This is a genomic window from Gilliamella sp. ESL0405 (assembly GCF_019469205.1).
Classification (GTDB): Bacteria; Pseudomonadota; Gammaproteobacteria; order Enterobacterales; family Orbaceae; genus Gilliamella.
Genome location: NZ_CP048265.1, coordinates 1 through 115,343, shown reverse-complemented (window position 1 = coordinate 115,343; position 115,343 = coordinate 1). Strand labels below are relative to the sequence as shown.

The following is a 115,343-nucleotide window of genomic DNA, read 5'->3' as shown; positions in this document are numbered from 1 at the left end:
GTTTAAATCGTTTAAATGACGCTCTACAGTCTTAAGGGGACTGATAATGCAGCTAAATTCAACTGAAATAAGTGAACTAATTAAAGAGCGGATAGCTCAGTTCAATATTGTGAGTGATGCTCACAATGAAGGAACCATTATCTCTGTTAGTGATGGTATTCTTCGAATCCACGGATTAACTGATGTCATGCAAGGCGAAATGATTGCATTACCAGGCAACCGTTATGCAATGGCATTAAACCTTGAACGAGATTCAGTCGGTGCGGTCGTTATGGGCCCATACGAAGACTTGTCAGAAGGGATGAAAGTCCAATGTACTGGTCGTATTTTACAGGTACCAGTCGGTGACGGTTTATTAGGTCGAGTGATTAATACTCTTGGTGAACCAATTGACGGAAAAGGCTCAATTCAACATGACGGATTTTCACCGGTTGAAGTGGTTGCGCCGGGTGTTATCGACCGTCAATCTGTTGACCAAGCGCTACAAACAGGTTATAAAGCCGTTGACTCAATGATTCCAATTGGTCGTGGTCAGCGTGAACTTATCATCGGTGACCGTCAAACCGGTAAAACCGCATTAGCAATCGACGCCATTATCAATCAACGTGATTCTGGTGTTAAATGTATCTATGTCGCAATCGGTCAAAAACAATCTACTATTGCTAACGTAGTGCGTAAACTTGAAGAGCACGGTGCACTTAAAAACACCATTGTAGTTGTGGCCTCAGCTTCTGAGTCAGCAGCATTACAATACTTAGCGCCTTACGCGGGTTGTGCCATGGGCGAATACTTCCGTGACCGTGGTCAAGATGCGCTAATTGTTTATGATGATTTATCTAAACAAGCGGTTGCTTATCGTCAAATTTCATTACTACTCCGTCGTCCACCTGGGCGTGAAGCTTATCCTGGTGACGTATTCTATCTTCACTCACGTCTACTTGAACGTGCAGCTCGTGTTAACGAAGCTTATGTTGAAGAATTCACTAAAGGTGAAGTAAAAGGTAAAACCGGTTCATTAACTGCGTTACCAATTATCGAAACTCAAGCCGGTGACGTATCAGCGTTCGTACCAACCAACGTAATTTCGATTACTGATGGTCAGATCTTCCTTGAAACCAGCCTATTTAACTCAGGTATCCGTCCTGCGGTTAACCCAGGTATTTCGGTTTCACGTGTTGGTGGCGCAGCGCAAACGAAGATAATGAAAAAATTATCAGGCGGTATTCGTACAGCACTTGCACAATATCGTGAATTAGCGGCATTCTCGCAATTTGCATCAGACTTAGATGAAGCAACAAGAAACCAATTAAGTCATGGTGAAAAAGTAACTGAACTATTGAAACAAAAGCAATACGCTCCAATGACTGTTGCAGAACAATCAATTGTACTTTACGCCGCTGAACGTGGTTATCTTGAAGATGTTGAACTTGCAAAAGTATTATCATTTGAAACAGCACTTCTTGCTTATGCCCACAGTCAATATGCTGATTTTGTCAAACTAATTGACGAAACGGGTAATTACAATGATGAGATTGAAAGTAAGTTAAAAGCAATGCTTGAAAGCTTTAAATCAACTCAAACTTGGTAAGGGCGAGGTAACAAATGGCTAATGCAAAAGAGATTAGAACCAAAATTGCCAGTATCCAAAGTACGCAAAAGATCACTAAAGCAATGGAAATGGTTGCCAATTCAAAAATGCGTAAAACGCAAGATAGAATGGCAGCTAGTCGTCCATACGCTGAAATGATCCGTGAAGTAATTGGACATTTAGCGTTAGCTCAGATAGGCGCCAAACATCCTTATTTAGAAGAAAGAGATGTAAAACGGGTTGGCTATCTTATCATTTCAACCGATCGTGGTTTGTGTGGTGGTTTAAATATCAATCTATTTAAAACTGTCATTGCTGACATGTCAGCATGGCAGAAAAAAGGCGTTGAAGCAGATCTTGCTTTGATTGGTTCACGAGGGGTTTCGTTCTTTTCATCCGTGAAAGCAAACATCTTAACCCAAGTAACCAATCTAGGTGATGAACCAACTTTATCTGATTTAATCGGTCCGGTAAAAACAATGCTTGAGGCATATGATAACGGCAAAATTGATAAATTATATATTGTTACTAACAAATTTATTAATACCATGTCGCAAAAGCCAACAATACAGCAGTTGTTACCATTACCTGCATCAGAAGATAAAGAACTTAAAACTTCATCATGGGATTATATTTATGAGCCAGATGCAAAATCATTATTAGATGTGATTTTACGTCGTTATATTGAATCACAAGTATATCAAGCAGTGGTTGACAATTTAGCGAGTGAACAAGCAGCAAGAATGGTGGCCATGAAAGCAGCAACAGATAACGGTGCAAACTTAATTAATGAACTACAAATAGTGTATAACAAAGCACGTCAAGGTGCGATCACTAATGAATTAATTGATATTGTATCCGGTGCAGCCGCTGTTTCAGGTTAGTGCTAAATATTGGCTTACAGTTAAGAAAAAGACGTAGAGGATTAAAAATGGCTACTGGAAAGATTGTCCAGATCATCGGTGCGGTGGTTGATGTCGAATTCCCAGAAGATGCAGTACCAAAGGTATATGATGCATTAGAAGTGGAAACTGGCACCGAAAAATTAGTTCTGGAAGTTCAGCAACAATTAGGTGGTGGCGTTGTTTGTTGTATCGCAATGGGCTCATCTGATGGTTTAAGACGTGGACTTAACGTCGTAAACACTGGCCACGGCATTGAAGTACCGGTAGGTACTAAAACGCTAGGTCGTATTATGAATGTACTTGGTGATCCTGTTGATAAAGCAGGCCCAATTGGTGAAGAAGAGCGTTGGGCGATCCACCGTGCTGCACCAACTTATGAAGAACTTGCCAACTCAACTGAATTACTTGAAACCGGTATTAAAGTTATCGACTTAATTTGTCCATTTGCTAAAGGTGGTAAAGTCGGTCTATTCGGTGGTGCAGGTGTTGGTAAAACCGTTAACATGATGGAGTTAATCCGTAACATCGCTATCGAGCACTCTGGTTATTCAGTATTTACCGGTGTAGGTGAGCGTACTCGTGAAGGTAATGACTTCTATCACGAAATGAAAGAATCAAACGTACTTGATAAAGTATCATTAGTTTACGGTCAGATGAATGAGCCACCAGGAAACCGTTTACGTGTTGCGTTAACTGGTTTAACCATGGCTGAAAAATTCCGTGATGAAGGTAAAGACGTATTATTATTCATCGATAATATTTATCGTTATACCCTAGCCGGTACTGAAGTGTCTGCGCTATTAGGTCGTATGCCATCTGCGGTAGGTTACCAACCAACCTTAGCTGAAGAAATGGGCTTACTACAAGAACGTATCACTTCAACCAAAACCGGTTCAATCACTTCAATTCAAGCGGTATATGTACCTGCCGATGACTTAACTGACCCATCGCCAGCAACAACCTTTGCTCACTTAGATGCAACAATCGTATTAAGTCGTCAAATCGCATCATTAGGTATTTACCCGGCGGTTGACCCTCTTGACTCAACAAGTCGTCAATTAGATCCACTTGTTGTTGGTCAAGAACATTATGATTGTGCTCGTGGCGTTCAGTCAATTCTTCAACGTTATCAAGAATTAAAAGATATTATCGCTATTCTTGGTATGGATGAACTATCAGAAGATGATAAATTGACCGTTGCCCGTGCTCGTAAGATTCAACGCTTCTTATCACAACCATTCTTCGTGGCAGAAGTCTTTACCGGTTCGCCAGGTAAATATGTGCCATTAAAAGACACAATTAGTGCATTTACTGGCATCATGAACGGTGATTATGACCATATACCTGAACAGGCATTTTATATGGTTGGTTCAATTGATGAAGCGATTGAGAAGGCGAAATCTCTGTAAGAGATTCATTGAACGGAGAGAGTATTATGGCACTAACTTCCTATCAATTAGAAGTTGTTAGTGCTGAATCTCACCTATTTTCAGGTGATGTTCAGCGAATCAGAGTCACAGGGCGAGAAGGTGAACTAGGAATCTATCCGGGTCATACTCCCCTACTTACCACCATTAAACCGGGTATGGTAGGCATTGTGAAAGCAGATGGTGAAGAAGAATTTATCTATTTATCTGGTGGCATCTTAGAAGTTCAACCGAATATAGTGACAATTCTCGCTGATACTGCTATTCGAGGCGAAGACTTAGACGAAGCCAGAGCACAAGAAGCAGTTAGACAAGCCCAAGAGCACATTAATCACCCAAGTGATGACATGTCATTTGCCCAAGCATCTGCCGAACTATCAAAAGCATTGGCGAAAATGCGAGTTATTGAATTAACCCGCCGTATTGGTCAATAACTTAGTTACCAAAATAAAAAAGGTTACCAAAGCAAATTTAGTAACCTTTTTATTTTGTTATAGCGTTACGTTCATCAATCTGTAAAGCATAAATCGCTACATCTAAAAACTCACATAGCAAAAAAATGATAATACAGGCTATTTTAATAACATTGCCTGACTCATTTGCCAAAATTGATTTTTAATTCCGATAAATAATCGAAGTTAACCGCATAAACAGTTTCATAGTAAAAATCGCATTCAAACGCACTGCAGATACATAATCGAATATTTATAATAATAGGATACTGGATTTATTATTCGCTATCAGCGATAATTTTAGTAACTTTCTCGACATAAAAGCAACTATGTTCACCATTTACCATTCAAATCAAGTCGATCTACTCAAATCACTCGTAAGTGAATTGATGCAAAGGCAACCACTACAAGACGTATTTACGCCGGATGTTGTTATGGTACAAAGTCAAGGAATGGCGCAATGGTTACAAATTGAACTTGCCGATGCACTTGGCATCGTTGCCAATGTGGCGTTTCCTTTCCCAACTGATTTTATTTGGCAAGTTTATCAAACATTGTTACCCGATGCGCCATTGGAAAATAGCTTCAATCCGGAAGCGATGACTTGGCGTTTATATTATTTAATACCAAAGCTGATTGAGAGATCAGAATTTAGTGCACTAAAAAATTATCTCAATATTGATCAATCCGAAAAAAAGCTTTATCAGCTTGCAACTCGAGTTGCTCGTTTATTTGACCAGTACTTAGTATATCGCCCCGACTGGCTGGCAAAATGGGAATTGAACCAAACAGTAAATGAATTAAATCATCATCCCGATGAAATATGGCAAGCGCAATTGTGGCGAGAGTTGATTGCAATTAGTCAGCCTTATCATCGGGCAAATATTTATCAACAGATGCTTGAAATCTTATTAGATGATAGCTTTGACCGTTCAAAATTAGCTCCGCTACCTAAACGCATTTTTATCTTTGGTATCACCTCATTACCGCCAATATATCTCTCTTTACTTTCGGCACTTGGACAACATATTGATGTACATCTAATGTTCAACAACCCTTGCAAATGGTATTGGGGCGATATTGTCGAAAAACAGTTATCAGAGACCTTAACCACCCCAGATAAAATCCCCAATGCATTACTCACCTCATGGGGAAAATTGGGGCGTGATAACCTTTATTTATTACAGGAATTTGAGAATAAACAAGATATCGATGTCTATGTTGATCATGATCGCAACAGCCTGTTACATGCTATTCAACAAGATATTTTAGAACTTTATCAAAGTGAGCAAATTAATCGGGAAATTAATAAGTCAGATAAATCGATAACATTTCATGCTTGTCACAGCCAACAACGTGAAGTTGAAGTACTTTATGACTATCTACTTTCAGCATTCGACGCCGATCCAACACTTGAGTTACGTGACTGTATTGTTATGGTTTCAGATATTGATAAATATGTCCCTTATATTCAAGCTGTTTTTGCTAATGCCGATAAGCAACGTTATTTACCTTTTACGATTTCAGATCAAAAAGCCCGGAATATTGATCCCATTGTTCAAGGTTTCTTTGCTATTTTAAATTTCCCACAAAGCCGATTTACCGCTGAAGAGCTATTTAATTTACTGGAAATACCCGCCATTGCCGAAAAATTTGCTATAAATGAATCACAACTGACGCTGTTGCGCACTTGGATCATCGAATCAGGAATTCGCTTCGGGCTTGCAAATGCACATAGCTGGTTATTCGGTCTGGAACGATTGTTACTTGGTTATACTATGAGTAGTGAACAAGGCGGCTGGCAACAAATTTTACCCTATGACGGCGCAACCGGTTTAGATGCAGAATTGATTGGTCAATTAGCTGAATTTATTAGCGTAGTACAAAAATGGTTAGTCATCCTCAATGAAAACAAACCATTAATTGAGTGGCAAAGCTGCTGCGTTGAGCTTATTAATGACTTTTTTATTAGTAATGGCCAACGAGAAACAATTTTATTAATGATTCAAGATGAGTGGCAAAAACTGATAACCAGCGGTTTACAGGCTAATTTTACCGATAATATCTCCATTACGATTTTGCACGACGCCATGCAATCTCGCTTAGAACAAAATCACTTAGCTCATCGCTTTTTAGTGGGTAAAATTAATTTTTGCACCATGATGCCAATGCGATCTATTCCATTTAAAGTAGTTTGTTTATTAGGCATGAATGATGGTGATTATCCAAGAACCTCGCTTCCACTCGATTTTGATTTAATTGCACAGCACCCAAGACGAGGCGATCGAAGTCGACGAACTGATGATCGTTATCTATTTTTAGAAGCAATATTATCGGCACAAAATCAGTTATATATTAGCTATATCGGGCGAGATATGAAAGATGACACAGAGCGTTATCCTTCGGTATTAGTCGATGAACTTTGGGACTATATAAACCAGTATTATGCTGATAATTCTGAGGATAAATTAGATTCAATATCCAAAACAGCTAATATTTTACGTGTTATGCACACGCGCACCCCATTTAATCCGCAAAATTTTCAGAGCGATTTTAAAAGCTATGCAGATGAATGGTTACCGGCTGCATCAAATAAAGGTCAAAGTCAGTCATTTATTAGCGATATACCGAAAATCACTGTCGATAATATTCATGTTGATGAACTTAAACGATTTTATCAACATTCAATCCGCTTTTTTCTACAAAAGCGATTTAATTTTTATGTTAACTATTTAGATGATACGTTACCGGATGCTGAAAATTTCAATCTCGACAATTTTCAACGTTATCAATTAAATGCCCAAATTTTAAATCAATTAATTGATCCAGAGCGTAGCGCTACTGATAACGTTTATTCACGCTTAGCCTTAACCGGTGAACTACCCGACGGTGCATTTGGTGAAATAATCTATCATGAACAGTATGAAGCTTTGCAACCGTTAGCAAATAAAATTATGCAAGAGCAGCTTAGCACATCAACCTTAGAAGTCAATTTAGTCATTGCGATTAACCAACAACACTATCCATTACAAGGCTGGTTAACCCATATCCAATCTGACGGTATTTTTACTTGGCGCCCGTCTAAACTTTCCATCCGTGAAGGGATTGCCTTATGGATAGATCACCTACTGTATTGTATTTTAAATCCCGATAACGTCGATAGCCAAAGCCGTGCTTATGGACGTGAAGATACCGAGTGGCGGTTTTTGCATATAAATGCCAATAAAGCTTTAGCATTTTTAACCGATCTTGTCGAAGGCTATTTACAGGGAATCAATCAGCCTTTATTACTCCCATTGAAAAGTGCATGGAGCTGGTTGGTTACAGCTTATAACCCCAAAACTGGCGAAATAGAACTGAGCGAAAAAGCTAACAATCAATTACTTAGCACCTGGCAAGGCGGTTTATACCATTTTGCAGAGTGTGACCAGTACTATGCTCGTATCTATCCGGAATTAACCGATGATTTAATTGAACAAATTACCCTTTTAGCTCAGCGATTTTTATTGCCAATATTACAACATCAAGTAATTGAATAATAGGAGGCTAAATGTTTATTGACACACATTGCCATTTCGATTTTCCTCTTTTTACTGATGATATAACTGATTCAATCCGACAATTGCGTCAAGCCCAAATTGTCGGTTTAATCATACCCGGGGTATCGGTTAATCATTTTAATACCATATTGCAACTGGCGAACGATTACGATGAAGTTTATGCCGCTTTGGGCTTACACCCTATCTACCAACATACACAAGCCGACCTTGAGCAGCTTGGCCATATTGTTAAGCAAAAACCTAAAAAGCTGGTCGCAATTGGTGAAATTGGTTTAGATAAATATGATCAAACTATTGATTGGCAACAGCAATTATCTTTTTTTAGGGCACAGCTAGCGCTTGCCAAACAGTGTGATCTACCGGTATTAGTGCACTCTCGTAAAACCCATGACATTATCTATCATGAACTTCATCAAGCTGATTTACCGTGTCGGGGCGTTATTCATGGTTTTTCCGGTAGTTATCAACAAGCCATGCAATTGATCAAAATTGGTTATTATATTGGCGTGGGTGGGGTAATAAGTTATGCCCGAGCGAATAAAACCCGCAACACTATTGCCCAATTACCTCTTGAGAGTTTAGTATTGGAAACTGACGCTCCCGATATGCCATTGAGTGGTCGACAAGGGCAAGCAAACCGTCCGGAGTATATTGTTGAAACGTTTAATATTCTTTGCCAACTTCGAAATGAGCCGGCTGAGCAAATACGCAATACGATATTAACAAATACCTTGACGCTATTTAGTAGAATCAATAAAATGAAAAGACCACATAACGATTAAAATAACTCTATAATTTTTATAAAGTTATATCAATGAATCACAAGGCAGATTCTTATGGCTAAACGTTATAATCAACTGTTTGTTCAATCCCTAATATCACTTACACGCCTATTCCCTTTATGGGCAATAGTTTGTGCATTTATCGCCTATTTTTTCCCTGATACTTTTATGCCTGTGAGGCCCCATACTTCACAACTTTTAATGTTTGTGATGTTCACAATGGGCGTTACGTTAAGTATTGATGATTTTAAACGGGTGGTAACCAAACCCAAAGCGGTGGTGATATGTACGCTCTTGCACTATATCGTCATGCCATTAACTGCCTTGATTTTATCTAAACTCTTTACCATGCGACCTGAGTTATTAGTCGGTATGGTGCTGGTTGGTAGCGTGGCAAGCGGAACGGCATCAAATGTAATGATCTATCTGGCTAAAGGCGATGTGGCGTTATCTATTACCATTTCTTCTGTTTCAACACTTGTCGGCGTTGTAGTTACCCCTATTTTGACACTTTTACTCGTCGGGACAACCGTTGAAGTGCCGGTTTGGGGTATGTTGGTGCATATTGTCCAAATCGTTCTTATTCCTATAATGCTAGGCTTACTTGTTCACCATTTCCTTAATCCTGTCGTAAAAAAATGTGAGCGATTTTTACCTTTAATGTCGATGATCTGCATATTACTTATTATTTGTATTGTAGTTGCAGGTAGTCATGCGCAAATTGGTCAAGTTGGCTGTACCGTTATGTTTGCCGTTATTATTCATAATGGTTTAGGTCTCATTGGCGGATACTGGGGCGGACGTTTATTTGGCTTTGATGAATCAACCTGCCGAACGATGTCGCTGGAAGTCGGCATGCAAAATTCAGCCTTAGCAGCAACACTTGGCACAACCTATTTTTCAGCACTATCCGCACTACCTGCTGCAATATTTTCAGTTTGGCACAATATTTCCGGATCCCTACTTGCTGGCTATTGGCAAGGCAAACCTGTTAAAAATAAGAAAAAAGCCAACAATTAATTTATATTGTTGTAAAATGATTTTTAACTGCTCTCCAAAGTTTACCTAAACAAAACTGGAGAGCTCATTTTCGGGGATTGCTTCCAATCCCTACACCCGGCATATCAAATCAAATTTAGGCTAAACAAAAATGAATAGCGAATTACAGTTACCACCGTTTGTGTATCGAATTTTACCTTGGATTGCAGCTTTTGCTTTTTTTATGCAGTCGCTCGATACCTCCATTTTAAACACAGCATTGCCGACTATGGCAACAGATTTAAATCAATCGCCATTGAATATGCAATCCGCTGTGATTTGTTATGCATTAACCCTTGCCTTATTTATTCCGGTCAGTGGGTTTTTATCCGATAAATTTGGTACAAGAAATATTTTTGTCATGGCAGTAACGCTCTTTACCTTTGGCTCATTGCTATGCGCATTATCCAACTCATTAATTTTTCTGGATATATCTCGAGTTATTCAAGGTATTGGCGGTTCGATGATGGTGCCGGTATCTCGTTTAGTATTAATCAAAGCATTCAAGCGTAGCGAATTTTTAGCGGCGTTAAATACCGCAACGATTCCCGGTCTAGTCGGGCCGGTTGTTGGTCCTGTTTTAGGTGGCTATTTAGTCGATATGGTTAGTTGGCATTGGGTCTTTTTTATTAACATTCCCATTGGTGTTTTAGGTGTAATAATAAGCTGGAAATACATGCCTAATATAAAAGGTGAGCGCATGCCTTTTGACTTGCTTGGCTTTATCTTTATTGTTATCACTTTTATCAGCGCAACGTTAGGGGTCGAGTTATTAAATGAAGGTCAACCTGCTTACATTTCGTTAATTCTTGCCGTTGTCAGTATAATATTTTTAATCATTTATCGTTATTATGCGAAAAACAAACAAGCGCCATTATTTCCATTAACACTTTTTAACATCCGTACCTTCAAAATAGGCATTATAGGCAACCTAATTTGTCGATTAGGCATTTCCGGCGTGCCATTCCTTATCCCACTGCTATTACAAGTCGGCTTTGGTTATTCCGCTATATTTGCCGGTATCATGTTGGTGCCTATGGCGGTTGCCTCAATCTGCACCAGAATATTTATCCCACATGTTTTAGGTCGATTAGGCTATCGTTTTGTACTAATTACAAATACTATTTTAGCCGGCCTGTTAATAATTTTAATGTCAGAACTCAACGCTTCAACACCATTAATATTTATTGGCCTACTGCTTTTTTGTATTGGTGGTGTTAATTCCATGCAATATACCGCAATGAACAGCATCACATTAGCGGATTTACAAGGAGAATCAACCAGTAGCGGTAATAGCCTTATGGCCGTTAATCAACAATTAGCAATCAGTTTTGGCACCGGTTTAGGTGCTGTCTTGGTAAGATTGATAAGCCGTTCAACCAGCACAATTCACGCTTTTCAATTAACATTTGTTATACTAGGTGTCGTGACTGTATTATCCAGTATAATATTTGCTCAACTCACAAAACAAGACGGAAAAAACTTAACCGCTCATCATCAAGAAACAAGGAGATAAATGTATGTTTCAGTACCAAATTATTCCGGTGACGGCTTTTCAAGAAAATTGCAGCATTATTTGGTGTGATCAAACAATGGAAGCGGCCTTTGTTGATCCTGGTGGTGAGCCGGAATTACTCAAAAAAGCGGTTGAAAAGTTAGGCGTAAATATTAAACAAATTTTATTAACCCATGGCCACTTAGATCATGTCGGAGCGGCTGTTGAATTAGCTAATCATTATGATGTCAACATTATTGGCTCTCAACAAGAAGATGAATTTTTGTTTACGTCTTTACCTGAGCAATGCATACAATTTGGTTTCCCCTTCATTAACCCTTTTTTACCCGATCGTTGGCTAAAAGAAGGTGACAAAATTCAAGTTGGCAACATCTCGCTTGATGTACTTTTCTGCCCCGGTCATACGCCCGGCCATATCGTGTTTATCAATCATCCGGATAAAATAGCCTTTGTGGGTGATGTGTTATTTAATGGCAGTATAGGGCGAACAGATTTTCCTAGGGGCAATCACGCAGATTTAATTTCATCAATTACTCACAAATTACTGCCACTTGGCGATGATTTTATTTTCGTACCCGGACATGGCCCGATGTCTAGCTTTGGACATGAACGACTCAATAATCCATTCTTAGTTTAATCTCAAATGGCGCTATGCTATCACTGATTATTAGGGTGATAGCTAACATTATTTCCAGTTCAGTTGTAAACTATTTTTATAGAAAATTGTTTACAATAATCAATAATGCTTTATTATGACCAGATTAATCATGTATCAAAGGTAAAAAATAATGAAGCAACAAATGACAACTTATTACCCTACTTTTATCACAACGCTGGTTAACTTATCTACCTGGCAACGTAAGCTACTTACCACCACCAGTGCGGCACTACTGTTAGGGCTGGCAGCCAATATTAGCATTCCTACTTACCCGGTTCCGTTTACTTTACAATCGTTAGCAGTACTGCTTATTGGCGCTTTTTTAGGCCGTAAATTAGGTGCATTAGCCATACTGCAATATCTACTTTTAGGTGCGATAGGATTACCATTATTCGCCAATGGTAGCGGTGGTATTATGGCTCTGGCATCACCTTCGGCAGGTTATTTATATGGCTATGTGTTTAGCGCTTATCTAGCCGGATATGCAGCAGAAAAAGGCTATGACCGCCACTTTATTCTGGGCTTAATTGCCTTTGCATGCGCACATCAATTGCTTTTCGTATTTGGGGTGGTGTATTTAATGGGCTATTTACATATTAGCTTTGTAGAAGCATTTAAAGTGGGATATCTACCATTTGTAGGGGTTGATGCATTAAAATTTATTATTGCGACCTTTACAATGTTTTCACTTTGGCGTTATCGTGCTAAAAAACAATAATATTAAGTGCGGTGATATTCTCTTCCAGTATTTAAGGGAAGAGAATACATTTAATGGTGCGGTTAGCTATAGTGGTTCAGCGCCCAATGACAATGAATTGATGAATAAAATAAATCATGTAGGATTATATATTGGTCAAAATATTGTCATTGAAGCCATACCTAAAAAAGGCGTAATTAAAAATACACTTAACCGATTTTTGACTGCTGGTAGATACAATATAATTGGTACCATTAATAACCAATTAGTGATAAAAAACGCATTAATGCGTATCAAAGCTTGTATAGGCTTCCCTTATAACGATAGTTTTGATGCTAATGCCAAAGGTTTTTACTGTAGTGAACTAATAACTTATGCCTTTAGGCATCAAACGGGCGAAGATTATTTTCAATTATATCCAATGAATTTTAAAGATTTAACCACAGATCAGTTTATACCTTATTGGATCGATTATTACCGAAATCTTAAGCAAACCATTCCGCAAGGTGAGCTTGGTTCTCATCCACAACAGTTATTAAGACAAAAGGAATTATTCAAGACAATCCTAACACTTGAATGCTAATAAATGGAGGTAATAAAAAACTGAATAACAATTTAAAATAATTTAACTATTGACATAGCGCCATAAAATCTATAATATGCGCGCTACATTTCGGTTCCTCCATAGTTCAGTCGGTAGAACGGCGGACTGTTAATCCGTATGTCACTGGTTCAAGTCCAGTTGGAGGAGCCAACTTTCCACTTTATCTCATATCGATATATCTCTATTTAATTATAAGTCAATATATTATGTTTTTTCGGGTTCAAATGCGGGTAAGCAAAAATGCTCATTTTGTTCATCACTAATCTATCTTGTCACCTCTAAAGCGTCAGAGCCTTCGGGTGTATGTAAATGGAATAAATAACTTTCATTAGTTCTTTTGGAGAAGTTACGAAACCTAATTAAAAGTATTAAAAATTTATTCATTATTTCCAATCTACATTGTTATTTTTTATCATGCTTTTATATTAAGATTAATCTATTGATTGGACTAATATCCAAGCATTGAATTATTATTTAGGTATAGTTGAAAGTTCTTTTAACTCGACTTCGTACAAATCATCAAAGTTGTATATTTTTTTAGATATTATTTTATTTCTTTCATATTGCGTAATGATTTTGTAGTCTTTACCGAACTCGTCGGGGTGGTAATATGTAGTTTCTATCAATTCGCCTTTTTCATTATATTTTTTCCATAACCCAACTTGGATTCCTGTACCATTATAACTTCCTTGACATCCTGATAATTTTAATTTTCCATTTGGAAAATACTCTATTATAGGTTTTTGACATGAAGCACTATCAGTTGATAAAGTTTTATTAAAATCATGTTCATTTTCGTCTGCAAAACTTTTATTGCATGAACATGAAATGAATACTATTGCAAATAGTAAATTTAAATTCTTTTTAAAATTGCTCATAATTAAAATTTTTTTAGGTTTTTTTCATCCAAATGATTGTATTTACTATTTAATGGATCGATTCAAAATTGCCATTTTTATTTATTTTAAATTTTAATAAATGTGATTCTATTTTAGGTACTGTGGCGTGTTTGATAATATTTCCTCTATCATCAATTAAAACCTCATTTTTAGAAAATTCTTGAATGAATATATTTCCATCTTTATCAATGGCAAAATCATTCCAGTAGGTGACTTCAAATGTGAATCTATTGTCTATTAATAAAGCATCAATCCTATTTCCTGCATGATCATAACTGTTTATTTAAAAAAAATAAACAGGGATATTCTGACTCAACCCATCCTTCGTATATAATCCCTGTAACTCTATGTAAACCAATTGAAACGTCTAACACAGGGTAATAATATTTTGATATTGAATAATAATCATGAAAATTTTTAGGCTTAATATTTTTTTCTAATTGGGTAAATTCTTTTTTTCCAAAAATTGAGCATTTATTTTATAAGTACCCGTATTTTCATCATAAGAATAAAATTTCTTTAACCCATCAGATGTAAAAGGCAAAGTATGTTGAATGGCGGTATTTTTCGTACTGCCATTTGAACTACCGATGATAATTAGCATAAAAAACAGAAAAAGAAGGATATGTTTCTTCATTTTTAATCTCTTTTATAAACTTCAATCATTTTATTATCCATAAAGTCTGGTGATTGAAAATAATATTTTTTATCCTTAATAAACAGGGTAAAGATAAAATCGCCTTGTGTTTGTTCTTTTGCTAATCCTTGATAGGCGCAAATATTGTCATCGTCTTTTAGGAATAATGGTAAATCATAATCAAGCGTATTGAGTTTAATCTTAGTATCACTAATAGTAACAGTTAAATTAGTGGAAAAATAATGACCATTAAAATCTTTTAAGGTAGTTGGTTGATATTGCGAAATAGTGTTAATTGCTGTTTGATAATGTTGTTTGTAGCGTTCTTCTAACTCAGGATGTTGTTCAACTAATGCTTCGGTGACAAAGTCCCCTAGAAAGTATCGAGAATTTTTAGGATCTCGATAAGAATATAGTTGTGATTGTTCAGTGTGCTTATCGGTAAGTAAAAACCATGACTGCGAACCTAACAGGATATCATAAAGTTTATTATTTTTCGTTAATTCAGCTTTAATATAGATACCATCAGGGGTAAAACCATAGAAATGTTCAAAATTAACATCATCAGGTAAGTACTCTTCGTGCTTATTTTGAGTAATTTCGAGAATATTGTCTGCACTTAAATTCCAATCTAAACACATTTGATAATAAATTAGATTTCGAAATTTTAAATCATGACATGACTTAGAAATATTGGTAATCTCATCTTGCGCTTTACAAGAGAAAATTATTAATAAGCTTGTTATCAGTATTAAAAATTTATTCATTATTTTACGCTTAAACTGTTAAATTTTTTTATATAATTAATGCCAATAATTCATCATTTTTTTATTTACATCTTTTCCTTCATTTGGATCTTTTGCACATAAATCTTCGTGACATTTTACATCATCTATTGTTAAATTATAGTGTTGTAAAAGAAATTTAACTAAACAAGATAATGACTTAGCTTGCTCTTCTGTTACCTCCTGCCAATAGCCGTGAGGTAATATTGTTTACTTACCACCATTCATATTTATGAGGGTGATAAGCATAATAATCATTTGTTTACTACACAATCTTTAATTCAATTCATCAATTTCTTTATCCACAAATTTACGTTCGACAAGCTCACCGTCTTTATAGGTTTCTGTGTACAAAAGTTTGCCTTTTTTAGCAGAAGATAGATCCTTAGAACCATCTAATTTCTTTTGATAGTCTAATTGATAACATTTCCGGACACCATCAAGTAAACCATTTTTATATTCCGATTCGAGATAAATATAACCGATATCTAGAGGCGCATATTTACTGCCTGTTATCTCTATCCATACCCCCTCGCGAGTATGGTTTTGAACTAAACCTTCCTCTGTAACATTAAGATCTGTATTTTGAAAAGAACCATTAGTATCATAATAACGGATGAATTTGCCTTGGGGGGTGAGTTGATATGTTCTTTTTTCTTTAGCAGCACTGTCTGTCTCATTACTGCCAAATCTCCTAATAATTATTTTCCCATTATCATAATAGAAAAATCGATAGCCTCTACTCAGATCATTTCCATATTCGTAAGTGGCTACTAATCTATCCACAATTTGATGAGAGCTGATAGATATAATGGATTGAAAAACAAGATGATTTCCATACTCGCAATGGTTGCATTCTAACTCAAGGTTCTCGGTGGTGAGTAGAAACAGATCAAACTGAGGAAAGCCGGCTATTTTTTCCACATGAACTGTAATCTTCTGGTTTAAAATATCGTTGATATTAAATGGGATATCATAGGAATCCTGAACAATCTGCTTTAAATTTTCTTGGGTTAAAGTAATCTTATAGGATTGTTCTGATTGGGACTGCTTATCTAAATTTCCGGCCAATTCATCAAAAGCTTTTTCACTCCCCGAACGTTCATTTTCTGTGTCTGCATGTTGCCAATGTGTGGCAAAAGGATATAAAACATGTTTATCACCAATTGGCGGGCTGGCAAGCGGAGCTTGCATAATTTGGGTAATAAAATGGTCTTTTTTATTTTTATTAATCGGTTGGCTATTCGCCATTTGCTTACAACCTATCATTAATAGGATGGTGAAACATACTATTATCAATCTCATTGCCAATATTCCTTGTTTATTTTTTACAGTGTTTCCCCCGTACTTTAAAAACGCTTGTATAGAATAACGAGTGCAGTATATGAGTGCGGTTTTCAGAATTTATGGAGAGTATATACCTGATTTCAGATAATAGTGAATTTATTTCTTCTTTATTTTAGGTGGATTTTTAATTGATAAGTTACTTTGAATAATAACAATTTTTGCCAATATATTTTTTTATTATCACGCATATTATGCACGGCAATCCATAGTAAAAAAATCCTGAATAATTATATATCATTTAGTCGCAATAAATTGGTATATCATTATTCAGGATTTTTATGTTGATTTTCTATAAAACTATTTAAAACTAATTCTTTTTTAAAACTATTATTTTCTATTGCGTAATACGCCATATTTGAAGTAATCTTCCATTCCTATATTATCCTCAGTATTGTAATCAGCAGGTATAGGGCAGTCCAATATTTTGGTTTCAATTGGTAAAGGTTTTAATTTTACTTCCTTAGTGACTTCATAAATTTTTTCAATCTCAAAAAAAACATTTTCTTCATCAAATGTACCCAAGCAAATTCCATTTTTATTATTTTCTAATCGAACATCAATAGAATATACATATTTATTAGCAACGAGGAGCACATCTCTTAAAATGTCATTTTTATCATATAAGAGAATATAAAAATTTTTATGATTATCTTTAATTTCAATGGGTCGAACATAATAAAACTCTGCATCAAGACCAAAAGTATCTGGAAGCATATAGTCTTCATTATTAAGATTAAAAAGCTTGTCTAACTCTTTTGATTTAAAATAATCATTATTTCGATCATATTGTGCTTCATAGACAAATTTTGTATCTATATATTGATTTTCGTAGGCATTACAACCGAATGGTAAAAAAATTGCTAAAAATAAACTAATCAAATAGTTTTTAATTTTTATGGTAGTGCGGTTTATTTTCATTTTCATCATCTTTATCTTTGGTATTATAGGAATTTAGTCTAATTTTTGCCGATATATTTTTTTATTACCACGCATTTTATGCACTGCAATCCATAGTATAAAAATCTAGAATGGATAAATACCATTTATTATCTAATTGGGTTAGATAAAATATAAAAATATTTTTTTCATGATTCGGTATTATACCTGGAAAGTTTTCTATATAAACAACTTTAACTGTTTTAGGGGCTATTATATCGGCAATGGCTTGATATTCCTCCCAAACAGGATTTTTTTCAAATTGATAGTGTTTTAGTTCCCAATGATAATAATCAAGCGCTATTTTTAAAGCCTCAATATTTTTTTCTTTTGAATTGGCATACAGACCTAGTTTAGTGACTTTTTCACTACATGGATCAAATGTAGGATATTGTTCATATTGTATTTTAGGATTGCCAGATATTGAAAAACCTAGCAATTCATCGTCTACCCAAGACGGTATTGTATTTTCAATTATTTTATTATTCGATTTAAATTGTTCAATTCTTCTCATTGTTGGGCTGGTACTTCCATTATATACAATGAAAAGACCTATATCTTTATTAATATATTGGTTAATTTCTTTAAAATTCTTTTTATTAAAAAGGTCAATAAGTTGATAAACCGTAGCATCAAAATGTGGGATTGTTTGAGTCACTGCTGATTGATTTTCTATTTTTTGACTACATGCTATGTTAGCCAAAGACAATAGAATCAGTAATAATATTCTCATTTTAAAATTGTTTCCTTTTACTATTAAGTCGACTGACAGGAAAAGCAAAAAAATTCAAACCCCAAAAAGTAATATGTGGTAAAAATTGCTTCATAGGGTTTTCTCTTTTGTATTTTTACGTTTTAAAAAAAACAGTATAAGTAAAACTGAAATATAAAGAATTAAAGGAATCTTATAAATCATATCAATGATATTTTGTCCTATCATTTCATTTTCATCAGAAAACAAAACATAATAACTATTGTAACTTAAATCATTAATATAACTATAGTTTTCAGAAAGAGGATTTAATTTTAGCGCCAAAAAGACAGTAGGATCATCCTTGCAAATAAGAATTTGGGTAAAACATTTAATTAATAGTAATAGTATTATTAACATCTTTAATAATTTCATTTTGTCATCCATTTATAATCTTATTTGATAGATTGAATTGTGAATTTAATCCAAGAATACCCTTCATAAATATTACTTTTTTCATATTCTTTTCTTCCAATAATATAATGATATTCAATATCTACCCAATTATTTTTTACAATATGTCATTTTTCTACATCATTGCGCTAAAACCATAAAATCTCTCGCTGGAGCCAATTTTAGGAATTCTGAAACCTGTTAAAGCAGATTTTTATACCAAATATCTCCCCAGCTCCCGCATAATACGCCAAATCTTCACTATTGTATTTCTTAATAAAAGATTCATAATAAACATCGCGCTTAATTGTCCATATTCAATATAGAGTAGGACACAGATCGATAAGATTAAAGGAGATTTACCAATGCATGTGCACTTTATCATCCACGAAGATTTCGAAGCACCTGGCGCATATGAGCAATGGGCAAAAATGCATCAACACACCATTAGTTATTCTCGTGTTTATCTTGGTCAGCCGCTTCCCGATAAGATAGATAAGATTGATATGTTGATTATCATGGGCGGACCACAATCGCCAGCAACGACAAAAAAAGAGTGCCCGCATTTTGACTCATTAGCCGAGCAGGCCGTCATATCTACGGCAATTAAATTACAAAAAATAGTCATCGGTGTCTGTCTTGGCTCGCAACTAATTGGTGAAGCCTTAGGTGCATATTTCGAGCATAGTCCGGAAAAAGAGATTGGCAAATTCCCAATTACGTTGACCGAAGCAGGCAAAAGAAATCCGCTTTTTTCTCATTTCGGTGATAGTTTGGCGGTCGGCCACTGGCACAATGATATGCCGGGTTTAACTCAAGATGCCAAAATCATTGCTTATAGTGAAGGCTGTCCACGACAAATTATTGCTTATGGCAAATTGGTGTATGGTTTTCAATGTCATATGGAGTTAACCCATGAAGTGGTTGAAAAGTTGATTGCCCACTCGCAAAATGATCTTAATCAAGCCGCTAAATATCGTTTTGTTGATACCGAAGATAAATTACGCAGTCATGATTACAGTAAGATGAATTATAAACTCTTTGTTTTCTTAGATAAACTTACCCAACTTTACCTATCATCAACCTCAAATTAAGAGGTTGATTGTTCATTGTAATAATTGTAGTTAGGCGAAATGATCAAGTAGATAAGCCAGAAAAACGGCGTAATTTGAGGCTAAAATTAGGTAAAAGTATTTTACCTTAAAACGTAAATTTCATTGGTGGAAAAATCGCAAGTCATTTAGTGTCGCCGATCTTAATAATCGTTCATATTGCTACTTGCATAAAAAACATCATCCGGTTTTATTCAGACAGCTAAAAGATATAGATATGTATTTGCAATATAACAAAATGACCAATCTCCGTTTAACATTGAAAAACTTAATAGCTTATTATCAGGAAGTAAAATTAGTCAGCGAAAATGATGCTATTATGATGTCTATCCCACGCCTAACCAATCATGACACTCATTAATATTAAACGCTAAATTGGTATAAATTGATTAATTATTAAATAGTCATTAACTATCTAAACAATAGATTGTGAGTAAAACAATTTAACCGTATACTCAATTAATTAAAGCAATAACTAAAATCTAATTTTGAAAGGAGTATCCTCATGGCCTATACATTACCACCACTTCCTTATGCTTATGACGCATTAGAACCGTATATCGATTCAGAAACGATGCATCTTCACCATGACAAACATCATCAAACTTATGTCAACAATGCTAACGCACTTTTAGAATCTTTACCGGCCGAACTCAAAGATTTATGCCCTGAAACTTTACTTCAAAATTTAGACAAAGTACCAGCAGACAAACTGACTGGAATTAAAAACAACGTGGGTGGTCATGTTAATCACACCCTATTTTGGGAACTACTCAAAGTTGGTACTGAACTTAAAGGCGAACTAAAAGCAGCGATTGAGAAAGATTTTGGTTCAGTTGATGCATTTAAAGAGAAATTTTCAAACGCCGCTGCCACTCGTTTTGGTTCTGGTTGGGCTTGGTTAGTATTGCAAAATGGCAAACTAGAAGTTGTCTCTACTGCAAATCAAGATTCACCGGTAATGGGCGAAAAATTTTCAGGTGTTTCAGGTACGCCAATTTTAACTTTAGATGTGTGGGAACACGCTTACTATTTGAAATACCAAAATCGTCGTGTTGATTATATCGGTGCATTTTGGAATGTCATTAACTGGGACAAAGTTGCTGAGTTATACGCTCAAGCTAAAAAATAGACTTTTTAAACTTCATACCCTCCTGTTTGATCAATGACGCTTTAAGCGTCATTTTTTTCTTAATTAAGCTCATTGCATTGACCCGATAACAAATTGGCAATTGCTAAAATATACTTAAATCCGCTACAATGGGCGATTATTTAAATATCAGAAAACCGAACAAATTAACACATGTTTGAAATTAATCCGATAAAATCCAAAATAGCCGAACTTACCGAGCGCACAAACGTGATTCGGGGGTATCTTTGACTATGATCTCAAGAAAGAGCGGCTTGAAGAAGTCAACGCCGAATTAGAACAGTCCGAAGTTTGGGCAGATCCCGAAAAAGCACAAGCGTTAGGTAAAGAACGAGTCACACTTGAAGAAATCATAAATACTATCAACTCATTAACCCAAGGTCTTGACGATGTCGAAGGTTTACTTGAACTTGCTATTGAAGCCGAAGACCAAGAAACTTTCGATGAGGCTAATACTGAGCTTGAACAGTTAGAAAAGAAACTGGCCGGACTTGAGTTTCGCCGTATGTTCTCCGGTGATTATGACAGTGCCGATTGTTATTTAGATATACAGTCGGGGTCTGGTGGTACTGAAGCGCAAGATTGGGCTGAAATGTTACTGAGAATGTACTTACGTTGGGCTGAATCGAAAGGATTTACAACTGAGGTTATGGAAGTTTCTGACGGTGATGTTGCCGGCATTAAATCTGCGACAATCAAAGTATCGGGTGACTATGCTTATGGTTGGTTACGTACCGAAACCGGCGTACATCGTTTAGTTCGTAAAAGCCCATTTGATTCAGGTAATCGCCGTCATACATCATTTGCATCGGTTTTTGTCTATCCGGAAATTGATGATAATATTGATATCGATATTAACCCCGCTGATCTTCGTATTGATGTTTACCGAGCATCCGGCGCCGGCGGACAACATGTCAATAAAACGGAATCAGCTGTTCGAATCACGCATGTGCCGACGGGAATTGTGACGCAGTGTCAAAATAACCGTTCTCAGCATAGTAATAAAGATCAGGCCATGAAACAGTTAAAAGCAAAACTGTACGAACTTGAGATGCAAAAGAAAAACGCTGAAAAACAGCAGATGGAAGAAAACAAATCTGATATCGGTTGGGGCAGTCAAATTCGTTCTTATGTGCTTGATGACTCAAGAATTAAAGATTTGCGTACCGGCGTTGAAACGCGTAACACTCAGGCCGTTTTAGACGGTGATTTAGATCAATTTATTGAAGAAAGCTTAAAAGCAGGTTTATAAACCGCTTGGTTATAAATAAAAGGTAAAATTATGTCAACACAGCAAGAGCAACAAAACCATATTGAAGAGTTAAATAACGAACTAGCTATCCGTCGTGAAAAGCTAGCAAATATTCGCCAGCAAGGTATTGCTTTCCCAAATGATTTTCGTCGTGATGCTATTTCAAGTGATCTTCATAAATTGTATGACGATAAAACCAACGAAGAATTAATTGAAAATAAAATTACCGTTACCGTTGCCGGCCGTATGATGATGCGCCGTATTATGGGTAAAGCTTCTTTTGTTTCTTTACAAGATGTTGCGGGACAAATCCAACTTTATGTGACCCGAGATGATTTACCTGAAAACTATTATAACGAGCAGTTCAAAAAATGGGATTTAGGCGATATTGTTGGTGCTAAAGGTTATCTATTTAAAACCAAAACAGGGGAGCTTTCGATTCACTGTGAAGAGATTCGTTTATTAACCAAAGCGCTACGACCATTACCGGATAAATTTCATGGCCTTGCGGATCAAGAGATGCGTTATCGTCAACGTTATTTGGATCTTATCACTAATGAAGAATCAAGAAATACCTTTATCGCTCGCTCAAAAGTGGTAACTGAAATCCGTAACTTCATGTTAGAAAACCACTTTATGGAAGTTGAAACCCCAATGATGCAAGTGATTCCTGGTGGGGCATCAGCTAAACCTTTTATTACGCATCATAACGCCCTCGATTTAGATATGTACTTACGAATCGCACCAGAACTCTACTTAAAACGTTTGGTCGTCGGTGGCTTTGAGCGTGTGTTTGAAATTAACCGTAACTTCCGTAACGAAGGGGTTTCGCCAAGACATAATCCGGAATTTACCATGATGGAAATGTATATGGCGTATGCCGATTATAAAGATCTGATTGTATTAACCGAAGCACTATTCCGTCGCTTAGCTATCGCGGTAACCGGTGATGCAGTTGTACAATACGGTGAACACACTTTTGATTTTGGTAAACCATTTATCAAAATGACCATGCGTGAAGCGATTTGTCATTATCGACCAGAAACCAATAATGCGGATTTAGATGATTTTGATAAAGCCTGTGCGATTGCAAAAGCCGTGGGAATCAAAGTGGAAAAAGGCTGGGGGCTTGGTCGAGTTGTGACTGAAATTTTTGAAGAAGTTGCCGAAGCTAATCTGATTCAACCAACATTTATCACCGAATACCCGGCAGAAGTCTCACCACTAGCTCGTCGAAACGATGAAAACCCATTTGTGACAGACCGATTCGAGTTCTTTATTGGTGGTCGTGAAATTGGTAATGGCTTCTCAGAACTTAACGATGCCGAAGACCAAGCACAACGTTTTGCTGATCAAGTATCGCAAAAAGATGCCGGTGACGATGAAGCTATGTTCTATGATGAAGATTATATCACTGCATTAGAACATGGTTTACCGCCGACAGCAGGGCTAGGAATTGGGATTGATAGAACCGTAATGCTATTTACCAATAGCCATACAATTCGAGACGTCATTTTATTCCCAACAATGCGTCCAATTAAATAGTTGCGACTGACTTAAAACTCACTTATAAAAACATAAGTGAGTTTTTTATTGCCAAAAACCTCGCTGCTTAACTTTTTATGTAAAACGCTAAAAAAATAACCCACCCTAGTAAGGTGGGTTTTTCATGCGGGGCTAGGTCACAAAAATGCTTCTTTATTGCAAGGCTACGTTGACTCATCGAGTCAACTAGCCTTTAACAACTTAACGCTATTTCTGCTACTCTCTATTCTCCAATCCTAAGAAATTAGAATTAAGGCCAGACGCAAAGCCCTTTGCTTTTGTTGTAGTCTTCTTTCTCTTCATCGTAGACGCCCCAATCTATAGTACCCTCGTCCCCGAACACAATAAAGTGGTAGGTAATACCAATTGAGTCACCAGTCCAGTACCAGTGGGGAGTAAAATCAGTCTCAGGATAGCTGCGCATAGTACCCCACTCAGTAAAGAAACCTGCACCAATGTGACGCTGGTAAACGTTACTCGGTGAAGGAGGGGTTGCACCGACTGAGCCTTCGCAGCTAACAGCTGCATTGTGACGCTGGCAAGATGCATTGGTTAGATCTTTTACCTTAGGAATCCGATAACCTATATTATTACACCACGCAACTGTATTCGGATGAACATAAAAACCATTACCACGACCGACGAACCACTGCTTTAAGACAAACCCATACTTGACCACAGCATTACCATCACTATCACGGCCAACTAACTCGAATGTCTGAGGTAAAGTAGGTTTAGCAACAGGACCGGGATTATTTAAACCCCACTGAGATTGGGATGCAACTGGGCCTGTTAATGTAACACGAACCCCTGTACTTGTAGAATTGGTCATAGTAGCTGTGATACCACCATGTGAAACTGGAGACCACGATAATACCTGATTATTACCACTAATAGCTAAATCAAAGTACAAATTGTTACCACCAACGGTAGGAAAGTTTAAATCATAAGATGACTGAGGAAGAAAGCCATTATTCGGATCCCACATCGTAGCTGGGCCAGCATAAGCACTTACACCATATTTCAAGCTAGGCTTGGCAAAACAAACCGCAGGCCCCGTCTTAGGATTAACATAATAAGTAACATCATTTGCACTGAAAGTACTACCTTGTGGAATGCCATAACGTGTAGCTAATGTGCTATCAGTGTTAGTTAATTTAACTTGATAAGGTGCCTTACAAATTTCCGGTACTGTATTACGTGATACCGCTTGGTCATATTTATCCACAATAGACAAACTTAAACTACCGGTAGCAGTTATATCACCATCACCATCATCATCCCCCCAATAATAATAAGGCGAACCAATCAATGCACTCAATTCAACTTCATTGGTATCAGTTGGCATTAACATGTTTATATCAGCAAAACTCTGACCTATCACAGGCAACTCGATTGGAGTTGTGGATGAAGTATTGGTTGAAGGCGTGTACTGCACGCCGTTGGATAACGTAATTCCGAGTAGACCATCGGTATCAACTGCGCGAGTGTGACCTCCGTCAAAAGTTAAATACGGCGCGCTACCCTCAATAGGGTTCGACGTTTTAGAGGTTAATGCATGGGCGGAAAAAGAAGTCGAAAACAAAATCGCCACACCTAAAAAAATCTGCTGAGATAATCTTGAACCGTAAGAGAATCGACGAAGAGATCTTAAATTTTGTTTTATTAATGAACTGGAGTGAAAAACGATATGTTGAGAGTTTGAATTATGTGAATTTGAATTAAAGGCTATTTTTTGAAAATTACGAAACATGTTCGACTATCCTGTCAATTATAATTATGATTTATTACTTGATTTTAGTTATCCAACTAAAATGCTATAAAAGTATAGTGACTGGAAAAATACGATGCAATCCCTTTTTCCATAGAAAACAGTTAACTTTAGTAAAGAAAATCGCAGAAAAATCAAACAATGATCGAATAAACACTGCTTTAATTAAAATCCTCTTTAAAAACTTTAAAAAAACATATTTTTTGATTAAAAAAATCCAATCTTAGTTTATAAAATTAACGGTTTTAGTCATTGTATGAAATTTGAGTAGGATGTTGAGCTTCAAAAACCCGGCTTATCAACTTTTTTGCTGTAAAACCTGTCCATCACTTAAGGTCGGATTATTAATGCGGGGCAACATTGCAAGACGGGATTTTAAACTTTAAAAATCCCGTGCCACAATGTTTTGAAAAAAGAAGTGACATTTTTTAGCTATTCATCAATTTAATGATTAGCCACGATTTATTAGTCGGTTGACTTATGAGGTAAGATTAAATTTAGTACAATGGCTAAAATTCCACATAAGCTAATACCTTGTAGCGCATAAGATCCAAAATCAAAGATCATTCCACCAATACCAAACACAAGGACTAATGAAACAATGCACATATTGCGTGATATCGAAAGATCGACCTTATGTTTAATCAATATATTTATGCCTACTGATGCAATCGAACCGAATAAAAGTACCATAATCCCCCCCATTACAACAGTTGGAATTGTACTTAAAAAAGCGCCGATCTTACCAACAAATGACATGAAAATCGCCCAAATTGCCGCCCAAGTCATTACTCGTGTTTTAAAATTACGGGTTAACGTGACAGCGCCAATAACTTCGGCATAAGTGATACAAGGCGGACCACCGAAGAAGCCGGCACTTGAGGTTGCTAATCCATCACCAAGCAACGTTCTTTGCAATCCCGGTTCTCGGGTATAATCTTTTCCGGTTACGGCACTAATGGCCATAATATCACCCACATGCTCAATCGTTGGTGCAATAACAATTGGGATCATATATAAGATAGCTTGCCAGTGAAATTCCGGAAAGGTGAAATCCGGCACTTTAAACCATGGGGCATCAATAATGGGTTGAAAATTGACAATCCCCATTACACACGACAAAGCATACCCCACAACAATACCGGCAATAATCGGCACTAATCTAAAAAAGCCTTTGGCCCAAATTGCCACAATTAAGGTGGTTAATAGTGACGCCATTGAAATCAAAATTAACTGATAGCTTTCCGCTGGTATTCCGCTGTCGGTACCCATTGCCATTTTTACTGCAACTGGTGCAAGCGATAGACCGATAACCATAATAATTGGTCCGGTAACCACTGGCGGTAAAATACGATCAATAACGTGCTTACCGTTAATTTTCACCAGAAAGGCAAAAAACATAAACACAAAACCGGCAGCAACCAGTCCACCCAATGTTGCAGGTATACCCCACTGTGCTACGCCAAAAGAAATCGGTGCGATAAAAGCAAATGATGAAGCTAAAAATACCGGTACTTTTCCTTTGGTGGTGAGTTGAAATAATAACGTCCCCACTCCAGCTGTGAATAAAGCAACATTGGTATTTAATCCGGTTAAAAGTGGTACAAGTACTAATGCACCAAATGCAACAAATAGCATTTGGGCCCCGGTAAAAATATCTTGCCACGAGTGTTTAAGTTGTGATGCATCATTATCGATATTGTCTGTTGTAATTTTAGACACATTGTCCTCTCTTATTCAACTTAATGTTAATCATCTCTATTTATAATCAAATAGTAGGCATAAAAAAACCGGTTAAAACCGGTCTAAAATTTGAGATTTTATTTGGTGCCGAATATTTTATCGCCGGCATCACCAAGTCCGGGTAAAATGTAGCCCTTCTCATTCAATCGTTCATCAATTGAAGCAGTATAAAGCTCAACATCCGGATGCGCTTGCTCAAGCACTTTAATACCTTCCGGTGCAGCAACTAAAACTAAAACTTTAATATTTTTACAGCCCGCTTTTTTGAGCAAATCAATGGTCGCAACCATAGATCCACCTGTTGCCAACATTGGATCGACAACTAAAGCCATTCGCTCTTCAATATCTGATGTTAATTTTTGAAAATAGGGTACAGGTTCAAGGGTTTCTTCGTTACGGTAAAAACCAACAACGCTAATCCGGGCACTTGGTATATGCTCAAGAACGCCATCCATCATACCTAAACCTGCTCGTAAGATAGGTACTACCGTAATTTTTTTACCTTTGATTTGTTCAACTTGAACAGGACCACACCAACCTTCGATAGTAACAGTTTCGGTCGGTAAATCAGCGGTTGCTTCATAAGTTAATAAGCTGCCAACTTCACTGGCAAGATCGCGAAAGTCTTTAGTACTAATATCGTGTTCGCGCATTAAGCCAATTTTATGGCGTACAAGAGGGTGTTTTACTTCAACAATTTTCATGGGAGCCTCAGTGTTATCTTTTATAATCTGTTAGTCGTTATAAATAACCACTGAGCGATAATTCTAACATAGTTATCACTTTATGAAAACCCGAATTGAATATGCCTATTTAAAACATAACGCTCTGTTAGATAAGCAAAAACAGATAAAAAAACCGATAGTTTTATTTTTGTTTTCGCTTTTTTTTCATTAGGATCATTAAGCAAAGGCAACATATGAAGCGCAGTTTATATAAACTGATATTTCTTAAGCAACAGCTCATTTATTGATAAGTAAAAACTGACTAAATTGCTATTATCAACCAGATTAATAGGCTTGATTTAGAACATTAACTCGTGCAATTTACGATAATCAAATACTTTCACCGTCTAAATATTGAACAGGGAAATCAACAACTTTTTCACAAATGGTTTCACCATTTATCGACTTTAATAACATTTGTGCCGATTTTTGTCCCATTTCAATTCTTGGTGTTGAAACTGATGCCAATTTTGGGGTAACCACTTGACCAACGTCATGCCCATGAAAACCTGCCACCGCAATCTGGTTTGGCACATCAATATTAAGGCGTTGACACTCAAACAGTACACCTAGCGCCAAATCATCGTTGGTACTAAATACGCCGTCGATTTGAGGATATTGTTGCAAAGCTTGATGAAGCAGTTGTTTACCTAAAGAGTAAGAAGAAGATTGTTTCGTGGCAAAAGTTTTCGCAACCAATCCGGCATCGTTCATCGCCTGTTCATAACCTTGCTGACGGATAAGACTGCGATCATCCTGACGAGCACTAAAATAAGCAATATGCTTATGACCTTTGTTAATCATACGCTCAATCATATTTTTGGCGACTTGAAAATTATCAATACCAACCGCCATATCAATACAAGGGGAAACACTATCCATAATTTCAACCACAGGAACGCCCGATATTTCAATCATTTTAAGGGTTGCGGGGGTATGTGTTCGTTCAGTTAAGATTAACCCGTCAACATTGTAAGCCAGTAATGAACGTAAGCGCATTTCTTCTTTTTCCGGGCTATACCCGGTATGGGCAATCATGGTTTGATAACCATACTTATCGGTCTCGATCTCAATGCCTTTTAACACATCCGCAAAAACTTGATTGGTTAATGACGGTAATAACACACCAATAGCATAACTTTTAGCATTCGATAACATATCCGGCGCTTTATTGGGAATATAGCCAAGTTGGTCTATCGCTGCTGAAATTTGAGATTGAAGTGGTTTAGAAACAAGATTGGGATCACGCAAGTAACGGCTTACCGTCATTTTACTTATCCCAATTAAATTAGCTATTTCCTGCAAGCCAGTTCGACGTTTTTTATTACTACCCATTATTTTGTTCCGGTAACCTTGGTTGCCAATCTATCGGCGTTTTTCCTTGTTGGATAATCAAACTATTGGCTTTCGAAAAATGCTGACACCCAAAAAAGCCACGATGTGCGGATAATGGTGAAGGGTGAACAGCTGTTAAAACATGATGCTTTTGACGATTGATAAATTGACCTTTCTTTTGCGCAGGCGATCCCCATAACAAAAATACTACCCCGTCGAGGTATTCATCAACCGCCGCAATAACATGATCAGTAAATGTTTCCCAGCCTATTTTGGCATGGGAATGCGCTTGCCCGGCTTGAACAGTTAATACATTATTTAATAGCAACACCCCTTGGGTTGCCCAATAGCCTAAATAGCCATGCGACGGAATTTGAAACCCTGCTATATCAATTGAAAGTTCTTTATAGATGTTTAATAGCGATGGAGGCGGTTTAATTCCGGGTAACACAGAAAATGATAAACCGTGTGCTTGATTTGGGCCGTGATAAGGATCTTGTCCTAAAATCACCACTTTGATATCACTAAATGGCGTAAAACGAAAAGCATTAAAAACATCATGCTGAGGGGGATAGATAACTTTTCCCTCAGCTCGCTGTGATGCCACAAATTGCATTATTTGTTTAAAATAAGGCTTCTCTTTTTCCGATCCAATGACATCATTCCATGTTAATTGATTAGTCATACAGTACCTTTACTATGATTTGATATGGCTGGCAATGTTGCTTGCTCATCCCCCTAATTATACCTAAAAATAATAATAAGCCTAATGCTAATCAATATTGTTAAAACTAAATAAAAACCCTTAAATATTCAGTCAAACATAAAATTGCCATTGATTGCCCATATGGCATTGAAGTTAGTGGAATATTTTTATAATAATCCAAATTATGACCCATGGCGGTACCAAACGAAACATTTAATAATGTACCTTCATCATTGATATTTGCCATGACACCTTTAATGGCTTTTTCTGCCATGAGCTTATAGTCATCAGCGATATAGCGTTTCCTGATCGATTTTAATATTCCATAAGCAAAACCAGCTGTCGCCGATGTTTCTAAATAGGAATTAGGATCATCAATAATTGTATGCCATAAGCCACTTTCATCTTGGTATTTAGCGAGTGCTTCTACTTGAGCATTTAACACCTCAATTAATAATCTTCGAACAGGATCATCAATAGTCAGATCGAGTAGCTCAATAAATTCCGGAATAACAATAGTTAGCCAACTGTTACCCCTTGCCCACCTTGCTTTTGCAAAGTTATGGTTACCTTCAAAACTCCAACCATGAAACCAAAGCCCTGTTTGACGATCCATTAAATATTGAACATGGATTAATATTTGATAGATTGCTTCTTGAATATATTCAGGTTTATTAAGCAGTTTGCCAATTTTGGCAATTGGCAACACGCTCATCATCAAAGTGTCATCCCAAAGTTGTTGATGATTTTCACTGTTATAAACAATATGTTGCAAGCCACCAAACTTAGTCCGAGGCATTTGATACATAACCCAATCTGCCCAACACTCTAAATAAGGTAAAAATACCGGATTTTGCGTCTCTTGATAACGATAAGCTAAGGTTAAAAATGGACACACGGTATTGACGTTCTTCGTTGGAGTCCCTTCGGATAAACGCTGTTTAAACCAGTCATCAATAATAGCAAGTGTCGATTTATCGCCGGTTTGTTGGTAAAATTGGTACATACCATAAAGACCAATGCCATGCGTCCACTCCCAGCCATTCCACCCTTTAGTGTCAATCACTCGACCGTCATCTAAGCGAAGAAGAAATTCACCTGTCTCATCTTTAATATTAATCAGATTATTCACAATCTTTTTAATCAACTTTTCTAAATCAGCTCGAGCAATTAAATGTTCGGGCTTACACAGTAATTTGCTATGTTTTACAGGAAATATCTGCATGTTTTGTTTACCTCTAATCAAACTCATATAAAAACCAATAACGCTATTTACGTTTATAACCAATATTATTATTGCCCCAAAGCTTAGTGACAGGCATACCCGTTAACATTTCAACTACCGGCTTACCTTCATCACTGACTCTTTTTTCACTCTCAGAGCCAATACCTTTGATATTGTTAATTTCATCAATTAATATTTTGTGAGTTTTTAGATTCAATTTAAATTTCAAAGAAATTAAAAAGCCAAGTGTTAAAACCAAGATAGTCCCGGCTACTAATAACAATAAAATGGTTTGCGATACCGCTGGCGGCTGTTGGTTTTGCCCACTGACGAAACCAGACCACTGTAAACAGACACCAATTAACATCACTGCGCCAGCCTGCGAGGCTTTACGGGTAAATGTCATTACACCAGCAAAGATACCTTCTCGACGCTTACCGGTGATGATTTCATCGACATCAGAAATATAGGTATAGATATTCCAAGGAACATAATTAATCCCGCCACGCCCTAATCCTGCAATAGCTGAAACGGTAATTAACAGTGTATGAATATGACTTAAGTTGTAATACCAAATAATCCCATAAGCTAAGCAACTCATACCAAAAATAGCCACGACACCACGATAAGCTGGCGCAGGGCCATATTTAATACACAACGGCATCATACACAGCACGGCAATAAACTGCGTAATGGACATTGTCCCAATTAGCGTAGAGGCAACGGTCGGCTCTTGTAATAGCACAAAAATGACATAATAAGTAAACACAGCATTAAAGACGTCTTGAGCAATATAGCCACCCAAATACATCCCGAGATGCTGCCTAAATATTTTTATTTTGAAAGTGGATAGCAGTTCAATAACTAAATGGGAAATACTTTCTTTAAAAGACAAGGAGGCGGCCTCTTGTTCGGCTTGCAACGCTTCTTTGGATTTAAGCGCTGTTGGTCTTTCCCAGGTAAACAAGTACACCATGCAAAGCGCAAATGAGCATAGAATAGAAAACACTAAGCTGGCATAAAAGAAGGATATTGCATTATCTTTACCAAAGTAATTGAGTAAAACTCCCGGCAAGAAACCGGCTAAAATGGCAGATAACTGCGCCATTGAAATTCTTGCCCCTGAAAACTTAGTTTTTTGTTTAAAATCATCGGTCATCTCTGGCACAAGGGTTTCATAAGGCACCAGCACCATGGTATAAACCATATCAAAAAAGAGATAAGTGAATAAATAATAGAGATAATTCATACCCGGCGCCCACATTACGCTATAACTAAAAATAAGTGGAATACCGAGTAAAATAAAGAATTTACGCCGTCCAAAACGTTGTCCTAAACGTGTGCGCCCAAAGTTATCGGTTAAATACCCCATTAATGGGCTAATAACCGCATCAAGTACTCTTGCTGCTGCAAAAATAAATGTCGCTTCAATCGGCGTTAACCCACAAAAATTGGTATAAAAATATAACAACCATACCGCCGTTAATGCCGTAGTACCCGCTCCTAAAAAATCACCGGCGCCATAAGCCAGATAATTTTTTAAACCAATCACTCTATTTTTCATCTTACCACCACTTTTTATCTAACTGCTGCTCAAGATCAACATCTCTTTTAGATGCTCAAGTTAGTCTAGGGTGGGTGTTGCTTTGACACTTTAACGTCACTGCCAACTTTTTTTAAAAATGGCAAAAATTTAAAAGTCGACGTGATGTTGTTCACAAATATTCTTTTTTTATCAAATAAATTTCATTCGGCAAAAAAATTTATGAAACAATAATTTAAATTTTATTTCAGTAAAGCAAATTTACTCCAGCTATTCATCAGCAGTAAAAGTGTGAAGTAAAAATAGTTTGCCTCTATATCAGGCGATTTATATCAAATAGAATGGTATGTTGATTGAGTGATTGTCATTAATAACAATCTATTGAGTAGCAAAGACTAGCTGCCAACTTCAAGTTTACCTGCATTTTAGGCTGATTATTAAGGCTGGATAAAAAGCGATCTATTTCTAAACCGAACATGTTTATCTAACATATTGATACCCAAATCATTTATAAAATATTACAATCCGTTTTATTGATTACCTGACTAAAAAGTGATCTAAGGTATTGCTTATCAGATTGATAGCTTTTTTTGACTTTAATCAATTTTTTAAAGTGCTATATTACAATCAATTATTCAGGACAATAACGTCCGTTAGGAGGATTTAAAATGATTACAGGTATCCAAATCACTAAAGCAGACAATGCAGCACTATTAAACTCTTTCTGGTTATTAGATGATTCAACTAAAGAAGCACGTTGTGTTGCTGCTAAATCTGTTTACAAAGAAGATCAAGTCATTCCAACAGCTGAACTTGGTCAATTCGAATATCGTGAAATTCCATTAGATGTCGCACCAACAATTAAAGTTGAAGGTGGCCAACACTTAAATGTTAACGTACTTCGTCGTGAAACATTAGAAGATGCTGTGCAACATCCGGAAAAATATCCTCAATTAACTATTCGTGTTTCTGGTTATGCAGTACGTTTTAACTCTTTAACTGCAGAACAACAACGTGACGTTATTGCTCGTACTTTTACAACTAAAATTTAGTTCTAAATGACAATAAATAAAATTAAACATTAAACCCATATTGCCCAGCTTTGCTGGGTTTTTTTACTTTCAATTAAGTTTTTATAAACTATTTCACCCAAGTTAAATACTGCGACCAAGTCGGATCATATTTACATTCAATATTTACGGATAAATTTTGATTGAGTATCTGTTGTGCGACTTGCGTCGCTATATCTTTTAGTCTTATTTGAGTGTCAAAAAAATAGCGAAGCAGATAACCCTGCTTCGCTATTGAGTGATATTTTCTTATCCAAAAAACTTTTTAACTTTATCAAAAAAGCTTTTTTCTTTTGGGCTGTGTTTAGCATTTTTATCCGCTTTCAAACTTTCGCCAAGCTCTTTGAGTAACTCTTTTTGTTTACCGGTGAGGTTAACCGGTGTTTCAACCACAACATGACAGTATAAATCACCCACAGAATTACCACGTAATGATTTAATACCTTTACCACGTAAACGGAACATTTTACCTGTTTGAGTTTCAGCCGGAATGGTTAAGCTCACTTTACCATTTAATGTAGGCACTTCAACTTCCCCACCTAACGACGCTAAAACAATATTAATTGGAATCTCACAATGTAGATTTGTGCCATCTCGTTCAAAAATTCCGTGAGGTTTTACCTGCACTTGAACATATAAATCACCTGCTGGCGCACCATTTAACCCTGCCTCGCCTTCACCAGAAAGACGGATACGGTTACCAGTGTCAACACCGGCCGGAATAGTGACAGATAATGTTTTGGTTTTCTGAACTCGACCTTCACCATGACATTTCTTACATGGATTTTTCACCACTTTACCACGGCCATGACAGGTTGGACACTCTTGCTGTACCGCAAAAAAGCCTTGACGCATTTGAACAACGCCAGCACCATGACAGGTATCACAAGTAACCACATCAGAGGCTTTTTCAGTACCTTGTCCATGACAAACACTACAGGTCACCCAAGTCGGTACTTTGATCTCTTTACTTACGCCGCTTGCTGCTTCTTCTAATGTTAGGGTGATATTATATTGTAAATCTGCACCTCTTGAAGAGCTTTGCGCACGCCCACGACCACCGCCGAAGAAGTCACTAAAAATATCATCAAATGCCGATCCACCACCAAAACCACTAAAGCCACCAAATCCACCTGCGCCAGCACCGCCGCCACCAAAACCTTGCTCAAAAGCGGCATGTCCATATTGATCATAAGCGGCTTTCTTTTGTGCATCGGTCAATACTTCATAAGCTTCTTTAACTTCTTTGAATTTTGCTTCAGCTTCGGCTTTATTGTCCTGATTTTTATCAGGATGATATTTCATGGCTAGGCGTTTATAGGCTTTTTTTATCTCAGCTTCAGTTGCGCTTTTACTTACGCCTAATGTTTCATAATAATCTTTCTTCGCCATAATTAACCTTAATTTTTCTTGCAAAAACAACTAAACGGGCTTGAGTTACCTCGCGCCCGTTTAGTAAGTTACATGTTTATAACTCGTTGAAATAACTCATTAAAAAACATCGTTGTTAATGCTTATTTTTTATCATCATCAACTTCTTTGAAGTCCGCATCAACAACATCATCTTGACCAGCATCACTAGCGCTACTTGCTTGTGCACCTTGGTCAGCTTGCGCTTGTTGTTGTGCAATTTCAAGTAACTTTTTCGATGCTTCCATTAATGCATTGATTTTCGCTTCAATTTCAGCTTTATCTTCACCACGAGCTGCAGTTTCTAATGCAGTTACTGCTTCTTCGATAGCTGTTTTATCCGCTGCCGGTAATTGATCGCCTGCTTCAGTAACTTGTTTACGAGTTGAGTGAACAAGATGATCCGCTTGATTACGAACTTGAGCTAGCTCTTCAAACTTACGGTCAGCATCAGCATTTGCTTCGGCATCATTAACCATTTTTTGGATTTCTTCTTCGCTTAAACCAGAAGAAGCTTTAATGGTAATGTTTTGTTCACGTCCGGTGTTTTTATCTTTCGCTGAAACATGTAAGATACCGTCGGCATCAATATCAAAAGTTACTTCAATTTGTGGCATACCACGTGGTGCCGCTTGAATACCATCAAGGTTAAATTGACCTAATGATTTATTATCGCTTGCACGTTTACGCTCACCTTGTAACACATGAATGGTTACCGCAGATTGATTATCTTCTGCTGTTGAGAACACTTGACTATGTTTAGTTGGAATAGTCGTATTTTTCTCAATCAAGGTAGTCATCACACCACCCATTGTTTCAATACCTAATGATAATGGGGTTACGTCAAGTAATAATACATCTTTAACATCACCACCTAACACACCACCTTGTACTGCCGCACCAACTGCAACTGCTTCATCCGGGTTAACGTCTTTACGAGGTTCTTTACCAAAGAAGTCAGCAACCGCTTTTTGCACCATTGGCATACGGGTTTGACCACCCACTAAAATGACATCTTTAATATCAGAAACAGAAAGACCGGCATCTTGTAATGCTGTTTTCACTGGTTCCATTGAGCGTTTAACTAAATCTTCAACTAAAGATTCTAATTTAGCGCGAGTCACTTTGATATTTAAGTGTTTAGGGCCAGATGCATCAGCAGTGATATAAGGTAAGTTAATATCAGTTTGTTGTGCTGATGATAATTCAATTTTCGCTTTTTCAGCCGCTTCTTTTAAACGTTGCATTGCAAGTGGATCATTTTTAAGATCGAAACCTTGTTCACGTTTAAACTCATCAACTAAGTAGTTAATTAAGCGTGAGTCAAAGTCTTCACCACCTAAGTGAGTATCACCATTGGTTGCTAATACTTCGAAAGTTTTTTCACCGTCAACATCATCGATTTCGATGATTGAAATATCAAATGTACCACCACCTAAGTCATAAACGGCAATGGTGCGGTTACCAACATCTTTATCTAAACCATAAGCTAATGCTGCAGCTGTTGGTTCGTTGATAATACGTTTAACATCTAAACCGGCAATACGACCAGCATCTTTGGTTGCTTGACGTTGTGCGTCATTAAAATATGCCGGAACAGTAATGACAGCTTCGGTTACTGGTTCACCAAGATAATCTTCTGCTGTTTTCTTCATTTTCTTTAATACTTCAGCAGAAATTTGTGGCGGAGCAATTTTTTGGCCTTTTACTTCTACCCATGCATCGCCATTGTCAGCTTTAACAATTTTATATGGCATAATACCAACATCACGTTGTACTTCGGCATCTTCAAAACGACGACCAATTAAACGTTTAATGGCAAATAATGTATTTTGTGGATTGGTTACTGCTTGGCGTTTAGCCGGTTGACCAACTAGAATTTCGCCATCTTGCGTATAGGCAATAATGGAAGGGGTTGTGCGATCGCCTTCGGCATTTTCTAATACTTTAGCCTGACCGTTATCCATTACTGCTACACATGAATTTGTTGTACCTAAATCGATACCAATAATTTTACCCATAATCTATTCTCCTCAAAACCTGTATTTTATTCTTTGTATATAAGTCTGAAATATGGATTTTCAAGCCCTTAATTTTCACAAAGAAATAATTTTGTTTCCACTTAAATGGGAACGTAATTTTTAATATCAAGGGGGAAAAAAAATTATTTTTCTTTAAATCTTGATTCTCCGCTTTTCAACACTTATTATTGCCGCTCTTTTTTATTATGATTATTAGTTAAAGGATCTTTATGGAACAAACAAAACTTGCCAATCCTGGCCCACTTGGACTAATGGGATTTGGTATGACCACAATTTTATTAAATATTCATAATGCAGGATTTTTTCCTGTTATGACGGCAATTGTGTCAATGGGTATTTTTTATGGTGGACTGGCACAAGTCATTGCCGGCATTTTAGAATTCCGCAAAGGTAACACATTTGGCACCACTGCTTTTACTTCATACGGTTTCTTCTGGATTGCACTAGTTGGCATTTGGTATTTACCAACTTCGCCAGCAACTGCACCGACCGATGCAACTTTTGTCGGAATCTTCCTTGCTTTATGGGGCATTTTTACCGGCTTTATGTTTATCGGCACATTAAAAGGTAATCGTGTATTACAATTTGTTTTTGCCAGCTTAACGCTTTTATTTGCGCTGTTAGCAATTGGTAACATTTCCGGTAATCACGACATTATCCATGTTGCCGGGTTTGAAGGTATTATTTGTGGCGCAAGCGCTATCTACCTTGCTATGGCAGAAGTGCTTAATGAACAATACGGACGCACTATTTTACCTATCGGCGCACCAAAAGGCGCTGCACACTAATTCAAACTGTCAAACATAGGCAGTATGTGAGCAACAAAAAACGGGGAAAATTCCCCGTTTTTTATTAATCATTAAAGCGTAAGCTAATTATTTTTTATAAGCGTCGTTATGGACACCTACCGCTGCACGACCAGAAGGATCATTTAAATTTTTAAATGACTCATCCCATTCAATCGCTTTGGCTGTCGAGCAAGCAACGGTTGGACCACCCGGTACACAATGCGCTGCGCTTTCAACCGGGAATAATTCATCAAAAATTTCACGGTACATATAAGCTTCTTTAGAAGTCGGTGTATTGTAAGGAAAACGGAATTTTGCGTTTTCTAACTGCTGATCAGTGATTTTACTTTCCGCAATCTCTTTTAAAGTATCGATCCAACTATAGCCAACACCGTCAGAGAATTGCTCTTTTTGACGCCAAACCACAGATGCCGGTAAATAAGATTCAAATGCTTCACGGACAATATGTTTTTCCATTTTGCCGTTGCTACCGCACATTTTATCTTTTGGATTAATGCGCATTGCCACATCTAAGAATTTCTTATCAAGGAATGGTACACGAGCTTCAACGCCCCATGCTGCCATTGCTTTATTAGCACGTGCACAGTCATACATATGAAGAGCGGCTAATTTTCGTACTGTCTCTTCATGGAACTCTTTAGCATTTGGCGCTTTATGGAAATAGAGGTAACCACCAAACACTTCATCAGCACCTTCACCGGATAACACCATTTTAATCCCCATGGCTTTAATCTTTCTCGCCATTAGATACATTGGTGTTGAAGCACGGATAGTTGTGACATCATAAGTTTCAATGTAATAAATCACATCACGAATAGCATCGATACCTTCTTGAATGGTAAAGTTGATTTCGTGGTGAACTGTACCAAGATGATCGGCAACCGCTTGCGCAGCTTTAAGATCTGGCGCCCCTTTTAAACCTACGGCAAAAGAGTGCAATTGTGGCCACCAAGCTTCAGATTTTTCATGATCTTCAACACGACGTGCTGAGAATTTTTTGGTAATAGCCGAAATCACCGAAGAATCAAGCCCACCGGATAATAAAACGCCGTATGGCACATCTGACATAAGATGACTCTTAACAGACTCTTCTAACGCAATTCGTAGTGCATTGATATCGGTTTTATTATCCTTAACGTTTTCATAATCCATCCAATCACGTTTATAATAGGTTTTGATTTCACCTTCAGTGCTTGATAGATAACATCCCGGCGGAAATGCTTCAATGGTTTTACACACCGGTACTAACGCTTTCATTTCAGAAGCAACGTAAAATGTGCCGTTTTCATCATGACCCATATACATTGGGATGATACCAATATGGTCACGACCAATAAAATAAGTGCCTTTGTTAATATCATAAAGAATAAAAGCAAACATACCTTGTAAGTCATCAAGGCAATCAATACCTTTTTCTTGATATAGCGCTAAGATAACTTCACAGTCTGAGCCGGTTTGAAACTCATAACGATCTTTGTACTGATTTCGGAGTTCTTGATGATTATAAATTTCGCCATTAACTGCTAATACTAAAGTCTTATCTTTATTATAAAGTGGCTGAGATCCTGTATTAACATCAACAATTGATAAACGTTCATGAGCAAGAATAGCTTTATCAGAAGCAAAAATACCAGACCAATCAGGGCCACGATGACGCTGTAGACTTGATAGTTCTAATGCTTTTGTTCGTAGTTGTTCCGGATCTGATTTAATATCAAGAATACCTAAAATCGAACACATTGAATTTCTCCATTTAAAATCGCTAAAGCGATACTATTTACAAGTAAAAACTAACGTTACATTTAAAACTTAGCACACATTATTGGGTGCCAAGCTTTTTAATAAATTGTTGCGAATAATTCGCTAAAGTAACACAATACACATAATTTATACATAATTAAAGTATTATGTCATTATACTTTTCCTATCACTGAAAAAGATTAAGATTATTTCTTTATCCACTGACCTTGTTGTTTGATATATTGACCGGCTGGCGTTTTTTCTTGCGCTTTACTGCCCGCTCGGTTTTGCACTTCGGTTAACGACACATTGGTTTCACCGGCAACTTTTTGATATTGTGCTTTACGAGCCTGATTAATTAACTGCGCAATTTGACTTGCCTCACCTTCATTTTTAACTACGCCTAAGTAGCCGTCGGCTTGTTCACCTACTAAACCATTAGCTTTTGCTTGGCTTAACGAGCTCATGGCTTGATCTAACGTTAACGCCAATACCGGAAAAGATAAAATAGCCGATAATAATACTATCGTTGCTTTTTTAAAAATCTTCATAACAGTTCCCCCTGATAAATACATCATATTGAAATTAGTTAAATATGTGTAATAAAAAATTTTTCGCTACTATTTATTGTAGCAATAAGTATGGGTTTGGGTTTTCCTTCATCAAGGATAATAAAGAGTAAAACGTACTTTTTAATATAACCCGGATTTATTAATCATATTATCTAGCGCTTTATCGACTTTGATATTGATTTCATGATCAATCTTAACATTTAAATTGATATTAATCGGCTCACTCGGCGCTTGCACTTTTACCGTTGGTGAACATCCGATTAATATAAAACTTCCTAACATAATAGCTATCACACCTTTTAGCATAGAATATCCTCTTAATTGATCACCGCTTCTTATTTAAATGCGCTTCAATTCGCTTACGAATAGGTTCGCTAATTTGATCGGACAGTTGCATACTCATTAGCAAGTTAGCGACATTTTCTTCCAGATTGAGATTTAAATTTAACGCTTTACCATTTTCAGCATCTAAATTATTCCCTTGAATATTTAAACCTAATTTGGCGATTCCATTGCTATAATAAACTGTTCCGGCTAGCTTAGTATAATGAAAATTTTTAATAATATCAGTGAGTATTTTAATATTTGGGTTAGCTTGTGCATACTCTTTAAGTGTCGCATTGTCAAAGCGTAAATAGCCGTCATTGACGGTGGTTAATTCTCCATTTTTAATCACTATGCCTAAACTGTTTTTACCGTTGTTTTTCACGGTTAATAGTGTGATTGGTAAATACCCCTCAATCGTCCCTTTAGCGTCTAAACCTTCCGCTGGATACTGAGTAAAAACATCTTGTAACTGAATATTTTTTAATCTTAATTTTAATTGTTGGGGCAATTTAGCTAAATTCAATTTACCGGCGTCAAGCAACAACGTTCCGGAAAAGAGCGCCGCTTGTGCTTTTGTCCATGTTACCAAACCTTTGCTGGGTGAATTTAGAGAAGCAGAATATTGACCGGCTAATTTTATTTTTTGGAAAATAACCCCTAAATTGACTTCCTGAATGTTCAATGCGGAGGTTGATACATTAAATTGATTATTTTTCAGCGATAAATTTACTGCGCCACTGACTGATTTAATATCACTGTTTTTATAAATTCCATTGGCTTTATGGATAGCTAATTGACCTGTTGCTGACAGTTGATTTAATTCAAATAACAAAGGGAACTGTATTTTAAACTGTAAACTACCGGTTAAATCATTAACCATTAAATCCTCAGTCAACTGCGCTTTTTTGACACTCACCGATCCATTATCTAAGTTCGTTAAAGTGACTTGATCTTGGCTAATTGTTGCGGAGAAAGGTAGCGTGATATTGCCATTTTCAATACCTAATTGATTTAATGTGGTAGTAAAAAGTCCCTGCTGAATTTCTAAATGTGAATCGGTTTGGTTCAACAGCAAATTACCTGACAAATGCGCTAAATAGGGTTTATCTGTTGAAATATCGAGTTTAAGGGATTGTTGCTGTTTGACGGCATCAATCTTTATATCCAAAATCGGGACATGTTGTTGGTAGAGTTTGAATGAATCAACATGAATGGTTGTTGGCATCCAATTAAATACGGTTGCTAGCGTTGCCAGATCCAAACCGGACTGTTCCGGAGGTTGTTCGCTATCACTTATCTGTTTATCGGTAGAGTCAGCCGTTATTGGATCATCATCCTGTGGCAAATAGAGACTTAAATCTTTAACAGACAATTTCGCCAATGATAAATTTATGTTTTTGGCTACGATAGTGGTTTTTTGCTGGGATAGAGTGATTTCTTCAAATGATATACCGTCGAAACTGACATTGAGTCCCTGCCAATCTAACGCAATATCATATTTTTGCTTAATTGATATCCAATATTGCCAGCCGCCAATGATGAACAGCCCGATAATAAGAAAAAAACTTAGTAAAAACCAATAACGTTTTTTTAAACGAGCCATAAGTAAACTCTCAATATTGCCAGAAAGCCAATTGCCGGGGTTTTTACCCGGCAATCAATATTATGCTTAAGCCTGTTCCCGTTGTGCAATATAAGCCAGTGCTTTATCAATTCTCGCTAAAGCCCGTTTTTTACCAACGGCAAACACGGTCGCATCCACTGACGGTGATTGACCGATGCCAGTTACTGCAACACGTAACGGCATACCCACTTTGCCCATACCGACATCAAGTTCGCTAGCGGTTGCTTCAATAGCATGATGAATTTTATCGATTTGCCAATCAAAATCCGCAATCGCTGCAATTTTGGTTTTAATCAGCTCTAATGGTGCTTTTGCCACCGGACGTAAATGTTTTTTGGCAGCATCGGCATCAAAATCATCAAAATCTTGATAGCAATAGCGGCATGCTTCAGCCATTTCTTTAAGGGTTTTTGAGCGCTCACCAAATAATTTGATGATAGTAATTAAATCCGGCCCTTGAGTTAAATCATAACCTTGTTGATTGATGTGCCACATTAAGTGCTGTGCGACATAATCAGCATCTAAATGATTAATATAGTGATGATTTAACCATAATAACTTTTCAGTATTAAAAGCACTGGCCGATTTACTGACCGCATCTAACGAGAAATAGCTAACCATTTCAGGTACTGAAAATATCTCTTGATCGCCATGTGACCAGCCGAGTCGGACTAAATAATTTAACAAGGCTTCCGGTAGGTAACCGTCATCACGATACTGCATCACACTCACCGCACCATGGCGTTTAGATAATTTTTGCCCGTCATCACCTAAAATCATCGAAACATGACCATATTCAGGCAGTGGCGCTCCTAAAGCTTTAAGTATATTAATTTGACGAGGCGTATTATTGATATGATCTTCACCACGAATCACATGGGTAATTTCCATATCCCAATCATCGACCACCACACAGAAATTATAAGTTGGCGAACCGTCAGTACGGCGAATGATTAAATCATCAAGCTCTTTATTCGCAATTTCAATTGGGCCACGAATGAGATCGTTAAACACCACAACCCCGTCAACAGGGTTAGCGAAACGCACAACATGTGGCTCGTTATGGTTATGTTGTTTTTGTACTTCATCACAACGGCAATGGCCGTCATAACGTGCTTTTTCGCCTTTCGCCATTTGCTCTTCACGCAACTTTTCAAGGCGCTCTTTTGAACAGTAACAACGATAAGCTGACCCATTGGCTAACATTTCGTCAATAACTTGATTATAACGATCAAAACGTTTTGTCTGGAAATACGGGCCTTCATCCCATGATAATTTTAACCAATTCATTCCTTCCATAATCGCTTCTATCGCTTCCGGCGTTGAACGTTCGAGATCGGTATCTTCAATACGCAACACAAATGCACCTTGTGCATGACGAGTATAAAGCCAAGAATAAAGCGCAGTACGTGCACCACCTACGTGTAAATAACCAGTCGGACTTGGTGCGAAACGGGTTTTGATTTTCATGAAATAATCCTAATAATAACAAAAAGAACACCAAAACGATGATCGTTATCAGTGCCCTTTTATCAAACTTACCAACCAACATTGGTAAAGTAATAACATTTTGATATAAATTTGGTTTAGTGGTTTATTTTAACACGCTAAAGGGTTTGAGCAATAGCCAGTTAGCGGCTTAAAATCAATCACTATTTTGTCAAGAAGTTTCAGATTTACCCTACGTTTAAGTATAAAACCACCACTTTTTGACAACCTGACGATAGCAACAATTAATGTGCCTCATCCCAGTTATTACCAATACCGACATCGACTTTTAAAGGTACCGATAATTGATAACAGTTTTCCATGATTGATTTAATTTTAGAACAATAGTTATCAACCAGTTCCTCTTTCACTTCAAACACTAATTCATCGTGAACTTGCATCACCATATTAATATTGCCGTTTGGTTGACTTTTTATCCAGTCACTCATTTTAATCATGGCGGTTTTAATAATGTCAGCTGCTGTCCCTTGCATTGGAGCATTAATTGCCGCACGTTCGGCAGCACGTTTTTCAATGCCATTAGTTGAGGTGATTTTAGGAAGATATAACCGCCGGCCGGATAGCGTTTGCACGTACCCTTGCTGAGCAGCAAGTTGGCGGGTTTGTTCCATATAGTTTTGCACACCCGGATAACGCTCAAAATAACGATCGATATAAAACTGCGCTTCTTTGCGGGCGATATTTATCTGTTTGGATAGACCAAATGCACTCATACCGTAAATCAATCCAAAATTGACCGCTTTAGCGCGTCGACGCTCTTCTGATGTCACTTCGGATTCCGGTTTACTTAAAATTTCACTGGCAGTTACCCGGTGAATATCTTTATCATGGGCAAAAGCATTAAGTAGGCTCTTATCTTGTGAAAGATGCGCCATAATGCGCAGTTCAATTTGCGAATAGTCAGCCGAAATAATTTTATAGCCTTTTGGTGCAATAAATGCTTGGCGAATTCGACGCCCCTCTTCATTGCGTACCGGAATATTTTGCAAATTTGGATCGTTTGATGATAAGCGACCGGTTACAGTACCAATTTGATTATAATTGGTATGAATACGATGATCGATTGGACTTATCATCAATGGCAATTTATCGGTATAGGTATTTTTCAGTTTGGCAAGCCCACGATAAAATAAAATCATGCGTGGTAACTCATACTCATTTGCCAATTCGCTCAGCACATCTTCACTGGTTGACGGATCACCTTTCGGCGTTTTTTTCAATACCGGCAGTTGATGCTTTTCAAACAAAATCGCTTGAATCTGTTTTGGTGAAGCCGGATTGAATTTTTCACCGGCCAGCGATTGTAGCTCTGCTTCAATTGCTTTTAACTGTTGTGCCAGTTCGTGTGAATAGTCGTTTAACTGTTTGGCATCCACCAGAACACCGGTTCTTTCCATTTCCGCCAATACGATAGCTAACGGCATTTCAATATCAGTAAATAACTTGGTTAGTTCTGCTTCTTTAGACAGTTCCGGCCACAATTTTTCATGCAGTTGTAGAGTTATATCGGCATCTTCCGCCGCATACTGGGTCGTTTTTTCAACCTCAATAGCATCAATTGTCAGTTGTTTCTTATCTTGCTTAGTCAGTTCATTATAAGTAATGGTTTTATAATTTAAATAACGGCTCGCTAAACTGTCCATATCGTGCCTTTCGGTACTGTTAAGTACATACGACTCAAGCATGGTGTCATAAGCGATACCTTGCACCTTAATGCCATAGTTTGCCAGTACGCTGTAATCAAACTTAGCATTTTGGGCAATTTTTTTAATATTAGGGTTTTCTAATACCGGTTTTAATTTCGCCAGCACACTATCAAGCGCAAGCTGCTCTGGTACGCCTAGATAGTGATGAGCAAGCGGAATATAGGCCGCTTGATGCGGGGTGACGCTTAACGAAATCCCGACTAATTTAGCATGCACATGATCAACATTATCGGTTTCCGTATCGAAGGCAAATTGCGTGCTATTGGTTAATTTTACAATCCAGCTATCTAATTGCTCATCGGTTAAAATACATTGATAATCGGTCGATCTAGTTTGCGCTGGCGATTCATCCTGCCCAAATAGTGATAGGTTACTGCTGATAATCGCCGCCGATGCTTTTTGCTGTTTTAAAAAGCTACCGGAGATTAACTCTTTTTGCCAGCGATGAAAGCCGTAATAGGCAAATAGTTCGTTTAAAGCGTTAACATCAATATCACCGGCGATAAGCTGCTCGTTAGAAAAATCTAACTTCACATCGGTTTTGATCGTAGCCAATAAATAGGACAGTTCGGCTTCTTTTTGGTTGTCGATCAGTTTTTGTTTTAAAGATTTCGCCCCACGAATTGATAACTTTTCAATGTCATCTAAACGTTGATAGATATCTTTAACGCTATTAAATTCAGTTAATAAACTTTGTGCCGTTTTTTCACCCACGCCTGGCACACCGGGGATATTATCCGATGAATCGCCCCTTAAGGCTAAGTAGTCGATAATCTTTTCGGGCGGTACACCAAATTTTTCCATGACACCTTTTGGATCAAGCAAGGTATTGTTCATGGTATTAATCAATGTCACTTTATCGCTGACCAGCTGCGCCATATCTTTATCACCGGTGCTAATTAACACATGATGATTTTCTTTTTCGGCTTGTTTTGCCAGTGTCCCAATTACATCATCAGCTTCTACCCCATCAATGCAAAGTAACGGCAAGCCCATGGCTTTTAAAATGTTATGGATCGGCTCAATTTGCGGACGCAAGTTTTCCGGCATGGCTTCACGAGTGGCTTTATATTCGCTGTAAATTTCGTTTCTAAACGATCCACCTTTCGCATCAAATACAACGGCAATATGGGTAGGATTATATTGGTTAATTAAGCTACGAATCATATTAATCACACCAAAAATAGCCCCGGTCGGTTCACCTTTGGCATTGGTTAATGGCGGACATGCAAAAAAAGCACGGTAAAGGTAAGAAGATCCATCAATTAAAATGATTGGTGTTTTATTTGGCATTATAGTTACCCAAGTTTATTAAAAACGTTACCAAACAGTATACCCCAATTAGCGATAATATTGTCATTATTGACGATAATATAGTGTAAAGAAGTTTAGGGTAAATAAGGTGTTTAAATAGAAAACGCAAAGTAAAAAACTGTATATTAAATAACGAGTGTTATATAATACGGTATCTTTTTCGCCCGAGTATTTAGCCATGACAGAATTAAGCATTGCTGCACAAAAAGTTAAAGCCGCACTGGCAGCAAAAAATCTTGAAACCCCTTCTTGTCGTTTAGCAATGGATAATAGTGAACGCAAGGCAAAAATCGAAGAGCATTTTCGTCAGATCATGCAGTTAATGGAATTGGATCTGACCGATGACAGTCTTGCCGAAACGCCACATCGTGTTTCTAAAATGTATGTCGATGAGATTTTTTCCGGACTGTATTACGAGAATTTCCCGAAAATCACACTGATTGAAAATAAAATGCAAGTTGACGAGATGATAACCGTTCGTGATATCACCTTAACCAGTGTGTGTGAACACCATTTTGTCACCATTGACGGTAAAGCGACCGTCTCTTATATCCCGAAAGATAAAGTTATCGGCTTATCCAAAATTAACCGAATTGTCGAATTTTTTGCCTCACGCCCACAAGTACAAGAAAGGTTAACTCAACAAATTCTCGTTGCCCTTCAAACCTTACTAGGGACGGTAAATGTGGCAGTTTCAATTGATGCAACTCACTATTGTGTCAAAGCCAGAGGCATTAAAGATTCCAGTAGCATGACAACCACAACGGCATTAGGTGGTGGATTTAAAACCAACCCAAGTACAAGGCAGGAGTTTTTAAGGGCTTTAAATCACTAACACTATAAGGATATTCAATGAAATATTTATCACTCATTTTTACGGTATTTTTGATTACAGCATGTTCTGAACCGCAACGAAATAATGAAGATAAATTTATCGGTTTTTGGGTTGAAGGTGGCCCGGATTATAAACATACGGCAACGATCGCCAATATTGTTGAAATAAGTAAACAAGGCGACAATTACTTTATCAACGAAAACTACGTTTATGGTAATGAGCAAACCATTGCGATGCGAAAACTCACTAAATCACAAGACTTATTCGACGGACTGGCTTATCCTTCCAAAAGAATGTTTGATTTAGAAAATAAAGTCACTATGGATGATGATGACGATTCAAAAATCGGTATATTTAGTACCTTTTTCTTTCGAATATCAAAAGAAGAAGCAGAGCATATTAAAAGTGATGTAAAAGAGTGCGAAGAGATAGAAAAAAACCGTTTTTTTATTCCTACCGCGCAACAAGAAGAATATAAAAAACGAGCCAAAGAGCTGGCTTATTGTCGGATTTTTTGGTAACAATCAATATTTACGCCAACTTAACTAGAGCGGATTTTTGAACCAGTCGTATGCAGATTGATTATTTAACACCAATTAAAAGCCAAAACTCAAAGACAAAACGACCAAAAATCAGCTTTATATTACGTGCATCTTCAAGAAAGATTGGTATAATTCTCGGCTACTTGAGTTAAATTACACAGTTAAATAACACATTTTCATGAAGATCATTCGCGGTATTGCTAATATAAAAAATCAAGTTTCCCAGTGTGTACTGACATTGGGCAATTTTGACGGCGTACATTTAGGACATCAGCAATTAATTAACCATTTAATTACCCAAGGTAAAAGATTAAATCTACCGACTGTTGTGATGTTATTTGAACCACAACCGTTAGAGTTTTTTTGCCCGGACAATGCCCCTTCCCGATTAACCTCATTTCAAGAAAAAGTGATTTTAATTGAAAAACTCGGCATAGATTATATTATTGCGATACCCTTCAACCAAACTTTTGCCAAAATGTCTGCTGACGATTTTATCCAAGATTGGTTGATAAATAAGTTACAAGCCAAATATATTGCTATTGGTGATGATTTTCGCTTTGGCTATGAACGTAAAGGGGATATAAACTTACTTGAGCACTATGCCCAAACTTATGGCTTTGCGGTAGAAAGTATCCCGACTTTTGTCTTTGATCATTTACGGGTTAGCAGTACGGCAGTTCGAAAAGCATTATCCAATAATGATTTTCAATTGGCACATTGCCTGTTAGGTCGAAATTACGCCATTGCTGGTCGAGTGATACATGGCAATGCGTTAGCAAGGCAGTTAGGGTTTCCAACAGCGAATATTCATTTACACCGCAAAAAACCAGCCTTGCAAGGTGTCTATTTAGTGAAGGTCAAAAATAGTTGTAGCCAGCAATCTTATCACGGCATTGCCAATATAGGCATAAGACCAACTATTGAAGGAAAAAAAGCCATTTTAGAAGTGAATCTATTTGACTTTTCAGGTGATCTTTATGGACAATATTTAGACGTCACCTTCGTTAAAAAATTGCGTGATGAGAAAAAATTTAACTCATTAACTGAATTAAAAGAACAAATTACACAAGATGTTTGCACTGCTAAAAAGATCAGTGCACAATTAACCAATTAAGAAAGTAGTATCAACAAAATTAACTGGAATAAATCAGCATGACAGATTATAAAAATACCTTGAATTTACCGGAAACCGGTTTCCCAATGCGAGGCGATCTTGCCAAACGTGAACCGGCAATGTTGCAAAATTGGTACGATAAAGAACTTTATCGCAAAATTCGTCAAGTCAAAAAAGGCAAGAAAGCATTTATTTTGCACGACGGCCCGCCTTATGCCAACGGCAAACTTCATATCGGTCATGCAGTTAATAAAATAATTAAAGATATTATTATCAAATCAAAAGGCTTAAGTGGCTATGACTCCCCGTATATTCCAGGATGGGACTGTCATGGTTTGCCAATTGAGCAGAAAGTTGAAGAACAAGTCGGTAAACCGGGGGTAAAAGTAACGCCTGCTGAATTTCGTCAAATTTGTCGTGATTATGCTGCTTCACAAGTTGAGCTACAAAAAGCCGATTTTATCCGCATGGGTGTCCTTGGTGATTGGCAAAACCCTTACCGTACAATGAATTTCGATACCGAAGCGAATATTATTCGAGCATTAGGTAAAGTGATTCAAAATGGGCATTTAGTCAAAGGGGCTAAACCGGTTTACTGGTGTACTGATTGTATGTCTTCATTGGCCGAAGCTGAAGTTGAATATTATGATAAATCTTCACCGGCAATCGATGTAAAATTTAAAGCCGTAGATAACCAAACAGTTGCAAGTAAATTTGGCGTAAATACCGATTTAACCATTTATGCCGTGATTTGGACAACCACACCTTGGACATTACCGGCTAGCCGTGGTATTGCCTTAAATGCTGAATTTGAGTATCAACTGGTACAAATAAACGATAAAGAGTGCTTAATTTTAGCCACTGATCTGGTCGAATCAGTCATGAAGCGTGCCGAAATTTCAGACTGGAAAGTCCTTGGCAGCTGTAAAGGTGATGCACTTGAGCTATTACGTTTTAAACACCCTTTCCTTGATTTTGATGAGCCGATTGTACTGGGTGAACATGTAACTGTTGATGCCGGTACTGGTGCAGTGCACACAGCGCCCGGCCATGGTGCAGAAGACTTTTTAGTCGGTCAAAAATATGGACTTGAAGTAGCTAACCCGGTTGGCGGTAATGGCTGTTATTTACCGGGCACCGGCGCCGGTTTAGATGGTCTTTTTGTGTTTAAAGCCAATAAAGTCGTCGTTGAGATCTTAAAAGAGCACAATGCGTTATTACACTTTGAGAATATCGAACATAGTTATCCATGTTGCTGGCGCCATAAAACACCGGTTATTTACCGTGCAACACCACAATGGTTCATCAGCATGGACAAACAAGGTTTACGTGCGCAATCGCTAAAAGAGATCAAACAAGTGCGCTGGATCCCGGATTGGGGACAAGCTCGAATTGAAACAATGGTCGCTAATCGTCCGGACTGGTGTATCTCTCGTCAACGTACATGGGGCGTACCTATGACGTTATTTGTCCACAAAGAAACCGAAGAGTTACATCCCGATACACTACAATTAGTAGAAAAAGTGGCTAAATTGGTTGAACAAAACGGTATTCAAGCATGGTGGGATGCCGATATTAAAGATCTCTTAGGCCCCGATGCCGATGATTACCGCAAAGTACCAGACACACTGGATGTATGGTTTGATTCAGGATCAACTTTCTTCTCAGTTGTAGGCGTACGTCCGGAGTTTGAAGGACACGAAGCCGACATGTATTTAGAAGGCTCTGATCAACACCGTGGTTGGTTTATGTCATCATTAATGCTATCAACAGCAATTGACAATAAAGCCCCTTACAAACAAGTATTAACTCACGGTTTTGTGGTGGACGGTCAAGGGCGTAAAATGTCTAAATCTCTAGGCAATATCGTCACCCCACAAGAGGTAATGAATAAACTTGGCGCCGATATTTTACGTTTATGGATCGCCTCAACCGATTATTCGGGTGAAATGAGCTACTCAGATGAAATCATCAAACGAGCAGCAGACAGCTATCGTCGTATTCGTAACACCGCTCGCTTCTTACTGGCAAACTTAAATGGTTTTGATCCAGCTAAAAATATGGTTAAACCTGAAGAGATGGTGATACTTGATCGCTGGGCGGTTAGCATGGCGAAAGAAGCGCAAGAACAAATTATTCAAGCGTATGAAAGTTATGATTTCCATAAAGTGGTACAACGTATCATGCAATTTTGCTCAATTGAAATGGGATCATTCTATTTAGATATTATTAAAGATCGCCAATACACCGCTAAAAGCGATAGTATTGCTCGCCATAGTTGTCAAACGGCGTTATATCATATTGCGCAAGCTATGGTGCGTTGGATTGCACCGGTATTATCCTTTACCGCTGATGAAATTTGGCAGTACTTACCGGCAAATGAAAAATCAGAGTTCGTATTTGAAGATGAATGGTACAACCAACTCTTTACTTTACCGGAGAGTGAAGCGTTAAATAGTGAATATTGGGCACAAATTCTCACCATTCGTAGTGAAGTGAATAAAGTATTAGAACAAGGACGAAACGATAAAGTTATCGGCGGTTCACTTGAAGCGGCGGTGACGCTTTATGCTGACAAGGATATCGCCAATGCACTAGCGAAATTAGAAAATGAATTACGCTTTGTATTACTCACTTCACAAGCAAGCGTCAAACCGCTTGAGAATGCAACACAACAGGCAGTACAAAGTGATATAAGCGGTCTTAAAATTGAATTAGCGAAAGCACAAGGCGATAAGTGCCCACGTTGCTGGCATTATACTGTTGATAATGAACCGACAACGCATTTATGTAAACGCTGTGAGCAAAACATTCACGGAAACGGCGAAATAAGACATTTTGCTTAACCGTAAATCACTCACGATAAACCATTAAGCTATCGTCAATACGATAGCAATTTAATACCTTCTCCGCCGACTAATGTCGGCGGTAATATCATAATGAGCCAACTACATGAAAAAAGATAACGGACTTTACTGGGTGTTATTGGCAATAGTCGTTTTCATCATCGATATTGCAAGTAAATTTTATATTTTAGATAGATTTGAACTATTTGAAACAGTCAATCTCTTACCCTTCTTTTCGATCACCTATGTGCGTAACATTGGCGCTGCCTTTAGTATTTTTGAAGGGCAAAGAGTAATGCTGGCTGCTATTGCCTTAGTTATCAGTGCAGTGATTGTGTATATGCTTTATCGCAATAATCGCTCGCAAAAATTAGAAAACCTTTCTCTATCAATGATTTTAGGCGGTGCATTAGGTAACTTATTTGATCGGCTATATCATGGTTTTGTTGTTGATTTTCTCGATGTCAATTTTGGCAATTGGCACTACCCAACGTTTAATATTGCCGATTGCGCAATTTGTGTTGGTATCGGATTGTTTATTATCAGCAGTTATAAAAAACCGAAAAAGACACCATAACGATGCAAATTATTTTAGCTAATCCTCGCGGTTTTTGTGCCGGTGTTGATCGTGCTATCACCATTGTTGAAAGAGCGATTGAACTGTTTGGCGCACCGGTTTATGTTCGCCACGAAGTGGTGCATAATCGCTATGTGGTAAATCGCCTTAAACAACTCGGGGCAATTTTTATCGAAGAGATTAGTGAAGTCCCCGACAACACCATTTTAATCTTTTCAGCACATGGCGTATCAAAAGCCGTTCGAGAAGAGGCGAAAGCTCGTCATCTTCGAATATTCGATGCCACATGCCCACTTGTAACTAAAGTCCATATGGAAGTAGCCAGATCGAGCTATCGAGGCGAAGAGGTTATCTTAATCGGTCATGCCGGACACATCGAAGTAGACGGCACTATGGGGCAATACAGTAATCCCGAAGGGGGTATTTATTTAGTTGAATCTATCGAAGATGTGCAACAATTACAGGTCAAAAATGAAGATAATCTTTGTTTTACCACCCAAACAACCTTATCGGTAGATGATACCGCTGAAATCATTGCCGCCTTAAAAGCACGCTTTCCCCATATCCGAAGCCCACGCAAAAATGATATCTGTTATGCTACAACCAATCGACAACAAGCGGTAAAACAACTGTCATCACAAGCAGACATCGTGTTAGTTGTTGGATCTAAAAATTCATCCAATTCCAATCGATTAGCCGAGCTTGCCAGACGTAACAGCAAACAAGCCTACTTAATTGATTTTGCCTCGGATATCGATCCAAAATGGATAAGCAATGCACGCCGAATCGGCGTAACAGCGGGTGCCTCAGCGCCGGATATATTAGTGCAACAGGTTATCGATTATTTAAAAAGTTTAGGCTGCACATCGTTAATTGAAACCGACGGCATTTTAGAAAACATCACCTTTGAAATTCCCAAAGCGCTTCGCATTGATGTCAAATCTGAGCAATAAACTAAGAAGAGCGCTTTAATAACTCAAATTTTGCTAAAAGCTGATCATGCGTCTCCTCATGCTCCGGATCAGCAATTATCGCATTTTGAATCGGACAAACACGCTGGCATGTAGAGTGATCATAATAACCAACACATTCCGTGCATTTATTCGGGTCGATCTCATAAGTATCAAACCCCATAGAGATCGCCTCATTCGGGCACTCAGGTTCGCACATATCACAATTAATACACTTACTGGTTATTTTTAACGCCATTGCTCGATTATCTTTATAGACTGCAAAAAAATTGGCGACATTATAACGCAATCCTTAACAAAACCTAAGATAAGATCCCGTTAGCAAATTTAAAAACAGATGATTTTTGACAAAAACTTTCAGAAAATACCTATGTTTTAGTATAAAAACAAAAGGTTAAGATATTTTCAAAAATATCTAAAATTCAATATTACTACCTTCCATAATAACTAAAAAGTCGCACGAAACCTTGACAAGAACTTTCAGAAAATACCCATGTTTAAGTATAAAAACAAAAGTTTAAGATATTTCAAAAAAATCCTAAACCCCTTATGCAGCCATAAAAGGCTCTATCTTACGGCAGACACATACGGCTTTTTTTAAACGGCTTATGCAGCTGAAAAGATTGTATTGTACAATACAATTGTTAAGAAAGATTTCTAAACAGCTTATGCAGCTTTAAAGACTCGATTTCTCCCTCGTCTTGCCCGGCACGATTTCTAAACAGCTTATGCAGCTTTCAAGACTGATGTCACCATTACTTTTACCCCCGATGTGTTTCTAAACAGCTTATGCAGCTTTCAAGCTATCAACTGGTAATTGTTTGATGAAATTCATTTTCTAAACAGCTTATGCAGCTTTCAAGATATCGTCTGTGTCTAAAGCAAAAATACTTTTTTTCTAAACAGCTTATGCAGCTTTCAAGTAGAATCTCACATACTATAAACATCGTTTATAAAAACACAAAGGGCAATTTTAGGTTTAAAAACCCTTTTTTCTAACGCTTTTGCAATATATTGATTTTTAATGGTTTTATTTTTAGCTAAAAAAAGGGTTTAAAAAGTTAGTATTTTAAACTTCACTACTAATTCCAAACGAATTACCGTTACCTTTCCCAAAAGCAAACAAGTGCACCCACCCGCACCTTCACAAAGCGCCGACAACTGAGTAGGTTAGCACGCCAAACAGGGATGTTTGGCGAGGCGCTGCTTTGTCCGGAACAAATCAGCGCCGGTGCGTTAAGACCGAACGAAGGCGGAGGGCAGTCGAAGACCGCTTTGGGCGGTGCTGCGAGGGGGTTATTAGGGGGATTTCGCACCAAATCCCCCTAATTCGGACGCTGACACCAAAATGAAAAGATCAACCAATTAACAGCGTCCGAAACTAGCGGACTAAAAACCTGCAACTTTCAAAGAAAATAAAAAACCTTGTCAAGAACTTTCAGAAAATATAGATGTTTAAGCAAAAAACACAAAAACCTGCCAAAAACTTTCAGAAAACACCCACGTTTCAGTATAAAAACAAACGTTTTAGATATTTCAAAAATACCCTAAACCCCTTATGCAGCCATAAAAGGCTCTATCTTACGACAGACACATATGACTTTTTTCTAAACGGCTTATGCAGCTTTCAAGTATCATCTCAAAAAGCAACCCGATGCGCTTGACGTTGTTGTTAATGCATACAAAGCCAGCGTTGTTGATTTGCAAAAGAGCGTGAAAGGCGGGATATAAATAACAAAGCCCTGCCGGAGGAGCAGGGCTTATTGCTGTGGTGGGAGTTGAACCCACATAAACATGTGGCGCCGAGCGTGCGCTTATGTCGAATTACCATTATCCGTACACAGCTTGGTAATAACTATAAAGCAAGAGTGACGATTATGCAAATAGATTATAAGTTTAATGATAAAGCAATTCAGGATAGCATAAAACGTTTGCAGCAACTTGGTGCTGACATGACGCCCATTACTCGTGACATCGCTGCAGTGCTAGCAAGTGAGTCTGAAGCGGCATTTCAAAAAGAAGCCGATCCCACCACGGGTCGGAAGTGGCAGCCGCTCACGCCGAAGTATGCTGCTAAGTTAGCGGCTAAAGGCTTGACAGGTAAGATGCTTAACATTTCTAAACAGCTTATGCAGCTTTAAAGTAGAATCTCACATACTATAAACATCGTTTATAAAAACTCAAAGGGCAATTTTAGGTTTAAAAAGTTAGTATTTTAAACTCCACCACTATTTTAAACGGCTTACCATTACCTTACACAAAAACAAACAAATGCCCCAGATCGCACCTTCACAAAGCGCCGACAACTGAGAGAGGTTAGCACGCCAAACAGGGATGTTTGGCGAGGCGCTGCTTTGTCCGGAACAAATCAGCGCCGGTGCGTTAAGACCGAACGAAGGCGAAGGGTAGTCGAAGACCGCTTTGGGTGGTACTGCGAGGGGGTTATTAGGGGGATTTCGCACAAAATCCCCCTAATTCGGACGCAGATACCGAAATGAAAATATCAACCAATTAACAGCGTCCGAAACTAGCGGATCAAAAAAATGTAACTTTTAATAAAAGTAAAAACCTTGTCAAGAAGTTTCAGAAAATATAGACGTTTAAGCAAAAACACAAACTCTTGCCAAAAACTTTCAGAAAATACCCACGTTTAAGTATAAAAAAGGAAAGAAAATTTTTTTAACACTATAAAAAAATTTACGTTGCTGATTGTTTTCATCGTTAACAATCAGCAACGCATTAAATAAAAAACCGACCGTTAAGCTTTACTGTGGAAGTTTATAAGCTTGACGGGCTAAAAGTTTCCACTCGCCATCGGCGTTTTTAAACACTAACATCACACCAATTTTCACCTTACCGATTATGCCGCTATTATTGGTGTCGGCAACAAAAGTATGGCGTACAATCGCTGTATCACCGTCAGTGATGATAGACTGATCTTGAAAAGCAAGGGTGGTAAATCCTGATCGGCCGCTGACAATCGCCTCGACAAATTCGGCCTTGTTTTCAACCATTGCATTGGAATGACCATAGCTTAAATTGGTTGAAGCAAGCTGTTCTAACTGTGCTTTATCGGCATTTAACATAGCTAAGCGCAAGCTTTCAACGGTTTGTTCGACAGTGGTTTGATTAGGTGTTGCAGCAAAACTTTGACTGACAGATAACACCAGCAATAATACCATTGTTAATATTTTTTTCATTCTTGATCTCCTTTATCAATTGATTTTCTGTTTTCTATTCATTTTTTGCTGACGTAAGCAAATCGGTATCAATAGTTTGTTTAGCCTCGCTTATTCCAAACTTTTTAGCCCAAATTGAAGTAATAATTGGCACAACAACCGATGTCACAATCACACTGGTGGCAACCATAGCGGTAGCAGCTGATGCTACCGGGGCAAATTCCGGTACCATTTCGGCAATTAATAACGGTGTGGCAACCGCAGCCCCGGCCGAACTCGAGGCCGCCACCCCGGCGGTACCATTACCTTTACCTAAGAATTTGTCGGCTAAGATAAGCGGCACGCCGGTTATCACTATCACTAATAATCCTAATAAAATACCGGCTAAGCCTGTCTCAAAAATAACTTGCAGTTTGATGCTATTACCTAGCGCAAAGGCAAAAAACGGAATGAGAGTTTGCACAGCACTACCAAATAATTTGCGTAGATCGGAATCTAAATTGCCTAATAAAAAGCCAATTAAAAATGGCAACACCGCCCCGATAAATAGTCTAGGCTCGAATGAAGCCACGCCAGATGTCCCTAAAATCACCATTGTCATTAAAGGTCCTGACTCGAGAGACATAAGAACAAAAGCGCCGGCTTCTTCTTTGGTGCCATATTGATTCATCAGTGCGGCATATAATCCGCCATTAGTCATATCCATTGAAGCAACTAAGGCAATAATTGAAAAACCGGCAAAGATGCCCCCTTCTACCATATAACCATTGGTCCAGAATGTGCCGGCAATCAGCGCAACGACCCAGGCTGTGGCAATTTTGGTCACCACTAAAACGCCGGATTTTCTTAACATCATGCCGGTCGCTTTCAGCTCTATCGATGCGCCCATACAGAAAAACCAAACAGCCAAAATAGGTACCGTTCCGGAGATTAAGCCATTGGTAAATGATCCTAAATATTTGCCCCCGCCGGGAAAAAAGGTATTACACAATGCACCAAGAAACAGTGGGATCAGCATTAATCCACCGGGTACGCGATCTATAAATTTTTTTATTTTCATCATCCATTCCTCAAGAAAAATAACCATATGATTTAAATATATTAATTTGTCTTTTCCGGCATACAGCCAAAGCAAATATAAAATATTCGGAATATCATTCCTTTTTTGAACATATAAAATAACCAAAATAAAATCAATTTTGATTCGCCATTTTGTGATAAACATCACCAAATAAAAATTAAGCACATGAATATCAATAATATTTTAATATTGATTTTCTAAAAACGATCCAGAAAGGCAAAATAATGGCAACAGAAAATAACCGATTACGGACAATTAAATAAAAGGAGATAACGAGCTAATTCGACTGTAAAAGTCATATAAAAATCATAAATATAGTCTGGATTTTATTAATCTTTTTATTAAGTTAGCGTTTAAATATTCTGTGATGACGATCACATTATTAAATAAATGAAATATCATTCTTTAAATTTCTTAATTAATATTATTTCGGAATGCTATTCCGTTTTAATTGAGGTAAACAAATGAAGATTTATATAACAGATTGTGATCATGAATCAATGGCGATAGAAAAAGCCATTTTTGCCGAGCAGGGAATCGATTTTGAGATACTTAACATTACTCAACCCGATGATATTGTTCGAGATTGTCAGGATGCTGATGCGCTGATTTTACAATATGCCACCATTTCAGATAAGGTTTTAAGTTCGTTAAAAAAATTAAAAGGCGTTGTCCGTTATGGCGTAGGGGTGAATACCATTGATATACAGTCAGCAACCAAAAATAATGTTGCCGTTTGTAATGTGCCGGATTATGGCACCAATGAGGTTGCTGATCATGCTTTAGCTCTGATTATGGCTTTAGCCAGAAAATTACCTTTACTCACCAGTGACACCAAAAATGCAATTTGGGCTTATGAAAAAGCGATACCTATTTACCGCTTACAAGAACAGACCGCCGGTATTATTGGCTTAGGTCGAATAGGTTTATCGTTAGCGAAAAAATTGCATGGTATAGGTTTGAAGGTGATCGGTTTTGATCCGCTGGCAAAACAAGAAGATCTGCCTGATTTTATTGAAATTGTTAGCTTACAGACGCTGTTAAGCCAATCGGATATTATTTCGCTCAATCTGCCACTGGTTAAACAGACCCAAAACTTGATTAGTCATCAAGAGTTTTCGATGATGAAAAAAAATTGCTATCTCGTTAACACTGCACGAGGCGGCATTGTCAATGAACAAGCGCTTTATCAAGCTTTAGTGACAAACACTATTGCCGGCGCTGCGCTCGATGTGTTTGAGCAAGAGCCACCGACTGATAGGGCACTATTTGCACTCGATAACTTTATCGCGACCCCGCACGCTGCCTGGTATTCAGAGCAATCACAGCAAGATCTAAAACGCAAAGCCGCTCAAGAGGCGATTCGATTGGCGAAAGGTGAACAGCCTTTGTATTGTTTAAATCGATAAAATTTTAGCGCAGAAAGGATATAAACATGAAAGCAATCATATATAAAAGCCCAAATGAAGTGGTTTGTGAACAAATTGACAAGCCGGTTTTGAACGACAATGAAGTCTTAATCAAAGTAAGCCATGCCGGCATTTGTGGTTCGGATTTAAATATTTATTTAGGTGTTCATCCAAGAGCCAAAGCGCCATTAGTTATGGGGCATGAGTTTTCCGGTTACATTGTTGACGGTGATGATCAGCTGCCGACCGGTACCAAAGTCTGCGTCCGTCCGCTGATCTCCTGCGGTCAGTGTAGCCCTTGTCAATCCGGAAACAGTCATGTTTGCCAAACACTAAAACTTTATGGCATTGATACCGCTGGCGGTATGGCTGAGTATGTCAAAGTCGATCGCCGGAAAGTGCATGTCTTGCCCGATGATATGCCCATGGATTTAGGAGCATTTGTCGAGCCACTGGCGGTCGGTATTCATGCGGTGTCAAGAACGCCATTTAAAATCGGTGACTCGGTTGTGGTGTTTGGTGCCGGTACTATTGGGCTTTGTGTGGCAAGCGTTTTACAACACGCTGGCGCTAAACAAGTGATTGTCATTGAAACGAATGATTTTCGCATAAATTTAGCCAAAGAGCTTGGTTTTACCGTGATTAATCCTAAACAAGAAGATGTGTTAAAAACGGTGTTAAACCTTACCCATAATGTTGGTGCTGACATTGTTTATGACTGCGCAGCACACCCTCAAGTTGCTTTGCAATTAACCGATCTGGTTAAAGTGCAAGGTACTATCGAGATTGTCGGCTCTTATAAAAAACCGACCGAATTTAAGTTACTCGATATCGAATTTAAAGAACTTAATATTATCGGGACTCGAGTTTATCAGGCAAGAGATTTTGATACAGCGATTGCCTTGATAAATAAAGGTTTCCCCTATAAAAAACTATTAACTATATTGCCTCCAGAACAAGCCAAAGCAGGTTTTGCTAATGCATTAGTGGGCGAAAATGTGATTAAAACACTGTTTAAATTTAGTGATTAATTACCCAAAATTTATTAAGGAATATGATGATGAAAAATAAAAATCCCTTTGATTTAACAGGCAAAAATGCCATTGTAACTGGTGCTTCTCGTGGTATTGGAAAATCGTTAGCGCTCAGTTTGGCCAACGCCGGGGCAAATATTATTATTATTGATGTTTGCCGTGATGAACAAACCGAACAAGAAATAAAAAGCTATCAAGTATCGTGTGAAACCTTTATTTTTGATTTGGCAAACTTTGAACAGTACCAAAGCTTGATTTCAACCATTATCGAAAAATATCAACATATTGATATATTGATCAATAATGCCGGCATTCAACGGCGTCACCCTGCTGCGACCTTCCCTAAAGCGGATTGGGATCTTGTGATTGATATCAATATGAATGCGGTATTTTTTATGTGCCAACAAGTTGGCCGACATATGTTAGAACGAGGCTACGGTAAAATTGTCAATATTGCCTCGTTACTTGCCTTTCAAGGGGGATTCACTATCCCGGCTTATACCGCAGCGAAGTCGGCGGTGTCCGGCTTTTCTAAATCGTTATCCAATGAGTGGGCATCAAAAGGGATCACCATTAACTGTATTGCACCGGGTTATATTGCCACTGAAATGAATACTGCATTAATGAATGATGAAACCCGTAATCGTCAAATCTTAGAACGTATCCCCGCTGGGCGCTGGGGCGATCCGCAAGATTTGGGCGGCGCAGCGGTGTTTTTATCATCTTCAGCTTCTGATTATATTAATGGATTTACCTTGGCCGTTGACGGTGGTTGGTTAGGTCGATAAGTCAATCGGATTGAATATATTTTATCTGAATTATTGGCTCACTTTTTTACCAATAATTCAGTATTTAAGGAGGATTTTATGATTATTGGCAATATTGAACATCTTGATTTAGTGCCTTATTTACCTGAAAAACTAAGACAAGCCATTGAGACAGTTAAACAACAAGTGAACGATAAGACCGATAACGGTCGCTACGTAATCGATGAGGATAATGTTTTTTATATGGTGTCTGAAACACTATCACGCACGCAAGAAGTCGGGCAATACGAGTATCATGCAAAATATATTGATATTCAAATTGTGTTATCCGGTCAAGAAGGCATGGCAGTATCAACACTTCCGCCCCATACTGAGGTGATCGAAGACCGGTTAGTTAACGGAGATATCGCCTTTGTTAAAGCACCAAATGAAGAGACGCTATTTGTACTGCAACCGAATGACTTTGTTATCTTCTATCCGCATGAAGTGCATAAACCACTTTGTATTGTGGCTGGCAAGGCAGAAAAAATCCGTAAAGTGGTGGTAAAAGTCGCAATCGATTAATCGGTTATTTATTGAAGAAATATCACCGAAACAAATAAAGATTTGGTGTATTTCAAAGGTAACAAATAAGGACACATGATGACAATAAATATAGCCGTAATTGGCGAATGTATGATTGAACTGTCGATTAAAGGCAACGTAACCAACAGAAGTTTTGGCGGGGATACTTTAAATACGGCAACTTATCTAGCCCGGTTGTTGGCGAATAATCAAGCCAATATTCACTATGTGACAGCACTAGGCAGCGATCCTTTTAGTCAAGAGATGTTACAGCAATGGCAACAAGAGCGGATCCACACTCAGCTTATCCAACAAATCGATAATAAAATGCCGGGTTTATATGCCATTGTGACCGATGATTGTGGCGAGCGTTCATTCTATTATTGGCGCAATGATGCAGCAGCAAGATTCTGGCTTAAAACAGCGCAAACCGCCTCGATTTGCCAGCAAATTGCCACCTTTGATTATATCTATTTAAGTGGCATCAGTATTGCGATTCTTGATGAGCATAGCATCGACAGGCTGATCGAGCTTTTAGAAAGCTTTAAAGCCAATGGCGGTAAAGTGATTTTTGATAATAACTATCGCCCTCGACTATGGCGCACTCAAGAGTATGCAAAAAACGTCTATTCAAAAATCTTGTCTTATACCGATATCGCATTTTTAACTCAAGATGATGAAACCCTGCTTTGGGGAGATAATGATTATCAAGATAGTATTTTGCGCAGTCAAAAACTCGGCATTAGTGAAATCATTATTAAACGGGGCAGCGAAAGTTGTATTGTCGTCACCGATAAGGAGCGAGTCGAGTTGCCGGCAAATGTGATTGCTCAACAAAATATTGTGGATACCACAGCGGCTGGAGATTCGTTTAGTGCCGGCTACTTATCTGTCAGGCTGACGGGCGGATCGATTCAAGCGGCGATTAAGCAAGGGCACGATCTGGCTGGCGAAGTGATTCAGCACCGTGGCGCAATTATCCCTTCTTGTGCCATGCGTCATTTAACATTAATGCCAAATAACCAATGATGCGCATCATATCCTCATCACCCTATGTTTATGATGATGAGGGTATATAGCCTAATCGACGGGAAATTGCGTTAGTTGTCTCTTGCAATAAACAGGCACACTTTTCTATCTGATTTTGCATGCGATGACTAGGGCCTGCAATACTTAATGCCGCCACCACATCGTTACTATAATTGAAAATACCGGATGCGACGCAGACTAACCCCTCTTCAACCTCTTCCCAATCGTAAGCGATATTTTCCTGCCGAACTTTAGTTAATAGTTGATTGAGTTTATTGGGGTCAGTGATAGTTTTTGCGGTATATTGCGGTAAAGGGGAATGTAAAATACGGTCAATTTCTTCGGTCGATTGGTGAGCAAGTAATATACGACCTAAGCCGGTGCAGTATGCTGGTCGCATATGCCCTAAATTTGAGCTGGTATGAATGGCGTTATTCCCTTCGCTTTTATATAAATAAACCACATTTCCACTATTGTAAACGCCTAAAAAACAGGTCTCATTAATGGTGTTCGATAGTGATTTTACAAAAGGGATAACCACATCAACAATATTAACATTGACTAAACTTGATATGCCTAACTCTAACGATTTAAAACCTAAAGTGTACTTTTCTGATTTGGCATCATAAAACACATACTCTCTATCAAGTAAGGTTTTTAAAATCTTTTTTATTATCATTTTATTGAGTTTTGTTGCGCCAATCATTTGGTTAATGGTGACACCTGCTGCGCAATCACTAATCACATCTAACACAGCAATGGCTTTATCAATTGCTGAAGTTGTCTCTTTTTGGGTCATGATAATAAGCCTTTACAATATAGGGTAGCTATAAATTTACTCTATAGCCGTAAGTTAATTTTTCTTCTTTAATTCAACGGATATCGATGCGGCAATATTTTTCAGTTCATGAATAATCATTGCCTTTTTCTGGATTATTCGAAAAGAAGAGCCGGCAACGCTGATTGCTCCAACCACCTTATTTTGTTTAATAAAGATTGGAACAGCAATGCAGGTTAATCCCTCTTCTACTTCTTCATCATCCATTGAGTAACCGTCGATGCACACTTTAGCTAAACTGTTGTGTATGGCTTCACGATCAACAACCGTTTTACTGGTGAATTGAACCAATGGGCGACTTAACACCTTGTTAATTTCAACTAATGGTTGATAGGCTAATAATGCTTTTCCTAAACCGGTGCAGTATACCGGCATTCGGCTACCAATATGGGAGTTAGTTTTAACCGCCAGCTCACCTTCAGCTTTGTATAAATAAATCACACTGCCGTCATGATAAACCGCTAAAAAACAGGTTTCGTTGAGTATTGCAGCCAGCTTTTTTAAAAAAGGAATCGATACCCCAACTAAAGAGATATTCATTAATCCTTTCACACCTAATTGAAAGGCTTTGACATCTAAAAAATATTTTTCTGTGGCAGCGTCATAACTCAAGTACTGTCTTTTTTTTAATATATCTAAGATTCTAAATACCGTGGTTTTTGCCATTCGACTGAGTTTAACAATTTCTGCCAGCGAAATCCCCGAAGAATAATGGCTAATAATTTCGAGCAATGTTAGGGCATTATCTAAGGTGGATTGCTGTTTTTGAGATGACATTTGTTCTACTCCACATAAAGGTACGATTTTTCACCGCAGTACTGTTAATTTTTTCTTTAAAAACAGTATAATAAACATTCAAAATCGGACTTTAAAAGAAATCTTTCAATATACTATTTTATCTAATGATATGGATAATTTAAGCTTAGCGGCTACATATTACTTGATTAATGGCTTTTTTTCTATAAATTCAAGTACATCTTTCTATTTTTAATCCGCCTAAAAGGCGATAAACTAATGTGTTTTTAGCATGCTTTTTTAGATAGATGTGATATCGGTAATTTTCATAATTATTACAAATAATTATCGTTAGTTAGCCAAACCAAATAATTTAATACGATACAATGTTAAAAAATATAACAAAATTTAAGGATGAAACAGATTGTTAAAGTACATTAAACTGAAATACCTATTAATAGCGATCATCGTTTTTGTCGTTATTTATGTTGCAAAATTAATCCTTTCCCCTTCGCAATCTACCGTTAACTACATTACTTCCCCGGTTATTAAAGGAAACGTCGAAAAAACCGTGCTTGCCGACGGCACTATCAGCGCTTTCAAACAAGTCAGCGTAGGTGCTCAAGTTTCAGGGCAGATAAAAAAGCTGTATGTGGAATTAGGTGATGAGATTAAGCAAGGCGATATGATAGCTGAGATTGATGATCTTAAACAGAGCAATGATCTTAAACAATCCGAAGCAAAGCTAAATAGTTTAGAAGCGCAGCGCACATCAAAGCAAGCCAAATTAGTCAATTATCAGCTTACTTATGAGCGCCAACTTAAGTTGGTGAAAAAAGGGGTGGGTGCACAGGCTGATTTAGATTCGTCAAAAGCCGATCTCGATGCAATTAAAGCCGATATTGCCGCACTTGATGCCGATATTGTTAGTGCGCAAGTCGCCGTTGATACCGCTAAAGTCAACTTAGGTTATACCAAAATCCGCTCACCAATTGACGGCGTTATCGTCGCCATTCCGGTTGATGAAGGACAAACCGTCAACTCCGTACAAAGTGCGCCAACCATTGTTAAAGTCGCTCAACTGGATAAAATGACGATCGAAGCGCAAATTTCAGAGGCCGATGTCATTAATGTTAAAAAAGGAATGCCGGTTTATTTTACTATTTTAGGGCAACCAAATAAGCGGTTTGACGGGCTAACATTAAGAGCCATTCAACCGGCGCCCGAATCAATCAATAGTGAGAGTTCTCTAGCTACAAGCGCTTCATCTTCATCATCAAAAACGGCAATTTACTACAATGGGCTGTTTGATGTTGATAATCCCGAACATATTTTACGCATTTCGATGACGGCGCAAGTCTACATTGTACTGGCTGAAGCGAAAGATGTGCTATCAATTCCGTCTCAAGCCATTGTACAGACTTTAGCAGACAATAAAGCGATTGTTTACCTGCTAAATAGCGATAACACTGTTGAAGAGCGACAAGTCACTTTAGGGATAAATAATAATGTGAGTGTCGAAATTCAATCCGGACTTAAAGAGGGTGAGATTGTGATAGTGAGTAGTACCAATGGCTCGCAATTTAGTCCTAACGGGCGATCACCAAGGATAAAATTCTAATATGACTAATTATCCTAATCCGCTTATTAAACTGGAGAAGATCACTCGGCAATTCCCGGCTGGCGATTCAACAATTGAGGTATTAAAAGGGATTGATTTAACCATTAATGCCGGTGAAATGGTGGCGATTATTGGTGCGTCAGGCTCCGGTAAATCAACATTAATGAATATTCTGGGTTGTTTAGATAAGCCAACCAGTGGTACCTATACCATTGGCAATCGCACCACCAGCAAGCTATCACCCGACGAATTAGCCGAATTACGACGGGAACATTTCGGCTTTATTTTTCAGCGATATCATCTATTAAACGCCTTAACCGCACAAGGCAATGTCGAAATTCCGGCAATCTACGCTGGCATGACAGCAGATCAGCGCCAAACTCGCGCTAAAGATATTTTGACTCGTTTAGGTCTGGCGGAAAAAATCAATAACAAACCTAACCAATTATCCGGCGGTCAGCAACAACGTGTTAGTATTGGGCGGGCTTTAATTAATGGCGGGCAAATTATTCTGGCCGATGAGCCAACCGGTGCATTAGACCGTAAAAGTGGCACGGAAGTAATGGCCATTTTACGTGAACTTCATCAACAAGGTCATACGGTAATTATTGTCACCCATGATAACAATATTGCTCAAAGCGCCGAACGTATTATTGAAATTAGTGACGGCAATATTATTTCCGATGCGATTAATCCTAATTATCAAACCGAACAAGGGAGTCATCGTCAGGTAAAACAGATCGACATTACCAAAACGCAAGACAATCTACGTGCCAAATACTATCGTTTTCGTGATGCATTTAAAATGGCGTTACTTTCTATGGCATCACAACGCTTACGAACTTTTCTCACCATGCTCGGCATTATCATTGGTATTGCTTCAGTTGTTTCTATGGTGGCATTAGGGCAAGGTACCAAACAAAAGATTTTAGCCAATATCAACTCGTTAGGCACCAGCACGTTAGAAATTTATGCCGGAAGTGGATTTGGTGATCGTAATGCTGACAAAATTACCACGCTCAGATCTGCCGATGCTGACTTTTTGGCAAAACAAAGTTTTGTGCATAGCACCACACCGAATTTAGCAACAAGTGCCTATTTTCGTATCAATAATTTGGCCGTGACCGGAACGGTAAATGGTGTTGGAGAGCAGTTTTTTGCGGTGCGAGGCTACACTATCAGCAAAGGAATTGCTTTCGATAAGCAGAGCGTGGATACCTCTGCGCAAGATGCCGTGATTGATGAAAATACCGTTAAACGACTATTTACCAATCAAGACCCGATTGGCAAAATTTTAATTGTCGGACAATTGCCGGTTAGGATCATCGGGGTTGCCACCAAACAGCAACAAGGTTTTGGCAATAACGAAAGTTTAAATATTTGGCTCCCTTATACCACCGTTATTAATCGTATGGTCGGTCAAACGTCTTTAAAGAGTATTACCGTTCGTGTAAATGATAATGTTGATTTATCAATTGCCGAAAAAGCTATCGAAAACATCATGTTACAACGGCATGGTAGTAAAGATTTCTTTATTTTCAATTCAGATAGCATACGGGAGACCGTCAATTCGTCTGCCTGGGTGTTAACACTTTTAATTTCAACCATTGCTTTAATTTCGTTAGTGGTTGGTGGAATTGGTGTGATGAATATTATGTTGGTGTCTGTAACAGAAAGAACCCGTGAAATTGGGGTAAGAATGGCTGTCGGTGCTCGCTCATGTGATATTTTGCAACAATTTTTAATTGAGGCAATATTAGTTTGCCTAATTGGTGGCGCTTTAGGGATCTTATTGTCGTTTGTAATTGGTTTTATTTTTAACTATTTCGTGACTTCATTTGCAATGAGTTTTTCTATTGCTTCTATTATTGCTGCATTTAGCTGTTCAAGTGTCATTGGCGTTATTTTTGGCTATTTCCCGGCTAAACGAGCGGCAAAACTTGATCCTATTTACGCTTTAGAGCGTGAATAGTTCGCCTAGAAAAATCCCTTTACTTAATGTTAGCACTAAGTAAAGGGATATAAATGATGTTAAGCTATTTATCGCTAAAAAAGATAACCTTGATCAGTGATTTAACTCAGCAAGGGGATTATTCTTTCGGCTTTTCTTCTTCATTTTTTACATTATGCGGATCTAACGTCGTTAAAAAAGCCGTTACTTTAGCATAGTCGTTAATAAATGCTTCGTTACTGTCTTTATTCAATCCACTCGAGTTGACAAAGAATTTTCGATTTACCACAACCAGCGGTATCGAACCCGGTTGTAATTCATTAATAGCGTCAGCTTGTTGGGATAAAAAAGTTTTAACTAAAAAACTATCTTTGGTTTTATCATAAGTTTGAGCATCAACACCTAAATCAGCAAATACGGTCTTGATATCTTCCGCTGTTTTGATTTTCTTATCTGTTTGCATCGCTTTATAAAAAACGTCTTCAACTTTATCTTCAATGCCAAGTACATTGGCAACCGCCCATGCTTCAGATAACTCTTTCGCTAGTGGACCAAAATTATTTAAATGGTAACGTTTAAAATTAACATCTTTTGGCAACGTTTTTGCGATTAATTGAGCACCATGGTAGTCATTTTCAAATACCCGACAACTAGGGCAGTTAAACGAAAAGAACTCAACGACTTCTTTATCCGGTGACGGACTAGTCGGTAAAACGCCATATTGAATACCTTTAGTAATTGACTCTTCAGCCGGTGTCGATACCGATGTTGCTTGTTGGCTTTCAGAACTAGTATCGGCGGGTACTGACTCAGCAAAGCAACTCATACTGTAAGCTAGTACTCCAATGGCAATAAGCGTTTTTTTCATGGTGTTAATTCTCCTTTAATTATTCTTTAATTAATCCGCGCGCTTTTAGTAGTGCGGTTTTAAAATCATCTTCATAATCTTTTTTTAACCCGGGAATGGCTTCATTTTTATCAGCGTCTCGCATTTTAAGATGATAAATTAAGACTTCATCACTCAGATCCTTTAATTCACCTTCAAAACCAGCTTCTTGACCAAGTTTAGCCAAAAATTGTAATAAATTGAGATCAGAATCTTTTTCCCACGCTGCTTGTAATAACTCCATTACTTCATCGATACGATGACATTTCATAATTGATACCTTTTTAAGTCTTCAATCAAATTGAAGATGATGATGTGAATTTTATTTAAAATATCCATATTTCATCAGGTTTATTGTCATTATTTAATTGATTTGCAACTACAGCTTAAAAACAGCTTAGTATATACTCAATAATAATTATTCGCCCATAAAACCTGTCATTATTGAATTATTTATTTTATTTTGTATTTTACGACTAGATTAACATTGCTATATAGTAATGTTATTTTGATTTTTCGCAATGTTAAAGAGAAATAATTTATGGAAAATCTGCCTATTACAGCAATAATCTTAGCAGGTGGTCAAAGCTTGCGGATGCATGGCGAAGATAAAGGTTTAATGATGTTGAACAATAAACCGCTTTTTCAACATGTTATTGACCATACCAAACCGCAAGTGAGTAATATTATGATCAACTGTAATCGTCATTGCGATCAATACCAAAAAGCAGGCTACCCGACTTTTAGCGATGATCATAAGGGCTATTTGGGTCCACTTTCGGGCATATATAGCGGCTTATTGCGTAGCACTACACCGTGGAACTTATTTGTAAGTTGCGATACCCCTTTTTTACCCAATGATTTAATCGCACGTTTAGTCATTTATACCCCAACTCATCATGCGATTTATCCGTTTGATGGCCAACATAGCCACCCCACTATCTTATTAATACATCGTAGTATTACGCCACAACTGAAAACTTATTTAGCGCAAGGCGAGCGAAAATTGATGTTATTTTTAAGTAGCATCAAAGCGCAAGCTGTCGATTTTAGTGATAAGCCAACCAGTTTTATCAACGTTAATACCCCTGAAATGCTTGAAAGCCTTAACCAAAAAAGCAGTAGCTAGTCACAATACGCAATAATTTAATCTTTTATTACACACTTTGCCGTTACAGCCATTTTTTAATCTGTTTAGCAAATGCTTCGATCTCGTTGTCTTGCGTTGCCCATGATGTACAAAAACGTAAGCCGATATGATCGCTATCTGTCTGGCCTAAATTATCGACCGCATAATGGTTAACAATTTTTTTGGCTATTGCGTTAGGAAAATTGACAAAAAGTTGATTGGTTTGTGGTTTTGCCATAAAGGTGAATCCGGCCTCTTCAAATAGATTGACTAATTTTTCAGCCATTTGGTTACCATGTTTGCCAAGCTCAAGATAGAGATTATCAGTCATTAATGTATCGAGTTGTACGGCAACAACCCAACTTTTAGCTAAAATTGCGCCTTTTTGTTTCATGCTAAAACGGAAATCTTGATTAATGGTTAAATTATTAAATACCACCGCTTCACCGGCAAAAGCACCGACTTTGGTACCGCCGATATAAAATACGTCAGTGTATTTGGCTAAATCGGGAAAAGTGATATCGTTTTCTTTAGCGGCTAATGCCATGGCTAATCGTGCGCCGTCTAAATAGAGATATAGATGATTTTTTTGACAAAATTGATAAAGCTCTTTGAGCTCTTGCTTAGTGTATATTGTACCTAACTCTGTTGAATTAGAGATATAGACTAACTTTGGTTGCACCATATGTTCATCACTGTGCTGCGCTAATATCGGTTTAATGAGTTCTGGGGTCAATTTGCCATTCGAACTTTTGACCGTTAATACTTTGTGTCCGGTCGCCTCAATGGCGCCTGTTTCGTGAACATTAATATGGCCGGTTTGGGTTGCAATTACCGCTTGATAAGGCCGTAATAGATGAGAGATAACCGTTAAATTGGTCAGCGTTCCACCCGGCATAAAATGAATATCAGCATTAGGTGATTTGAGTTTTTTTTGAATGGTCTCTCTCGCTTGATAACTACAAGCATCTAAACCATAACCGCTTAATTTTTGGTTGGTAATATCAAGAAAACGTTGCAGTAAACGTGGGTGCACAGTTTGGTTATAATCATTCAAAAAATCATACATATCATTACCTTTTTTATTCATCCAACATCATAAAATGATGTAATATTAATCTTACTTTTAATATAACATGCTTGAACAAAGAGTCTATGAACAATCGAAAAATAGTGGCGATCGCAGGCTACAGCGGTAGTGGTAAAACCACGTTATTAAAAAAGATTATCGCGTTATTAGTTAAACAAGGGATAAAAGTTGGTAGCTTAAAACATGCCCACCACGATATCGAAGTGGATATTGCTGGTAAAGATAGTTATGAGTTACGAAAAGCAGGCGCTTTGCAAACGATTGTTGCTTGCGATAATCGATACGCTTTTATTGAAGAAACCCCTAATGAGCCAGCCAGCTTATCCAATCTCATTGAGCGTTTTGATAACGTTGATGTGATTTTGGTTGAAGGGTTTAAAGATGAAAAAATCCCGAAGATTGTCTGTCATAGGCAAGCAAACAATAAACCTTTTTATATCGATGAGTTTACTATCGCTGTTGCCAGTGATCAGCCTTTAAAAATGGCTTTGCCACTATTAGATATCAATCAGCCCGAGCAAATTGTCCAATTTTTAAAAAAATATTTATTTAATTCTTAATATATCGTATCTTATTTACCTAATTTTTACTCAGTTCCTATTAAAGATTTGCATGAATCGAATACTAAAAAAACTATTACGCATCACGATAAAAGTCACCCTTGGATTTATGCTGTTATCTTTCTTTCTTGTATTAGTCATGCGTTGGGTCGATCCATTTGGCTCAATGATTATGGTCGAAAGAAAATTAGCTAATTGGAATGTTCAGCAAGAACATGAATGGAAAGATTGGGATGAAATTTCCGATAATATAAAAATTGCGGTTATTGCCGCCGAGGATCAAAAATTTTCTTCTCATTGGGGATTTGATTTTAGTGCCATAGTTCATGCAGTTAAACATAATTTAAAGAATAATAAAAAGCGTGGCGGTAGTACCATTACCCAGCAAGTGGCTAAGAATGTATTTTTGTGGTCTGCACGTAGCTTCGTGCGTAAAGGCGTTGAGTCTTGGATTACGCTTTGTATTGAGCTAAGTTGGTCAAAAAAACGCACCCTTGAAATCTATTTAAATAGTATCGAATGGGGAGAAGGTATTTTTGGTATTGAGGCAGCCTCCCGCCACTACTTTGGTGTCAGTGCAAAGCAATTAACCAAAGAGCAAGCTAGTTTACTGGCTGCAATTTTACCTAATCCTAGAAAATGGAGTCCAGTTAAGCCTAATATCCTTACACAAAAAAAAGCAAAATGGATCCTAGGCCAAATGGAAAATTTAGATACAAAAACATATTTGAAGAAACTTAATTAATTATCGATTGCGCTTAATGTTTCTACAAATTTAGTCACAATTTTACTTGCTGGGCCGTAAATTTTGGTTTGAAATAAACTTTCACCCAAACTCGGCTCTAAATTGAGCTCAACAGTTTTTGCCCCCGATTGATTAGCAACCTCTACAAAACCCGCTGCCGGGTAGACATTGCCCGATGTACCAATCGAAATAAAATAGTCAGCTTGTGAAAGCGCATGATAAATTTTATTCATCTCTAATGGGATTTCACCAAACCATACTATGTGTGGGCGAATAAGCTTATTTTTTACATATTCCACATCCTGATGACAATCAATGATTTGTCCGGTTTGTTCATTGCGAACTTTCAATAATTCACCATGCATGTGGATAATATTTTTAGAACCCGCCCGCTCATGAAGGTTATCAACATTTTGTGTCACAACTAACACATTTTCACTGCCAAGCTTATGTTCCAGCTCAGCTAAAGCAAAATGCGCTAAGTTTGGTTTTACCTCAGGGCTTTGTAATTTTTTTCTTAGCATATTATAGAAGCTATGAACCGCAATGGGATCGCGACTATAACCCTCGTAGGTTGCAACATCGTTAACATCATACCCTTCCCACAATCCATTTTGTGCTCGGAATGTCGATAACCCGGATTCAGCAGAAATACCCGCACCGGTTAAAATCACAATTTTAGGTGTTTTCATCATACCTTAAATCTTTATCATTCTAATCATACAGGTTTAATTAATTTACTATTGTTTATATTCGGTTGTAAACATGCTCATAGCCGGTTTTTTTAACTTTTGATACTTACTGTAAGCGCTAGCCACTTTTGATCTGACGTTTGCTTTGCTTTCACCATTTAACCAACTATTAATCATGGCGTGCACGCTATATGCTTCCGGGGCCATATACTGCATGGTTAAAATCAATGGCGAAATTCCAGTACCTAATAACGGTTTAGAAAAATATTTTTGACTTTTACAAGCAAAAACGGCCGCATAACGTGTTTTTTGCTTTTCTTGCTCTTGTTTTGAGTTTGCCGCCCAACTCGTTTCATAACCAAAGAATTTACGCCAAGACCATTCCATTAAACCATTGTGACCGATGTAAACAACTAAATCAGCTTTACCACCCGCGATTATTTCTTTGTTATTTATGGTAAATGTTGATTGTTTTTTGCCTGCCGAGTAATTAATAAAATCATCAATCGTATTATCAATATATTTACCGTCATAGGCTTGCGCAACGATATAAACATCTTTGCTTTGATGCTTATAGATAATCTCTTCTAATATATAACCCTTTTCAGGTTTATTGACTTGTACTACTTGCCACTCTTTTTGTTTACTAAAAAAGGTTTTAAAGCCATAGGCGGCGCCCCAATAAAGATTATTTTTTGGATCTTGACCATTACCGATTGCAGCCGGAACTGGTGCAATGCCTTGATACTTATTATCACATAATGCAACAACGACATGAATCACTTTGGGATCTGCAAAACATGAAAAAGATAAAACTAAACACATTATTGGCATTAATAATAGATATTTACTCGTTTTCTTCATTTGTTATCAATTCTCCATTCACTTCGTATTTCACAATTAATTTATTTTTATACATCATTTTAGAACAAATACATGCTGGGGCGCGACCGATATTGTTTTTGGTCATGGTGTCTCTCCAGATTATCATTTTTTCTATAGATAACACCTTGCCTTTTAATAAAGGCATGCTGCTTTTCATAAACACGATAGCTGTATTGTCTTTCTTCATCACATAATAGTTCTCCCTCTAGTTGGTGATCGCCAACATGAAGCATAATTTGAAATGTTTTATCGGTAGGATTATGAATAATAAGATCAATATAATTATAAAAAATAGCGGCACCCGAACCAAAAGGTAACACCCGACCATCATCAGGAAAAGGATCAAAGCTATGATTTGCTCGTTCGACTATTTGGCGCTTTGAATGGAGAGCTAACCAATGAATCAGATTACTAATCTGACATATACCACCGCCAATACCTGAACGAGCTACGCCCAATAAAAGTTCCATTCCATTGACAAATCCTCGCTTCTTAGTTGGTTTTCCGACTAATCGGCAAAATGAAAAATATTCACCAGGTTTAATTAAGATTCCATTTAACGAATCAACTGCAATTTTTAGATTTTTGACTTTATTGTATTGAAGCTGAATATCGCTGTTACCCAATCGACGTATTAATTTAGAGGTATGTTTTTTATAGCGAAAAGGTAAACGTAAATCATGACTACGTTTTAAGCTATATTGACGTGAAGAACAATACCAGGAAAATCGACGAAACAAGCGACGCTGATTTACTCTTAACCAATAAAGTAAGGGATGATAATTGGATAACAGCTTTCGCATTATTGCTTTTTCCTTATATTCTACGAATATCGATTATAGCATCAAAAGATTTATATACTATGTTATATAAGTTTTTTAAGTTTAAAAGATTGTTACAAGACGCTTTGGTTTATTTACCAAAATACCTTAACATTAACAAATTTAATCTCTTCAACATAATTTTAATTACACAGTTCGCTTAATACGTTTAGGAAATGGATAAAATGAAAACAATAGGTTTAATCGGCGGGATGAGCTGGGAAAGCACAGTGACTTATTATCAAGTGATCAATCAAATGGTAGGAAAATCATTAGGAGGATTACATTCAGCCAAGACGCTTTTATATAGTGTCGACTTTCAAGAAATTGAACATTGTCAATCCAATGGTGAGTGGGATAAAAGTGCGCTTATTTTAATTGATGCCGCCAAAAGACTAGCATTAGCTGGGGCAGATTTTATCGTGATTTGTACCAATACGATGCATAAAGTCGCAGATCAGATTCAAGCTGCCATTGATATTCCCATTCTCCATATTGCTGATGTTACGGCACAGCACTTAATCAAAGGCAATATTCAAACGGTTGCTTTGCTAGGAACAAAATATACGATGGAACAAGACTTTTATAAATCAAAACTGACTAATAAAGGTTTAAAAGTACTGATTCCCGATGAGCAAGATAGAATAATCATCAATCAAATTATTTATGATGAGCTTTGCCATGGCATAATTAAGCCAAGCGCTAAACAAGCTTATCTTGATATTATTGATAAACTTGTAAAGCAAGGCGCACAAGGCGTTATACTGGGTTGTACTGAAATTGGCTTGTTAATCCAACAGACAGATTGCCTGACGCCATTGTTTGATACCGCTTTATTGCATGCAGAAGAAGCCGCCTTACTTGCAATAAGTTAATCATTTACTCTTTATCAGTATATTCCAGTATATCGCCCGGTTGGCAATCTAAGTGTTTACAGATTGCCTCGAGGGTTGCCAGTCTGAATCCTTTTACTTTACCTTGCTTTAGTAATGATAAATTTTGTTCAGTAATGCCGATTGCGGCTGCTAAGTCTTTGGATTTAATTTTGCGTTTAGCCAGCATTACATCTAAATTTATAATAATTGCCACATTAAGATCCTATTAAATCGGTTTCTAGGTTAACGTCATTGTATCGTACTCAACGTTATTATTTATATGCTATATTTAGATAAACTGTCTATTTTCTTCAGCGATCTGACTGGCTTTTTTTAAGATCTGACCAACTAGCATAATACTGATTGCTAACAGCAGTGTCATAAAATCTTCGCTTGTAAACGATATTGAAAAATAACGCTCAGGCTGATTGTAACTTAATATTGCCGTTATTACCGGTTCTGAAAGTACCCCCATTACCGCCCAAATCACCAAATATTTACCAAAGTTATAACAGTAGTTTGTTGATTTAACGGAAAAATAGTCCGCTTGCGCAAAATTAACCAGCATTAATCGTAGTTGATTAAAAGCATAAATTAAAATAATAATTCTGCCGGTATCAATAAGTGTTGCTAAGGCAGCTTGCCAGAAGGTTAAGCTTAGTACATCGAAGCTATCATCGATTGCTGTAAAAATGAAAAATGAATATCCATTGGATTCCAACCCGATATTATTCGTACCAAAAAAGTAAAACAGCATTGGCGACACCGTACCAATTAGCATGCATACAATAGGGAGCAGGATTAAAATTGCCATATATTGACAGTATTGGTTTAATCGTGATTGTTTTTTGGTTATAGCTGTATCCATTTTTATTTCCTTATTATTTAACTTAGGAAATACAGTATAAAACAAGCACAATAAAAAACAATAAAATATTAAAGTAAAACAATAATAACTTATCTTAATGCATTCATTGTGGATTTTGAGCATAAAAAAACCTTACTGTTTTATCAGTAAGGTTTAAAAAGTTAAAAATCACAATTTAATTATGCTTCAATGGCTACACGTAGTTTTTTCATTGCGTTTTTTTCAAGTTGACGTATACGTTCAGCCGAAACACTATATTTATCAGCCAAAACTTGCAATGTTGATTTGCTATCATCAGAATCTAACCAACGTGCTTTGATGATATCTTGGCTACGTTCATCCAATTGTGATAATGCATCATGTAATTTATCCGTTGCGTCATTTTCCCAATTATCATTTTCAATTGATTTAGAAAAATCAGAATTAACATCTTCTAAATAAAGCGCCGGAGCTACAATTGAATTATCATCGTCATCACTATCAATATCAAATGACATATCTTGCGCTGACATGCGAGATTCCATTTCAAGTACGTCTTTACGACTAACACCTAATTCATCAGCAACCATATCAACTTCAGCATTATTAAACCAACCTAAACGTTGTTTGTTTTTTCTTAGGTTGAAGAATAATTTTCGTTGTGCTTTAGTTGTTGCTACTTTAACAATACGCCAATTTTTTAATACGTATTCATGAATTTCAGCTTTTATCCAGTGTACCGCAAATGAAACTAAGCGAACGCCCATTTCAGGATTGAAACGACGAACAGCTTTCATTAATCCAATATTACCTTCTTGTATTAAATCTGCTTGCGGTAATCCATAACCGGAATAACCACGGGCTATATGCGCAACAAAACGTAAGTGTGACAAAATTAATTGTCTTGCTGCGTCCACATCGTCATGATAATAAAGTCTTTCACCTAATGATTTTTCTTCTTCTGCGGTTAGCATCGGATAGGTGTTAATCATGCGAAGATATGATTCAATATTTCCTTGTGGGATTAAAGCACCTACTTGCATTTTTAAATCAGTACTCATTTAATTCCCCCTTTTAATTAAGCTATTTTGTTGCCTTTTTAAATAACAACAATTTAAAATCTTACTGTTTAATTAGACCATCAAAACGTGATTTAGTTCACATTTTTTATAATATATTTATATCTTGATAGCACTAATAATATTTATTTAATTTAATTAAGCAATATGCATCACTTTTAAATATTTTTTAGTCGCAATTAAAGCTGATAGCCAACCAATTATCATCGAAAATAAAACAATCAATATACTTTCATCCCATGAAAGTCCATTTATTGTCACTATTGTTCCAAATACATCTGCAACATGCAATATGATTGAATCTATTTGAAGTATAAATATTTTCGATAAAATTAAAGCTAAAATAGCACTTATTAGACCAATAAAGATGCCACTATATAAAAATGGTCTTAAAATAAATCCTTCTGTTGCGCCAATTAATTGCATAACAACAATAGTTTGCCTACGGGCAAAAATATTTAATCGAATGCTATTGCCGATAACTAAAGAAACGGCAATAACCATTAAGATTGCTACTGTCCATACTATGGATTTTACCATATCTGTCAATGCGATAAGTCTGGTAAACCAGCTATCATCGAGTTGTACATCATCAACACCTTCAATTTTCGATATTTCCGCCTGTAATTGATGAAGTTTAGTTGTCTGTTTGGCTTCTTTTTGCGGCAGTAAAATGGCTACTGCCGGTAATGGGTTCTCATCTAATAAATCTAAAGCACTGTCAAATCCAGACCATTTTTTAAACTCTTCACGTGCCTGCTCCGCTGACAGATAGTTGACACTTTCAAACTCGGTATAAGTTTTGAGTTTATCGAGTAAATCAGTCGTTTTTTCCGGTGTTAATGATTTATTGATATAGACAGTTAAATTAGGCGTTGGGTTCCATTGCTGTGCCGCTTGATTTGCATTTTTCCACAATATATATCCAATTGTCGGTAATGCAATTGAAATTGCGATCACAAAAATAGTGAGCAACGAGGCAAAAATATGTTGTCTGAAATCATTAAATACATTTTTCCAGGCATAGGCAATTTGCCTTTTCCAACGTGCGAAAAAGCTATTTTCATTTTTTGCTTTTGGTTTAGCAGGTTTGACTTTTGCATTAATCATCAACTTTTAACCTCTAAACGTCCTTGATTCAAATTTAATATGCGATGATGTTTACGGCGAATAAGTGACATATTATGTGTTGCCATTAGCACTGTGACGCCAGCTTGATTAAATTCTTCAAACAATGTCAAAATATCTTTTGATAATTTATCATCCAAATTACCAGTCGGTTCATCGGCAAGTAAGACATTTGGGCGATTAACAATCGCACGAGCAATCCCGACCCGTTGTTGTTCTCCGCCGGATAGTTGTATAGGATAAAATTTCATTTTATCTAACAATCCGACTTTATCGAGAGCGGCGGAAACTCGTCTTTTGATCTCCTCAGCTGGTTTACCAAGAATAATTAATGGAATAGCCACATTATCGTAAACAGTATGATCCATCAGCAATTGGTGATCTTGAAAGATCATGCCAATTGTTCGGCGTAAAAATGGTACATCTTGTTTTTTTAAACTAGAGACATCAATACCATTAAGGAGCACTTTACCGTCATTTGCTTTTTCTAAACCGCAAATTAATCGCATTAAAGTGCTTTTACCGGCGCCAGAATGTCCGGTTAAAAATGCCATTTCACCAGAATATAAAGTAAAATTTATATTTTGTAGTGCGGGTTTGCCACCGGAATAAACTTTACTTACTCGCTGAAATTGGATCATGGTTTCTCTCTATTCATCTGTTTCATCAAACAGTGCATTGATAAAATCGTCAGCGACAAAAGGTCGTAAATCTTCGATCTTCTCACCAACGCCTATATAACGGATGGGGATATTAAATTGATCGGCAATACTAAAAATAATCCCACCTTTAGCGGTACCATCTAATTTGGTTAATGTCATACCGGTCACACCAACTGCCTCATTAAATAGTTTGGTTTGGCTAATGGCATTTTGCCCGGTACCGGCATCTATCGTTAACATGATTTCATGCGGGGCCGTTTCGTCTTGTTTTTTCATTACTCGAACGATCTTTTTGAGTTCATCCATTAAATGAGATTTATTTTGTAAACGTCCAGCTGTGTCAGCAATAAGTACATCAATATTTTTAGCTTTAGCTGCTTGCATAGCATCAAAAATAACTGAAGCCGAATCCGCATTGATATGTTGGGCGATAACCGGGATATTATTGCGCTCTCCCCACACTTGTAGCTGTTCAACGGCAGCAGCACGGAATGTATCGCCGGCAGCGAGCATAACCGACTTGCCTTGTTGTTGAAATTGACGAGCTAATTTGCCTATGGTGGTTGTTTTTCCTACACCATTTACGCCAACCATTAATATAACAAAAGGCTTGTGACTTTCTATTTCAAGAGGTTTATCTACACCACTTAAAATAGATTTCATTTCTTGCTTTAAAAGCTCATGTAGTGCATCAGCGTCTTTTAGTTCTTTGCGTGAAGCTTGTTGAGTTAATGAACTGATTAATTTTTGTGTTGTATCAAAGCCTACATCGGCAATAATAAGCTGCTCTTCAAGCTCTTCAAATAACGCATCGTCGATCTTTTTTCCTTTAAATAAATTAAGAAAACCCGATCCAATATTTTGTTTAGTTTTAAAAAGACCTTTTTTTAAGCGTGAAAAAAAGCCTTCTTTTTTTTGTTCTGCCATAAATAAATTATCCTATGATCATATTAACGATCATTTTATCTTATTTTAGAATAAAGCCCAATGTATTCAATCAGAGAAAATAATATTATTGATCAATTTGATCCTTTAAAATTTAAAGGAAAGAATAGAATATCAACCAATATTAGACGATTAATTGTAATTAAAGATCATTGAGACTGATTGAACGCCACTCACCTTGTGACAATTGATGAGTAAAGAGATTATATTTGCCAATTTGTACACGCACGAGCCTTAAACAAGGGAAACCGACAGCGGCACACATTCGGCGAACTTGTCGATTTTTGCCTTCGGTTATTGTGATACTTACCCATGAGGTCGGTATCGTTTTGCGTTCTCTAATCGGCGGCACCCTTGGCCATAATTGTGTCGGCTCAGCCAGCGCGGAAACAATTGCTGGTGCGGTATGAAACTCTTTTAATTGAACACCCCGCTTTAATGCTTCAATCGCATTTTGGTTAATCTCACCTTCTACTTGTACCCAATATGTTTTAGGTAATTTGAATTTCGGGGAACTTATTTTAGCTTGTAATTTACCGTCATTGGTGAGTAATAGTAATCCTTCACTGTCAGTATCAAGTCGACCAGCAGGGTAAAATTGTGGTAATGGTATAAAATTTTTTAATGTTTGATATTTTTCATGAAACGAAAACTGTGTAATAACATTAAATGGTTTATTAAAGGCGATTAGTGAATTCATCTCGTTCCTACAACACTTGATGTTTGATATTACATTTTATGATATAGAAAATCACAAACAAATAAATGATTATGCCAAATTATTTACACAAAATCTAAACGGCAAATAGCAAAAAAGCCCAGCATCTCTGCTGGGCTTTCGCTCTAATTTAAAAGTCTGGCGGCACCCTACTCTCACATGGGTAATACCCACACTACCATCGGCACTACGGCGTTTCACTTCTGAGTTCGGCATGGGGTCAGGTGGGACCACCGCGCTATTACCGCCAGACATATTCTGTCTTCTCTTTCTTCAATTGATGCGCATTATCGCATGTCTGCATCAATCGCTCAATCCGGAACAAACTGTTTTATCAATCTTTCATCATCTTTCAATGATTTCTTACTCTCAACTTGCGTAACCCAAAACAACTCCGAGTTGTAAGGTTAAGACTCTCGGTTCATTAGTATCAGTTAGCTCAATGTATCACTACACTTACACACCTGACCTATCTACGTCTTAGTCTCAAACGGACCTTACTGAATCTCTTCAGGGAAAACTCATCTCGAGGCTAGTTTCGTGCTTAGATGCTTTCAGCACTTATCTATTCCGCACGTAGCTACCGGGCAATGCAATTGGCATCACAACCCGAACACCAGCGGTGCGTTCACTTCGGTCCTCTCGTACTAGAAGCAAACCCTCTCAATTTTCCTACGCCCATGGCAGATAGGGACCGAACTGTCTCACGACGTTCTAAACCCAGCTCGCGTACCACTTTAAACGGCGAACAGCCGTACCCTTGGGACCTACTTCAGCCCCAGGATGTGATGAGCCGACATCGAGGTGCCAAACACCGCCGTCGATATGAACTCTTGGGCGGTATCAGCCTGTTATCCCCGGAGTACCTTTTATCCGTTGAGCGATGGCCCTTCCATTCAGAACCACCGGATCACTATGACCTACTTTCGTACCTGCTCGAGCCGTCACTCTCGCAGTCAAGCTAGCTTTTGCCATTGCACTAACCTCCTGATGTCCGACCAGGATTAGCTAACCTTCGTGCTCCTCCGTTACTCTTTGGGAGGAGACCGCCCCAGTCAAACTACCCACCAGACAGTGTCCCTTACCTCGATTCAGAAGTACAGGTTAGAACATCAAACATTAAAGGGTGGTATTTCAAGGTTGACTCCACACACACTGGCGTGCATGCTTCATAGTCTCCCACCTATCCTACACATTAAGGCTCAATGTTCACTGTCAAGCTATAGTAAAGGTTCACGGGGTCTTTCCGTCTTGCCACGGGTACACCGCATCTTCACGGCAATTTCAATTTCACTGAGTCTCGGGTGGAGACAGCCTGGCCATCATTACGCCATTCGTGCAGGTCGGAACTTACCCGACAAGGAATTTCGCTACCTTAGGACCGTTATAGTTACGGCCGCCGTTTACTGGGGCTTCGATCAAGAGCTTCTGCTTACGCATAACCCCATCAATTAACCTTCCAGCACCGGGCAGGCGTCACACCGTATACGTCCACTTTCGTGTTTGCACAGTGCTGTGTTTTTATTAAACAGTTGCAGCCAGCTGGTATCTTCGACTGATTTCACCTACGTCCGCGCGGGATTTCAATTACCGTCAGCGTGCCTTCTCCCGAAGTTACGGCACCATTTTGCCTAGTTCCTTCACCCGAGTTCTCTCAAGCGCCTGAGTATTCTCTACCTGACCACCTGTGTCGGTTTCGGGTACGATTAACTGTAACCTGAAGCTTAGAGGATTTTCCTGGAAGCAGGGCATCAATTACTTCACTACCTTAGTAGCTCGTCATCACGCCTCAGGGTCTCAGTGACCGGATTTGCCTAATCACACCCCTACACGCTTAACCCACCATCCAATAGGTGGTAAACCTAGCCTTCTTCGTCCCCCCATCGCAGTTACAGCCAGTACGGGAATATTAACCCGTTTCCCATCAGATACGCCCTTCGGCCTCTCCTTAGGGGTCGACTCACCCTGCCCCGATTAACGTTGGACAGGAACCCTTGGTCTTCCGGCGAGCGGGCTTTTCACCCGCTTTATCGTTACTTATGTCAGCATTCGCACTTCTGATACCTCCAGCATGCCTCACAACACACCTTCTACGGCTTACAGAACGCTCCCCTACCCAATACACTTACGTGCACTGCCGCAGCTTCGGTGCATAGTTTTAGCCCCGTTACATCTTCCGCGCAGGCCGACTCGACTAGTGAGCTATTACGCTTTCTTTAAATGATGGCTGCTTCTAAGCCAACATCCTAGCTGTCTAAGCCTTCCCACTTCGTTTCCCACTTAACTATGACTTCGGGACCTTAGCTGGCGGTCTGGGTTGTTTCCCTCTTCACGACGAACGTTAGCACCCGCCGTGTGTCTCCCATGATTAAACTTGTCAGTATTCGGAGTTTGCATCGGGTTGGTAAGCCGGGATGGCCCCCTAGCCGAAACAGTGCTCTACCCCCAACAGTTACTCATGAGGCGCTACCTAAATAGCTTTCGGGGAGAACCAGCTATCTCCCGGTTTGATTGGCCTTTCACCCCCAGCCACAGGTCATCCGCTAATTTTTCAACATTAGTCGGTTCGGTCCTCCAGTTAGTGTTAACCAACCTTCAACCTGCCCATGGCTAGATCACCGGGTTTCGGGTCTATACCCTGCAACTTTTCGCACAGTTAATACTCGGTTTCCCTTCGGCTCCCCTATTCGGTTAACCTTGCTACAGAATATAAGTCGCTGACCCATTATACAAAAGGTACGCAGTCACACATACCCAACGGTACATGCTCCCACTGATTGTACGTACACGGTTTCAGGGTCTATTTCACTCCCCTCCCGGGGTTCTTTTCGCCTTTCCCTCACGGTACTGGTTCACTATCGGTCAATCAGGAGTATTTAGCCTTGGAGGATGGTCCCCCCATCTTCAGACAGGATATCACGTGTCCCGCCCTACTCTATAAGCTTCCACATAATGCATTTTCATGTACGGGACTTTCACCCTCTGTCGTGCGACTTTCCAGACGCTTCCACTAATACATTATGCTACCCGCTTGGGCTCCTCCCATTTCGCTCGCCGCTACTTTGGGAATCTCGGTTGATTTCTTTTCCTCGGGGTACTTAGATGTTTCAGTTCTCCCGGTTCGCCTCATCTGACTATGTATTCATCAGATGATAGTGCAGTCGCCTGCACTGGGTTTCCCCATTCGGACATCAACGGTTATAGCGCCTTTTATCGGCTTACCGTCGCTTTTCGCAGATTAACACGTCCTTCATCGCCTCTGATTGCCTAGGCATCCACCGTGTACGCTTAATTTCTTAACCTTACAACTCACAGTTGTCTTGGTTTCAATTACGCTTTTTTCTCTTTTCTACTTCTTCACATTCATACTTTCTTACAAATGCCTTCCGTAAAAACGAGAACTCGTTTCTTTCAGCTTGTTCCTAATTGTTAAAGAGCTTTATCTTTCTATTTACTCTTAAAAGTAAATACAAACATAATTTAATTTTCAAAAGAGACGGCTTTAATGGTGGAGCTAAGCGGGATCGAACCGCTGGCCTCCTGCGTGCAAGGCAGGCGCTCTCCCAGCTGAGCTATAGCCCCATTATTTTCACTTCTCCAACGTCTCAAGCTGGCTCGCTCAATGCCGTTGAATTGGTGGGTCTGAGTGGACTTGAACCACCGACCTCACCCTTATCAGGGGTGCGCTCTAACCACCTGAGCTACAGACCCAATAAAGTGACTCTTTCTTAACAAACAATCTGTGTGAACACTTACGAGCACTTCGTAAGGAGGTGATCCAACCGCAGGTTCCCCTACGGTTACCTTGTTACGACTTCACCCCAGTCATGGACCACACCGTGGTAAACGCCCTCCCGAAGGTTAAGCTATCTACTTCTGGTGCAACCCACTCCCATGGTGTGACGGGCGGTGTGTACAAGGCCCGGGAACGTATTCACCGTGACATTCTGATTCACGATTACTAGCGATTCCGACTTCATGGAGTCGAGTTGCAGACTCCAATCCGGACTTAGACGTACTTTATGAGGTCCGCTTGCTCTCGCGAGGTCGCCTCCCTTTGTATACGCCATTGTAGCACGTGTGTAGCCCTGGTCGTAAGGGCCATGATGACTTGACGTCGTCCCCACCTTCCTCCGCTTTATCAACGGCAGTCTCCTTTGAGTTCCCGACCTAATCGCTGGCAACAAAGGATAAGGGTTGCGCTCGTTGCGGGACTTAACCCAACATTTCACAACACGAGCTGACGACAGCCATGCAGCACCTGTCTCACAGTTCCCGAAGGCACTCTCGCATCTCTGCAAGATTCTGTGGATGTCAAGACCAGGTAAGGTTCTTCGCGTTGCATCGAATTAAACCACATGCTCCACCGCTTGTGCGGGCCCCCGTCAATTCATTTGAGTTTTAACCTTGCGGCCGTACTCCCCAGGCGGTCGATTTATCGCGTTAGCTTCGGAGCCCATCACTCAAGGCAACAAACTCCAAATCGACATCGTTTACAGCGTGGACTACCAGGGTATCTAATCCTGTTTGCTCCCCACGCTTTCGCATCTCAGCGTCAGTATCTGTCCAGAAGGCCGCCTTCGCCACCGGTATTCCTCCACATCTCTACGCATTTCACCGCTACACGTGGAATTCTACCTTCCTCTACAATACTCCAGATAACCAGTTTTAAGTGCAGTTCCCAGGTTGAGCCCGGGGCTTTCACACCTAACTTAATTATCCGCCTACATGCCCTTTACGCCCAGTCATTCCGATTAACGCTCGCACCCTCCGTATTACCGCGGCTGCTGGCACGGAGTTAGCCGGTGCTTCTTCTGTAATTAACGTCAATTGATGCACCTATTCGATACACCACCTTCCTCATTACCGAAAGTACTTTACAACCCGAAGGCCTTCTTCATACACGCGGCATGGCTGCATCAGGGTTCCCCCCATTGTGCAATATTCCCCACTGCTGCCTCCCGTAGGAGTCTGGACCGTGTCTCAGTTCCAGTGTGGCTGGTCATCCTCTCAGACCAGCTAGAGATCGTCGCCTTGGTAAGCCTTTACCCTACCAACTAGCTAATCCCATATGGGTTCATCAAATGGCGCATGGCCCGAAGGTCCCATGCTTTGGTCTTTCAACATTATGCGGTATTAGCAGTCGTTTCCAACTGTTGTCCCCCTCCATTCGGCAGATCCCCATACTTTACTCACCCGTCCGCCACTCGTCATCAAGTGCAAGCACTCATGTTACCGTTCGACTTGCATGTGTTAAGCCTGCCGCCAGCGTTCAATCTGAGCCATGATCAAACTCTTCAATTTAAAGTTTGATGCTCAATAACTGTCTCTGACATAATTCAAATGAATCTTCAGTGTCACTTATCAAGACTTAATTTTTGAGTCCGTAGACTTTTAATTTTTCGTCTCGCAAGTGCCCACACAGATTGTCTGTTTCTTATTTTTAAAGAGCTGACAGCTTTAAATTTAACTAAACATTTTGTTGTTTTAGTTTGCTGTCTCAAGGGTTGCGTATGTTACTCACTTCACATGTTTACGTCAACCCCTATTTTGCAAAATTTGCTTTTTTTGAATTAAGTGATTGCTTTTTACACAAAGTAATGCCCTATAGGGTTATTTTTAACTGTTTTACAATAGCATCGGCTTTATTTATTGCTTCTTCCACTGTTACAGCGCTTGCAAGTGCAACCCCCATTCTTCGGCAACCTTCAACTTGTGGCTTGCCAAATAAACGTAAATCAGTATTTGGTTGACTTAATGCGTTATCTAAATTTGTGAACGATACCTGTTTTGATTCACCTTCAACCATTATCACCACCGATGCACTAGCATGATATTGTTCAATAAGTGGAATAGGTAAGCCTAATATAGCTCTGGCATGTAAGGCAAATTCAGATAAATTTTGCGAAATTAAGGTTACCATTCCGGTATCATGAGGACGAGGCGATACTTCACTAAACCAAACTTTATCACCTTTAACAAACAGTTCGACACCAAATAAACCGTGCCCGCCTAATGCTTGTGTTATTTTAGTTGCAATATCTTTTGCTTGCTCTAAAGCGTTACAAGACATTTGTTGAGGCTGCCAAGATTCACGATAATCGCCTTTTTCCTGACGATGCCCAATCGGTTCACAATAAGAGACACCATTGATATGCCTAACGGTTAATAAGGTAATTTCGTAATCAAAGTCGATAAAACCTTCTATAATGACTTTACCGCCACCAGCTCGACCACCTTCTTGTGCATATTTCCAAGCTAATTGTAGATCAGCTTCACTACGTAATAATGTTTGCCCTTTACCGGAAGAGCTCATCACTGGTTTAACTAAGCAGGGGTAACCAATCTCTTTTACCGCATCTTTAAATTCTTTTTCGGTTGAAGCAAACCGATAAGGTGAAGTAGGTAGATTTAGTTGTTCAGCAGCAAGGCGACGAATTCCTTCTCTATTCATGGTTAACTCGACTGCTTTTGCAGTGGGAATAACGGTAAATCCTTCTTGCTCTAATTCAACTAAAGTTTGCGTTGCAATGGCTTCGATTTCTGGAACAATAAAATCGGGTTTTTCCTGTTCAATAATTTTTCTCAGTTCATTACCATCTAGCATATTAATAATATGATAACGATGAGCAACTTGCATTGCTGGCGCATTCGCATAGCGATCAACAGCAATAACTTCACAACCAAACCTTTGTAGTTCTATCACCACTTCTTTAGCCAATTCACCTGCGCCACACAGCATAACTTTGGTTGAAGTGGGTGATAACGGCGTCCCTAATTTAGCCATAATGTCCTCATACTCAGTTAACTATTTTTATTTTTAATATCCTAAAAATAAAAAATCGGGAAAATGCTCCCGATTTTTTATTTACAATTACGCTTGATAAGGATCACGTAGAATCATGGTTTCACTACGATCCGGACCTGTTGAAATAATATCAATAGGGGTATCAGTTAATTCTTCTATCCGTTTGATATAGTTTTTTGCGGCGGACGGTAATGCATCAAAATTTTTCACACCAAAAGTTGATTCGCTCCAACCCTGCATAGTTTCATAAACAGGTTTTACCAGGCTCCAGTCTTCCGCTGCTGCTGGTGCATTTTTAATTACATCACCATTTGGTAATTGATAACCAACACAGATTTTAACTTCTTTAAGGCCGTCTAACACATCAAGTTTAGTTAAGCAAAATCCGGAAACCGAATTGAGTTGCACAGCTTTACGAACTGCAACCGCATCAAGCCAACCGGTACGACGACGGCGGCCTGTTGTTGCCCCAAACTCATTACCTTGTTTGCAAAGATACTCACCCACATCATCAAATAACTCTGTCGGGAAAGGACCAGCGCCAACACGAGTAGAATAAGCTTTAACAATACCTAATACATAGCCAACGTAACGAGGACCAAATCCTGATCCGGTCGCTACACCACCCGCTGTTGTGTTTGAAGAGGTAACAAAAGGATAAGTACCATGATCAATATCAAGTAAAGTGCCTTGCGCACCTTCAAACATAATTCTTTCGCCTTTTTTGCGTGCCTCTTCTAATAGCGTTGGTATATCAGCTATCATCGCAATTAAAATGTCAGCGATAGCGAGTGTATCATCCAGCACTTTTTGGTAGTCTACTGCTTCGGCTTTGTAGTAGTTAACTAGTTGGAAGTTATGATACTCCATTACCTCTTTTAATTTTTCAGCAAAAGCTTGGCGATCACGTAAATCCCCAACTCGAAGTCCACGACGAGCAACTTTATCTTCATATGCAGGACCAATACCACGACCGGTTGTACCGATTGCTTTACTGCCGCGCGCTTTTTCACGGGCTTGATCGAGTGCAATATGGTAAGGCAAAATTAATGGACATGATTCAGATATCAATAATCTTTCTTTAACAGGTATGCCGCTATTTTCCAGTTCCTTCATCTCTTTCATTAATGCATCCGGGCAAAGCACAACCCCGTTAGCAATAATGCTGATGACATTATTATGTAAAATGCCCGAAGGAATTAGATGTAATACCGTTTTTTCACCGTTAATCACTAAGGTATGGCCTGCATTATGCCCACCTTGATAACGAACTACATATTTTGCTTTTTCTGTGAGTAAATCAACAACTTTACCTTTGCCTTCATCACCCCATTGTGTACCTAGCACAACAACATTATTACTCATAGACTATTTACTCATTCAGTTATTTATCAGATTTTAATTTCATATATTGGAAAAATTCACTATCCGGGCTAATGACCATAACATCATTGCCAACAAAGCTTTGTTCATAAGCTTTTAAGCTACGAATAAAGCTAAAAAATTCTTTATCTTTACTAAATGCATCGGCATAAAGTTTAGCTGCATTGGCGTCGCCCTCACCGCGGGTAGCACGTGATTGGCGTTCTGCTTCAGATAATATTTTAGTGGCTTGTAAAGTCGCACTTGCTCGTGTTTCTTCAGCTTTTTTGACACCTTCAAAACGTTTATCACGTGCAATAACTTCACGTTCAGCTCGCATTCTTGCATAGATAGAACCAGAAACCGCATCCGGGAAATTGATCTTTTTAATTCGCACATCAATCACTTCAACACCAAATGCTCGTAAGCTGGTTTTAGAACCTTCCGGATCTTTCTTAGCATCATTTACAAGTTTATCGATCGGTGTATTATCAACTGTTTCATGATGAGTACCATTTAAAGCATCTTTCACACGAATCATTAATGAGTTACGTGATTTAGTATCTGCATTAGAATCGTTGATAATGTCTTCATTACTGAGTTTACCGATCTCAGCTCTTAACCGTCCGTTTAAACGAGCTAATAATAAATCTTCGACATTATTACCGCCGGCAATTGTTTCATAATAACGGTTAAAATCCACAATTTTCCATTGCACAAAATAGTCTACAATCAACTCTTTTTTCTGAACATTAAAAAATCGTTGTTCTCGATTATTATTTGAACTATTGGTTGTTTGAATTTTTGCATCAATAACTTTAACGCTATCCATACCTGGAATTTTAAAATGTAGTCCCGGTGTTGATAACTCAATAATTTTATTGAATCGTAAAACCACACCACGAGTTCCTTCTTCAATCACGTAGACACTTGAGACAAGTACACCAATTAAAATCAAAACAAGAGGAATCAATAATTTACGCATTTATATTTCTCCTTAACGTCCAATAAACCGCGGTTCCCGCATTGTTCTATCAGTTGGCTGATTGTTCGGGCTAACGCTTTGTTGTGATTCACTCTTAGCTTCTGGTACAGTGATTATTGGTTCAGAAGAACTTGGTGTATTAAAATTGTATTCGCTATTTGAATCAATTGAATTAGTCGCTGGTTGACCTTTATTTTTCATTAATTGTTCTAAAGGTAATACCATTAAATTACCACTTTTATCATTAACAATGACTTTATTGGTTTTACTCAATATTTTTTCCATTGTCTCGATATATAAACGCTCTTTGGTTATTTCCGGCGCCGCTTTATATTGTGGTAGTAATTTTTCGAAGCGTGCTACATCACCCGCTGCTTCGAGTTCAACTTTGACTTTATAGGCATCTGCATCAGCTATAATTCTTGCTGAGTGACCTTCTGCTTGCTGGATTAATTGAACTTTATCGGCTTCAGCTTTTTTGATTTCACGCTCACTATCGCCTTGAGCACGAATCGCATCATCATAAGCATCTTGAACTTGATCAGGAGGACCGGCAACCTGGAAATTTAAATCAACGATATTAATCCCCATATCATACTGCGTAATAACATTAACTAGCTCATCTTTAGTGCTGCTTTCAAGAGCCGCACGGCCATCTGAAATAATTGCATCGATATTAGAGCTTCCTACTGCCGTTCTAAGTGCACTATCTGCCGCTTGGTGAAGACTATCTTTAACATTTGTTACATTAAATAAATATTTTATCGGATCGTTGATACGATACTGAACATTCATCTCAACATAAACCAGATTTTCACCGGTGGTCACAATATAGCCTTTAACATTGAAATTTTGTGTACCTTGCGTATCAACAACATACAAATTATCAACTAAAGGTATTCGCCAATTTAATCCGGGTTGAATAATTTCTGGCTGAACTTGACCAAAGCGAGTTATCACACCACGCTGGCTTTGATTAATAGTATAAAACCCACTTCCTGCCAAAATGACGATAAGGGTGACAACAATAATACCAATAATTTTTGAGGCATTTATTGGCAACTTAGTGCCTTGTGACCCACCATTATTGTTTCCTGAGTTACCCTTTTTTAGAAGGTTATTAATGATATCCAATAAACCGCCTGATGATTTGGACGGTTTTTTGTTGTTATTTCCCCATGGGTCGTTATCTTGTCCGTTATTACCGGGCTGATTCCACGCCATATTTTAGATGCTCCATTTAACAATTAGTTTAGTTGTTATTTTGCGTATTGGTTAAGTATAGCAGATCTGGTTCTTGTTTACAGAGGCGATTCCATTCAATTAAAGGCATCCTCACATCAAGATGAAAACTACCATCTTTATTAATGAATTCATGTTCCACTGCATTTAACTGATAAAAACGACTTCTAAGTCTGGCTAAATGAGTTGGTAAGCTTAATTGACAAACTTGAATCTGTCTAGCAAGCCTTTCTTTTAATGCAATAAATAAGAGATCTAATCCTAAACCATTTTGCGCAGAAATCCAAACACGAATTGGCATTCCATTTTCATCACGATCAATACAGGGCTGTTTGTCGTCCATGAGATCGATTTTATTCATCACTAATAACGTTGGGATTTCATGTGCTTGAATTTCTAACAGTACTTCATCAACAGCATGAATATTATCCAGTAAGTTAGGATCGGCTGCATCAACAACATGTAGCAAAAGTGCCGCTTCTTGCGTTTCAAGTAAAGTAGCTTTAAAAGCTGCGATAAGATCATGCGGCAAGTGACGAATAAATCCCACGGTATCGGCTAACACAACTTCGCCAACATCATCGACCATAATACGCCTTAATGTTGGATCGAGTGTTGCAAATAATTGGTCTGCGGCATAGACATCAGCATTTGTTAACTGATTAAAGAGTGTTGATTTACCGGCATTGGTATAACCGACTAATGAAACGGTAGGCAGATCGGCTTTGTTTCTTGATTGGCGATTTTGATTACGCTGTTTTTCAACTTTGGCAAGTCGGGATAAAATTAATTGAATTCGATGCCGGATTAAGCGTCTATCCGTTTCTAACTGAGTTTCACCGGGACCACGCAATCCTATCCCACCTTTTTGGCGTTCTAAATGTGTCCATCCTCGAACTAAACGAGTGGAAAGATATTGCAATTGGGCTAACTCTACTTGCAGTTTACCTTCATGCGTTCTGGCTCGCTGAGCAAAAATATCGAGAATCAATCCTGTTCGATCAACTACACGGCATTCGCACAGTTTTTCAAGGTTACGTTCTTGAGTGGGTGTTAGTGTATGATTGACTAAAATAACCGATGCTTCAAGTTGCTTAACTTTTTCAGCGATTTCTAGGGCTTTACCCTCGCCGATAAAATATTTGGCTTGTGGTGATTTTCTTGAAGTTGTCACGATATCGAGAATGTCTATTTGAGCTGAAGAAACTAATACTTCAAACTCTTTTAGATCCTCGATATCGCTTTCTTGGGGGAAGAATACATGGACTAATAAGGCAGATTCACCGCCTTTATATCGCTCAAACAATCAAATTCTCCACTGAAAATAATCAGCTTTCGCTTTCCTCTTCAGACTGGGTTACCAATCCTGAAATAGGTCTTGAAGGAACGACTGTTGAGATAGCATGTTTATAAACCATTTGGCTCACTGTATTTTTTAATAAAATTACAAATTGATCAAATGATTCTATTTGTCCTTGTAATTTAATACCATTAACTAAATAGATTGATACAGGAATGTGTTCGCGACGAAGCAAATTTAAGTAAGGATCTTGTAATGACTGCCCTTTTGACATGAGTTTATCCTTTAAAATGATAATAAAATAAAATATGTATGTGTGATAGTTATACTTTAGTTAAAATATTTTTTTATTAGTAAGTAACAAAAAAACACTTATTTAGTATTATCAAAATAACATAAAAAAGGCTACTCTTAAACCGCTCATCTGCAATTTATGCACAAATAACTAAAATTTTAACAAATTAACACAAAACAAACGAAAAATTATGCTTAAACGTCGTAATATCCTAAAACTTCTTTACAGACTGAAAAAAATTTGTCATTAAATGTAACGTTATGCAAAATAATTTATCAATTAATGAAGCGGACCAGTTTTTAATGATTAAAAAATCTGACTAAGCATTGTTTCGCTATTATCACTGTTTAGCCAAGTAATTGGCTGTTGCCACCCGCGAAGCCAAGTGATCTGTCTTTTAGCTAATTGGCGAGTTGCACAAATACCTTTAAATACCATCTCATCATAGCTAACATCGCCAGTTAAATATTCCCACATCTGCCGATAACCAACACAACGAATCGAGGGAAGATTCAAGTGCAGATCCGATCGCTGCATCAATGTTTTCACTTCGTCTTCAAACCCCTGATCTAGCATCTGTAAAAAGCGCTGTTCAATACGTTGATGTAGTTCTGCTCTATCTTGTGGCATGATAGCAAATTGCTTGATGTCATATGGCAACGCTTCGCCGCTTTGCTCAGTTAGCTCAGTTAAGCTTTTACCGGTAATCAAATAGACTTCTAGAGCACGATTTAGTCGCTGAGGGTCATTTGGGTGGATCCGCTTTGCTGAAACCGGATCCACCTTTTTTAAATCCTCATGAATGGCTTGCCAACCTAATCGATTAGCTTTCTCTTCTATTTGCTGACGAATTTCACTATCTGCCGCCGGAAGCGGTGATAAACCTTCGATTAATGCTTTGAAATAAAGCATGGTGCCACCAACTAATAATGGAATTCGGCCATTTTTTAGTGAATTTTCAATTTCAACTATCGCATCATGGCGAAAATTGGCAGCCGAATAGCTCTGCGCCGGATCACAAATATCAATCAGCTTATGTGGATACTGTTTTTGTTCATCTTGAGTGGGTTTAGCGGTACCGATATCCATTCCTCGATAAATCAGTGCTGAATCAACACTGATGATATCAATTGGGTATTTATCAGCAAGAGCCATTGCAAAGGCGGTTTTGCCCGAAGCGGTTGGCCCCATTAACGAAATAATTTTTGGTTTGTTCATGATAACATTGATTGAGTAAATGATTGGAGATCAACGGGATGTAAAAATGTCGTTTGTTGTAATAACTGAGCATCAATCTGCTCTAATTGCGCTAATAGTTGTATCACTTTGGCAACGCTCCAACTCGCCGTACGATTATCATCGCATTGGCTTGCTAACCATGCTGCTATTTGCGTTGGATCAATACCCTTCTCGTTGTCTTTATCTGATGATGTCAGATAAGCGATTAAACTAGGTAAGAGCTGTTGCCAATTCATTGTTCGCAACATTTTAGGCACGCTTTGTAAATGGAGTTTAGCTTTATCAACATAAAAATCAAAGCCTAAAAACTGCAATTGTGGTTGATAAGTGGCTAACACTTGCTGTTCTTTATGATTAACTAAAATAGTCAGTGGAATAAGTAATTTTTCCGATTCTTGAGTTAATAATTTGATTGCAGTTACTTTTTGTTGCGCAATTGGTAGATTCATTAACATAAACTTTTGCTGATTATCTTCATACTTTTCCAATAAGGCGATATCAGGTTGAATGACCGTCAACACCCGACCAAATTGGACTAATGACGCACTATCAAGCTGTTGATGTAACGTTTGTAATGGCGTATTTCGTTTCGGAAATAACGCATCTATCACCGCTTTTTGTGGTTCAGTAATAGTTTCTTGTGACGATTCAATCACTTCAGATGCTGCAACCAATTCCAGTTGCGGCTCAACCTTTACTAACTGCCCATAAGCTGTATTTTCTTTAATATGATTAGCCTGTTTTTTCGGTAGCGGATTGACGGTTTGATAAGATTGCGGCGATTTAGGGTGATTAAAGATGTTTTCACCGGCAGCAGATCGATTTGGCATAATAGCAGGTTGGTCTGTGGCTATAGAAGGCAAATCAGACTCTAACGCCATAACGATAGCTTGATAAACAAAATCATGCACAAGCCTCGCTTCATGAAAACGCACTTCATGCTTAGCGGGATGAACATTAACATCGACTTGTTTAGGGTCAATTTGTAAAAATACGACATAACTTTGTTGTTCATTGGTACGACTGACATAAGCTTGTCGTAAAGCATGATTTAAGAGTTTATCTTTAATGACTCGACCATTAACATAAAAATATTGCAGATCACTCACTTCGCTACTGGTCACCCAGCCTTGAATAATTAAATCATCATGTTGCCAATCCAATTTGACCGCTTTTTGCATAAACGCTCGCCCACAAACCATTTCAACCCTTTTTGCTAACTCTTGAGTACGATACTGTTTAACGAGCTTACCATTGTGCTGTAAATTAAAAGTCACATCTGGCCGAGCTAGCGCAATTCGTCGGACAAACTCCTCAATATGCATAAATTCGGTTTTCTCAGTTTTAAGAAAACGGCGCCTTGCCGGCGTATTGTAAAATAGATCAAGCACTTCAACTGTTGACCCCACAGGATGAGCGGCAGGCTTGATTGTTGGCTGCATATCCCGGCCTTCAGCATAAACTTGCCATGCTTCTGATTGTTCAGCCGTACGAGAAGTTAGCGTTAATCTGGCAACAGAGCTAATACTGGCTAGCGCTTCGCCACGAAAGCCAAGACTCATTATCGAATCTAAATCATCAAGCGTGGTAATTTTACTGGTTGCATGACGCGCTAGGGCTAAAGCCAGTTCATCTTTGGCTATCCCACAACCATTATCACGAATACGAATTAGCTTACAGCCACCTTGTTCTAAATCAATATCGATTTGTGTACTGCCGGCATCAAGGCTATTTTCAACTAACTCCTTAATAACCGATGCCGGTCGTTCTACCACTTCACCTGCTGCGATTTGATTAGCTAATTGAGGTGATAGAATATGAATTGCCATTAATGTTGCTCTCCAAATTTCGGATTTTGTTTTACATAGTTTTTAACACCTCGATAAATTGCTTTGGCAATTTTCTCTTGATGTGCATTATTTGCAAGTAAGCTCTCTTCGCCTTGATTAGAAATAAAGCCCACTTCAACTAAGATTGACGGAATATCAGGCGAACGTAATACCCCTAAACTTGCATGTTCGGGCTTATGTTTATGTAATTTAATAACCCGATTCATCTCTTTTATCACTTGCGTTGCCAGCTCATATCCTACACGTTGAGAGTAGGAAAATTGTAAATCGATCACAGCTTGACTCAAATGGGGATTGTGATCTTCGCTCAAGGCATCACCGGCGCCACCTAATAACTGAGACTGTTTTTCATCTTGCTCTAACCAGCGACCCAGCTCCGTATCAGCCCGTTTGGTCGATAATACCCAAACTGAAGCACCGGTCGCTTTTCGGTTTGGTGCCGCATCAGCATGAATCGAAATCAATAAACTGGCCTTATTATTGCGGGCAATTTCTGAACGCTCTGCAACAGAAATAAAATTATCATCAGTTCGAGTGAGCACCCCATTAAATTGGGGATCTTTATTTAATAAATTAGTCAGTTTTTTAGCAATAGACAGGGTGACTGTCTTTTCATACAATTTGTTTTTACCTACTGCACCCGAATCTTTACCACCATGTCCTGCATCAACAGCAATAATTACTTTGGCGGCATAAGCTGAACTGCAAAGAAGTAAAAGCATTAAAAAAGTGAGTAGTTTTTTCATTGTTTTTTCACTAGTTCATCGTTTAATTGATTGATAATAGCTTGGCCGGTATCTGTTTTTGCTTCTAAACAAACACTACGTTCAAGCGCCAAATAATCCAAATGAATTTCGATATCGGCGTTAGGTAAAATACCTTGAGCTTGATTGGGCCACTCAATTAAGCAAATAGATTTTGCAGCAAAATATTCACGAATCCCCATAAACTCCAACTCTTCAGGATCACTAAGCCGATATAGATCGAAATGATAAACACTAAACCCGTCAAACTCATAAGGTTCAACTAAAGTATAGGTTGGACTTTTAACATTACCGATATGACCTAATTGTTGTAAAAAACCACGACTAAATGTCGTTTTTCCTGCGCCAAGGTCTCCAATAAGATAGATAACTATTGCACTATCATGATTCAATAAATAGTGTAGCGATTGTTTTGCCAGTTGCTGACCAAACAAAATGGTTTCGTGCTCGTTAGCTAAAATGATCGATTTCATGACAAATTCTTTGCTCAATAAATAGTCCTTATTATATACTAATAACTATTAAAGATGTACCATGCAAGATTAACGTGATATCTTGTCAAGAAGTTTCAGAAAATATATACGTTTAAGTATAAAAAGTGAAAAATAATGTTACATACAATTTCAACAGCTAACCAATCGATTATTGATACCCAACTAATATCTGATCAAGATGCGGTGCTATTTTGGCAAAATGGCGTGATGTTAGCCAGACAACATATCCCATTACTCGATGAAATAGTCAAAAAAACGCCATATTGCTTTGCACTTGATAGTGACATTGCCGCACGTGGATTGATCGCATTGATCGACGCAAGAATTAGTATCATTAATATGCAACAAGCTGTAGAGTTAACCGCAAAATATCACCCACAATTAAACTGGGAATAATCGATTTATGGCTTTTTGCCAATGCTTATGGTTAAAGGTTTTACCTTTAATCTCATTTGATTAACCTAACCAGCCTAGGCTTCAAGCAAATATTGGCACATTTGCAAATCTGATTTGCTAGGTTTAATATGATTTTCAATTCTTTTCGTTAATTTTCAAATTTTAATGGCCAATTTATTATCTTTATCTCAATCAACAATCCGATTGAAAAATGGGGAAGTGATTGCTTACCCGACAGAAGCGGTGTTCGGGCTAGGTTGCGATCCTGATTGCCAGTCAGCTGTACTCAAACTGCTACAATTAAAACAACGATCAATTGATAAAGGGCTGATATTAATTGCCAGCAATTTTCAACAACTGACTCCTTATATCAATCTTAATACTATCACCGCTGAGCAAAAACAATTAGCCTTGAATAGCTGGCCTGGTCCAATCACTTGGATTTTTCCTAAAAATCTTAGCACGCCTTACTTCTTAACCGGTCAATTTGATTCAATTGCCGTACGTGTAACTGCGCATCCGTTAGTGCGCGAGCTTTGTGAGCAATTCGGTAAACCACTGGTATCAACCAGTGCTAATTTATCGGGCTATCAGGCTTGTAAAACTGCGGCGGAAGTTGCTAAACAATTTGGTGAGGATTTTCCAATTTTACAAGGTGAGACAGGTAATCGATCGCAACCTTCGGAAATTAGAGATATCTTAACCGGTCACATTATTCGACAAGGATAACCCATGCAAAACTTATATATCGGTGTCATGTCTGGAACAAGTATGGATGGGGTTGATATGGCGTTAGTGGATATTACCGCCAATAAGATTGTGACATTAGCCAGTGACTGTGAGCCAATGCCGGAATCAATTAAACAACGGTTACTTAACCTCTGTGAAACAAAGCACACAACACTGCAAAATTTAGGCGAGCTTGATCGCCAACTGGGTTTGTTATATGCCGATAGCATCAATAAGTTTTTGCTTAAAAATGATATTGATAGAAAGCAAATTAAGGCGATTGGCTGTCACGGTCAAACTGTCTATCATGCACCAAACACACAATATCCTTTTACGATGCAAATTGGCGATGCCAATATTATCGCTGCCAAAACAGAAATCACAACAATTGCCGATTTTCGGCGTAAAGATATGGCTTACGGCGGGCAAGGTGCACCACTCGTGCCCGCTTTTCATAAAGCGGTGCTGCAAGACCAACAGATTAATCGAGTGGTTTTAAATATTGGTGGTATCAGTAATATTTCAGTATTAATCCCCAATCAAGCCGTTATTGGGTATGACACTGGACCGGGTAATGTATTACTCGATAGTTGGGTATATCAAAATCTGAGTAAAAGGTATGACAAAGACGGGCAATGGGCGAAAACAGGCAAGGTTAATCAAGCGTTATTGTCCCAATTATTTGATGAAGACTATTTTAAAATGCCTGCCCCTAAAAGTACCGGGCGTGAGTTATTTAATCTACCTTGGTTACATAAAAAACTGACTCAATTTGCGTTATTACCTCAAGATATACAAGCCACATTAGTTGAGTTTACGGCGTTATCTATCGCACAAGAGATTAGAAAATTACCGATTAATAAACAGTTACCTTGCCAACTATTGGTTTGTGGCGGGGGAGCAAGAAATCCGCTTATTATGCAAAGATTATCGATGTTATTACCCCAATGGCAGGTAATGAAAACCGATCAAGTGGGTATAAACAGTGATGACATGGAGGCGATTGCTTTTGCTTGGCTGGCTTATTGTCGCATTAATCATATTCCTTCGAATATTCCGGAAGTGACTGGCGCAAGCCAAGCGGTATGTTTAGGCGTGATATATCAATAATAACAGCAATTAATCAATATTTTTTGATTGTTTGTTATAACCAATCAACTCTGAAATTTTGGCCGCAGACTGACTGATTTCATTAATTAATTTCGCTTCTTCATCAGCAGTGTTGCATCGAAAAATTGAGGTTGATAGGCTTAATGCCGCAATAATATTGCCTAAACGATTATAAATCGGCACCGCAAAGCATCGTAAGCCTAGCTCAGATTCTTCATTATCTTTACCATATCCACAACGTTTTACTTCATCGAGTTCAGCTAAAAAAGCCTCTTTGCTGGTAATGGTTTTGGGTGTATACCTAACAAAATCAATACCATTAACTAAGCTTTTTTTGCTTTCGTCATCGAGCCAAGCTAATAAGACTTTACCGAGTCCACTTGCGTGAATTGTGGCTTGATTACCAATTTTCGAAGTTAAACAGAGGCTATATTGTTCGGAAGCAACTTTATTAACATAGATAATTTGATCACCTTCTCGAACCGCTAAATGGATAGTTTCTTTAGTTTTATCCCGTAACTTTCTCATTTCTAAATCAGCAATGGTCAAAAAGTTTTGGTGATAAAGCACTCGGTTACCTAAATCAAGTAGTTTTAAATTCAACGAATACTTGTCAGAATCCTCTTCTTGATTAACGTAACCTAATGATTTCATAGTTTGTAAAAAACGATAAGCTGTGCTTTTAGGCATCATTACTTTTTGCGATAATTCTGATATTGCAATGTCTTTTGACTCAGATAAAGCCTCTAAAATTCCAAAAACTTTTAATACTGAAGCAACGGATTCTGGTGAACTATCGTTCATGATAAGCACATCTCCTTACTAAAATTAGCTATTAATGAGTTATAAAATGATATATTTGTTCAAATTTAGTCTGTCGAAATTATATCATATTTAATTATGACTCGTTACTAGCTATTTTATAAAAAATCCAATCTTTGTGGCGTAAACATATCAAGCAGTACGCCAGCTTGTTTACAAACGCAACCATGTTCAATATTAGGCTTTTTGTATAAGGTATCGCCAGCACGAACAATTTTAGTTTCATCGCCAATGGTAAATTCAAATTCACCGGATAACACATAAGTTAATTGTTCATGAGGATGATGATGCATCGCCCCTATAGCGCCGGTTTGAAAATGGACTTCAACGGCCATCATATTACCGTCATGCGCCAATATCTTACGTTTAACACCATTGCCTAAATCGATTAATTGACAATCTGAATTAAAACAAAACATGAGTTCACTCCTAAATATTTAAAACAGATAAGAGATAAAAAGCTTTGTTTTTTATCTCTTATCTCTGTCAATTTTTTGCAATATTATACAATTAAGGTTGTTTACCGATATAGGCTAAAATTCCGCCGTCAACATAAAGAATATGGCCATTGACAAAATTTGATGCATCCGACGCTAAAAAAACCGCTGCCCCGGCTAAATCATCAGGCGTGCCCCAGCGGCCAGCTGGTGTTTTAGCGATAATGAACTGATCAAATGGATGACGAGATCCGTCCGCTTGTTTTTCACGTAATGGCGCTGTTTGTGGTGTAGCAATATAGCCCGGTCCAATACCGTTACATTGAATATTGGCACTACCAAATTCAGAACAGATATTTTTAGTAAGCATTTTCAAACCACCTTTAGCCGATGCATAACCGACAACGGTTTCACGGCCAAGCTCACTCATCATTGAACAGATATTGATGATTTTGCCACTCCCTTTTTTAATCATTGACGGAAGAACGGCTTTAGCCATAATAAATTGACCGGTTAAATCGATATCAATAATTTTTCTGTATTCGGCAGCACTGGTTTCTAACATTGATTTTCGTTGAATGATCCCAGCATTATTGACTAAAATATCAATTACGCCATGCTCTTGTTCAATTTGAGCGATCGCTTTTTCAACAGCTGTTTCATCTGTTATATCAAATAAATAACCGTGGGCATCAATGCCTTGAGTTTTATACGATTCAATTCCTTTTTGTAAGTTTTCAGGTACAACATCATTAAATACAATTTTCGCCCCAGCTGACGCAAGCGATTTTGCAATTTCAAAACCAATACCGTAAGAGGCACCGGTAACAAGCGCAACTTTATTGTTAAGTGAAAATTTATTTAAAATCGACATAGTTATATTCTCCGTTATATTTATGACAGACAAATCACGGTCTATCACATTTCATTTAAAATGTTAGTTGGCACTTTGGTTAAATAAAGTGCTGGTTCATCTTGCGCATCACACGAGTATAAAACATATTGATTATCAGGCGAAAACGAAGGGTGCGGATGCGTTACTTGACGATCACCGTCTAATACTCGCCAAGAGCTATTGTGTTTAACGAGTTTATGGGCTGTTTGGGTTTTAGGCGCTAAAATATAGAGCCAAGGATCATTTTCTATTTTGTAGCCACTTGTATCAATGACATCAACAGGGCTTCCGGTGCCATCACCAATATAAAGTGTTCCGTCAAAGTTACTCATTAAATGTGAGCAGGCGGGCATTTCCATAATTTGTTTATCTTCATTGGTAACTGGGTTATAAAGTCGAATATAACGCTCTTGCTGCCCTTTCATATATGAAACGTAAGCAAGCCCGGAACCGTCCGGTACCCAAAACTCGTGGGTACAGCTCTCTCCTGGTAAATTGTCATGAGCTTTACGCTCATTGTTACCGTCACGATCCACTAACCATATTCTGGCATCGACTAAGTCATGCGGTCCTTCATGACAAAAAGCGACGGTATTGTCATCGAAAGGTCTGAAAATTGGATGACCTAACCAAACATTCTGATCAATTACCGTTGTTGCAACGCCTGTTGCAATATCAATTTTGATCAACCGACAATGTGGGTTTTTATCATAAAACGCTTTGAAAATCGTCCAATCAGTCAAAGGTGTCCAATCTTTTTTATCGATTTCAATGCCAACAATTTCGGTACAATCACTATTAGCGACCCAAGTACCATAACCAACCCACTGCTCTGGCACGGTATAAACATTTTTTTCTTCAAGGGTTTCAAGGTTTACTTGTTGTAAGTTACGCTCATTTTTAACGTAGTATAAATATTTATCATCAGGCGATAAAAAGCCGCCAAAAGTATTATCGCCAGCGCCTTCAGTAAGCTGCTTAGCAGTCTGATTTTCAAGATCGAGCAAATAGTAGTTACGATTGGAGTCAAATTCACCGGCAAAGAGGATTTTTCGACCATCATTGGTAAAACATTTTTGGTAAAAATAATTACGATGACATGTCACACCTTCCGGTGTGAGTCGGATAATTTCATTTTTTGAATCATCATCTACAAAGGATGAAAATGATAATTGTACAATATTCCCCTTAGCCATATAAACTCCCTGAATCTAAAAAAATTAAATGTATAAAAGACTTAAATTATTATTTTGGGCTATAGTAATATAAAAAAGGGGATGGTTTTGTGACTTTCATCACATTGCAATAAATTTATTAAAACATCGTTTTATTTTAGTTAAAAAAATTGCTATATTTTTTTGCACGTTTATAATCGATATAAAGCACATTAATAACAAACGCAGGATCTGTTTTTTATGTAATTTGTTATTATTTTAACAAAATTAGAGGTAAATCATGAAAATAGCACTAATGAATGAGTTTAGCCAAGCGGCTAAAAATCCAATTATTCTAAATGAATTAAAAAATGCGACGGAAAAGCACGGCCATACCGTTTTTAATGTCGGCATGGATGGCGACAATGACAATAAATTAACTTATGTTCATTTGGGTATTATTGGCGCTATTTTATTAAACAGTAAAGCGGTTGATTTCGTTATTACCGGTTGTGGTACCGGGCAAGGTGCACTAATGGCATTAAATGCTTTTCCTGGCGTTAATTGTGGTTATTGTATTGAGCCTACTGACGCTTATTTATTTGCTCAAGTTAATAATGGCAATGCATTATCTCTCGCCTTTGCCAAAGGATTTGGTTGGGGTGCTGAACTGAACGCGCGCTATATTTTTGAAAAAGCATTTGAAGGCGAAAAAGGCTTAGGTTACCCACCGGAGCGCCGTGAATCGCAAAATGCGAATGCTATTATTTTAAATGAAATGAAAAACGCCGCAGGTAAAACCTTAATTGAATCATTAAAATCAATTGATCAATCACTGTTAAAAGATGCAATCAAAGGCGAACGTTTCCAAAAATGCCTATTTGAAAATAGCCAAGATCCTCAAATCACTGCCTATATTAAAAGCCTACTAGCTTAATTATCATGGCTTATTTGCCATTTCAAACGTAACGGTCGTTGCATGAAATGGCAAATCTATATCGTCTTAATCCAATTATCATTTAATCACTTATCTCACTTACGTATCCCAAAGATAAACCGTCAGCACAATTAAAATTAGCTGCAACAATATAAACGCAATAAGGGTTGATGTTGGTAAAAATAAAATCAGTATACCGTGATATTGTGCGCTAAACCCAATTGTTGGTTTAGCGCTAACATTGATTATTAACTAGTTAACCAAGTGCTGGTCAATTAATGTTTTTAATTCGGGAGGTAAAACAATATTTCCGTTTTGATCACGTGTTATTGTGAATTTAATATCATCTTTCCACAATGCATCACGCGTAACAGATTGAAAATCTTTAACAACAACTTGTGGTCCTAATGAATCTTTAATCACCGATTGCCAGCTATCACGAATAGAGTAGTTATGCTCAAATGTTACCACCGGGTTTAAAAAGGTATAAGGATTAGCCCGTAAGATATAATTATATCTGGCACTATTGATAGCGATATTGTTACTTATTGTATAAGAACCGGTATTAAAATTATCAGTAAATCCATCCATATTATTATTTAACGCAATGGAATTGATAATTCTGTGGTTTACTGGCTGCCCTTCAGCGCCTAATTTAAAGCCATTACCAATACTACCTTTAGCTATATTGGGTTTAGAGAATGGAAAACCGTTAGAATAAGTTATCGAGCTATCAATTAAAACCGGTTCGTTAGGGCCATCTTCAATCTTATTATACAGATCGAATCCATCGTCGGTATTGTTATGCGCAATACACCCTCTAAACACATTACCTTTACCAACCCCTAACTTAGCGGCAAAACCGTCGGCATTTTTACCGGATTTATCCATATTATTATAGGAATCAGAATTAAGTACTAAGTTATAAGACGGCCAAAACAGTCGATTTTTGCTTTTAGCAGAAATGGCTAATCCGGTATCGCTATTATTACGGGTAATAACTTGATCGATAATATTATGGCTACCGGCAATTCTTAAATAGGCGGGTTGATTATCTTTATCATCAATATTACCGTCAAAAATTACCTGTTTTATTGACCAGTAATAACCATCTAAATTAAATGTTTCGTTGATAAATATGGCTTTATGTTTATTTATCGCTTCAATGGTTTTTAATTTGCCCGGTAAACCACTCAATGTTGGGGTAATAGTTACGCCATTATAATAACCATCCATTAAATAAATCACACCATTTGGCTCAACACTATTGATAGCTGTTTGTAGATCAACTGGCGAGCGTTTTGTCCCTTGATTGTGACTTTTACCAGTAGGGGAAACAACAATATGCGATAAGTTTTCAATTGTTGATTTATCCAGATTTACCGTAAAGGTTTGGCTATTAGTTTTATTCTGATCTTTAAATTCGACCGTGAAGGTATTAGCCCCTTGTGATAATTCGGTTGTAATTTGTAATAATTCACCCACTTTAGCAGTAAATGTTTTATTGATCTCTTTTACAAAAACTGTCCCTGACGTGTTAGGGAAAAGTTGTAATGTGTAGTTTTTATGATAAACCTTGAGTGGTGAAGCGAGGGTTAATGTTGGCTTAATATCCACAGTAACCGGTGGTTTTTCCGGTAATTGGCTGTAGTTGACCCGCTCATCACCAAGGATTAATGCCGAATTTTTGAACTCAACTTTAGCATTTCTCGAGGCAAAAAAACCGACATAAATATTGGCGTTATCTTGTTGATTCATAAAGCCTTGATAGTCATTCATTTGCCATTTATTCACCACTCCTGAAGCGTTGTCTTTCATCGCTAAAATAAATTGGTCAGCCGTTCGTGTTAGGGTTAAATGCATATTTTTAACCTCAACATAATTGACGTTTTGAACATAATCATCTTTATTAATTGATATACCTTCATTACCCCAAGCTTTTTTTACGCCATCACGCACCAATGCGGTGACTTTGACTAAATTATCATTTTTTTTATTTTGGGTAATTAAGGCATTCATAATAACATTTGAAGCATTGGGAAACTCCTCATAACCTGCCGGCTGAGGATCACTTCTGGCAACGCCAATAGTATCACGCACAAATAAACCCACAGCTTCTTGTGCTGCTGGAGTTTTACCGTCGACTTCCGGACCAATCTGTTCTAAGGTAACATCACTTTCTAAAGTAAAGGTTTGATTAACCGGTAATTGAGTGTAAAAAACCACCATTCCATCATGCGAGTTAGCTATTTTTCCGCCTCGACTTTCAAGATAAAAATCAGCCGGCAATTGATAGGGCTGATTAGGGATTAAAAATGAGCTTTGACCTGCAATCCACGCATTATTGGTTCCGACTTTTTCGGGCTTAATAAGTGAAGCAAAGTTTAAATCTGTTGATTGACCAAAGGCTATTGTTTTCCATTGTTGTGCATCAGCAGTGCCAAAATAGAGCGCTGATAGACAAAGTGCCGAAGTAAATATTTTTTTCATTATGTATCCTAACAGTTTATTTGTACTGATTATTAAAGCTTTCCATTACCTACTAAGCGTGAGTATTGCTTAGCAAAAAACTTAGCATCATCTAGCGTGTATTGATAAGGAACAGACCAAGTTACCTTATTATCAAAGCCGCACGACGACCAATTAACCGTTGATTGATTGAATAAAGAGTGGTTATCTTGAAGATTATTGCCTTTAAACTGTTTGACTATTTTGCAACTGTCTTTCAGGCCAGTAATCATAAATTGATTCTTTTCTGAAAGAACGCTGCCTTTATAACCTAAACCGATTGAATAAAGATAAGGATAGGCAGTTTTAGATGTATCAACAGTGCCTTTAAAGAGATTGTTATACATATGGACCTTGCCAAATCTAATCCTTGGAGCACGTTGGCCAATATCAGAAAAAACATTATGATGAAGCGTGATATTTAATTTGTTTTCATCTTGCTCGGCGTTTTTATCACTGTGACCAATTAACATGGTTTTATCATGGTTTTCAAACAAGCAATAAGAAACTGTAATAAAATCACTACCACGCTTAATGTCTAATAAACCATCGTGTTGTACATATTTGTAACCTGCTTTTTCTTGATATTTATCGTCGGTAAATTGGCCGTCGGTAAAAGTGACATGATCGATCCAGATATAGCTTGAAGTGATAATATTAATGCCATCCCATTCGGCGTTCCAGCCATCACCCTCTTCAAATTTCGGCTCAACATCAACGGGGGCTTCAATCTTCAAATTACGGATGATGACATTACTAACGTTTGATAGCACTATCGAACCATGAATAAATCCAGCATTATTGCCAATACCGATTAATGTTGTATTGCTTGGTAGTTTGATTAAGGATCGTGATTTTTGATCGTCAAAATTTTGGTACGGCTTATTTTCACTAAGATCAATGATCCCGGAAACTTGAATAATACGAGGCTGATTTTTATTGATCGCAATCGCATCTAAAAGATCTTGTTTGTTACTCACCATAAAGATCATTTTTTCATTTGCTTTAGCACCACCGATCGTGCCGGTATTTGTCGCTAAATCATAACCACCAAAACCGTCTCTAGGTGCAACATCACGAGCTTCGCTAATTTTGATAGGTGAAGGAGATAATGCATGGCATGCTGCAATAGATGAATTAATTGCCAAAGGAATGAATAGCGCAATGATTAATTTTTTCATTTAACAAATACCTTTTTATTAGTTTATCTGACTTTGATCAAAAGTGATTCCTTGTTGTAACCAAGGATCGTTATTTATGGCATTAGCAATAATTTTGGCGATAGCTAATGCGCCTTTTTCTTGAAAATGTGTCGTATCTGGATGATCTATCACCCCTGTTGACTGTGTTTTGTAGTATGGGTAGTTTGGATTATTCGGATCGATAACTAACCAGTAAGATTGCCAATCATGTTTATGTAAGTTAGCAAATTCGATACTCAATGTCTCTAAATCAATGAGTGCAACTTGATTAGCGTTAGCGGTATATTTAATGGTATTGGCATAATCACCAAAATAAGCAAAACCCGGTTTATTACTGGTGTAATGCATATGGCTTACTGGCAAAGTGCTTTGATTTTGATAAGCAATTTTATTATTGGCATCACGAAATCGAGTAACCGGCGTCATTAATACAGGGGTCATTTGCTTTTGTTTAGCAAAATTTATATAACGCTCAAGGGAGGTTTGAAAAGACATACTTACCTTATCTGCCGGATACTGCTTATGATTATTAGCATCGTTAGGGTAAGTACATAAATGACTGACATCAGCTTGCCCTCGTTTGACATTGCTTGCATCACATTTTTCATCGTTATGACCAAAAGCGATAAACAAATAATCGCCTTTTTGCATGAGCGGTTTGATCAGATCAAACCAACCTTCTGCCTCAAAACTACGGCTGGAGCGCCCCGATTGTGCACTATTTATCACAACAATATTGGCTTGTTTATCAAGAAGCTGGTCAAATACTTGTCCCCACCCCATTCTTGGATAAACGTTGAGATCATAGTTAGATGCGGTTGAATCACCAACAATAAAAATACGTTTTTTAGCTTTAATATTTTCCTCTTTTTGTTTAACAGCACGATCATAATCAAAAACCGATTGTTGACTTATCGGTTTAAAACGCATATCCAACAAAACAGTTGCGCCCACCTCGCCACTGGCCGAGTGATAGCCTCGATTGAAAATAATAAGATCGAGTAAACGGTTTAGGGCAGGATCATTTGTGCTCACAGGATCAAATAATCGATCGGCGATCCCGGCTTGACGTAAACCCTGATCAAAAAGCGTATGTAATTGTTCTTCTGCTTTAGTTAAAATATCGTCACTTATTGGCGATATAACGCTTTGTTCAATCAGTTGCTCAGGACCAACAAGCGAAATTTGCTTCGCTACTTCGCTAACAAAATAGTCGGTTAATGGATTAATATTGGCAGTGTTAACCTGATCTTGTTGTAATGAACTCACCATTGCAACAATACAGTTGCCGGCACAAACGCCCTTTTGCACAGCTCGATTCAATAAATTGTTATCAGCAAATAGCACCAATGGGGCTGATAATTGTGAAACATCTTGTTGATAAAATCCTTGATCATCGGTTGTCACTTTCAAGGTTTTATTATTGGCATCACGAATGGTCACTACAGTATTAGCAATCGGTTTATTCACATAAACATGACCTTGTAATAAGGTGCTGGCATTGGTCTCAGTGGCCAGCAAAGCCAGCATTGAAAAGCCTAAAATTGATTTTTTTATCATATTTTCACCCCAAAATAAGTTTTACTATGATTTGGATCGCTCAAAGCAAAATTAAAATAGGTAACTTAATCCCAATCCCAATTTGGTTTCCCTTGCATCAGAGTGAACTTTTTTCGCAACATCTTCTGCTGCAAAATTAATTTGCCAATCTTTTGTGGCTTGCCAATTGATATCTATTTCTTGTTGGTAGTCATGCTTTTTATCATTTTGTAATACATAGTTAGCTCTAAAATAAGCAAATCGGTATCCAATATTCCAATCAGTTGATAAAGCATAATTGGCGCCAATATCAAAACGATTACGCGAACGGTTATTAACATAGCCTTGAACACTATCTTCACGCTTACTACGCGAAACCTTGCGATATTCAAATCGATACTGACCATACAATGAAAGATCGTCAGTTGCTAACCAAGTTAGTTTCAATGCTGGTGCATATCGCATTCCCGGACGTTGTGAGTCACTCACATCACCTAATTGATAATGTGGAATATTTTCTTTATTTTTCGCTTTATAGCCGCCGCCTGAATAGAATCTTACTTCCATATTCGGGGTCAACACCCAATTATCAGCAAGGTAGAAATGGTAACCGCCATACATTTGATAATGACTGGAAACTAAATTTTCGAAAAACATTTTGTTTTTCATTTGATTATAAGTACTAATTCCGATGCCTAAATAACCTTTGTTAGCAAAGTCGAGATGCAAGCCAAAATTATCGCTATGGTAGTGGGAATTTAGCCCATAATTATGCATATATTTGAAAAAGGTTTTATAAGCAAAATTAGGCGCAGCGCTATTTGATTGCCCAAAATTGTAGTTGAAGCCAACTTTAAATTTAGCCTGTCTGGTATCTGTTGTTTTATTTTTAGAAACATCGGAAATCGAAAAATAGGGGCGAAATAGTTTTGAGTAGTTATACGTTATTTTAAATTCTTGCTCATAATCAGTTTTTTTGTTGTTATAAGCTTTATATTTATTTTTAACCAGCTTGTTATTTACCACTTTATAAGAGTCATTGGTAAAATCACCGATATAATAATTAAAGGTATAGGCAAGATTAAGTCGTTTTAATCCTGAATAGTTTAACGCCCAATCTAAACGGTGCCTTCCGGTATTACTGCTTGCAAGATATTTGATCCGATTACCGGCAATTTTGGCCGTTTTATAGCGCTCTGATTGAGATATTTTTTTCCATTCATAGCGATAACGTAAGCTACTTGACCAGTCACTATTAAATTTATAACTGTACTTTAAACCTGGTTGATAAAGCGTTAAATCTTTACCAAAGCCTAATTCTAATGCTGGAATTAACGATCCAAAGCCATTAGGAAGATTAAATGCTTTTTGAATAACGACCCCACCAGATCCACCATACATATCATCATATAAAGTATCGCGTTTATTTCCGCCACCTTCGGTTACACCAAACTTAAATTCAAATTGCCAATTATCATCTGTTTTATGAATTAACTTCAAAGTATCAGCATGAATTCGATCCATCGATTTCCAATTATGCTCATATTGAAAAGTCGTTTGGCCTGAGCCGGCAAATGCATATGCCGAAAATGTCGAAATAAACACCATTAAAGAAATTTTTTTTAATTTTATATGACGCATCACTGTCACCTTATCCCTAATTCTTATTTTTGAAATACTGTTTTATATTTTTTATGTTTTTGATCTATTTTTCTGTTAATAAGATCACAGTTTAGATAAACAGTGATAAATTTTTTTCAACTATATGATAGTTATCATTTTATTTTTACTTGTCACGATAAATTAATCTTTAAAAAACAAATAAATTGTTACCCATATCACATTTCTTAAAAAAATTTAAAGTAAATTTCAATAAATTTAGTATTCTTTAGATAATATTTTTAAAACAGCATTTCATTATTAAAGGAAAGAGATTTATGGCTGACAATCAAAAAAAGATAACCACACTAACTCGATTTTCGTATGGGAGTGGTAACTTGATAGGAAGTGGAGCGCTGGCGATTAGTGCGGCTTGGCTACTTTACTTTTATACAACCTTCTGTGGCCTTTCGGCTTTTCAAGCAACGTTAATATTTTCAATAGCGACCTATTTAGATGTTATCTTAAATCCTTTAATGGGATTTATCACGGATAATTTTAATCATACTAAATTAGGACGTCGCTTTGGTCGCCGTCGATTTTTTATTTTGTTAGCCATTCCTTGCATGATTATTTATCCATTATTATGGATTGATGGCATGAATTTTTGGTACTACTTAACCACCTATATTCTATTTGAATTCATCTATACCATGATTATGATTCCATATAATACCTTACCGGTAGAGATGACTAAAAACTTCGATCAAAGAACTTATCTGGCAGGTTCTAAAGCGATGTTTGGTAAAGTTGCTAACTTCTTAGCTGCGGCAATCCCGGGGGTATTTTTCTATCTATTTAAAGGCAAAGATTCACCATTACCATTCTTACTTACCGGTATCACTTATGCAACTATCATGGCTATTGCGCTGATTATGCTTTATGCCAATAGTTGGGAAAAACCAGCCGATGAAATTGAAGATGAAACCACATCCGGTCTTTGGGAAAGTATTGTAAAATTATTTTCTGATGTGTTTTCAACATTCCGTTTAAAAACCTTCCGAAATCATTTAGGTATGTATTTATTTGGTTTTGGCGCTGAATGGCTATTTGCTGCAACATTTACCTACTTTGTGGTTTTTAACTTAGGACAACCGAAAACATTTGTATCAGAAATGAATAGTCTAAGTAGTATCTGTCAATTAATTTCAACCGCATTTTTTATGGCATGGTGCGTAAAACGTGGATTTAAAAGACCGTTTGTTATCGCCATATTGATCGTTATCTCATCGGTAATTGGCTATATTGGTATCTATTATCTAAATATGCCACATGTAACTTGGATCGTCATTGGCATTACAATTTGGTTTGGATTAGGTACCGGCGGTGTTTACTATATTCCTTGGAGTGTGTATACGTTTTTAGCTGATATCGACGAAGTCCTTACCGGAAGACGTCGTGAAGGTATTTATGCAGGGGCGATGACAATGGCCGGTAAATTAATGCGTGCAACCATTGTCTTTATTCTTGGGCTTGTTTTGAAGTTTTCCGGATTTGTCTCAGGCGTCAACACCGTACAACCAGAAAGCGCCGTTACTGCTATTAATATGGTGATGATATTTGGGGTATGCGGCATGGCGATTTTAGGTATTATCTTCACTTATCGAATGAAATTGGATAAAGGCACCCACGCCCAGATTATTCAAGAACTTGATAGACTTAAAAATGGTGGTAAAAAACAAGATGCTACACCGGAAATAAGACAATTAGTCAAAGAGTTAACCGGATATGATTACGACAACTGTTTTGGTAATAATAATGTTGGTTTCAAACATCATTAAGCACAAATAAAAACGCAACTAAAAAATCATCTAATTGTTTATATTAGATGATTTTTTATAGCTATTGATTAGATTAACCCAAATTTTTGCAACGCTTTAGCAATGCCATCATTATCATTGGTATCGGTAATATATTCAGCTTGCGCTTTCAAATCATCGACCGCATTACCCATTGCAATAGGATGATCAACAGTTAAAAACATTTCAAAGTCATTCATACCATCACCAAAAGCGTAAGTGGGCACATCAGTAAATCCTTTGGTTTTTAACAGCTCATTAATACCATTTCCTTTTGAGCCACCGTGATTAAAGACATCAACACAATAAGGGGTATTACGAATAAAGGTTAACTCCGGGAAAACATCACGATAATTAGCTTCGCCCTGCTCACAAAGTAGCAATAGCATTTGAATAGGTTCTTTTAAATAGATCTGATCATCAACTGGTGGCACTTCTTGTTTTAAATAGTGGTAAAAAGTGTTCGCAGGCTGGCTATTTTCCGAAACCCTCATCGTTTTATAATTATAAAATGCTAAAGGAATATTCATTTGCTGCTGTGAAAATTCATAAATACGGGTTATAACATTTTTATCTATGTTATTGGTGTAAACAACTTCCCCTTGATAGACCACAACTTGCCCATTCATACCAACAATCGAATTGATATGTGTTGTTCGCATTAAATTAGCCACCTCACAAGGAGTACGGCCCGTTGCGAGCATTGGTATAATATTATTTTGCTTTAACTTTTCTATGGCTTGATAAGAGCTAGGTAATACATCAACTTGACTGTTAAATAATGTGCCATCTAAATCAAAAAAAACGATAGCTTCAGGTTTTTTACTCATTTTACAAATCCAAAATATGTTTAATAAAAGGAATGGTTAATTTACGTTGTTGAGCTAACGTTGCTACCTCAAACTTTTCCAGTAAAGAAAATAGTGTTCGCATATCACGATTAACACGTTTTAATAAGAATAAACCCACTTCGGTTGATAATTCAAAACCACTTAACTGTGCTCTTAATTGCAGTGCTTTAAGTTTATCATCATCACTAAGTTGTTTTAATTGATAAACTTGCCCCCATGTCAATCTGGAAACTAAATCCGGTAGCGTAAAAGCGATCTGTCTTGGCGGTGCACTGGCGGTAATTAACAACTTACTAATATTTTTTTCGGTTAAACGATTAAATAGATCGAAAATAGCCTCTTCCCAATGACGATGTCCGGCAATAGCATCAATATCATCTAGACAGACTAAATCATAATTATCTAACCCCTGTAAAATTTCGGGAACAAGGTGATAATACTGTTTTAAAGGAATATAACTCGCTAATTTATTTTGACTTGCTGCATGTAATAAATGCGTCCGACCAGCAGCGCTAGCCGACCATAAATAAAAGACACTAAAACCTTCCTTATCAAATAAGGTTTGTAATGATTCAAGCAATAATTGATTATCACCTACATAAAAACTATCAAAGGTTTCATTATTAGGTGATGAAAAAGGTAAAGGTAACTGTGAAAGAGTAATAAAGTAACCTCACAATAAAAATACATACATGATAAGTATAAATTTGCTTTTATAAAAATCAATCACTTTCATATAAAAAGGAGAGAGAATTATAATACAAGATGATAAGTTTATAATAAATAAAGAGCAAATTAACGCTATAGACTTATCACAGATAGAACTTTAAAAGCCACATGTGTGATTTTTATGCGCTTAAATGTCATAATCTTAAATTAATCAGTCCATTTTCCAGTATTAGTTGGTCTGTTAAGTAAAATTAGGGCTTTGTGCGAGTTTTGACAATTTAAGCTATCACCATAAATTTCACCGTTGATACATTTTTTACGGTACTCATCAAGTAGTTCTTTGTTATTTTTGAAGTCTTCTACAGTATAGGTCTTCTCATTACATCCGAATAAAAACATGACAGTAATTAATATTAGTATCTTTTTCATATAAATTCCTAACACTTGTGAATTAATCTTATTAACATCTATTGTGCTTTATTAAAGATAATCATTTACAGCAACTTAAAGTAAATCTGATATTGCCTTTATAGGCAACTTAGCATATTTATTCTTTATTGCAATATCTTGTAATGATTCCTATTGGCTTTGAGCAATTTCACACAGAATTTTTCGCATTATTTTAGATTTAGATTACTTCGATAACGCCAGCCCAAAAAGGATCAGCTTGATTGTATATTGCCTGAGATCTTAATGGTTTTTTGAAATAGCGTTTATTGAATAAATGAATTTTTTGATCACTACTTTTTCATTATCTGTTTCAATTACACTTTTACCGTCAGACTAACTTATTTTATACACGCATTTATAATATGTAATGCTATCAAATAGAGTTATGTTATTTATTATTGTTCTTATTCAAGAAGAAAAATTGCAAGAAAACCGGACAAAAAACAAGCGATCAAACTTAATTTTTGTGGATAACTCTGTGACA

100 protein-coding genes, 3 tRNA genes, 3 rRNA genes, 3 pseudogenes and 1 CRISPR repeat array (1 of these 110 running past the window's edge) are annotated in these 115,343 nt (G+C 37.8%); of the genes and pseudogenes, 42 read left to right on the top strand and 67 right to left on the bottom strand.

The window, feature by feature from the left end; translation table 11 throughout:
• From atpH to GYM74_RS00485, 13 genes are all read left to right on the top strand, one after another.
• A protein-coding gene (atpH, locus tag GYM74_RS00545; RefSeq protein ID WP_220218580.1) for a F0F1 ATP synthase subunit delta crosses the window boundary here: on the top strand, window positions 1-35 show its 3' portion. 499 nt of this gene lie to the left of the window's left edge; 35 of the gene's 534 nt are visible here — the last part of the coding sequence; its start codon lies beyond the left edge, outside the window; the stop codon is at window positions 33-35.
• Between the two features lie 11 nt (window positions 36-46).
• Window positions 47-1,588 (top strand): F0F1 ATP synthase subunit alpha, encoded by a 1,542-nt coding sequence (gene atpA / locus GYM74_RS00540; protein WP_220218579.1) that lies wholly within the window; start codon window positions 47-49, stop codon window positions 1,586-1,588.
• Between the two features lie 14 nt (window positions 1,589-1,602).
• On the top strand, window positions 1,603-2,472 hold the full coding sequence (atpG, locus tag GYM74_RS00535; protein ID WP_220218578.1) for a F0F1 ATP synthase subunit gamma: 870 nt from the start codon (window positions 1,603-1,605) through the stop codon (window positions 2,470-2,472).
• Between the two features lie 47 nt (window positions 2,473-2,519).
• Window positions 2,520-3,902, top strand: a complete 1,383-nt coding sequence (gene atpD / locus GYM74_RS00530; protein WP_220218577.1) for a F0F1 ATP synthase subunit beta — start codon at window positions 2,520-2,522, stop codon at window positions 3,900-3,902.
• Between the two features lie 26 nt (window positions 3,903-3,928).
• Window positions 3,929-4,354, top strand: coding sequence for a F0F1 ATP synthase subunit epsilon (locus tag GYM74_RS00525; RefSeq protein WP_220218576.1), 426 nt, complete (start codon window positions 3,929-3,931; stop codon window positions 4,352-4,354).
• Window positions 4,355-4,701: 347 nt separating this feature from the next.
• Window positions 4,702-7,911: an exodeoxyribonuclease V subunit gamma gene (recC, locus tag GYM74_RS00520; RefSeq protein ID WP_220218575.1), complete on the top strand. Its 3,210-nt coding sequence runs from the start codon at window positions 4,702-4,704 to the stop codon at window positions 7,909-7,911.
• Window positions 7,912-7,922: 11 nt separating this feature from the next.
• Window positions 7,923-8,714 carry a TatD family hydrolase gene (locus GYM74_RS00515; protein ID WP_220218574.1) on the top strand — a complete coding sequence of 264 codons (792 nt, stop codon included), beginning with the start codon at window positions 7,923-7,925 and terminating at the stop codon, window positions 8,712-8,714.
• Window positions 8,715-8,768: 54 nt separating this feature from the next.
• Window positions 8,769-9,734, top strand: a complete 966-nt coding sequence (locus GYM74_RS00510; RefSeq protein ID WP_220218573.1) for a bile acid:sodium symporter family protein — start codon at window positions 8,769-8,771, stop codon at window positions 9,732-9,734.
• Between the two features lie 130 nt (window positions 9,735-9,864).
• Complete coding sequence (locus GYM74_RS00505) at window positions 9,865-11,268, top strand: DHA2 family efflux MFS transporter permease subunit (protein ID WP_220218572.1); 1,404 nt, start codon at window positions 9,865-9,867, stop codon at window positions 11,266-11,268.
• Window positions 11,269-11,272: 4 nt separating this feature from the next.
• Window positions 11,273-11,905: an MBL fold metallo-hydrolase gene (locus GYM74_RS00500; protein WP_220218571.1), complete on the top strand. Its 633-nt coding sequence runs from the start codon at window positions 11,273-11,275 to the stop codon at window positions 11,903-11,905.
• 151 nt (window positions 11,906-12,056) lie between these two features.
• Window positions 12,057-12,644, top strand: a complete 588-nt coding sequence (locus GYM74_RS00495) for a biotin transporter BioY (RefSeq protein WP_220218570.1) — start codon at window positions 12,057-12,059, stop codon at window positions 12,642-12,644.
• Window positions 12,628-13,206: a YiiX/YebB-like N1pC/P60 family cysteine hydrolase gene (locus GYM74_RS00490; protein WP_220218569.1), complete on the top strand. Its 579-nt coding sequence runs from the start codon at window positions 12,628-12,630 to the stop codon at window positions 13,204-13,206. The genes GYM74_RS00495 and GYM74_RS00490 overlap by 17 nt, the downstream gene beginning before the upstream one ends.
• Before the next feature lie 95 nt (window positions 13,207-13,301).
• Window positions 13,302-13,377, top strand: a tRNA-Asn gene (locus GYM74_RS00485).
• 320 nt (window positions 13,378-13,697) lie between these two features.
• Here the strand turns inward: GYM74_RS00485 and GYM74_RS00480 are convergent.
• The 7 genes from GYM74_RS00480 to GYM74_RS00450 form a co-directional block, all read right to left on the bottom strand.
• Window positions 13,698-14,105, bottom strand: a complete 408-nt coding sequence (locus GYM74_RS00480) for a hypothetical protein (RefSeq protein ID WP_220218568.1) — start codon at window positions 14,103-14,105, stop codon at window positions 13,698-13,700.
• Window positions 14,106-14,562: 457 nt separating this feature from the next.
• Window positions 14,563-14,763 carry a hypothetical protein gene (locus tag GYM74_RS00475; protein WP_220218567.1) on the bottom strand — a complete coding sequence of 67 codons (201 nt, stop codon included), beginning with the start codon at window positions 14,761-14,763 and terminating at the stop codon, window positions 14,563-14,565.
• 2 nt (window positions 14,764-14,765) lie between these two features.
• On the bottom strand, window positions 14,766-15,530 hold the full coding sequence (locus GYM74_RS00470) for a hypothetical protein (protein ID WP_220218566.1): 765 nt from the start codon (window positions 15,528-15,530) through the stop codon (window positions 14,766-14,768).
• Window positions 15,531-15,824: 294 nt separating this feature from the next.
• Window positions 15,825-16,853 (bottom strand): hypothetical protein, encoded by a 1,029-nt coding sequence (locus GYM74_RS00465; protein ID WP_220218565.1) that lies wholly within the window; start codon window positions 16,851-16,853, stop codon window positions 15,825-15,827.
• Window positions 16,854-17,222: 369 nt separating this feature from the next.
• Window positions 17,223-17,813: a hypothetical protein gene (locus GYM74_RS00460; protein WP_220218564.1), complete on the bottom strand. Its 591-nt coding sequence runs from the start codon at window positions 17,811-17,813 to the stop codon at window positions 17,223-17,225.
• 76 nt (window positions 17,814-17,889) lie between these two features.
• Window positions 17,890-18,564 carry a hypothetical protein gene (locus GYM74_RS00455; RefSeq protein WP_220218563.1) on the bottom strand — a complete coding sequence of 225 codons (675 nt, stop codon included), beginning with the start codon at window positions 18,562-18,564 and terminating at the stop codon, window positions 17,890-17,892.
• Between the two features lie 90 nt (window positions 18,565-18,654).
• Complete coding sequence (locus GYM74_RS00450) at window positions 18,655-18,957, bottom strand: hypothetical protein (RefSeq protein WP_220218562.1); 303 nt, start codon at window positions 18,955-18,957, stop codon at window positions 18,655-18,657.
• Between the two features lie 383 nt (window positions 18,958-19,340).
• Here GYM74_RS00450 and GYM74_RS00445 point away from each other — a divergent pair, with 383 nt between their 5' ends.
• The 4 genes from GYM74_RS00445 (at window position 19,341) to lysS (ending at window position 24,034) form a co-directional block, all read left to right on the top strand.
• Window positions 19,341-20,069: a type 1 glutamine amidotransferase gene (locus tag GYM74_RS00445; RefSeq protein WP_220218561.1), complete on the top strand. Its 729-nt coding sequence runs from the start codon at window positions 19,341-19,343 to the stop codon at window positions 20,067-20,069.
• A 523-nt stretch (window positions 20,070-20,592) separates the two neighbouring features.
• Window positions 20,593-21,219, top strand: a complete 627-nt coding sequence (locus tag GYM74_RS00440; RefSeq protein ID WP_220218560.1) for a Fe-Mn family superoxide dismutase — start codon at window positions 20,593-20,595, stop codon at window positions 21,217-21,219.
• A 171-nt stretch (window positions 21,220-21,390) separates the two neighbouring features.
• A protein-coding gene (gene prfB / locus GYM74_RS00435; protein WP_370634030.1) for a peptide chain release factor 2 occupies window positions 21,391-22,489 on the top strand; the annotation gives its coding sequence in 2 pieces (ribosomal slippage) (window positions 21,391-21,465 and window positions 21,467-22,489; 1,098 coding nt in all).
• 30 nt (window positions 22,490-22,519) lie between these two features.
• Window positions 22,520-24,034: a lysine--tRNA ligase gene (gene lysS / locus GYM74_RS00430; RefSeq protein WP_267336486.1), complete on the top strand. Its 1,515-nt coding sequence runs from the start codon at window positions 22,520-22,522 to the stop codon at window positions 24,032-24,034.
• 250 nt (window positions 24,035-24,284) lie between these two features.
• Here the strand turns inward: lysS and GYM74_RS00425 are convergent, their stop codons facing one another.
• From GYM74_RS00425 to GYM74_RS00395, 7 genes are all read right to left on the bottom strand, one after another.
• A complete protein-coding gene (locus GYM74_RS00425) occupies window positions 24,285-25,418 on the bottom strand; it encodes a hypothetical protein (RefSeq protein ID WP_220218559.1) in 1,134 nt (377 codons plus the stop codon).
• 852 nt (window positions 25,419-26,270) lie between these two features.
• Window positions 26,271-27,518, bottom strand: a complete 1,248-nt coding sequence (locus GYM74_RS00420) for a uracil-xanthine permease family protein (RefSeq protein WP_370634038.1) — start codon at window positions 27,516-27,518, stop codon at window positions 26,271-26,273.
• A gap of 107 nt (window positions 27,519-27,625) precedes the next feature.
• Entirely contained in the window at window positions 27,626-28,252 is a 627-nt protein-coding gene (upp, locus tag GYM74_RS00415) for a uracil phosphoribosyltransferase (protein ID WP_220218557.1), read from the bottom strand.
• A 351-nt stretch (window positions 28,253-28,603) separates the two neighbouring features.
• Window positions 28,604-29,608, bottom strand: a complete 1,005-nt coding sequence (gntR, locus tag GYM74_RS00410; protein WP_220218556.1) for a gluconate operon transcriptional repressor GntR — start codon at window positions 29,606-29,608, stop codon at window positions 28,604-28,606.
• The gene (gene ung, locus GYM74_RS00405; protein ID WP_220218555.1) at window positions 29,601-30,293 is read right to left on the bottom strand and encodes a uracil-DNA glycosylase; all 693 of its coding nucleotides are present in this window, start codon (window positions 30,291-30,293) and stop codon (window positions 29,601-29,603) included. The genes gntR and ung overlap by 8 nt, the downstream gene beginning before the upstream one ends.
• A 106-nt stretch (window positions 30,294-30,399) precedes the next feature.
• Entirely contained in the window at window positions 30,400-31,539 is a 1,140-nt protein-coding gene (locus GYM74_RS00400) for a glycoside hydrolase family 105 protein (protein WP_220218554.1), read from the bottom strand.
• Between the two features lie 43 nt (window positions 31,540-31,582).
• Window positions 31,583-33,103, bottom strand: coding sequence for an MFS transporter (locus GYM74_RS00395; protein ID WP_220218553.1), 1,521 nt, complete (start codon window positions 33,101-33,103; stop codon window positions 31,583-31,585).
• Between the two features lie 647 nt (window positions 33,104-33,750).
• Here GYM74_RS00395 and grcA point away from each other — a divergent pair.
• Window positions 33,751-34,134: an autonomous glycyl radical cofactor GrcA gene (gene grcA / locus GYM74_RS00390; protein ID WP_220218552.1), complete on the top strand. Its 384-nt coding sequence runs from the start codon at window positions 33,751-33,753 to the stop codon at window positions 34,132-34,134.
• Between the two features lie 267 nt (window positions 34,135-34,401).
• Here grcA and dnaJ read toward each other — a convergent pair whose 3' ends face one another.
• Window positions 34,402-35,544, bottom strand: coding sequence for a molecular chaperone DnaJ (gene dnaJ, locus GYM74_RS00385; protein WP_220218551.1), 1,143 nt, complete (start codon window positions 35,542-35,544; stop codon window positions 34,402-34,404).
• 122 nt (window positions 35,545-35,666) lie between these two features.
• Entirely contained in the window at window positions 35,667-37,583 is a 1,917-nt protein-coding gene (dnaK, locus tag GYM74_RS00380) for a molecular chaperone DnaK (protein WP_220218550.1), read from the bottom strand.
• A gap of 230 nt (window positions 37,584-37,813) precedes the next feature.
• Here dnaK and satP point away from each other — a divergent pair, with 230 nt between their 5' ends.
• Window positions 37,814-38,392: an acetate uptake transporter gene (gene satP, locus GYM74_RS00375; protein ID WP_220218549.1), complete on the top strand. Its 579-nt coding sequence runs from the start codon at window positions 37,814-37,816 to the stop codon at window positions 38,390-38,392.
• A gap of 87 nt (window positions 38,393-38,479) precedes the next feature.
• Here satP and asnB read toward each other — a convergent pair whose 3' ends face one another.
• From asnB to polA, 6 genes are all read right to left on the bottom strand, one after another.
• Window positions 38,480-40,153, bottom strand: coding sequence for an asparagine synthase B (gene asnB, locus GYM74_RS00370; protein ID WP_220218548.1), 1,674 nt, complete (start codon window positions 40,151-40,153; stop codon window positions 38,480-38,482).
• Window positions 40,154-40,359: 206 nt separating this feature from the next.
• Entirely contained in the window at window positions 40,360-40,704 is a 345-nt protein-coding gene (locus GYM74_RS00365) for a YdbL family protein (RefSeq protein ID WP_220218547.1), read from the bottom strand.
• 141 nt (window positions 40,705-40,845) lie between these two features.
• Entirely contained in the window at window positions 40,846-41,031 is a 186-nt protein-coding gene (locus tag GYM74_RS00360; RefSeq protein ID WP_220218546.1) for a YnbE family lipoprotein, read from the bottom strand.
• Between the two features lie 19 nt (window positions 41,032-41,050).
• Window positions 41,051-42,655: a YdbH domain-containing protein gene (locus GYM74_RS00355; RefSeq protein WP_220218545.1), complete on the bottom strand. Its 1,605-nt coding sequence runs from the start codon at window positions 42,653-42,655 to the stop codon at window positions 41,051-41,053.
• 66 nt (window positions 42,656-42,721) lie between these two features.
• Complete coding sequence (gene gltX, locus GYM74_RS00350) at window positions 42,722-44,146, bottom strand: glutamate--tRNA ligase (protein WP_220218544.1); 1,425 nt, start codon at window positions 44,144-44,146, stop codon at window positions 42,722-42,724.
• Between the two features lie 263 nt (window positions 44,147-44,409).
• Window positions 44,410-47,184 carry a DNA polymerase I gene (gene polA, locus GYM74_RS00345; protein ID WP_220218543.1) on the bottom strand — a complete coding sequence of 925 codons (2,775 nt, stop codon included), beginning with the start codon at window positions 47,182-47,184 and terminating at the stop codon, window positions 44,410-44,412.
• Window positions 47,185-47,383: 199 nt separating this feature from the next.
• Between polA and folE the strand changes: the two genes are divergently transcribed.
• The 6 genes from folE (at window position 47,384) to ispH (ending at window position 54,075) form a co-directional block, all read left to right on the top strand.
• The gene (gene folE / locus GYM74_RS00340) at window positions 47,384-48,040 is read left to right on the top strand and encodes a GTP cyclohydrolase I FolE (protein ID WP_220218542.1); all 657 of its coding nucleotides are present in this window, start codon (window positions 47,384-47,386) and stop codon (window positions 48,038-48,040) included.
• A gap of 17 nt (window positions 48,041-48,057) precedes the next feature.
• Window positions 48,058-48,561 (top strand): hypothetical protein, encoded by a 504-nt coding sequence (locus GYM74_RS00335; protein WP_220218541.1) that lies wholly within the window; start codon window positions 48,058-48,060, stop codon window positions 48,559-48,561.
• A 199-nt stretch (window positions 48,562-48,760) separates the two neighbouring features.
• Complete coding sequence (ribF, locus tag GYM74_RS00330) at window positions 48,761-49,699, top strand: bifunctional riboflavin kinase/FAD synthetase (protein ID WP_220218540.1); 939 nt, start codon at window positions 48,761-48,763, stop codon at window positions 49,697-49,699.
• A gap of 38 nt (window positions 49,700-49,737) precedes the next feature.
• Window positions 49,738-52,545 (top strand): isoleucine--tRNA ligase, encoded by a 2,808-nt coding sequence (gene ileS, locus GYM74_RS00325; RefSeq protein ID WP_220218539.1) that lies wholly within the window; start codon window positions 49,738-49,740, stop codon window positions 52,543-52,545.
• A gap of 106 nt (window positions 52,546-52,651) precedes the next feature.
• A complete protein-coding gene (gene lspA, locus GYM74_RS00320; protein WP_220218538.1) occupies window positions 52,652-53,122 on the top strand; it encodes a signal peptidase II in 471 nt (156 codons plus the stop codon).
• 2 nt (window positions 53,123-53,124) lie between these two features.
• Complete coding sequence (gene ispH / locus GYM74_RS00315; protein ID WP_220218537.1) at window positions 53,125-54,075, top strand: 4-hydroxy-3-methylbut-2-enyl diphosphate reductase; 951 nt, start codon at window positions 53,125-53,127, stop codon at window positions 54,073-54,075.
• A 1-nt stretch (window position 54,076) separates the two neighbouring features.
• Here the strand turns inward: ispH and GYM74_RS00310 are convergent, their stop codons facing one another.
• Window positions 54,077-54,331: a YfhL family 4Fe-4S dicluster ferredoxin gene (locus GYM74_RS00310; RefSeq protein ID WP_220218536.1), complete on the bottom strand. Its 255-nt coding sequence runs from the start codon at window positions 54,329-54,331 to the stop codon at window positions 54,077-54,079.
• A gap of 356 nt (window positions 54,332-54,687) precedes the next feature.
• A CRISPR array of direct repeats spans window positions 54,688-55,016; the repeat unit is 28 nt; unit sequence TTTCTAAACAGCTTATGCAGCTTTCAAG.
• Window positions 55,017-55,970: 954 nt separating this feature from the next.
• Between GYM74_RS00310 and GYM74_RS00305 the strand changes: the two genes are divergently transcribed.
• Window positions 55,971-56,234 (top strand): phage virion morphogenesis protein, encoded by a 264-nt coding sequence (locus tag GYM74_RS00305; protein ID WP_220218535.1) that lies wholly within the window; start codon window positions 55,971-55,973, stop codon window positions 56,232-56,234.
• Between the two features lie 87 nt (window positions 56,235-56,321).
• On the opposite strand, the gene GYM74_RS00300 is transcribed toward GYM74_RS00305, so the two are convergent.
• The 3 genes from GYM74_RS00300 to kdgT all read right to left on the bottom strand — a co-directional run bounded on the left by GYM74_RS00300 (window position 56,322) and on the right by kdgT (window position 58,332).
• On the bottom strand, window positions 56,322-56,555 hold the full coding sequence (locus GYM74_RS00300) for a hypothetical protein (RefSeq protein WP_220218534.1): 234 nt from the start codon (window positions 56,553-56,555) through the stop codon (window positions 56,322-56,324).
• Between the two features lie 303 nt (window positions 56,556-56,858).
• Window positions 56,859-57,293, bottom strand: a complete 435-nt coding sequence (locus GYM74_RS00295; RefSeq protein WP_220218533.1) for a nuclear transport factor 2 family protein — start codon at window positions 57,291-57,293, stop codon at window positions 56,859-56,861.
• A gap of 34 nt (window positions 57,294-57,327) precedes the next feature.
• Window positions 57,328-58,332, bottom strand: a complete 1,005-nt coding sequence (gene kdgT / locus GYM74_RS00290) for a 2-keto-3-deoxygluconate transporter (RefSeq protein ID WP_220218532.1) — start codon at window positions 58,330-58,332, stop codon at window positions 57,328-57,330.
• A 485-nt stretch (window positions 58,333-58,817) separates the two neighbouring features.
• Here kdgT and GYM74_RS00285 point away from each other — a divergent pair, with 485 nt between their 5' ends.
• The 5 genes from GYM74_RS00285 to GYM74_RS00265 all read left to right on the top strand — a co-directional run bounded on the left by GYM74_RS00285 (window position 58,818) and on the right by GYM74_RS00265 (window position 63,156).
• Window positions 58,818-59,762 carry a C-terminal binding protein gene (locus GYM74_RS00285; protein WP_220218531.1) on the top strand — a complete coding sequence of 315 codons (945 nt, stop codon included), beginning with the start codon at window positions 58,818-58,820 and terminating at the stop codon, window positions 59,760-59,762.
• 26 nt (window positions 59,763-59,788) lie between these two features.
• Window positions 59,789-60,793 (top strand): zinc-binding dehydrogenase, encoded by a 1,005-nt coding sequence (locus GYM74_RS00280; RefSeq protein ID WP_220218530.1) that lies wholly within the window; start codon window positions 59,789-59,791, stop codon window positions 60,791-60,793.
• A 29-nt stretch (window positions 60,794-60,822) separates the two neighbouring features.
• Window positions 60,823-61,584 carry an SDR family oxidoreductase gene (locus GYM74_RS00275; protein ID WP_220218529.1) on the top strand — a complete coding sequence of 254 codons (762 nt, stop codon included), beginning with the start codon at window positions 60,823-60,825 and terminating at the stop codon, window positions 61,582-61,584.
• Window positions 61,585-61,662: 78 nt separating this feature from the next.
• A complete protein-coding gene (locus tag GYM74_RS00270) occupies window positions 61,663-62,127 on the top strand; it encodes a YhcH/YjgK/YiaL family protein (protein WP_220218528.1) in 465 nt (154 codons plus the stop codon).
• Window positions 62,128-62,202: 75 nt separating this feature from the next.
• Entirely contained in the window at window positions 62,203-63,156 is a 954-nt protein-coding gene (locus GYM74_RS00265) for a sugar kinase (protein ID WP_220218527.1), read from the top strand.
• A 28-nt stretch (window positions 63,157-63,184) separates the two neighbouring features.
• On the opposite strand, the gene GYM74_RS00260 is transcribed toward GYM74_RS00265, so the two are convergent.
• Window positions 63,185-63,955, bottom strand: coding sequence for an IclR family transcriptional regulator (locus tag GYM74_RS00260; RefSeq protein WP_220218526.1), 771 nt, complete (start codon window positions 63,953-63,955; stop codon window positions 63,185-63,187).
• A 54-nt stretch (window positions 63,956-64,009) separates the two neighbouring features.
• A complete protein-coding gene (locus tag GYM74_RS00255) occupies window positions 64,010-64,771 on the bottom strand; it encodes an IclR family transcriptional regulator (RefSeq protein ID WP_220218525.1) in 762 nt (253 codons plus the stop codon).
• 382 nt (window positions 64,772-65,153) lie between these two features.
• Here GYM74_RS00255 and GYM74_RS00250 point away from each other — a divergent pair, with 382 nt between their 5' ends.
• Both GYM74_RS00250 and GYM74_RS00245 read left to right on the top strand, forming a co-directional pair.
• Complete coding sequence (locus GYM74_RS00250) at window positions 65,154-66,350, top strand: efflux RND transporter periplasmic adaptor subunit (RefSeq protein ID WP_220218524.1); 1,197 nt, start codon at window positions 65,154-65,156, stop codon at window positions 66,348-66,350.
• Window position 66,351: 1 nt separating this feature from the next.
• Window positions 66,352-68,322, top strand: a complete 1,971-nt coding sequence (locus GYM74_RS00245; protein WP_220218523.1) for a MacB family efflux pump subunit — start codon at window positions 66,352-66,354, stop codon at window positions 68,320-68,322.
• A gap of 118 nt (window positions 68,323-68,440) precedes the next feature.
• On the opposite strand, the gene GYM74_RS00240 is transcribed toward GYM74_RS00245, so the two are convergent.
• Window positions 68,441-69,169 carry a DsbA family protein gene (locus GYM74_RS00240; protein ID WP_220218522.1) on the bottom strand — a complete coding sequence of 243 codons (729 nt, stop codon included), beginning with the start codon at window positions 69,167-69,169 and terminating at the stop codon, window positions 68,441-68,443.
• Window positions 69,170-69,188: 19 nt separating this feature from the next.
• Window positions 69,189-69,458 carry a YihD family protein gene (locus GYM74_RS00235; protein ID WP_220218521.1) on the bottom strand — a complete coding sequence of 90 codons (270 nt, stop codon included), beginning with the start codon at window positions 69,456-69,458 and terminating at the stop codon, window positions 69,189-69,191.
• A gap of 270 nt (window positions 69,459-69,728) precedes the next feature.
• Here GYM74_RS00235 and mobA point away from each other — a divergent pair, with 270 nt between their 5' ends.
• Complete coding sequence (gene mobA / locus GYM74_RS00230) at window positions 69,729-70,316, top strand: molybdenum cofactor guanylyltransferase MobA (RefSeq protein ID WP_220218520.1); 588 nt, start codon at window positions 69,729-69,731, stop codon at window positions 70,314-70,316.
• 43 nt (window positions 70,317-70,359) lie between these two features.
• Here mobA and GYM74_RS00225 read toward each other — a convergent pair whose 3' ends face one another.
• A complete protein-coding gene (locus GYM74_RS00225; RefSeq protein WP_366518747.1) occupies window positions 70,360-71,385 on the bottom strand; it encodes a low specificity L-threonine aldolase in 1,026 nt (341 codons plus the stop codon).
• A gap of 86 nt (window positions 71,386-71,471) precedes the next feature.
• Here GYM74_RS00225 and mobB point away from each other — a divergent pair, with 86 nt between their 5' ends.
• Entirely contained in the window at window positions 71,472-71,966 is a 495-nt protein-coding gene (gene mobB, locus GYM74_RS00220) for a molybdopterin-guanine dinucleotide biosynthesis protein B (RefSeq protein ID WP_220218518.1), read from the top strand.
• Between the two features lie 61 nt (window positions 71,967-72,027).
• Window positions 72,028-72,711 carry a monofunctional biosynthetic peptidoglycan transglycosylase gene (gene mtgA, locus GYM74_RS00215; RefSeq protein ID WP_370634037.1) on the top strand — a complete coding sequence of 228 codons (684 nt, stop codon included), beginning with the start codon at window positions 72,028-72,030 and terminating at the stop codon, window positions 72,709-72,711.
• Here the strand turns inward: mtgA and cobB are convergent.
• From cobB to GYM74_RS00200, 3 genes and pseudogenes are all read right to left on the bottom strand, one after another.
• Window positions 72,708-73,406 (bottom strand): Sir2 family NAD+-dependent deacetylase, encoded by a 699-nt coding sequence (gene cobB, locus GYM74_RS00210; protein WP_220218516.1) that lies wholly within the window; start codon window positions 73,404-73,406, stop codon window positions 72,708-72,710. The two genes, mtgA and cobB, sit on opposite strands and share 4 nt — an antisense overlap.
• A 45-nt stretch (window positions 73,407-73,451) precedes the next feature.
• Window positions 73,452-74,267, bottom strand: a complete 816-nt coding sequence (locus GYM74_RS00205; RefSeq protein ID WP_220218515.1) for a hypothetical protein — start codon at window positions 74,265-74,267, stop codon at window positions 73,452-73,454.
• Window positions 74,251-75,091: pseudogene (locus GYM74_RS00200) on the bottom strand (VanW family protein). The gene GYM74_RS00205 and the pseudogene GYM74_RS00200 overlap by 17 nt, the downstream one beginning before the upstream one ends.
• Window positions 75,092-75,294: 203 nt before the next feature.
• Here GYM74_RS00200 and GYM74_RS00195 point away from each other — a divergent pair.
• Window positions 75,295-75,984: an aspartate/glutamate racemase family protein gene (locus GYM74_RS00195; RefSeq protein ID WP_220218513.1), complete on the top strand. Its 690-nt coding sequence runs from the start codon at window positions 75,295-75,297 to the stop codon at window positions 75,982-75,984.
• Between the two features lie 4 nt (window positions 75,985-75,988).
• Here the strand turns inward: GYM74_RS00195 and GYM74_RS00190 are convergent, their stop codons facing one another.
• The 22 genes and pseudogenes from GYM74_RS00190 to tsaE all read right to left on the bottom strand — a co-directional run bounded on the left by GYM74_RS00190 (window position 75,989) and on the right by tsaE (window position 97,681).
• Window positions 75,989-76,198, bottom strand: coding sequence for a helix-turn-helix transcriptional regulator (locus GYM74_RS00190; protein WP_220218512.1), 210 nt, complete (start codon window positions 76,196-76,198; stop codon window positions 75,989-75,991).
• Between the two features lie 75 nt (window positions 76,199-76,273).
• Window positions 76,274-76,852: a hypothetical protein gene (locus tag GYM74_RS00185; RefSeq protein WP_220218511.1), complete on the bottom strand. Its 579-nt coding sequence runs from the start codon at window positions 76,850-76,852 to the stop codon at window positions 76,274-76,276.
• Between the two features lie 179 nt (window positions 76,853-77,031).
• Complete coding sequence (gene rpoH, locus GYM74_RS00180) at window positions 77,032-77,892, bottom strand: RNA polymerase sigma factor RpoH (protein ID WP_220218510.1); 861 nt, start codon at window positions 77,890-77,892, stop codon at window positions 77,032-77,034.
• Window positions 77,893-78,048: 156 nt separating this feature from the next.
• A complete protein-coding gene (gene ftsX, locus GYM74_RS00175; RefSeq protein WP_370634029.1) occupies window positions 78,049-79,023 on the bottom strand; it encodes a permease-like cell division protein FtsX in 975 nt (324 codons plus the stop codon).
• Window positions 79,020-79,679, bottom strand: a complete 660-nt coding sequence (ftsE, locus tag GYM74_RS00170; RefSeq protein ID WP_220218508.1) for a cell division ATP-binding protein FtsE — start codon at window positions 79,677-79,679, stop codon at window positions 79,020-79,022. The genes ftsX and ftsE overlap by 4 nt, the downstream gene beginning before the upstream one ends.
• A gap of 9 nt (window positions 79,680-79,688) precedes the next feature.
• Window positions 79,689-80,612: pseudogene (gene ftsY / locus GYM74_RS00165) on the bottom strand (signal recognition particle-docking protein FtsY); the annotation flags it as partial.
• Window positions 80,613-80,787: 175 nt separating this feature from the next.
• Window positions 80,788-81,345 (bottom strand): pseudouridine synthase, encoded by a 558-nt coding sequence (locus GYM74_RS00160; RefSeq protein ID WP_220218506.1) that lies wholly within the window; start codon window positions 81,343-81,345, stop codon window positions 80,788-80,790.
• Between the two features lie 154 nt (window positions 81,346-81,499).
• Window positions 81,500-81,615, bottom strand: a 5S ribosomal RNA gene (gene rrf, locus GYM74_RS00155).
• A gap of 151 nt (window positions 81,616-81,766) precedes the next feature.
• Window positions 81,767-84,665 (bottom strand): 23S ribosomal RNA (locus GYM74_RS00150).
• Between the two features lie 204 nt (window positions 84,666-84,869).
• Window positions 84,870-84,945 (bottom strand) — tRNA-Ala (locus GYM74_RS00145).
• Window positions 84,946-84,997: 52 nt separating this feature from the next.
• A tRNA-Ile gene (locus GYM74_RS00140) sits at window positions 84,998-85,074 on the bottom strand.
• 55 nt (window positions 85,075-85,129) lie between these two features.
• Window positions 85,130-86,667 (bottom strand): 16S ribosomal RNA (locus GYM74_RS00135).
• Together the 16S, 23S and 5S rRNA genes with 2 tRNA genes alongside form the textbook arrangement of a ribosomal RNA operon.
• Before the next feature lie 301 nt (window positions 86,668-86,968).
• On the bottom strand, window positions 86,969-88,150 hold the full coding sequence (gene purT / locus GYM74_RS00130; protein WP_255556180.1) for a formate-dependent phosphoribosylglycinamide formyltransferase: 1,182 nt from the start codon (window positions 88,148-88,150) through the stop codon (window positions 86,969-86,971).
• Window positions 88,151-88,237: 87 nt separating this feature from the next.
• Window positions 88,238-89,536 (bottom strand): adenylosuccinate synthase, encoded by a 1,299-nt coding sequence (locus GYM74_RS00125; protein WP_220218505.1) that lies wholly within the window; start codon window positions 89,534-89,536, stop codon window positions 88,238-88,240.
• 19 nt (window positions 89,537-89,555) lie between these two features.
• Window positions 89,556-90,518 carry a protease modulator HflC gene (gene hflC, locus GYM74_RS00120; protein WP_220218504.1) on the bottom strand — a complete coding sequence of 321 codons (963 nt, stop codon included), beginning with the start codon at window positions 90,516-90,518 and terminating at the stop codon, window positions 89,556-89,558.
• 12 nt (window positions 90,519-90,530) lie between these two features.
• Window positions 90,531-91,742, bottom strand: coding sequence for an FtsH protease activity modulator HflK (gene hflK, locus GYM74_RS00115; RefSeq protein WP_220218503.1), 1,212 nt, complete (start codon window positions 91,740-91,742; stop codon window positions 90,531-90,533).
• 28 nt (window positions 91,743-91,770) lie between these two features.
• Window positions 91,771-93,066 carry a ribosome rescue GTPase HflX gene (gene hflX / locus GYM74_RS00110; protein ID WP_220218502.1) on the bottom strand — a complete coding sequence of 432 codons (1,296 nt, stop codon included), beginning with the start codon at window positions 93,064-93,066 and terminating at the stop codon, window positions 91,771-91,773.
• 22 nt (window positions 93,067-93,088) lie between these two features.
• Window positions 93,089-93,334: an RNA chaperone Hfq gene (hfq, locus tag GYM74_RS00105; protein WP_220218501.1), complete on the bottom strand. Its 246-nt coding sequence runs from the start codon at window positions 93,332-93,334 to the stop codon at window positions 93,089-93,091.
• A 327-nt stretch (window positions 93,335-93,661) separates the two neighbouring features.
• Window positions 93,662-94,573 (bottom strand): tRNA (adenosine(37)-N6)-dimethylallyltransferase MiaA, encoded by a 912-nt coding sequence (miaA, locus tag GYM74_RS00100; RefSeq protein ID WP_220218500.1) that lies wholly within the window; start codon window positions 94,571-94,573, stop codon window positions 93,662-93,664.
• Entirely contained in the window at window positions 94,570-96,423 is a 1,854-nt protein-coding gene (gene mutL, locus GYM74_RS00095) for a DNA mismatch repair endonuclease MutL (RefSeq protein ID WP_220218499.1), read from the bottom strand. The genes miaA and mutL overlap by 4 nt, the downstream gene beginning before the upstream one ends.
• A gap of 20 nt (window positions 96,424-96,443) precedes the next feature.
• A pseudogene (locus tag GYM74_RS00090) lies at window positions 96,444-97,130 on the bottom strand (N-acetylmuramoyl-L-alanine amidase); the annotation flags it as partial.
• A 56-nt stretch (window positions 97,131-97,186) separates the two neighbouring features.
• A complete protein-coding gene (gene tsaE / locus GYM74_RS00085; protein ID WP_220218497.1) occupies window positions 97,187-97,681 on the bottom strand; it encodes a tRNA (adenosine(37)-N6)-threonylcarbamoyltransferase complex ATPase subunit type 1 TsaE in 495 nt (164 codons plus the stop codon).
• A 135-nt stretch (window positions 97,682-97,816) separates the two neighbouring features.
• On the opposite strand from tsaE, the gene tusB reads away from it, so the two are divergent.
• The 3 genes from tusB to GYM74_RS00070 all read left to right on the top strand — a co-directional run bounded on the left by tusB (window position 97,817) and on the right by GYM74_RS00070 (window position 99,937).
• On the top strand, window positions 97,817-98,098 hold the full coding sequence (gene tusB, locus GYM74_RS00080) for a sulfurtransferase complex subunit TusB (RefSeq protein WP_220218496.1): 282 nt from the start codon (window positions 97,817-97,819) through the stop codon (window positions 98,096-98,098).
• Window positions 98,099-98,263: 165 nt separating this feature from the next.
• Entirely contained in the window at window positions 98,264-98,827 is a 564-nt protein-coding gene (locus GYM74_RS00075; RefSeq protein WP_220218495.1) for a Sua5/YciO/YrdC/YwlC family protein, read from the top strand.
• A 3-nt stretch (window positions 98,828-98,830) separates the two neighbouring features.
• Window positions 98,831-99,937, top strand: a complete 1,107-nt coding sequence (locus GYM74_RS00070; protein ID WP_220218494.1) for an anhydro-N-acetylmuramic acid kinase — start codon at window positions 98,831-98,833, stop codon at window positions 99,935-99,937.
• A 9-nt stretch (window positions 99,938-99,946) separates the two neighbouring features.
• Here the strand turns inward: GYM74_RS00070 and kdgR are convergent, their stop codons facing one another.
• From kdgR to GYM74_RS00050, 4 genes are all read right to left on the bottom strand, one after another.
• The gene (gene kdgR, locus GYM74_RS00065; RefSeq protein ID WP_220218493.1) at window positions 99,947-100,741 is read right to left on the bottom strand and encodes a DNA-binding transcriptional regulator KdgR; all 795 of its coding nucleotides are present in this window, start codon (window positions 100,739-100,741) and stop codon (window positions 99,947-99,949) included.
• 116 nt (window positions 100,742-100,857) lie between these two features.
• Window positions 100,858-101,178, bottom strand: a complete 321-nt coding sequence (locus GYM74_RS00060; RefSeq protein ID WP_220218492.1) for a cupin domain-containing protein — start codon at window positions 101,176-101,178, stop codon at window positions 100,858-100,860.
• A 91-nt stretch (window positions 101,179-101,269) separates the two neighbouring features.
• Window positions 101,270-102,064: a gluconate 5-dehydrogenase gene (locus GYM74_RS00055; RefSeq protein WP_370634076.1), complete on the bottom strand. Its 795-nt coding sequence runs from the start codon at window positions 102,062-102,064 to the stop codon at window positions 101,270-101,272.
• Between the two features lie 50 nt (window positions 102,065-102,114).
• A complete protein-coding gene (locus tag GYM74_RS00050) occupies window positions 102,115-103,287 on the bottom strand; it encodes an oligogalacturonate lyase family protein (protein WP_220218490.1) in 1,173 nt (390 codons plus the stop codon).
• A gap of 259 nt (window positions 103,288-103,546) precedes the next feature.
• Between GYM74_RS00050 and GYM74_RS00045 the strand changes: the two genes are divergently transcribed.
• On the top strand, window positions 103,547-104,182 hold the full coding sequence (locus GYM74_RS00045) for an RpiB/LacA/LacB family sugar-phosphate isomerase (protein WP_220218489.1): 636 nt from the start codon (window positions 103,547-103,549) through the stop codon (window positions 104,180-104,182).
• A 252-nt stretch (window positions 104,183-104,434) separates the two neighbouring features.
• On the opposite strand, the gene GYM74_RS00040 is transcribed toward GYM74_RS00045, so the two are convergent.
• From GYM74_RS00040 to GYM74_RS00025, 4 genes are read right to left on the bottom strand one after another with little or no spacing between them, the layout of a single operon-like run.
• Window positions 104,435-106,672 carry a hypothetical protein gene (locus GYM74_RS00040; RefSeq protein ID WP_220218488.1) on the bottom strand — a complete coding sequence of 746 codons (2,238 nt, stop codon included), beginning with the start codon at window positions 106,670-106,672 and terminating at the stop codon, window positions 104,435-104,437.
• 32 nt (window positions 106,673-106,704) lie between these two features.
• On the bottom strand, window positions 106,705-107,871 hold the full coding sequence (locus GYM74_RS00035) for a polysaccharide lyase family 1 protein (protein WP_220218487.1): 1,167 nt from the start codon (window positions 107,869-107,871) through the stop codon (window positions 106,705-106,707).
• A gap of 18 nt (window positions 107,872-107,889) precedes the next feature.
• A complete protein-coding gene (locus GYM74_RS00030; protein WP_220218486.1) occupies window positions 107,890-109,452 on the bottom strand; it encodes a GDSL-type esterase/lipase family protein in 1,563 nt (520 codons plus the stop codon).
• A gap of 51 nt (window positions 109,453-109,503) precedes the next feature.
• Window positions 109,504-111,072 carry an oligogalacturonate-specific porin KdgM family protein gene (locus tag GYM74_RS00025; protein ID WP_220218485.1) on the bottom strand — a complete coding sequence of 523 codons (1,569 nt, stop codon included), beginning with the start codon at window positions 111,070-111,072 and terminating at the stop codon, window positions 109,504-109,506.
• A 296-nt stretch (window positions 111,073-111,368) separates the two neighbouring features.
• On the opposite strand from GYM74_RS00025, the gene GYM74_RS00020 reads away from it, so the two are divergent.
• On the top strand, window positions 111,369-112,871 hold the full coding sequence (locus GYM74_RS00020) for an MFS transporter (RefSeq protein ID WP_220218484.1): 1,503 nt from the start codon (window positions 111,369-111,371) through the stop codon (window positions 112,869-112,871).
• 68 nt (window positions 112,872-112,939) lie between these two features.
• Here the strand turns inward: GYM74_RS00020 and GYM74_RS00015 are convergent, their stop codons facing one another.
• The 3 genes from GYM74_RS00015 to GYM74_RS00005 all read right to left on the bottom strand — a co-directional run bounded on the left by GYM74_RS00015 (window position 112,940) and on the right by GYM74_RS00005 (window position 114,838).
• Window positions 112,940-113,719 carry a Cof-type HAD-IIB family hydrolase gene (locus GYM74_RS00015; RefSeq protein WP_220218483.1) on the bottom strand — a complete coding sequence of 260 codons (780 nt, stop codon included), beginning with the start codon at window positions 113,717-113,719 and terminating at the stop codon, window positions 112,940-112,942.
• A gap of 1 nt (window position 113,720) precedes the next feature.
• Window positions 113,721-114,404, bottom strand: a complete 684-nt coding sequence (hda, locus tag GYM74_RS00010) for a DnaA inactivator Hda (RefSeq protein WP_220219598.1) — start codon at window positions 114,402-114,404, stop codon at window positions 113,721-113,723.
• Between the two features lie 212 nt (window positions 114,405-114,616).
• Window positions 114,617-114,838, bottom strand: a complete 222-nt coding sequence (locus GYM74_RS00005) for an EexN family lipoprotein (protein ID WP_220218482.1) — start codon at window positions 114,836-114,838, stop codon at window positions 114,617-114,619.
• Window positions 114,839-115,343: the final 505 nt, after the last annotated feature.

Coding starts and splice junctions, on each gene's coding strand:
- atpA (WP_220218579.1), top strand. CDS start 47: ATGCAGCTAAATTCAACTGAAATAAGTGAACTAATTAAAGAGCGGATA.
- atpG (WP_220218578.1), top strand. CDS start 1,603: ATGGCTAATGCAAAAGAGATTAGAACCAAAATTGCCAGTATCCAAAGT.
- atpD (WP_220218577.1), top strand. CDS start 2,520: ATGGCTACTGGAAAGATTGTCCAGATCATCGGTGCGGTGGTTGATGTC.
- GYM74_RS00525 (WP_220218576.1), top strand. CDS start 3,929: ATGGCACTAACTTCCTATCAATTAGAAGTTGTTAGTGCTGAATCTCAC.
- recC (WP_220218575.1), top strand. CDS start 4,702: ATGTTCACCATTTACCATTCAAATCAAGTCGATCTACTCAAATCACTC.
- GYM74_RS00515 (WP_220218574.1), top strand. CDS start 7,923: ATGTTTATTGACACACATTGCCATTTCGATTTTCCTCTTTTTACTGAT.
- GYM74_RS00510 (WP_220218573.1), top strand. CDS start 8,769: ATGGCTAAACGTTATAATCAACTGTTTGTTCAATCCCTAATATCACTT.
- GYM74_RS00505 (WP_220218572.1), top strand. CDS start 9,865: ATGAATAGCGAATTACAGTTACCACCGTTTGTGTATCGAATTTTACCT.
- GYM74_RS00500 (WP_220218571.1), top strand. CDS start 11,273: ATGTTTCAGTACCAAATTATTCCGGTGACGGCTTTTCAAGAAAATTGC.
- GYM74_RS00495 (WP_220218570.1), top strand. CDS start 12,057: ATGAAGCAACAAATGACAACTTATTACCCTACTTTTATCACAACGCTG.
- GYM74_RS00480 (WP_220218568.1), bottom strand. CDS start 14,105: ATGAGCAATTTTAAAAAGAATTTAAATTTACTATTTGCAATAGTATTC.
- GYM74_RS00475 (WP_220218567.1), bottom strand. CDS start 14,763: ATGAAGAAACATATCCTTCTTTTTCTGTTTTTTATGCTAATTATCATC.
- GYM74_RS00470 (WP_220218566.1), bottom strand. CDS start 15,530: ATGAATAAATTTTTAATACTGATAACAAGCTTATTAATAATTTTCTCT.
- GYM74_RS00465 (WP_220218565.1), bottom strand. CDS start 16,853: ATGAGATTGATAATAGTATGTTTCACCATCCTATTAATGATAGGTTGT.
- GYM74_RS00460 (WP_220218564.1), bottom strand. CDS start 17,813: ATGAAAATAAACCGCACTACCATAAAAATTAAAAACTATTTGATTAGT.
- GYM74_RS00455 (WP_220218563.1), bottom strand. CDS start 18,564: ATGAGAATATTATTACTGATTCTATTGTCTTTGGCTAACATAGCATGT.
- GYM74_RS00450 (WP_220218562.1), bottom strand. CDS start 18,957: ATGAAATTATTAAAGATGTTAATAATACTATTACTATTAATTAAATGT.
- GYM74_RS00445 (WP_220218561.1), top strand. CDS start 19,341: ATGCATGTGCACTTTATCATCCACGAAGATTTCGAAGCACCTGGCGCA.
- GYM74_RS00440 (WP_220218560.1), top strand. CDS start 20,593: ATGGCCTATACATTACCACCACTTCCTTATGCTTATGACGCATTAGAA.
- lysS (WP_267336486.1), top strand. CDS start 22,520: ATGTCAACACAGCAAGAGCAACAAAACCATATTGAAGAGTTAAATAAC.
- upp (WP_220218557.1), bottom strand. CDS start 28,252: ATGAAAATTGTTGAAGTAAAACACCCTCTTGTACGCCATAAAATTGGC.
- gntR (WP_220218556.1), bottom strand. CDS start 29,608: ATGGGTAGTAATAAAAAACGTCGAACTGGCTTGCAGGAAATAGCTAAT.
- ung (WP_220218555.1), bottom strand. CDS start 30,293: ATGACTAATCAATTAACATGGAATGATGTCATTGGATCGGAAAAAGAG.
- GYM74_RS00400 (WP_220218554.1), bottom strand. CDS start 31,539: ATGCAGATATTTCCTGTAAAACATAGCAAATTACTGTGTAAGCCCGAA.
- GYM74_RS00395 (WP_220218553.1), bottom strand. CDS start 33,103: ATGAAAAATAGAGTGATTGGTTTAAAAAATTATCTGGCTTATGGCGCC.
- grcA (WP_220218552.1), top strand. CDS start 33,751: ATGATTACAGGTATCCAAATCACTAAAGCAGACAATGCAGCACTATTA.
- dnaJ (WP_220218551.1), bottom strand. CDS start 35,544: ATGGCGAAGAAAGATTATTATGAAACATTAGGCGTAAGTAAAAGCGCA.
- dnaK (WP_220218550.1), bottom strand. CDS start 37,583: ATGGGTAAAATTATTGGTATCGATTTAGGTACAACAAATTCATGTGTA.
- satP (WP_220218549.1), top strand. CDS start 37,814: ATGGAACAAACAAAACTTGCCAATCCTGGCCCACTTGGACTAATGGGA.
- asnB (WP_220218548.1), bottom strand. CDS start 40,153: ATGTGTTCGATTTTAGGTATTCTTGATATTAAATCAGATCCGGAACAA.
- GYM74_RS00365 (WP_220218547.1), bottom strand. CDS start 40,704: ATGAAGATTTTTAAAAAAGCAACGATAGTATTATTATCGGCTATTTTA.
- GYM74_RS00360 (WP_220218546.1), bottom strand. CDS start 41,031: ATGCTAAAAGGTGTGATAGCTATTATGTTAGGAAGTTTTATATTAATC.
- GYM74_RS00355 (WP_220218545.1), bottom strand. CDS start 42,655: ATGGCTCGTTTAAAAAAACGTTATTGGTTTTTACTAAGTTTTTTTCTT.
- gltX (WP_220218544.1), bottom strand. CDS start 44,146: ATGAAAATCAAAACCCGTTTCGCACCAAGTCCGACTGGTTATTTACAC.
- polA (WP_220218543.1), bottom strand. CDS start 47,184: ATGCCAAATAAAACACCAATCATTTTAATTGATGGATCTTCTTACCTT.
- folE (WP_220218542.1), top strand. CDS start 47,384: ATGACAGAATTAAGCATTGCTGCACAAAAAGTTAAAGCCGCACTGGCA.
- GYM74_RS00335 (WP_220218541.1), top strand. CDS start 48,058: ATGAAATATTTATCACTCATTTTTACGGTATTTTTGATTACAGCATGT.
- ribF (WP_220218540.1), top strand. CDS start 48,761: ATGAAGATCATTCGCGGTATTGCTAATATAAAAAATCAAGTTTCCCAG.
- ileS (WP_220218539.1), top strand. CDS start 49,738: ATGACAGATTATAAAAATACCTTGAATTTACCGGAAACCGGTTTCCCA.
- lspA (WP_220218538.1), top strand. CDS start 52,652: ATGAAAAAAGATAACGGACTTTACTGGGTGTTATTGGCAATAGTCGTT.
- ispH (WP_220218537.1), top strand. CDS start 53,125: ATGCAAATTATTTTAGCTAATCCTCGCGGTTTTTGTGCCGGTGTTGAT.
- GYM74_RS00310 (WP_220218536.1), bottom strand. CDS start 54,331: ATGGCGTTAAAAATAACCAGTAAGTGTATTAATTGTGATATGTGCGAA.
- GYM74_RS00305 (WP_220218535.1), top strand. CDS start 55,971: ATGCAAATAGATTATAAGTTTAATGATAAAGCAATTCAGGATAGCATA.
- GYM74_RS00295 (WP_220218533.1), bottom strand. CDS start 57,293: ATGAAAAAAATATTAACAATGGTATTATTGCTGGTGTTATCTGTCAGT.
- kdgT (WP_220218532.1), bottom strand. CDS start 58,332: ATGAAAATAAAAAAATTTATAGATCGCGTACCCGGTGGATTAATGCTG.
- GYM74_RS00285 (WP_220218531.1), top strand. CDS start 58,818: ATGAAGATTTATATAACAGATTGTGATCATGAATCAATGGCGATAGAA.
- GYM74_RS00280 (WP_220218530.1), top strand. CDS start 59,789: ATGAAAGCAATCATATATAAAAGCCCAAATGAAGTGGTTTGTGAACAA.
- GYM74_RS00275 (WP_220218529.1), top strand. CDS start 60,823: ATGAAAAATAAAAATCCCTTTGATTTAACAGGCAAAAATGCCATTGTA.
- GYM74_RS00270 (WP_220218528.1), top strand. CDS start 61,663: ATGATTATTGGCAATATTGAACATCTTGATTTAGTGCCTTATTTACCT.
- GYM74_RS00265 (WP_220218527.1), top strand. CDS start 62,203: ATGATGACAATAAATATAGCCGTAATTGGCGAATGTATGATTGAACTG.
- GYM74_RS00260 (WP_220218526.1), bottom strand. CDS start 63,955: ATGACCCAAAAAGAGACAACTTCAGCAATTGATAAAGCCATTGCTGTG.
- GYM74_RS00255 (WP_220218525.1), bottom strand. CDS start 64,771: ATGTCATCTCAAAAACAGCAATCCACCTTAGATAATGCCCTAACATTG.
- GYM74_RS00245 (WP_220218523.1), top strand. CDS start 66,352: ATGACTAATTATCCTAATCCGCTTATTAAACTGGAGAAGATCACTCGG.
- GYM74_RS00240 (WP_220218522.1), bottom strand. CDS start 69,169: ATGAAAAAAACGCTTATTGCCATTGGAGTACTAGCTTACAGTATGAGT.
- GYM74_RS00235 (WP_220218521.1), bottom strand. CDS start 69,458: ATGAAATGTCATCGTATCGATGAAGTAATGGAGTTATTACAAGCAGCG.
- mobA (WP_220218520.1), top strand. CDS start 69,729: ATGGAAAATCTGCCTATTACAGCAATAATCTTAGCAGGTGGTCAAAGC.
- GYM74_RS00225 (WP_366518747.1), bottom strand. CDS start 71,385: ATGTATGATTTTTTGAATGATTATAACCAAACTGTGCACCCACGTTTA.
- mobB (WP_220218518.1), top strand. CDS start 71,472: ATGAACAATCGAAAAATAGTGGCGATCGCAGGCTACAGCGGTAGTGGT.
- cobB (WP_220218516.1), bottom strand. CDS start 73,406: ATGATGAAAACACCTAAAATTGTGATTTTAACCGGTGCGGGTATTTCT.
- GYM74_RS00205 (WP_220218515.1), bottom strand. CDS start 74,267: ATGAAGAAAACGAGTAAATATCTATTATTAATGCCAATAATGTGTTTA.
- GYM74_RS00195 (WP_220218513.1), top strand. CDS start 75,295: ATGAAAACAATAGGTTTAATCGGCGGGATGAGCTGGGAAAGCACAGTG.
- GYM74_RS00185 (WP_220218511.1), bottom strand. CDS start 76,852: ATGGATACAGCTATAACCAAAAAACAATCACGATTAAACCAATACTGT.
- rpoH (WP_220218510.1), bottom strand. CDS start 77,892: ATGAGTACTGATTTAAAAATGCAAGTAGGTGCTTTAATCCCACAAGGA.
- ftsE (WP_220218508.1), bottom strand. CDS start 79,679: ATGATCCAATTTCAGCGAGTAAGTAAAGTTTATTCCGGTGGCAAACCC.
- GYM74_RS00160 (WP_220218506.1), bottom strand. CDS start 81,345: ATGAATTCACTAATCGCCTTTAATAAACCATTTAATGTTATTACACAG.
- purT (WP_255556180.1), bottom strand. CDS start 88,150: ATGGCTAAATTAGGGACGCCGTTATCACCCACTTCAACCAAAGTTATG.
- GYM74_RS00125 (WP_220218505.1), bottom strand. CDS start 89,536: ATGAGTAATAATGTTGTTGTGCTAGGTACACAATGGGGTGATGAAGGC.
- hflC (WP_220218504.1), bottom strand. CDS start 90,518: ATGCGTAAATTATTGATTCCTCTTGTTTTGATTTTAATTGGTGTACTT.
- hflK (WP_220218503.1), bottom strand. CDS start 91,742: ATGGCGTGGAATCAGCCCGGTAATAACGGACAAGATAACGACCCATGG.
- hfq (WP_220218501.1), bottom strand. CDS start 93,334: ATGTCAAAAGGGCAGTCATTACAAGATCCTTACTTAAATTTGCTTCGT.
- miaA (WP_220218500.1), bottom strand. CDS start 94,573: ATGAACAAACCAAAAATTATTTCGTTAATGGGGCCAACCGCTTCGGGC.
- mutL (WP_220218499.1), bottom strand. CDS start 96,423: ATGGCAATTCATATTCTATCACCTCAATTAGCTAATCAAATCGCAGCA.
- tsaE (WP_220218497.1), bottom strand. CDS start 97,681: ATGAAATCGATCATTTTAGCTAACGAGCACGAAACCATTTTGTTTGGT.
- tusB (WP_220218496.1), top strand. CDS start 97,817: ATGTTACATACAATTTCAACAGCTAACCAATCGATTATTGATACCCAA.
- GYM74_RS00075 (WP_220218495.1), top strand. CDS start 98,264: ATGGCCAATTTATTATCTTTATCTCAATCAACAATCCGATTGAAAAAT.
- GYM74_RS00070 (WP_220218494.1), top strand. CDS start 98,831: ATGCAAAACTTATATATCGGTGTCATGTCTGGAACAAGTATGGATGGG.
- kdgR (WP_220218493.1), bottom strand. CDS start 100,741: ATGAACGATAGTTCACCAGAATCCGTTGCTTCAGTATTAAAAGTTTTT.
- GYM74_RS00060 (WP_220218492.1), bottom strand. CDS start 101,178: ATGTTTTGTTTTAATTCAGATTGTCAATTAATCGATTTAGGCAATGGT.
- GYM74_RS00050 (WP_220218490.1), bottom strand. CDS start 103,287: ATGGCTAAGGGGAATATTGTACAATTATCATTTTCATCCTTTGTAGAT.
- GYM74_RS00045 (WP_220218489.1), top strand. CDS start 103,547: ATGAAAATAGCACTAATGAATGAGTTTAGCCAAGCGGCTAAAAATCCA.
- GYM74_RS00040 (WP_220218488.1), bottom strand. CDS start 106,672: ATGAAAAAAATATTTACTTCGGCACTTTGTCTATCAGCGCTCTATTTT.
- GYM74_RS00035 (WP_220218487.1), bottom strand. CDS start 107,871: ATGAAAAAATTAATCATTGCGCTATTCATTCCTTTGGCAATTAATTCA.
- GYM74_RS00030 (WP_220218486.1), bottom strand. CDS start 109,452: ATGATAAAAAAATCAATTTTAGGCTTTTCAATGCTGGCTTTGCTGGCC.
- GYM74_RS00025 (WP_220218485.1), bottom strand. CDS start 111,072: ATGCGTCATATAAAATTAAAAAAAATTTCTTTAATGGTGTTTATTTCG.
- GYM74_RS00020 (WP_220218484.1), top strand. CDS start 111,369: ATGGCTGACAATCAAAAAAAGATAACCACACTAACTCGATTTTCGTAT.
- GYM74_RS00015 (WP_220218483.1), bottom strand. CDS start 113,719: ATGAGTAAAAAACCTGAAGCTATCGTTTTTTTTGATTTAGATGGCACA.
- GYM74_RS00005 (WP_220218482.1), bottom strand. CDS start 114,838: ATGAAAAAGATACTAATATTAATTACTGTCATGTTTTTATTCGGATGT.